Annotated in this window: 109 protein-coding genes and 1 pseudogene (1 of these 110 only partly in view); 52 read left to right on the top strand and 58 right to left on the bottom strand. The window is 72.1% G+C overall.

All coding sequences use genetic code 11. The features are described from left to right. From AC067N_RS31690 to AC067N_RS31665, 6 genes are all read right to left on the bottom strand, one after another. Positions 1-942, bottom strand: the 5' portion of a protein-coding gene (locus tag AC067N_RS31690; protein ID WP_478682360.1) for a diguanylate cyclase domain-containing protein. The gene continues 579 nt to the left of window position 1, outside the view; 942 of the gene's 1,521 nt are visible here — the first part of the coding sequence; the start codon lies at positions 940-942; its stop codon lies beyond the left edge, outside the window. A 53-nt stretch (positions 943-995) separates the two neighbouring features. Further along, positions 996-3,782, bottom strand: coding sequence for a response regulator (locus tag AC067N_RS31685; RefSeq protein ID WP_478682344.1), 2,787 nt, complete (start codon positions 3,780-3,782; stop codon positions 996-998). 781 nt (positions 3,783-4,563) lie between these two features. Beyond that, complete coding sequence (locus AC067N_RS31680; RefSeq protein ID WP_478682343.1) at positions 4,564-5,607, bottom strand: NAD(P)-dependent alcohol dehydrogenase; 1,044 nt, start codon at positions 5,605-5,607, stop codon at positions 4,564-4,566. Then, positions 5,604-6,737, bottom strand: coding sequence for an ABC transporter permease (locus tag AC067N_RS31675; protein WP_478682342.1), 1,134 nt, complete (start codon positions 6,735-6,737; stop codon positions 5,604-5,606). The genes AC067N_RS31680 and AC067N_RS31675 overlap by 4 nt, the downstream gene beginning before the upstream one ends. Positions 6,738-6,770: 33 nt before the next feature. Then, positions 6,771-8,252: a sugar ABC transporter ATP-binding protein gene (locus tag AC067N_RS31670; protein ID WP_478682341.1), complete on the bottom strand. Its 1,482-nt coding sequence runs from the start codon at positions 8,250-8,252 to the stop codon at positions 6,771-6,773. Between the two features lie 26 nt (positions 8,253-8,278). Further along, positions 8,279-9,421: a sugar ABC transporter substrate-binding protein gene (locus AC067N_RS31665; RefSeq protein ID WP_478682340.1), complete on the bottom strand. Its 1,143-nt coding sequence runs from the start codon at positions 9,419-9,421 to the stop codon at positions 8,279-8,281. 436 nt (positions 9,422-9,857) lie between these two features. Between AC067N_RS31665 and AC067N_RS31660 the strand changes: the two genes are divergently transcribed. The 4 genes from AC067N_RS31660 to AC067N_RS31645 are packed head-to-tail and all read left to right on the top strand — an operon-like array spanning position 9,858 to position 12,836. Beyond that, positions 9,858-11,267 (top strand): aromatic ring-hydroxylating oxygenase subunit alpha, encoded by a 1,410-nt coding sequence (locus AC067N_RS31660; protein ID WP_478682339.1) that lies wholly within the window; start codon positions 9,858-9,860, stop codon positions 11,265-11,267. Next, positions 11,264-11,578: a 2Fe-2S iron-sulfur cluster-binding protein gene (locus tag AC067N_RS31655; protein ID WP_478682338.1), complete on the top strand. Its 315-nt coding sequence runs from the start codon at positions 11,264-11,266 to the stop codon at positions 11,576-11,578. Before AC067N_RS31660 ends, AC067N_RS31655 begins: the two co-directional genes overlap by 4 nt. Before the next feature lie 6 nt (positions 11,579-11,584). Next, positions 11,585-11,800, top strand: a complete 216-nt coding sequence (locus AC067N_RS31650) for a transposase (RefSeq protein ID WP_478682337.1) — start codon at positions 11,585-11,587, stop codon at positions 11,798-11,800. Between the two features lie 4 nt (positions 11,801-11,804). Further along, positions 11,805-12,836, top strand: a complete 1,032-nt coding sequence (locus AC067N_RS31645) for an NADP-dependent oxidoreductase (protein ID WP_478682336.1) — start codon at positions 11,805-11,807, stop codon at positions 12,834-12,836. A 412-nt stretch (positions 12,837-13,248) separates the two neighbouring features. Here the strand turns inward: AC067N_RS31645 and AC067N_RS31640 are convergent, their stop codons facing one another. The 3 genes from AC067N_RS31640 to AC067N_RS31630 are packed head-to-tail and all read right to left on the bottom strand — an operon-like array spanning position 13,249 to position 15,520. After that, positions 13,249-14,253, bottom strand: coding sequence for an NADP-dependent oxidoreductase (locus AC067N_RS31640; protein ID WP_478682359.1), 1,005 nt, complete (start codon positions 14,251-14,253; stop codon positions 13,249-13,251). Continuing rightward, positions 14,222-14,767, bottom strand: a complete 546-nt coding sequence (locus tag AC067N_RS31635; RefSeq protein ID WP_478682335.1) for a hypothetical protein — start codon at positions 14,765-14,767, stop codon at positions 14,222-14,224. Before AC067N_RS31635 ends, AC067N_RS31640 begins: the two co-directional genes overlap by 32 nt. A 60-nt stretch (positions 14,768-14,827) precedes the next feature. Then, on the bottom strand, positions 14,828-15,520 hold the full coding sequence (locus AC067N_RS31630; RefSeq protein ID WP_478682334.1) for an SDR family oxidoreductase: 693 nt from the start codon (positions 15,518-15,520) through the stop codon (positions 14,828-14,830). Between the two features lie 115 nt (positions 15,521-15,635). Here AC067N_RS31630 and AC067N_RS31625 point away from each other — a divergent pair, with 115 nt between their 5' ends. Further along, a complete protein-coding gene (locus tag AC067N_RS31625) occupies positions 15,636-16,247 on the top strand; it encodes a TetR/AcrR family transcriptional regulator (protein ID WP_478682333.1) in 612 nt (203 codons plus the stop codon). A gap of 300 nt (positions 16,248-16,547) precedes the next feature. Here the strand turns inward: AC067N_RS31625 and AC067N_RS31620 are convergent, their stop codons facing one another. The 4 genes from AC067N_RS31620 to AC067N_RS31605 form a co-directional block, all read right to left on the bottom strand. Beyond that, a complete protein-coding gene (locus tag AC067N_RS31620; protein ID WP_478682332.1) occupies positions 16,548-16,862 on the bottom strand; it encodes a putative quinol monooxygenase in 315 nt (104 codons plus the stop codon). Positions 16,863-16,932: 70 nt separating this feature from the next. Beyond that, positions 16,933-18,669, bottom strand: a complete 1,737-nt coding sequence (locus tag AC067N_RS31615; RefSeq protein ID WP_478682331.1) for a PEP-utilizing enzyme — start codon at positions 18,667-18,669, stop codon at positions 16,933-16,935. Positions 18,670-18,701: 32 nt separating this feature from the next. Then, positions 18,702-19,526, bottom strand: a complete 825-nt coding sequence (locus tag AC067N_RS31610) for an SDR family NAD(P)-dependent oxidoreductase (protein WP_478682330.1) — start codon at positions 19,524-19,526, stop codon at positions 18,702-18,704. Continuing rightward, positions 19,523-20,797: an aromatic ring-hydroxylating oxygenase subunit alpha gene (locus AC067N_RS31605; RefSeq protein WP_478682329.1), complete on the bottom strand. Its 1,275-nt coding sequence runs from the start codon at positions 20,795-20,797 to the stop codon at positions 19,523-19,525. The genes AC067N_RS31610 and AC067N_RS31605 overlap by 4 nt, the downstream gene beginning before the upstream one ends. A gap of 220 nt (positions 20,798-21,017) precedes the next feature. Between AC067N_RS31605 and AC067N_RS31600 the strand changes: the two genes are divergently transcribed. The 4 genes from AC067N_RS31600 to AC067N_RS31585 all read left to right on the top strand — a co-directional run bounded on the left by AC067N_RS31600 (position 21,018) and on the right by AC067N_RS31585 (position 25,059). Beyond that, positions 21,018-21,473 carry a VOC family protein gene (locus AC067N_RS31600; protein ID WP_478682328.1) on the top strand — a complete coding sequence of 152 codons (456 nt, stop codon included), beginning with the start codon at positions 21,018-21,020 and terminating at the stop codon, positions 21,471-21,473. A gap of 94 nt (positions 21,474-21,567) precedes the next feature. Next, entirely contained in the window at positions 21,568-22,569 is a 1,002-nt protein-coding gene (locus AC067N_RS31595) for a thiamine pyrophosphate-dependent dehydrogenase E1 component subunit alpha (protein ID WP_478682327.1), read from the top strand. Positions 22,570-22,573: 4 nt separating this feature from the next. Continuing rightward, entirely contained in the window at positions 22,574-23,599 is a 1,026-nt protein-coding gene (locus AC067N_RS31590; RefSeq protein WP_478682326.1) for an alpha-ketoacid dehydrogenase subunit beta, read from the top strand. After that, entirely contained in the window at positions 23,596-25,059 is a 1,464-nt protein-coding gene (locus AC067N_RS31585) for a 2-oxo acid dehydrogenase subunit E2 (RefSeq protein WP_478682325.1), read from the top strand. Before AC067N_RS31590 ends, AC067N_RS31585 begins: the two co-directional genes overlap by 4 nt. A 209-nt stretch (positions 25,060-25,268) precedes the next feature. Here the strand turns inward: AC067N_RS31585 and AC067N_RS31580 are convergent, their stop codons facing one another. Then, positions 25,269-25,880: a TetR/AcrR family transcriptional regulator gene (locus tag AC067N_RS31580; RefSeq protein ID WP_478682324.1), complete on the bottom strand. Its 612-nt coding sequence runs from the start codon at positions 25,878-25,880 to the stop codon at positions 25,269-25,271. A 141-nt stretch (positions 25,881-26,021) separates the two neighbouring features. Here AC067N_RS31580 and AC067N_RS31575 point away from each other — a divergent pair, with 141 nt between their 5' ends. Then, entirely contained in the window at positions 26,022-26,678 is a 657-nt protein-coding gene (locus AC067N_RS31575; RefSeq protein WP_478682323.1) for a TetR/AcrR family transcriptional regulator, read from the top strand. A 63-nt stretch (positions 26,679-26,741) separates the two neighbouring features. On the opposite strand, the gene AC067N_RS31570 is transcribed toward AC067N_RS31575, so the two are convergent. The 6 genes from AC067N_RS31570 to AC067N_RS31545 all read right to left on the bottom strand — a co-directional run bounded on the left by AC067N_RS31570 (position 26,742) and on the right by AC067N_RS31545 (position 33,709). Continuing rightward, the gene (locus AC067N_RS31570) at positions 26,742-27,896 is read right to left on the bottom strand and encodes a thiolase family protein (protein ID WP_478682322.1); all 1,155 of its coding nucleotides are present in this window, start codon (positions 27,894-27,896) and stop codon (positions 26,742-26,744) included. After that, complete coding sequence (locus AC067N_RS31565; protein ID WP_478682321.1) at positions 27,893-28,318, bottom strand: Zn-ribbon domain-containing OB-fold protein; 426 nt, start codon at positions 28,316-28,318, stop codon at positions 27,893-27,895. The genes AC067N_RS31570 and AC067N_RS31565 overlap by 4 nt, the downstream gene beginning before the upstream one ends. Before the next feature lie 19 nt (positions 28,319-28,337). Beyond that, positions 28,338-29,456 carry an acyl-CoA dehydrogenase family protein gene (locus tag AC067N_RS31560; protein ID WP_478682320.1) on the bottom strand — a complete coding sequence of 373 codons (1,119 nt, stop codon included), beginning with the start codon at positions 29,454-29,456 and terminating at the stop codon, positions 28,338-28,340. Then, entirely contained in the window at positions 29,453-32,110 is a 2,658-nt protein-coding gene (locus AC067N_RS31555) for a putative PEP-binding protein (RefSeq protein WP_478682319.1), read from the bottom strand. The genes AC067N_RS31560 and AC067N_RS31555 overlap by 4 nt, the downstream gene beginning before the upstream one ends. Beyond that, positions 32,107-32,739 carry a hypothetical protein gene (locus AC067N_RS31550; RefSeq protein WP_478682318.1) on the bottom strand — a complete coding sequence of 211 codons (633 nt, stop codon included), beginning with the start codon at positions 32,737-32,739 and terminating at the stop codon, positions 32,107-32,109. Before AC067N_RS31550 ends, AC067N_RS31555 begins: the two co-directional genes overlap by 4 nt. Positions 32,740-32,833: 94 nt before the next feature. Continuing rightward, positions 32,834-33,709, bottom strand: a complete 876-nt coding sequence (locus tag AC067N_RS31545; RefSeq protein WP_478682317.1) for an enoyl-CoA hydratase/isomerase family protein — start codon at positions 33,707-33,709, stop codon at positions 32,834-32,836. A 119-nt stretch (positions 33,710-33,828) separates the two neighbouring features. Between AC067N_RS31545 and AC067N_RS31540 the strand changes: the two genes are divergently transcribed. The 5 genes from AC067N_RS31540 to AC067N_RS31520 all read left to right on the top strand — a co-directional run bounded on the left by AC067N_RS31540 (position 33,829) and on the right by AC067N_RS31520 (position 40,503). Next, entirely contained in the window at positions 33,829-35,046 is a 1,218-nt protein-coding gene (locus AC067N_RS31540; RefSeq protein WP_478682316.1) for an acyl-CoA dehydrogenase family protein, read from the top strand. Between the two features lie 714 nt (positions 35,047-35,760). Then, positions 35,761-36,171, top strand: a complete 411-nt coding sequence (locus AC067N_RS31535) for a hypothetical protein (RefSeq protein WP_478682315.1) — start codon at positions 35,761-35,763, stop codon at positions 36,169-36,171. A gap of 93 nt (positions 36,172-36,264) precedes the next feature. Beyond that, entirely contained in the window at positions 36,265-38,589 is a 2,325-nt protein-coding gene (locus AC067N_RS31530) for an FHA domain-containing protein (RefSeq protein WP_478682314.1), read from the top strand. A 5-nt stretch (positions 38,590-38,594) separates the two neighbouring features. Continuing rightward, the gene (locus AC067N_RS31525) at positions 38,595-39,521 is read left to right on the top strand and encodes a hypothetical protein (RefSeq protein ID WP_478682313.1); all 927 of its coding nucleotides are present in this window, start codon (positions 38,595-38,597) and stop codon (positions 39,519-39,521) included. After that, on the top strand, positions 39,514-40,503 hold the full coding sequence (locus AC067N_RS31520; RefSeq protein ID WP_478682312.1) for a serine/threonine-protein kinase: 990 nt from the start codon (positions 39,514-39,516) through the stop codon (positions 40,501-40,503). The genes AC067N_RS31525 and AC067N_RS31520 overlap by 8 nt, the downstream gene beginning before the upstream one ends. On the opposite strand, the gene AC067N_RS31515 is transcribed toward AC067N_RS31520, so the two are convergent. Beyond that, positions 40,490-40,939 (bottom strand): RpiB/LacA/LacB family sugar-phosphate isomerase, encoded by a 450-nt coding sequence (locus AC067N_RS31515; protein WP_478682358.1) that lies wholly within the window; start codon positions 40,937-40,939, stop codon positions 40,490-40,492. The two genes, AC067N_RS31520 and AC067N_RS31515, sit on opposite strands and share 14 nt — an antisense overlap. A 445-nt stretch (positions 40,940-41,384) precedes the next feature. Between AC067N_RS31515 and AC067N_RS31510 the strand changes: the two genes are divergently transcribed. The 4 genes from AC067N_RS31510 to AC067N_RS31495 all read left to right on the top strand — a co-directional run bounded on the left by AC067N_RS31510 (position 41,385) and on the right by AC067N_RS31495 (position 45,040). After that, on the top strand, positions 41,385-41,849 hold the full coding sequence (locus AC067N_RS31510; RefSeq protein ID WP_478682311.1) for a hypothetical protein: 465 nt from the start codon (positions 41,385-41,387) through the stop codon (positions 41,847-41,849). Positions 41,850-41,975: 126 nt separating this feature from the next. Continuing rightward, the gene (locus AC067N_RS31505; RefSeq protein ID WP_478682310.1) at positions 41,976-42,425 is read left to right on the top strand and encodes a hypothetical protein; all 450 of its coding nucleotides are present in this window, start codon (positions 41,976-41,978) and stop codon (positions 42,423-42,425) included. Positions 42,426-42,569: 144 nt separating this feature from the next. Further along, positions 42,570-43,748, top strand: coding sequence for a PLP-dependent cysteine synthase family protein (locus AC067N_RS31500; RefSeq protein ID WP_478682309.1), 1,179 nt, complete (start codon positions 42,570-42,572; stop codon positions 43,746-43,748). After that, entirely contained in the window at positions 43,745-45,040 is a 1,296-nt protein-coding gene (locus AC067N_RS31495) for an MFS transporter (RefSeq protein WP_478682308.1), read from the top strand. Before AC067N_RS31500 ends, AC067N_RS31495 begins: the two co-directional genes overlap by 4 nt. A gap of 76 nt (positions 45,041-45,116) precedes the next feature. Here AC067N_RS31495 and AC067N_RS31490 read toward each other — a convergent pair whose 3' ends face one another. Then, positions 45,117-46,391: a streptophobe family protein gene (locus AC067N_RS31490; protein WP_478682307.1), complete on the bottom strand. Its 1,275-nt coding sequence runs from the start codon at positions 46,389-46,391 to the stop codon at positions 45,117-45,119. 167 nt (positions 46,392-46,558) lie between these two features. Between AC067N_RS31490 and AC067N_RS31485 the strand changes: the two genes are divergently transcribed. After that, positions 46,559-47,890, top strand: coding sequence for a DUF6777 domain-containing protein (locus AC067N_RS31485; RefSeq protein ID WP_478682306.1), 1,332 nt, complete (start codon positions 46,559-46,561; stop codon positions 47,888-47,890). Positions 47,891-47,951: 61 nt separating this feature from the next. On the opposite strand, the gene AC067N_RS31480 is transcribed toward AC067N_RS31485, so the two are convergent. Next, entirely contained in the window at positions 47,952-49,421 is a 1,470-nt protein-coding gene (locus tag AC067N_RS31480; RefSeq protein ID WP_478682305.1) for an esterase, read from the bottom strand. A 260-nt stretch (positions 49,422-49,681) separates the two neighbouring features. Here AC067N_RS31480 and AC067N_RS31475 point away from each other — a divergent pair, with 260 nt between their 5' ends. Continuing rightward, the gene (locus AC067N_RS31475; RefSeq protein WP_478682304.1) at positions 49,682-50,158 is read left to right on the top strand and encodes a helix-turn-helix domain-containing protein; all 477 of its coding nucleotides are present in this window, start codon (positions 49,682-49,684) and stop codon (positions 50,156-50,158) included. A gap of 51 nt (positions 50,159-50,209) precedes the next feature. Here AC067N_RS31475 and AC067N_RS31470 read toward each other — a convergent pair whose 3' ends face one another. Together AC067N_RS31470 and AC067N_RS31465 are read right to left on the bottom strand one after the other, a co-directional pair. Beyond that, positions 50,210-50,806: a ClpP family protease gene (locus tag AC067N_RS31470; RefSeq protein WP_478682303.1), complete on the bottom strand. Its 597-nt coding sequence runs from the start codon at positions 50,804-50,806 to the stop codon at positions 50,210-50,212. After that, positions 50,806-51,462 carry an ATP-dependent Clp protease proteolytic subunit gene (locus tag AC067N_RS31465; RefSeq protein ID WP_478682302.1) on the bottom strand — a complete coding sequence of 219 codons (657 nt, stop codon included), beginning with the start codon at positions 51,460-51,462 and terminating at the stop codon, positions 50,806-50,808. The genes AC067N_RS31470 and AC067N_RS31465 overlap by 1 nt, the downstream gene beginning before the upstream one ends. A gap of 223 nt (positions 51,463-51,685) precedes the next feature. Here AC067N_RS31465 and AC067N_RS31460 point away from each other — a divergent pair, with 223 nt between their 5' ends. After that, on the top strand, positions 51,686-52,168 hold the full coding sequence (locus AC067N_RS31460) for a VOC family protein (protein ID WP_478682301.1): 483 nt from the start codon (positions 51,686-51,688) through the stop codon (positions 52,166-52,168). A gap of 183 nt (positions 52,169-52,351) precedes the next feature. On the opposite strand, the gene AC067N_RS31455 is transcribed toward AC067N_RS31460, so the two are convergent. The 3 genes from AC067N_RS31455 to AC067N_RS31445 all read right to left on the bottom strand — a co-directional run bounded on the left by AC067N_RS31455 (position 52,352) and on the right by AC067N_RS31445 (position 54,610). After that, positions 52,352-53,272, bottom strand: a complete 921-nt coding sequence (locus tag AC067N_RS31455; protein ID WP_478682300.1) for an SGNH/GDSL hydrolase family protein — start codon at positions 53,270-53,272, stop codon at positions 52,352-52,354. A 142-nt stretch (positions 53,273-53,414) separates the two neighbouring features. After that, positions 53,415-54,089, bottom strand: a complete 675-nt coding sequence (locus AC067N_RS31450; protein ID WP_478682299.1) for a DUF3105 domain-containing protein — start codon at positions 54,087-54,089, stop codon at positions 53,415-53,417. An 83-nt stretch (positions 54,090-54,172) separates the two neighbouring features. After that, positions 54,173-54,610, bottom strand: a complete 438-nt coding sequence (locus AC067N_RS31445; protein WP_478682298.1) for a hypothetical protein — start codon at positions 54,608-54,610, stop codon at positions 54,173-54,175. A 206-nt stretch (positions 54,611-54,816) separates the two neighbouring features. Between AC067N_RS31445 and AC067N_RS31440 the strand changes: the two genes are divergently transcribed. Together AC067N_RS31440 and AC067N_RS31435 are read left to right on the top strand one after the other, a co-directional pair. Next, positions 54,817-55,623, top strand: coding sequence for a VOC family protein (locus AC067N_RS31440; RefSeq protein WP_478682297.1), 807 nt, complete (start codon positions 54,817-54,819; stop codon positions 55,621-55,623). Between the two features lie 64 nt (positions 55,624-55,687). Continuing rightward, positions 55,688-56,404: a ribonuclease H family protein gene (locus tag AC067N_RS31435; protein ID WP_478682296.1), complete on the top strand. Its 717-nt coding sequence runs from the start codon at positions 55,688-55,690 to the stop codon at positions 56,402-56,404. On the opposite strand, the gene melC2 is transcribed toward AC067N_RS31435, so the two are convergent. From melC2 to AC067N_RS31410, 5 genes are all read right to left on the bottom strand, one after another. Then, complete coding sequence (gene melC2, locus AC067N_RS31430) at positions 56,401-57,228, bottom strand: tyrosinase MelC2 (protein WP_478682295.1); 828 nt, start codon at positions 57,226-57,228, stop codon at positions 56,401-56,403. The two genes, AC067N_RS31435 and melC2, sit on opposite strands and share 4 nt — an antisense overlap. Positions 57,229-57,277: 49 nt before the next feature. Further along, positions 57,278-57,640, bottom strand: a complete 363-nt coding sequence (gene melC1, locus AC067N_RS31425) for an apotyrosinase chaperone MelC1 (RefSeq protein ID WP_478682294.1) — start codon at positions 57,638-57,640, stop codon at positions 57,278-57,280. A 660-nt stretch (positions 57,641-58,300) separates the two neighbouring features. Next, entirely contained in the window at positions 58,301-58,849 is a 549-nt protein-coding gene (locus tag AC067N_RS31420) for a GNAT family N-acetyltransferase (RefSeq protein WP_478682293.1), read from the bottom strand. Positions 58,850-58,931: 82 nt separating this feature from the next. Beyond that, entirely contained in the window at positions 58,932-59,558 is a 627-nt protein-coding gene (locus AC067N_RS31415) for an alpha-ketoglutarate-dependent dioxygenase AlkB (RefSeq protein ID WP_478682292.1), read from the bottom strand. A gap of 93 nt (positions 59,559-59,651) precedes the next feature. Further along, positions 59,652-60,326, bottom strand: a complete 675-nt coding sequence (locus AC067N_RS31410; RefSeq protein ID WP_478682291.1) for an AIM24 family protein — start codon at positions 60,324-60,326, stop codon at positions 59,652-59,654. Between the two features lie 101 nt (positions 60,327-60,427). Between AC067N_RS31410 and AC067N_RS31405 the strand changes: the two genes are divergently transcribed. After that, positions 60,428-61,099, top strand: a complete 672-nt coding sequence (locus AC067N_RS31405; RefSeq protein ID WP_478682290.1) for an NUDIX domain-containing protein — start codon at positions 60,428-60,430, stop codon at positions 61,097-61,099. A 56-nt stretch (positions 61,100-61,155) separates the two neighbouring features. Here AC067N_RS31405 and AC067N_RS31400 read toward each other — a convergent pair whose 3' ends face one another. After that, the gene (locus AC067N_RS31400; protein ID WP_478682289.1) at positions 61,156-62,067 is read right to left on the bottom strand and encodes a LysR family transcriptional regulator ArgP; all 912 of its coding nucleotides are present in this window, start codon (positions 62,065-62,067) and stop codon (positions 61,156-61,158) included. 89 nt (positions 62,068-62,156) lie between these two features. Between AC067N_RS31400 and AC067N_RS31395 the strand changes: the two genes are divergently transcribed. Both AC067N_RS31395 and AC067N_RS31390 read left to right on the top strand, forming a co-directional pair. After that, positions 62,157-62,762: a LysE/ArgO family amino acid transporter gene (locus AC067N_RS31395; RefSeq protein ID WP_478682288.1), complete on the top strand. Its 606-nt coding sequence runs from the start codon at positions 62,157-62,159 to the stop codon at positions 62,760-62,762. A 296-nt stretch (positions 62,763-63,058) separates the two neighbouring features. Continuing rightward, positions 63,059-63,184 (top strand): annotated as a pseudogene (locus AC067N_RS31390) (aldo/keto reductase); the annotation flags it as partial. Positions 63,185-63,345: 161 nt separating this feature from the next. On the opposite strand, the gene AC067N_RS31385 reads toward AC067N_RS31390, so the two are convergent. Beyond that, on the bottom strand, positions 63,346-63,846 hold the full coding sequence (locus AC067N_RS31385; protein ID WP_478682287.1) for a hypothetical protein: 501 nt from the start codon (positions 63,844-63,846) through the stop codon (positions 63,346-63,348). Between the two features lie 259 nt (positions 63,847-64,105). On the opposite strand from AC067N_RS31385, the gene mraY reads away from it, so the two are divergent. Next, positions 64,106-65,173, top strand: coding sequence for a phospho-N-acetylmuramoyl-pentapeptide-transferase (gene mraY / locus AC067N_RS31380; protein WP_159765356.1), 1,068 nt, complete (start codon positions 64,106-64,108; stop codon positions 65,171-65,173). 71 nt (positions 65,174-65,244) lie between these two features. Here mraY and AC067N_RS31375 read toward each other — a convergent pair whose 3' ends face one another. From AC067N_RS31375 to AC067N_RS31355, 5 genes are all read right to left on the bottom strand, one after another. Then, positions 65,245-65,679 carry a VOC family protein gene (locus AC067N_RS31375; protein ID WP_478682286.1) on the bottom strand — a complete coding sequence of 145 codons (435 nt, stop codon included), beginning with the start codon at positions 65,677-65,679 and terminating at the stop codon, positions 65,245-65,247. Between the two features lie 456 nt (positions 65,680-66,135). Continuing rightward, positions 66,136-66,687 carry a DUF6624 domain-containing protein gene (locus AC067N_RS31370; RefSeq protein WP_478682285.1) on the bottom strand — a complete coding sequence of 184 codons (552 nt, stop codon included), beginning with the start codon at positions 66,685-66,687 and terminating at the stop codon, positions 66,136-66,138. Then, a complete protein-coding gene (locus AC067N_RS31365) occupies positions 66,684-67,070 on the bottom strand; it encodes an ATP-binding protein (RefSeq protein WP_478682284.1) in 387 nt (128 codons plus the stop codon). The genes AC067N_RS31370 and AC067N_RS31365 overlap by 4 nt, the downstream gene beginning before the upstream one ends. 29 nt (positions 67,071-67,099) lie before the next feature. Continuing rightward, complete coding sequence (locus AC067N_RS31360; RefSeq protein WP_478682283.1) at positions 67,100-67,231, bottom strand: hypothetical protein; 132 nt, start codon at positions 67,229-67,231, stop codon at positions 67,100-67,102. A 276-nt stretch (positions 67,232-67,507) separates the two neighbouring features. Then, a complete protein-coding gene (locus AC067N_RS31355; RefSeq protein WP_478682357.1) occupies positions 67,508-68,683 on the bottom strand; it encodes an acyltransferase family protein in 1,176 nt (391 codons plus the stop codon). Positions 68,684-68,977: 294 nt separating this feature from the next. Here AC067N_RS31355 and AC067N_RS31350 point away from each other — a divergent pair, with 294 nt between their 5' ends. Continuing rightward, complete coding sequence (locus AC067N_RS31350) at positions 68,978-72,694, top strand: nSTAND1 domain-containing NTPase (RefSeq protein WP_478682282.1); 3,717 nt, start codon at positions 68,978-68,980, stop codon at positions 72,692-72,694. Between the two features lie 257 nt (positions 72,695-72,951). Here the strand turns inward: AC067N_RS31350 and AC067N_RS31345 are convergent, their stop codons facing one another. Continuing rightward, positions 72,952-74,364 (bottom strand): hypothetical protein, encoded by a 1,413-nt coding sequence (locus AC067N_RS31345; protein ID WP_478682281.1) that lies wholly within the window; start codon positions 74,362-74,364, stop codon positions 72,952-72,954. Positions 74,365-74,670: 306 nt separating this feature from the next. Here AC067N_RS31345 and AC067N_RS31340 point away from each other — a divergent pair, with 306 nt between their 5' ends. From AC067N_RS31340 to AC067N_RS31325, 4 genes are all read left to right on the top strand, one after another. Further along, a complete protein-coding gene (locus AC067N_RS31340) occupies positions 74,671-75,492 on the top strand; it encodes a helix-turn-helix domain-containing protein (protein WP_478682280.1) in 822 nt (273 codons plus the stop codon). A 3-nt stretch (positions 75,493-75,495) separates the two neighbouring features. After that, on the top strand, positions 75,496-75,747 hold the full coding sequence (locus AC067N_RS31335) for a DUF397 domain-containing protein (RefSeq protein ID WP_478682279.1): 252 nt from the start codon (positions 75,496-75,498) through the stop codon (positions 75,745-75,747). Positions 75,748-75,997: 250 nt separating this feature from the next. Further along, positions 75,998-76,543, top strand: a complete 546-nt coding sequence (locus AC067N_RS31330; protein WP_478682278.1) for a hypothetical protein — start codon at positions 75,998-76,000, stop codon at positions 76,541-76,543. A 33-nt stretch (positions 76,544-76,576) separates the two neighbouring features. Next, the gene (locus AC067N_RS31325; protein ID WP_478682277.1) at positions 76,577-77,386 is read left to right on the top strand and encodes an SAM-dependent methyltransferase; all 810 of its coding nucleotides are present in this window, start codon (positions 76,577-76,579) and stop codon (positions 77,384-77,386) included. Between the two features lie 34 nt (positions 77,387-77,420). Here the strand turns inward: AC067N_RS31325 and AC067N_RS31320 are convergent, their stop codons facing one another. From AC067N_RS31320 to AC067N_RS31290, 7 genes are all read right to left on the bottom strand, one after another. Continuing rightward, entirely contained in the window at positions 77,421-79,166 is a 1,746-nt protein-coding gene (locus AC067N_RS31320) for a PP2C family protein-serine/threonine phosphatase (RefSeq protein WP_478682276.1), read from the bottom strand. Next, positions 79,163-80,227: an ATP-binding SpoIIE family protein phosphatase gene (locus tag AC067N_RS31315; protein WP_478682275.1), complete on the bottom strand. Its 1,065-nt coding sequence runs from the start codon at positions 80,225-80,227 to the stop codon at positions 79,163-79,165. The genes AC067N_RS31320 and AC067N_RS31315 overlap by 4 nt, the downstream gene beginning before the upstream one ends. Next, on the bottom strand, positions 80,227-80,664 hold the full coding sequence (locus AC067N_RS31310; protein WP_478682356.1) for an anti-sigma regulatory factor: 438 nt from the start codon (positions 80,662-80,664) through the stop codon (positions 80,227-80,229). The genes AC067N_RS31315 and AC067N_RS31310 overlap by 1 nt, the downstream gene beginning before the upstream one ends. Next, positions 80,664-81,104: an STAS domain-containing protein gene (locus AC067N_RS31305; RefSeq protein ID WP_478682274.1), complete on the bottom strand. Its 441-nt coding sequence runs from the start codon at positions 81,102-81,104 to the stop codon at positions 80,664-80,666. The genes AC067N_RS31310 and AC067N_RS31305 overlap by 1 nt, the downstream gene beginning before the upstream one ends. Further along, entirely contained in the window at positions 81,101-82,000 is a 900-nt protein-coding gene (locus tag AC067N_RS31300; protein WP_478682273.1) for an STAS domain-containing protein, read from the bottom strand. Before AC067N_RS31300 ends, AC067N_RS31305 begins: the two co-directional genes overlap by 4 nt. Before the next feature lie 599 nt (positions 82,001-82,599). Beyond that, the gene (locus tag AC067N_RS31295; protein WP_478682272.1) at positions 82,600-83,004 is read right to left on the bottom strand and encodes an STAS domain-containing protein; all 405 of its coding nucleotides are present in this window, start codon (positions 83,002-83,004) and stop codon (positions 82,600-82,602) included. A 119-nt stretch (positions 83,005-83,123) separates the two neighbouring features. Continuing rightward, entirely contained in the window at positions 83,124-84,002 is an 879-nt protein-coding gene (locus tag AC067N_RS31290) for an RNA polymerase sigma factor SigF (protein WP_478682271.1), read from the bottom strand. Between the two features lie 360 nt (positions 84,003-84,362). On the opposite strand from AC067N_RS31290, the gene AC067N_RS31285 reads away from it, so the two are divergent. From AC067N_RS31285 to AC067N_RS31275, 3 genes are all read left to right on the top strand, one after another. Next, positions 84,363-85,229, top strand: a complete 867-nt coding sequence (locus AC067N_RS31285; protein ID WP_478682270.1) for a SigB/SigF/SigG family RNA polymerase sigma factor — start codon at positions 84,363-84,365, stop codon at positions 85,227-85,229. A 78-nt stretch (positions 85,230-85,307) separates the two neighbouring features. Then, positions 85,308-85,610 carry a DUF5133 domain-containing protein gene (locus AC067N_RS31280; protein ID WP_478682269.1) on the top strand — a complete coding sequence of 101 codons (303 nt, stop codon included), beginning with the start codon at positions 85,308-85,310 and terminating at the stop codon, positions 85,608-85,610. A gap of 48 nt (positions 85,611-85,658) precedes the next feature. After that, the gene (locus AC067N_RS31275; protein ID WP_478682268.1) at positions 85,659-86,117 is read left to right on the top strand and encodes an ATP-binding protein; all 459 of its coding nucleotides are present in this window, start codon (positions 85,659-85,661) and stop codon (positions 86,115-86,117) included. A 72-nt stretch (positions 86,118-86,189) separates the two neighbouring features. On the opposite strand, the gene AC067N_RS31270 is transcribed toward AC067N_RS31275, so the two are convergent. The 3 genes from AC067N_RS31270 to AC067N_RS31260 form a co-directional block, all read right to left on the bottom strand. Further along, the gene (locus AC067N_RS31270) at positions 86,190-86,636 is read right to left on the bottom strand and encodes an ATP-binding protein (protein ID WP_478682267.1); all 447 of its coding nucleotides are present in this window, start codon (positions 86,634-86,636) and stop codon (positions 86,190-86,192) included. A gap of 165 nt (positions 86,637-86,801) precedes the next feature. Next, a complete protein-coding gene (locus tag AC067N_RS31265; protein WP_478682266.1) occupies positions 86,802-88,526 on the bottom strand; it encodes a SpoIIE family protein phosphatase in 1,725 nt (574 codons plus the stop codon). Positions 88,527-88,699: 173 nt separating this feature from the next. Beyond that, on the bottom strand, positions 88,700-89,788 hold the full coding sequence (locus tag AC067N_RS31260; RefSeq protein ID WP_478682265.1) for a glutamate--cysteine ligase 2: 1,089 nt from the start codon (positions 89,786-89,788) through the stop codon (positions 88,700-88,702). A 191-nt stretch (positions 89,789-89,979) separates the two neighbouring features. Between AC067N_RS31260 and AC067N_RS31255 the strand changes: the two genes are divergently transcribed. Then, entirely contained in the window at positions 89,980-90,213 is a 234-nt protein-coding gene (locus AC067N_RS31255; protein WP_478682264.1) for a hypothetical protein, read from the top strand. 156 nt (positions 90,214-90,369) lie between these two features. Next, entirely contained in the window at positions 90,370-90,996 is a 627-nt protein-coding gene (locus tag AC067N_RS31250; protein ID WP_478682263.1) for a DinB family protein, read from the top strand. A gap of 145 nt (positions 90,997-91,141) precedes the next feature. Here the strand turns inward: AC067N_RS31250 and AC067N_RS31245 are convergent, their stop codons facing one another. From AC067N_RS31245 to AC067N_RS31225, 5 genes are all read right to left on the bottom strand, one after another. Continuing rightward, positions 91,142-92,050 (bottom strand): phytoene/squalene synthase family protein, encoded by a 909-nt coding sequence (locus AC067N_RS31245; protein WP_478682262.1) that lies wholly within the window; start codon positions 92,048-92,050, stop codon positions 91,142-91,144. Positions 92,051-92,181: 131 nt separating this feature from the next. Further along, positions 92,182-92,889 carry a hypothetical protein gene (locus AC067N_RS31240; protein WP_478682261.1) on the bottom strand — a complete coding sequence of 236 codons (708 nt, stop codon included), beginning with the start codon at positions 92,887-92,889 and terminating at the stop codon, positions 92,182-92,184. A gap of 331 nt (positions 92,890-93,220) precedes the next feature. After that, on the bottom strand, positions 93,221-93,784 hold the full coding sequence (locus AC067N_RS31235) for a dihydrofolate reductase family protein (RefSeq protein WP_478682260.1): 564 nt from the start codon (positions 93,782-93,784) through the stop codon (positions 93,221-93,223). 155 nt (positions 93,785-93,939) lie between these two features. Further along, positions 93,940-94,926, bottom strand: coding sequence for a BtrH N-terminal domain-containing protein (locus tag AC067N_RS31230; RefSeq protein WP_478682259.1), 987 nt, complete (start codon positions 94,924-94,926; stop codon positions 93,940-93,942). Between the two features lie 293 nt (positions 94,927-95,219). Beyond that, a complete protein-coding gene (locus tag AC067N_RS31225) occupies positions 95,220-95,471 on the bottom strand; it encodes a hypothetical protein (protein ID WP_478682258.1) in 252 nt (83 codons plus the stop codon). A gap of 689 nt (positions 95,472-96,160) precedes the next feature. On the opposite strand from AC067N_RS31225, the gene AC067N_RS31220 reads away from it, so the two are divergent. From AC067N_RS31220 to AC067N_RS31180, 9 genes are all read left to right on the top strand, one after another. Beyond that, positions 96,161-97,258, top strand: coding sequence for a hypothetical protein (locus AC067N_RS31220; protein WP_478682257.1), 1,098 nt, complete (start codon positions 96,161-96,163; stop codon positions 97,256-97,258). Continuing rightward, entirely contained in the window at positions 97,255-97,734 is a 480-nt protein-coding gene (locus AC067N_RS31215; protein ID WP_478682256.1) for an NUDIX hydrolase, read from the top strand. Before AC067N_RS31220 ends, AC067N_RS31215 begins: the two co-directional genes overlap by 4 nt. Before the next feature lie 25 nt (positions 97,735-97,759). Next, positions 97,760-98,539, top strand: coding sequence for an SDR family NAD(P)-dependent oxidoreductase (locus AC067N_RS31210; RefSeq protein WP_478682255.1), 780 nt, complete (start codon positions 97,760-97,762; stop codon positions 98,537-98,539). Between the two features lie 439 nt (positions 98,540-98,978). After that, on the top strand, positions 98,979-100,091 hold the full coding sequence (locus AC067N_RS31205) for an inositol-3-phosphate synthase (protein WP_478682254.1): 1,113 nt from the start codon (positions 98,979-98,981) through the stop codon (positions 100,089-100,091). Next, positions 100,084-101,121 (top strand): phosphotransferase enzyme family protein, encoded by a 1,038-nt coding sequence (locus AC067N_RS31200; protein ID WP_478682253.1) that lies wholly within the window; start codon positions 100,084-100,086, stop codon positions 101,119-101,121. Before AC067N_RS31205 ends, AC067N_RS31200 begins: the two co-directional genes overlap by 8 nt. Further along, positions 101,118-102,077 carry a phosphoenolpyruvate carboxykinase (ATP) gene (locus AC067N_RS31195; protein WP_478682252.1) on the top strand — a complete coding sequence of 320 codons (960 nt, stop codon included), beginning with the start codon at positions 101,118-101,120 and terminating at the stop codon, positions 102,075-102,077. Before AC067N_RS31200 ends, AC067N_RS31195 begins: the two co-directional genes overlap by 4 nt. Then, positions 102,074-102,601, top strand: coding sequence for an AAA family ATPase (locus tag AC067N_RS31190; RefSeq protein WP_478682251.1), 528 nt, complete (start codon positions 102,074-102,076; stop codon positions 102,599-102,601). The genes AC067N_RS31195 and AC067N_RS31190 overlap by 4 nt, the downstream gene beginning before the upstream one ends. After that, on the top strand, positions 102,598-103,887 hold the full coding sequence (locus AC067N_RS31185) for a DegT/DnrJ/EryC1/StrS family aminotransferase (RefSeq protein ID WP_478682250.1): 1,290 nt from the start codon (positions 102,598-102,600) through the stop codon (positions 103,885-103,887). The genes AC067N_RS31190 and AC067N_RS31185 overlap by 4 nt, the downstream gene beginning before the upstream one ends. Positions 103,888-104,017: 130 nt before the next feature. Continuing rightward, entirely contained in the window at positions 104,018-104,743 is a 726-nt protein-coding gene (locus AC067N_RS31180) for an IclR family transcriptional regulator (protein WP_478682249.1), read from the top strand. 10 nt (positions 104,744-104,753) lie between these two features. Here the strand turns inward: AC067N_RS31180 and AC067N_RS31175 are convergent, their stop codons facing one another. Continuing rightward, a complete protein-coding gene (locus tag AC067N_RS31175; protein WP_478682248.1) occupies positions 104,754-105,668 on the bottom strand; it encodes a class I SAM-dependent methyltransferase in 915 nt (304 codons plus the stop codon). Positions 105,669-105,729: 61 nt separating this feature from the next. Next, positions 105,730-107,004 carry an aspartate aminotransferase family protein gene (locus AC067N_RS31170; protein ID WP_478682247.1) on the bottom strand — a complete coding sequence of 425 codons (1,275 nt, stop codon included), beginning with the start codon at positions 107,002-107,004 and terminating at the stop codon, positions 105,730-105,732. Positions 107,005-107,165: 161 nt separating this feature from the next. Here AC067N_RS31170 and AC067N_RS31165 point away from each other — a divergent pair, with 161 nt between their 5' ends. From AC067N_RS31165 to AC067N_RS31145, 5 genes are read left to right on the top strand one after another with little or no spacing between them, the layout of a single operon-like run. Beyond that, positions 107,166-108,206, top strand: a complete 1,041-nt coding sequence (locus AC067N_RS31165) for a hypothetical protein (protein ID WP_478682246.1) — start codon at positions 107,166-107,168, stop codon at positions 108,204-108,206. Then, entirely contained in the window at positions 108,203-108,763 is a 561-nt protein-coding gene (locus tag AC067N_RS31160) for a hypothetical protein (RefSeq protein ID WP_478682245.1), read from the top strand. Before AC067N_RS31165 ends, AC067N_RS31160 begins: the two co-directional genes overlap by 4 nt. Then, positions 108,753-109,778: an ABC transporter ATP-binding protein gene (locus tag AC067N_RS31155; protein ID WP_478682244.1), complete on the top strand. Its 1,026-nt coding sequence runs from the start codon at positions 108,753-108,755 to the stop codon at positions 109,776-109,778. Before AC067N_RS31160 ends, AC067N_RS31155 begins: the two co-directional genes overlap by 11 nt. Continuing rightward, positions 109,771-110,556 carry an ABC transporter permease gene (locus AC067N_RS31150; protein ID WP_478682243.1) on the top strand — a complete coding sequence of 262 codons (786 nt, stop codon included), beginning with the start codon at positions 109,771-109,773 and terminating at the stop codon, positions 110,554-110,556. Before AC067N_RS31155 ends, AC067N_RS31150 begins: the two co-directional genes overlap by 8 nt. 47 nt (positions 110,557-110,603) lie before the next feature. Then, positions 110,604-111,257 (top strand): HAD family hydrolase, encoded by a 654-nt coding sequence (locus AC067N_RS31145; RefSeq protein WP_478682242.1) that lies wholly within the window; start codon positions 110,604-110,606, stop codon positions 111,255-111,257. The last annotated feature ends 88 nt before the right edge of the window (positions 111,258-111,345 follow it).

Genomic DNA, 111,345 nt, shown 5'->3' with positions numbered 1-111,345 from the left:
GAACTGGGCCAGGAACGCCACCCTCAGTACCAGCAGCAGCGAAAGACCGGCCATCATGCCGACGATCACCGCGACGTCCACCGGCTGGTCACGGATTCCCCCGACATTGGCCAGCACGATCAACGGTCCCATCAGGATCAGCGCGATGAGGATCGACAGCCGCCGCGGGGGAAGGTGCTCCTGGTCGGCAGCCAGCCGTGACGGCCGGGCCACGGACGAGTGCAGCGCCGCCACCCCCAGAAGGAGGGACGACACCATCCACGCCACCTCGGCCGCGTCCTCGGCGATCGGCGTGCCGTTCGTCGCCTGGGCCCCGTAGTAGTAGCTGTCGGCGGCCAGCAGGATCACCAGCCATCCGATGCACAGCAGGAACGACGGGGTGTGCGTGCCGGTGGTGAGCATCAGCCGCGCGGCCAGGGACAGCAGCACGAGATCGATGGCGGGATACGCGACGGACAGCGCGAGCGGCCATGCGGACATCTCGCTGCGCAGATAGGGGGCGATGATGAACGCCCAGGACAGGGTGGCGAACCCCATCGTGACGATGCCCGCGTCCAGCAGGCCCGCCCAGTGCAGGCGGCCCGTCTGCTGCCGGGCCAGGGTCACCAGACCGGCAGTGAACAACAGGTAGCTGCCGAGGTAGAGGAGGTCGGCCACGCCCGGGAACGGAACCTCCTCACCGCGTACCTGGTACAGGCCCCAGATGGTGTCCGCCGCCGCGTAGGGTGCCATCCCCGCGGCGAACAGGCACCAGGGAAGGACCGAGGGCGGCCTGTGCCTGGTCACCCCCACCGCGATGGCCAGGACGGCAGAGGCGGATATCAGGGCGCCCATCAGGTACTGCGCCGGGGAGGAGGTGACCAGATAGGCGACGATCACCAGGGTCCCCGCAGCCGCGTATGCCCACGCCGCCGCATCACGGCGGGTGGGCGGGCGGACCATGCTCACAGACCCTCCTTCTCCGCTCCCCCGGGGAGGCGATGACCGGTTGAGCCTCATGCGGGTCCGTGGCCCGGAGGGTGGGAGCGGAGCGTCTCAAGGGCGCGGCAGGTGCGGTCCAGTTCGTCCTGGAGGCGGGGAGCGGTCTCGGCGAGCGGGGCGGGTACTCCGGCGCCGGCGTGCTGTTCGAGTTCCTGGCAGCAGGCGGCCAGACCGCCGGCCCCGATGTTCCCTGCAGCGCCCTTGAGGCTGTGGGCCAGTTCGGCGATCTCCCGGGCGTCGTGGCGGTCCAGGGCGTGGAAGAGGGCGCTGGTCATCTCGGGGGCCCGGGCCAGGAAGTGGTCCACCAGCCGGTCCACCAGCTGGACCTCGGCCGGCGTGCCGTCGCCGCGCAGTTCGTTCAGCCGCTGCTGGATGGAGGCGCGCAGGTCCTCGCTGTCCGTCCGGGGGTGAGGGGCGGGGTGTGCCCAGCGGGCGAGTGTTCGTTGCAGCTCCTCGGCGTCGACGGGTTTGGTGATGTAGTCGTCCATGCCGGCGGCCAGGCAGCGGTCGCGGTCCTCGGCCATGGCGCCGGCGGTCATGGCGATCACCGGCAGGTGGCGGCCGCTGTCTCTCTCCCGGCGGCGCAGCTCCTGGGTGGCGGTGTAGCCGTCCATCCCGGGCATCTGGCAGTCCATCAGCACGGCCTGATAGGGGTGTTCCGTGTGCTCCTCGGTCAGTTGCAGTGCCTCGATGCCGTCGGCGGCGATGTCGGCGCTGTAGCCGAGGCTGGTGAGAATGCCTTGCGCCACCATCTGGTTGATGTCGTTGTCCTCGACCAGGAGCAGATGGCCGCGGTGGGCGCGCGGGGGTGCGGGAGGGGCCGGTGCGGGAGCGGCCGCGGGGGGCCTCTGGGTGACGAGTTCGACGAGGGCGTCCATGAGCTGGGACTGCTGGACGGGCTTGGGCAGGCTGCAGGCGATCCCGGCCGCGGTCAGTTCCGCGGTGGACAGCGGTGTGCTGGAGCTGAGCATCAGCAGCCGTACGCGGCCGAGTTTCTGGTCGGCGGTGATCCGCCGGGCGAGTTCGAGGCCGTCCATGTCGGGCATCTGCATGTCGAGCAGGGCCAGGTCGAAGGGCCTGCCTGCGGCTGCTGCCTCGTGCAGGGCCACCAGGGCCTGGGGGCCGCCGGCCACGGTGGCGGGCCGCATGTGCCACCTGCGCAGCTGGGTCTCGAGGATCAGCCGGTTGGTGTCGTTGTCGTCGACGACCAGCGCCCGCAGCCCGCGCAGGACGACGGGCTGGACAGGTGTCGCCCGGTTCCGGGGGGCGTCGGGTGTCCGTGCCGGCACGGTGAACCAGAACGTGCTGCCCTCGCCAGGTCGGCTGGTGACCCCGATGGAGCCCCCCATGGCCTCGGTGAGCCTGCGGCAGATGGCCAGGCCCAGACCCGTACCTCCGTAGCGGCGGGTGGTGGAGGCGTCCGCCTGGGAGAAGGCGTCGAACATCCGCTGCTGGTCGGCCTCGGCGATGCCGATGCCGGTGTCGGCCACCTCGAAGCGCAACCACGGTCCGCTCCCCGCGGAGGCCGGCTCAGGCGCGGGGCGGGCCCGCAGGACCACCTCGCCCGACTCGGTGAACTTCACCGCGTTGGACACCAGGTTGAGCAGGATCTGCCGCAGCCGGTCCGCGTCGCCGAGCATCATGGCGGGCACATCCGGATCGCAGTCACTGAGCAGCTCCAGCCCTTGGGCCTGCGGGGTCTGCGCCACCAGCGAGATGACCTCCTCGGCCATCACCTGCGGGCTGAAGGGGACCTCGTCCAGCTCCAGCTTGCCCGCCTCCAGCTTGGAGAAGTCCAGGATGTCGTTGATCAGTGACAGCAGGGCCGAGCCGGCGGCCTGGATACCTGCCGCGTAGCGGCGCTGCTCGGCGTCCAGCTCGGTGCCCAGCAGCAGGTTGCTCAGTCCGATGACGCCGTTCATGGGAGTACGGATCTCATGGCTCATGGAGGCGACGAAGTGGGACTTCGCCTTCGACGCGGCGATCGCCTGATCGCGGGCCTCGGCCAGGGCGGCCTCGGCCTGCCTGTGCTCGCTGATGTCGCGGACGAAGGCGTTGAAGCAGCGCGCCTTCGCCGACTTCATCCGCCACACATGGAGTTCGACGGGAATCTCGTGGCCGTCCCGGTGCAGCGCCTCGAGTTCGATGCGGCGGCCGAGGACGTGTGCCTCTCCTCCGGCCAGGACCCGCCGCAGGCCGGCCATGTGTGCGGCTCGGTGACGCTCGGGGATGATGGTCTCCGTCAGCGGTCGGCCCATGGCCTCGCGATGGGTGAACCCGAAAAGCGTCTCGGCGCTCTGGTTCCAGTCGATGACCACCCCGTCCTCGTCGATGGAGACGAAGGCGTCCCGGGCGGTCTCGATCACCGAACGCGCCTGGTCCTGAAGCAGTCGCAGCGCTTCCTCCCGGCGCCGCTGGCCCTCCGCCTCGCGGAGAAAGCCCCGCACTTCGAGTGGTTCGCCCGCGGCGTCCCGCACCACCCAGGTCGTCGCCTCGACCCACATCCAGTGCCCGTCGGCGTGCCGCAGACGCAGACACACCACCACCCTGCCGTCGCGGAGCAGGTCCCGCTCCGCCCACTCGAACTCCTCGACGTCACCAGGGTGCACCCAGGACTCCGCGGACGTCCCGACGATTCTCTCGACCGGCCTGCCCAGCAGCTTCGCTCCCGCCGCGGAGACCTCCTGGAAAACGCCGTCGAGCGACCGCCGGAACACCATGTCCGGGGAGTTCTTCACCAGCAGCCGGAACCGTTCCTCGTCATCGGCCGCGAACTGCCTCGATGGGTTGGCGGGGCCCATAGGTCTGCCTCCACGTGTGCTGCCCGACCACGCAGGCGGCCGTCATCCGACAGACCGCCTTGACGATCTCTGCGCGGCGCCGCCTGTCGGAGAGCGCCGGCGGACACCGGTCGCGGATGCGGCATGTCGAGCCGGAGGCCGCACCCCCACACTGCGCTTGCCGCAACCGACACCGCGGCCCGGATGGGACAGGGGCGGCGCTCACCGCCTTCCCGCCCCGCGGACCGCAGAGCAGTCACGGAGAGTAAGTCATCGAGCTCGGGGTGCCAACGGACACTTCCAGAGAAGAACGATCGACTCAAGATCGCAAATCGAGCCGCCCGGTTCGTTCGAGAGGTCGGAACGCGAACGACCTGGACGAACGGGGCAGACCGCGGCCGGCCGGTGACAGTGAGCCCGGGCCGACGGCGGGCCGCCGGAACAGGACAGCACAGCGAGAGGCGCCGGCCCCCTCCCGTGCATGTCGCACGGACCCCGGTCACCGGTACGGACGGCGGGGCCTCCCCGATCCCGACCGGTGGCCGCTCCGTGGCCGGTGCCGCTCCGCCTGCCGCGTTTCGGAACGTGCGTTCGATCCGGGCTGACGGGCTTCGTCCGTCGAAGCCCGGACGGGCCGAGGCCCCTCGGCCCCGCTTCCGGCCGACCGATTCGGTCGTGCGCGGGCGAGGGCCGGGGGCAGCGACGGGGGCCCTCCGGCGGGGTCGCAGGGGCGGCGTTGTCGGGGGCCGGGACGGGCAGGGGCGGTGGGGCCGATCCCGCGGCCCCGCCGCCCCCGCCGTGTTCAGCCGTGGGGCAGTACCACCGCGCGGCCGTTGATCCGGCCGGCGTGCAGGCGCTCGTAGGCCATCGGCGCCTCCTCGAGGGAGAAGGTCTCGACATGGGAGGAGACGAGGCCCTGTCGGGCCAGCGCGATGACCTCCATGAGCTCCACCCGGCTGCCCCAGTAGGGGAACGTGGCGGACACCTCGAACGGCAGCCCCCCGCCGAAGCCGACCGCCAGGGTGCCCCCGCCGAGTCCGACCAGGGTCACATCCCCTTCGACGGCCACCGACGCGGCGGCGATCGCCGAGGTCGCCGGCGCCCCGACGAAGTCCAGGACCACATCCGCTCCCGTCCCCCCGGTGAGTTCCCGGATCCGCCCGGCCGCCGTGTCGTCGGAGAGAAGCGCCTCGTGGGCACCGACGGACCTCGCCAGCTCCAGCTTCTCCCCGCCGAGGTCGAGGGCGACCACCCGGGCCGGTGTCAGCGCGCGCAGCAACTGCACGGCGAGATGACCGAGCCCGCCGACACCGATCACGACCGCGGTGCTGCCCGGCGCGAGCTTCGGCCGCGACTTCGCGATCGCGTGATACGGCGTCAGCCCGGCGTCGGTGAGGGGCGCCGCCTGCACCGGGTCGAGACCGTCGAGAGGAACCAGGTGGCGGGGCGAGTTCACCAGCATGTACTCGGCCAGGGCGCCGGGCGCGCCGAGCCCGGGCGGCAGGATGCCGAGCCCGGCGGCGTACGGGCAGCAGTTCTCCTTGCCCGCGGCGCACGTGCGGCAGCGACCGCAGCCCCACGGCCCGTACACCGCCACCGCGTCCCCCTCCGCCAGTCCCTCGACACCGCTGCCCACCGCGGCGACGGTGCCGACCCCCTCGTGCCCGAGCGTCATCGGCAGCGCGTACGGGAACTGCTCCTCGGGCCAGCCCATGACCGCCAGGTCGGAGTGGCAGAGCCCCGCCGCCGTCACCTTCAGCAGCACCTGTCCGGGGCCGGGCTCCGGCACGGGAACCTCGACGACCTCGGGGGCGCGTCCCACCGTCCGGTACTGCACCGCTTTCATCGTCGGTTCTCCTCACCGCTGGTGGGTGGGGCGGCCCCCTCCGCGGGGACCTCGAATCCGGCGTGCGGGGTTCCCCTCCGGCGGCGCAGGACGGCGGGCAGGGCGATCCGGCCGCCGGTGAGGACGAGCGCGACGATGAGGACGGAGCCGGTGAACAGGCTGGCGGCCCACTGGGCGCTGGTGGCGAGGCCGAGTCCCGTGATGCCGGTGCCGAGCAGCATGACCGCGAGCACCGTCCCCCAGGCGTTGAAGCGTCCGGCGCGCAGCTGCGTCGCCCCGACGAAGGTCGCGGCGTAGGCGGACAGCAGATACGGGCTGCCCGCGGTCGGCGAGCCGGATCCGACGGAGGACGCGAAGACGACCCCGGCGAAACCGGAGAGCAGTGCGGAGGCCACCAGGGTCAGGAAGCGCAGCCGGTCCGTGCGCACCCCTTGCAGTCGTGCCGCGTCGGAGTTGAACCCGGTCGCGTACAACCGGCGCCCGGTGGCGGTGTGTTCCAGCAGGAACCAGATGGCCACCGCGGCGAGCAGCAGGTACAGCACCGGCAGCGTGATCCCGCCCGCGTCCAGCTGGGCGATGCTCGCGAAGGGCTCGGCCAGCAACTGCACCCCGGTGATGGAACTGTCACCGGTGACCATGGTGATCAACGACTGGATCAGCGCACCGGTCGCCAGGGTGGCGATGAACGAGTCGACGCGCAGCACCACCACCACGATCCCGTTGACGACCCCGACCAGCAGCGCGGCGGCCATCGCCAGGGCGATCGCGGTGAACGGTCCGAATCCGGCGGAGACCAGGAAGCGGGCGGTCAGCACGCTGGTGAGCGACATGGTGTAGGCGACCGACAGGTCGAAGACGCGGGCGGCCAGCGGCGGTACGACGCTCAGCGCCACCAGTCCGGCGACGGCGTTGCCGTTCAGCACCTGCTTGACGGTGGTGGTGGTCGGGAACGTCTCCGGCGCCCAGACGGAGAAGAGCACGACGATGACCAGCCACACGTAGACGGCGCCGATGTTCCGGAACGACAGGGCGGCCGCCGCCCGCCGTACCGGTGCCCCGGGCGCGAGCACGCCGGTCCGGTCCGGTGCGGACGGCCGGAGCGCCGCCGCCCGGGTCGGGGTGGATGTCATGTCACTCGGTTCCTTCCCACTCCAGGGCTCATGTCAGTCGGTTCCTTCCATGGCGTGCACGAGCGCGGGCTCGGTGATGTCCCGGCCGGCGAGCTCCCGTACGATCCGGCCGTCCCGCACCACCAGGACGCGGGTGCACAGGGCGAGCAGGTCCTGTGTGTCGGACGAGGAGACGATGACGCCCATCCCTTCCTCCGTCTGGCGCTCTATCAGGTCGTACAGCTGGAGACGGGTGGCGATGTCGACGCCGGCCGTCGGCTCGCACAGCGCCAGTACGGGCGGGCGCTGGGCCAGGCAGCGGGCCATGACGACCTTCTGCTGGTTGCCACCGCTCAACGTGGTGATCCGCGCCCCGCGGCCCGCCGTACGCACCCCGACCCGCCGGATCCAGTCCTCGGCGAGGGACGACTCGCGACGCCGGTGCAGCCGTCCGCCACGGGCGCGGAGCCGGTGCAGGAGGGGCAGGGTGAGGTTCTCGCCGACCGAGAAGTCACCGATCACTCCCTCTCCCGCCCGGTCGGCGGGGACGAGCGGAAGACCCAGCCCCCCGGCGTCGCGCGCGTCGGTCCACCGCTCGGAACGCTGCGGCAGCCGCAGCGTTCCGCTCACCCGCCCGCCGTGGGCCCCGCACACCGCGTACGGCACGATCTCGTGTCCGGAGCCGACGAGTCCGGTGATGCCCAGACGCTCGCCGCCCGCCAGGTCGAAGCCGATTCCGCGCAGGGGCCCCGCCCGCAGGTCCCGGACCTCGAGCACCGCCCCGGTGGGGACGGAACGAGTGGCGGGCCGGTGGTCGGTCTCCATCTCCTCGCCCGCCATCAGGGCCGCCAGCGAGCGCGGCGTGAGATCGGAGACCGCGCGTGTGGCGATGCGGCGTCCGCCGCGGATCACGGTGACCCGGTCGGCGAGCGCGAAGATCTCGTCCATCCGGTGGGACACGTACAGCACGCTCGCGCCCGCGTCCCGGACCTCCCGCACGATGTCGAACAGCCGGGCCACCTCACCGGGCGGCAGCACGGCGGTGGGCTCGTCGAGCACCAGTACCCCGCGCCGGCCCTCCCAGCCCTGCAACGCGGCGGCGATGGCCACCACCGCGCGCTGGACCGGGGTCGCCGCCGACAGGGGCCGGCGCACGTCGATACCGAGACCGAACCGCTCGACCAGCGCGGTCGTCCGTCGCTCCATCTCCGGCCAGCGGATGTTGCCGAGGGCCGTCCGGGCGAAGCCGTGGCTGAGGGCGAGGTTGTCGACGGCGCTCAACTCGCCGACCAGTCCCATCTCCTGGTGGACGAAGCGGAGCCGGTCGTGCCGGGAGGCGGTGACCTGGCCGAGGTCGAACGGCTCACCGTCGAGTTCCGCGACGGCCCCCGGCTCCGCGTGGTGGTATCCCGCGAGGATCTTGATGAGGGTGGACTTGCCGGAGCCGTTGGGGCCGATCAGGGCGTGGATCTCGCCCTGGGCGACCTCCAGGTCGACGTCCCGCAGTGCCTGGGTCCCGCCGAATCGCTTGGACAATCCGGTCACCCGCAGGACCGGCCGGGTCAACTCAGCCCCCACAGCGCCTTGAACTGCGCCTGGTAGTCCTCGACGATCGGGAAGTCGCCGTCGGCCGAGGGCAGGTTGTCCTTGGTGACGAGCATGTTGGGCAGTGCGGCCTTCTGGTCCACGTCCATGGGCTGGCCGGTGAAGTGCCGGGCCAGTGCGTCGGCCTGGAGCCAGGCCGTCTCGTGGGAGTTGAGCGCCATCGCGCCGTCGGTGAGACCGCTCTGGATGTACTGGTAGTTCTGCGCGTCACCGACGTTGACGACGATGCGCTTGCCGGTGATGCCGGCGGTCTTCAGCGCGGCCGGCACGCCCACGTTGAGCAGGCCCAGGGAGAAGACGACATGGGTCACCTTCGGGTGCGACCGGAGGTACGACACCACGCGGTCCGGCATGTCCTTGCCCACGGCGGTGATCGGCACATCGACGTTGTCCAGCCCGCAACCGTCGCACCACTTCCTGTACTTGGCGGCGAAGGAGTCCTTGACGGGCTTGAGGATCGTGTACGCCGGAAGGTCGAAGTACACCGTGTTCGCCTCGGCGTCACTGTTCGACACCACCCATGAGGCGAGCATCTCGCCCTGGACGCCGACGTCGTCCGGCCCGTTCTTGAGCAGGGAGATGCCGTCGCCCAGCAGGTCGTCGGCGTTCGACTGGATGACGGGGATCTCGGCGGCCTTCAGCCGGGCCAGCTGCTTGGCGTAGACGGCACGCGGGAATCCGGAGGCGACGACGGCGTCCGGCTTGTCGCGCAGCGCCTGGTCGTAGGCGGCCTGGACGGACTCGGGGGTTCCCTGCGTCGCGATCTGCCTCACCTTCCAGCCGAGTTCCCCGGCGGCCTCGGTGAAGAAGTCGGCGAGGTCCTTGCAGGACTGCACGCCGCAGAGGATGAAGTCGATCCTCTTGCCCTTGGGGATCTTCTTGCCCACGGGCTCGGTGACGGAGATCGTGGTCGGCCGCTGGGTGTACATCTCCAGGGCCGCACGGGCCGCCGCGAGGCCGGGCGAGCCCGGTTTCGCCGCCTGTGACGTGTCGGCGGCCGGAGTGGAGTCGCTCCCGCAGGCCGTCAGGGTGAGCAGGGCGGTGACCGGCACGAGTGCGGTGAGGGCGCGGCGGACCGCGCGACCGGGTGTGGAACTCATCGTCGAGTACTCCCGTGGTGAGGTGCCTGCGCTTCCTGGCCGCGCGTCGCTTCCGCGTCCGCGGCGACCGGCTCGGGCCAGGCGGATCCGGTGCCGCCCGGACGGGACGGCACGCATGGGGTGCTGAGGGGACGAGGGCTGCGTCGATCGCCGGCGTGGGGCACGGCGCGGGCCGCAGGGGCGACCCCACGGCGCTGGAGCCGGGACGGGCGGACGCCGCACCGGTACGAGAAACTTTTGAGGCACTACAGCCTCAAGTGCGTCGGAGTGTGGCACGCCTGGGCGTGCTTGGGGAGGGGCCTGTCAGAAAATTCCCAGTCGACCCGCTTCTCTTCGGGAGTGACCTCGGATGATGCGGCTCCGTCCATCGTCGCGACTGTTGCTCCCGGTCGCCACTGCTAACTACACTCACTCTCAAGTTTCTGCCGGAGGAGAGATGATGGACGAAACATCGGAGTCGGTCACCGCGCGGTGCCCCGGGCCCAGCGTCCAGGACTACCTCGACCAGGACAGCCGGCCCGTTCCCGCCGCCCTGAGGTACGAGCGGAACGACCCCCTCGGCAGCGAGGACATCGACGCCACACGCTTCACCTCCCGCGACTGGGCCGAACGCGAGATGCGGCAGGTGTGGCGCCGCGTCTGGCAGTTCGCCTGCCTGGAGAGCGAGATCCCCGAGGTCGGCGACCACGAGGTCTACGAGATCGGCGAGGACTCGCTCATCGTCGTGCGCACGGCCCCGGGCGAGATCCGCGCCTTCGTCAACGCCTGCCTGCACCGCGGCCGCAAACTGCGCACCGGCGGCGGCAATGTCGGGGAGTTCCGCTGCCCGTTCCACGGCTTCGCCTGGAACCTCGACGGCACCATGCAGACCCCGCCGTGCGCCTGGGACTTCCCGCACGTCAGCCCGGAGAAGTTCGCGCTGCCCGAGGCCCGGGTGGCGACCTGGCGCGGCTTCGTCTTCATCAACATGGACCCGTACGCGGAGTCCTTCGACAGCTACCGCGGCTCCTTCGACGACTACTACATCTGGCCGCTGGAGGACCGCTACAAGTCGCTGCACATCGCCAAGGTGCTGCCCTGCAACTGGAAGATCGCGCAGGACGCGTTCATCGAGTCCTTCCATGTGATCGCCACGCACCCCCAGATGCTGCCGTGGCTCGCCGACGCCAACTCCCAGTACGACGTGAGTTCCGACCAGCCCCACTGGAACCGGATGATCAACATCCAGGGCGCCCCCAGCCCCCATGTGGCCGACTCCGTCACGGAGGAGGACGTCCTGGAGACCTTCTACGACTCACGGGCCTTCTACTCCGCGGCCCAGGGCCGTGACCTGGTGATGGGCGAGGGCGAGGAACTGCCCGCGATCCCGCCCGGCGGCACCGCCCGCCAGGTCCTGGCCCAGCGCATGCGCGAACAGCTCGCGGCCACGTCGCGCCAGGACTTCTCGCAGACCCCCGACACGGAACTGCTGGACGCCATCAACTACCTGCTGTTCCCCAACTTCAACCCGTGGGGCGGCGCCAAGTCCAACATCGTCTACCGGTTCCGGCCCAACGGCCTCGACCCCGACTCCTGCATCGCCGAGATCATCTTCATGTCGGCCCCGAAGCAGCCGGGCGAGACGCCCCCTCCGGCCCGGATCCGCTGGGTGCCCGAGGACATGCTCTTCGCCGACATCCCCGAACTGGGTGTGCTCGGGCCTGTCTTCGACCAGGACTGCGAGAACCTGCCCTACGTCCAGCAGGGGCTGAAGACGATGCGCAAGCCGGGCATCACCCTGGCCAACTACCAGGAGAGCCGCATCCGCCACTTCAACCGGACGCTCGACCACTGGATGGACAGGTGACCCACCGCGTGGCGGTCCGGCCGGCCGGCGTCGAGATCGACGTCCTCGACGGCGAGGACGTGTTCACCGCCGCCCGGCGGCTCGGCTACCGCTGGCCCACCGTCTGCGGCGGCAAGGGCACCTGCCGTACCTGTTTCGTGCGGATCGAGGAAGGCGCCGAGAACTGTTCCCCCGTGGACCCGCTGGAACGCGAGGGCATCGAAGCCCTGCGCATGCCGGTGGACGGCCTGACCCGGCTCGCCTGCCGGCTGCGGGTCGAGGGCCCGGTGACCGTGACCAAGCGCGGTGTACGCCGCCGAGTGCAGGAGTGAGGGCCCATGGCCAAGCAAGTGATCCACCCGCTGACCGGGCACGTGTACCGGCTCACCGAGGACGGTCTGGTCGAGGTGACCGACCCGAAGACCGGCGCGCGGGGTGTCTTCGACTTCCAGGCCCGGTGGCTGTCGGGCGAGCTGCGCCACGCCGATCTCCAGATGGCGGGCTGGGTGGGCCGCCTCGCCCGGCGGCGGGGTTTCCGCCGACCGGGGGAGTGACCCGGTGGCACCCCGGACCACACGCGTGGTCTGCCTGGTGCGTCGGCCCGACGGGGAGCCGTCGCCCGGTGACTTCGCCGTCGAGGAGCGTCCGCTGCCGCCGGTCGGCGAGGGCCAACTCCTCGTCCGCAACCTCTACATGAGCGTCGACCCGTCGATGCGGGGACGGCTGGAGAGCACCGAGAAGCACTACACCCACAACTTCGCCCCCGGCTCACCGCTCGACGGCCGGGCACTCGGCGTGGTCGAGGAGAGCCGCTGCCCCTCGGTGCCCGTCGGCGCCTACGTACGCCACCAACTGGGCTGGCGGGAGCGGGCCGTGCTGGACGCCGCGGACACCGACGGCGCGGACCGGGTCGACCCGCGCCTCGCCCCGCTCCCCACCTGGCTGGGCCTGCTCGGGCAGACCGGCTTCACCGCGTACGTCGGTCTCACCCGGATCGCCGGACTCCGCCCCGGCGACACGGTCTTCGTGTCGGCCGCGGCGGGGGCCGTCGGCACCGCGGCCGGTCAGTTCGCCCGGCTGCTGGGCGCGGGCCGGGTCATCGGCACCGCCGGCGGGGCTGACAAGTGTGCCCTGCTGGTGAAGGAGTTCGGCTACCACGCCGCCGCGGACTACCGCGCCGAGCCGGTCCGTGACGCGCTGGCCCGGCTGGCCCCCGAGGGCATCGACGTCTATTTCGACAACGTCGGCGGTGAGCAGCTCGCCGCCGCCCTGCACTGCCTGCGCACCGGTGGCCGGGTCGCCTTGTGCGGCATGATGTCGCAGTTCGGCGGCGCGCCACGGTCCGCGGACATCAACCAGTTGATCCAGGCGGTCCTCAAGCGGCTGACGCTGCGCGGCTTCATCGTCCGCGACCACGACGACCTCCGGCCGGAGTTCGAGCAGCGGGTCGCGGGCTGGCTCGCCGAGGGCCGGATCACCGCGCGCGAGACGGTCGTGGACGGCCTGGAGAACGCCGCCGACGCCCTGCTGTCCCTGCTGGACGGCGGCAACGTCGGCAAGATGCTGGTGCGGCTGGACGACAGCCGCTGAGACGGTGCCCCCGGCAAGGGGGTGTGACCGAGGATCGTAGTTGGCGGGTGATGCTCACTTCGGTGCAGGTCGTCGGCAGGTGGAGGGAGCTGGTCGGCGGATCTTGAGGGCGATAGTTGGCGGGCCGGGCTCCGACTCGAGAGTAGTCAGGGCGACCGAAACGGTGCCTGACAGGACATCTCAGGCCGAAAGGGCGGCTGGCTGGCACGGCTTGGAGAATCCGGGCTCGCGGACAAGCACTGACGCAGCGGCACGGTGACATCGATTCCCATCGACATTGATCATGAAAACGCGCGCCAGGTGACTCGCGAACAGGTCGAAACGACATCCACGGGAAGTGACACAGCCAGGCGGGTTCCTCTCGTTGCGGCGGGCGGCGTTCTCGGCGTCCGGCAGGGCCGTTGCCCCGGGTTCACGTCATGGAGACGACGACCTTGCCGGCCTTCGCGCGGCCCTTCTCGACGTACTCCATGGCCTGAAGGGTCTCGTCGAAGGGGAAGACCCGGTCGACGACGGGGCGGATCTTCCCGGCGTCGACGAGGGGGGTGAGTTCGCGCAGCTGGTCGCCACTGGCCTTCATGAACAGGAAGGAGTACGTGACACCGAGACGCTTCGCCTGGCGCCGGATCTTGGCGCTGAGCGCGGTGACGGCCAGGCGGATGACCGGGTTCGAGCCGAGCTCGCGGGCGGTGGCCGCGTCGGGCGGGCCCGCGACGGAGATGGCCAGGCCGCCGGGTCTGAGGATGCGCAGGGACTTGGCGAGGTTCTCGCCGCCGAGGGAGTCCAGGACGAGGTCGTAGCCGGTGAGGAGTTCGGAGAAGTCCTGGGTGCGGTAGTCGATGACCTCGTTCGCGCCGAGGTCCTTGACGAGGTCGATCTTGGCGGTGCTCGCGGTGGCGGCCACGTGCGCGCCCAGTGCCTTGGCCAGTTGGATGGTGATGGATCCCAGGCCGCCGGCGCCCGCATGGATGAGAACCTTCTGGCCCGGCTGGACGTTCGCCCGCTCGACCAGGGCCTGCCAGGCGGTCAGCGCGACCAGGGGGAGGGAGGCGGCCTCGGTCATGGTGAGCGTGGCGGGCTTGGGAGCCAGGTCGTCCTGGTGGACGGCGAGGAGTTCGGCGAAGGTGCCGACGCGGTCCTTGTCGGGCCGCGCGTAGACCTCGTCGCCGACGGCGAAGCGGGTGACGGCCGGGCCGACGCGGACGACGGTCCCGGCGAGGTCGTTGCCCAGGACGAGCGGGAGGCGGTAGGGCAGGATCTGCTTGAGGTCACCGTCGCGGATCTTCATGTCCAGTGGGTTGACACTCGCCGCGTCGATCCTGACCAGGACGTCGTCGGCGCCCACCTGGGGGTCGGGTATCTCGGCGGCACGCATGTGGGACGCGTCACCGTACTTCTCGACCATGAAGGCCTTCATCGTCATCTCCGTTCGTGTGGTCTCCCGTCCAAGCGGGAGGGGTGTTCTGTCCGTGAGGTGTTTGTCTCGTTACGAGAAGATTTGTGGTGTCTTCTGGTCCGCGCGCTCCGCGTCGGCACGGCAGTGCCCAGAGCCTGCGCGGAGAGCTTTGCGTCGGCCGGCCGTGTTTCCGGGCTCGGGCCACCGGCACGACCGGGGCGATGACGCTGCTCGCGTCGCCGCCCTGGAGGTGTCCCAGCGGTCCCGCGATGCCCTCGTGCGGTGCGCCGAGCGGCATGGCGCCGACCTTGTCGAGGCGTGCGTACTGCTCGTCGGTGAGCTGGACGTCGAGGGTTGCGAGGTGCCTGTCGGCGCTGTCGAGGAAGGTGCCGCCGGCCTCGGCGAACCGGTCGAAGATCCGGCGGGCCTCGTCGGGCTCGGCGCCGGCGCCCCAGCCGGTGCCGAAGTCCGCGGTACCGAGCGCGTACTCGGAGACGCGCAGTCCGGTCTTGTGGCCGAAGGCCGTGTAACGCATGAGAAGTCCTTGCGCAAGGGGGCCTGGAAGGCCGTCGTGCCGTGGTGGAGGGGGTGAGCGTCAGCCCGCGTTCGGCTGGGGCGCCGCGGACAGGCTCTGCTTGACGTACCTGCTGGTCTCGTCGGCGAGGATCTCGGGCAGGCCGGTCTCGATGCCGTGCAGGGCCTGGGCCGCGACGTCGGCGGCGGCGACCTTCTGATCGGCGGGCACGGCGGCGGCCATGTCGGTGTCCATGTAGCCGACGTGCAGCGCCGAGACGGTGATCCCGCGGGGCGCCAGTTCCTCGCGACTCGCGTCGCTCAGCGCCCAGGCGGCGGCCTTGGACGCGGCGTAGGAGCCGAGGCCTGCCGGGTGGAACCAGGACAGGGCGGAAAGGACGTTGAGTACGGCGCCGCCGCCGTTGCCCTCGATGACGGGAGCGAAGGCCCGTGTGGCGACGAGCGGGCCGAAGAAGTTGGTCTCCATCTCGCGACGCACCTCGTCCAGGTCGCCGCCGACCAGTGTCGCGCCGGTGGAGACGCCCGCGTTGTTGATCAGCAGCGTCGCATCGGACGCGATACGGGCGGCCTCCAGGATCGACTCCTGGTCCGTCACGTCGAGGCGCAGCGGAGTGACGCCCGGCAGGTCGACCGTCTCGGGACGGCGGGCCGCCGCGTAGACCTTGGCGCCGTGCTCGACGAGCTGGGCGGCCAGGTGCCGCCCGAGGCCCCGGTTGGCGCCGGTGACCACCGCGACCGCGTTCTTGAGTTCCATGCTCGCTCCTGTCCTTCGCAGGCGCCGTCGGAGCACCCGCGTCAATTAGATTGCAAGCATAATCTAAACACAGGGCTATGATAGATGCCAGTCGACATCCAAACGGGAGGTGGCCATGGGCCGCGTATCGCAGGCGCAGGCGGAGGAAAATCGCAGGCGGGTGGTGGACACCGCGTCGCGGCTGTTCCGGGAGCAGGGCACCCACGTCAGCGTCGCCGATCTCATGAAGGCGGCCGGCCTCACCCACGGAGCCTTCTACAAGCAGTTCGCCTCCAAGGAAGCGCTCGTCGATGAGGTCACCGCCCACGCCTTCGATGAGATCGCACGGCGCAATGCGGCCGGGCTCGAGCGGTACGACGGGCAGCGGGATGCCGCTCAGCGGGCCCTGATCGACGCCTACCTCTCCGTCGAACACCGTGACAACGCGGCGGACGGCTGCCCGGTCGCGGCTCTCGCCACCGATATCGCGCGCGGACCCGAAGGCCGCGAGGCGCGCCGTACCTACGCGGAGGGCGTGGCCGACTTCGGCGCGTTCCTCGCCCCTGTCGAGGCCGTCGCGGGCGGCGCGGGCGGCGCGGGCGGCGAGGGCGTCGGGGGCGGCGAGGGCGGCCTCGCCAGGCTGTGCACCCTGGTCGGTGCTCTGGTCCTGTCCCGGGCCACCCAGGGCTCCCCGCTCTCCGAGGAGATTCTCGCCGCCGCGCACGCGGCCCTGACGGAAGCCGGCTGACCGGGGCCCGGCATCGGGCGCCGCGCGACGTGTGCGCACCGGCCGCACCCGCGAGGTGACGCGGGGCCCGAGGCTTCCGTGCTCGCGGCCTGATCGGTCTGGCGTAGTTCCGTGCTCCCTACGGCAGTTCGCGCAAATGCGACACCTGTCGTGCTCAGGCTCATCACAACGCAGCGCTACCGAAGCAAGATCCGCCAACTACTGCGCTCGTCCGCCAAGTAACAACCTCGGTCGCAGGGGGCACCGTCTCCATGCACGGGATCAGCGGACGGGATCAACGCACGGGATCAGCGGGCGGTTTCAGCGCATGGGGCGCGACCCGGCCACGGTGTGGGCCGTCAGGCCGACCCCGATCCGGTTCAGTCCCGCCACGGCCGCCCGGAAGTCCTTGATGTGCGGTGTCGTGAAGTGCTCGTCGAGGGCCTGTTGCGAGGTCCAGTGCTCGTACACCCGGATACGCCGCTCGTCGGCCGGGTCGGCGGTCATGGCGTAGTCCAGGCACCCGGGTTCCCGCTCGCGGGTGCGCCGGCCCAGCTCGACGAGGGCCGCCAGCATGGTGTCGCGGTCGCCGGGCTCGTAGTCCATCCAGCCGGCGACGATGATTTCCTCGGTCACGGGGGTCCTTCCGCGGTCATGCCCGCGGGCCCGCCGCTCCGGTGAAGGGGAGCGACGGGCCCGGGGTGTCTCAGACGCCGAGCGGGGCGGGGACGGTCTCCACGGTGACCGTGCCCCGGTCCCCGTCGACCGTGATCACCATGCCGTCACGCAGCCGCAGCGTCGCTCCTTCGACGGAGATGACGGCCGGGATGCCCAGCTCCCGGCAGACCACCACGGCGTGGCTGTTGAGCGCGCCGACGTCCACCACGGCCGCCCCGGCGACCAGGAACAGCGGGGTCCAGGCCGCGTCCGTGATCGGCGCGACCAGCACCTCTCCCGGCTCCAGCGCCTCGCAGGACGCCGGGTCGGTGACCACGCGCACCCGGCCGGTGTACGTCCCGTGGCTGCCGCCCACGCCACTGAGCGCATCGCCCGCGGCCGCGGCCTCGGCGCGCTCCTCGGTGCGCCTCGGCCAGGTGTCGATCTCGGTCCGGGCGTCGTCCGGGACGAAGAACGGCGGCTCCAGCTCGTGCAGGAGCGCATATTCCCGCAGCCGCCGCGCGATGACGGGGCCGAAGGACTCCGGGTCGGCGACGTAGTCGTCGAGTTCGGTGTCCAGCAGCATCATCACGTCGCCGGGCTCGGTGAGGCGCCCCGCCTCGACCCCGCGGCGGCCGAGTTCCCGTACCGCCATCCGGATCTCGTTGACGACGGTCACGCAGTTCGCCTTGGTGCGCTCGCGGGCCGGGATCCAGACCCGGGAGGCGTGCATACCGGCGTCGAACATCGGTTGCGTGTCCGCGGGCAGCGCGGACCGGATCTCCCGCGCGGTCCGCTCGCGCCGCTCGATGAGGCGGGCCCGCCGGGCGGCCGGGGAGTCGTCGTCGGAGCCGTGCCGGATCCGGTCGACCAGGGCCAGGGCCTGGACGGGCGCCGCCTCCCAGGACAGCGCGTGGATGTCCCACTCGTTTGGCCCGCGGTCCCCGGACTCGGCCAGGAACTCCTCGAAGGCGTCACGGAACGCCTTCACGTCCCCGGTCGCCCCGTCGAGCGCCCGCTCCACGGCGGCCGGACCCCGGTCGAACAGCTCGGTCAGCTCGGCCGAGGCCGCCACCTGGCGAGACAGTGTCCACAACCGGTCCGAGGGGGAGGCCGAGTCGACGTCCCCGAGACCGCCGATGAGGTCCAGCATGGCACCGGGGCGGTCCACGCCCGCGCAGAGCGGCCCGAGGATCGCCGGCCCCACGGACGCGGGCAGCGACGACTCGACGTGCCGTTGGAAGGCCGTCTCCACCTCGTCCAGCAACGAGCGTGCGCGGGCCACCAGTTCGGCGTCGGACAGCTCCGTCAGATCGGGTCGCCCGCGGCGCAGTCCGCGCAGCCGCTCCCGGTCGGCGTCGGCCTCCGGGAACGTGCTCTGGCCGAGCATCCGCTGCAGGGTGCCGCCCGCCTTGGCGGTCAGTTCGGCGTCTTGGTCGTCCGGGTGCGCCACGTACACCGGGGTGTCCGAGCGCCGGCCGACGAAGGCGGCGTCGATCTGGTCCGCCGTCTGGCCCATCCGGATGCCGAACAGCCGCATGTGCGACAGGTTGAGGTAGAAGTAGCCGCCGAACATCCCGACGAAGGGCGGGCGCGGGCCGGCCACCTCCTCCTCGCGGTAGATGCCGAAGCCGACGAAGCCCTTGCGCCAGCCGTGCAGTCCACGCCCCCAGACCAGGGTCCAGCCCAGCGGGCTGGCCGGATCGGGCAGGGTCTCGCCCGCGTTGGCCCGGGTGTAGTGCGGCAGTCGCTCACTGCGCTGCCAGTCCGTGATCCAGCTCTTCATGGCCGAGGGTCTCCCGCCGTCCGTCCCGGTGCCTACCACTGTGCCGTTCCGCCGTCGACGCTGATCAGCGTGCCCGTGATGCCGGAGCCCGCGTCGCTCGCGAGCAGCGAGGCGACCGCCGCGATCTGTTCCACGGTGGTGATCTGCTTGGTGGCGGCGTGCTCGGCGAAGCGGCCCAGCCACTCCTCGTAGCTGATGCCCTCGGCCTCGGCCGCGGCCGGTCCCGCGGCCCGCATCAGGTCGGTGTCCACGGCGCCGGGGCAGATGGCGTTGCAGGTGATGCCCAGGGTGCCGTACTCGAAGGCGGTCGCCTTGGTCAGTCCGTGGATGGCGTGCTTGTTGGTGATGTAGTGGCTGATCGCGGGCTTGTTGGCCTGCTTGCCCTCGACGGAGGAGATGTTGATGATCCGTCCCCAGCCGCCCGCCAGCATCTTCGGCAGCGCGCGCCGGGTGCCGTAGAAGTAGGCGTTCAGATTGAGGCGGAGGGCGTCGTGCCAGGCCTCGTCGCTGAGTTCGTGGACCGGGGCGAAGCCCGAGGTGCCGCCGGCGTTGTTCACCCAGATGTCGAGCCGGCCGAAGCGCTCGGCGGCGAAGTCGGCCAGGTTCTCGATGTCCTCCTGGCTGTTGGCGTCGCAGGGGTGGAAGACGGCCCGGTCCCCGGCGTCCAGCTCTGCCAGGGCCTGCTTGCCCTTGATCTCGCTGCGGCCGCTGAGGACGACCGTGGCACCGCCGGCCAGGAATGCTTCGGCTATGCCGCGGCCGATGCTGCGCGTGCTGCCCGTGATCACCGCGACACGTCCGTCGAGGCTGCCCGTAGCCACCATGTTGTTCTCCCGCGAGTGTTGTTGGTCCGTCACCTGGCGGCTCTTTCGGCGTCTTCCAGGTGTCGGTGAATGGTGCGGTGGAAGTGCTGGAGTCCGGGATCGTTGCGTCCGAAGACGAAGTCGGTCCCGTCGAGGGCGGCGAGGCCCTGCTGGACTCCGTAGGTGGTCGCGTAGTCCTCGTCGCGGACCACCTCGTGGAACCATTCGCCGAACCGGTCGGCGGCCTGGCGTTCCTCCTCGGTGACGGCCGGTTCCCGCAGCAGGATGATCTGCTGGGTCACCGACTCGGTGGCCGTCCGGGGGAGCACCAGGGAGACGGCGATCTTCTGCCGCCATCCGCCGGCGATCGCCAGGCCGGGGAAGAGCCAGTAGATGGGGCCGACACAGTCCCCGGGGTCCCGCTGGTCCGGCGGCAGCTCGACCGCCCGCGCGATGGGACGCAGGGCCGGCGCGATGCGCTGGTGGGGGCCCCAGGTGTCGTGGGCCATCATGTTGGAGAGGTTCGTCTCGAAGACCGTCTTCGGGTGCAGCGAGGCGAAGTGGTACGTCTCCAGATAGCCGTCGAGGGTGACCTTCCAGTTGGGACTGGTCAGTTCGCCGGTGGAGTAGTGGTGGCACTCCGCCAGCCGCAGTCCTTCGAGGAGCGGCTGCAGATCACCGAGCCAGGCGTCCAGGTCGGGCTCGGCGGCCGGGTCCAGCGAGACGAAGACGATCCCCGCCCGCTCCCCGGCCGGAAGCCTGACGAGACCACGGCCCTCGCGCGGAACCTCACCGAAGGTCCTCTCCGCGTACACGCCCCGCAGCTCCCCGGTCAGGTCGTACGACCAGGAGTGGTACGGGCAGGTCAGCCGTCTCGACACCCCGCAGCCGGGTTCCATGAGCTTGGCCCCCCGGTGCCGGCACGCGTTGATCATCGCGTGCACGGCGCCCTGCCGGTCCCGGGTGATCAGCACCGGTACGCCGAGCACGTCCAGCGCCTTGTAGGTGTTCGGCCCGGGAAGCTCACAGGACATGGCGAGGGGGAGCGGAACGCTCCGATGGACGGCGTCCGTCTCCCGGCGCCAGCGGTCGGCGTCGAGGTAGTGGGCGACAGGTTCCGTCCACTGGCCGTCCGCCTCGTGCGTGGTGCCGTCGCGGTAGTGCGCCACCACGCGTTCGACGAGTTCCGCGGCCTCCCGCCGCATCGTCACGGACGCGGCGTCGGTGGACCGGTCCTGGCTGATCCACGAGGAGTACTCGGGGGCCGACGGCGGTGTGCGCTCGGCTTCCGTTGCCCGAATCTCCGGCGAACTGGTCTGGACCACGATGTCCTCACAATCCTCCCAGCCGCGAGCCGGTGACCGGCTTCGGAGAGCGACAGCTGGGCTGTGTCCGAAACGACAACAGGACTTAGTGTGGTCTGTCAATAGAAAGTGGCGAAGTTGCGGTGGTGTTGGTGTCTGATCACCGCCCCCGGTTTCTGTATACGCGGTCCAGTCTGGGCGGTGACGGCGGCGGGAGGCCCGCCGAGAGGTGGTGGCGGACGTGGTGAAGCCCTTCGAGGCGGGCGTGGTGGTGCGTGACCTGAACCGGATGGAGCGCTTCTACCGGGAGGTGCTCGGCTGCCCTGTCGTGCGTCGAGCGAGAGTCCCGGAGTCCGTCGCCGCTCCGGCCGGACTGGGCGGAGCGCTCCTGGTCGTATGGCTGCAGGTGCCCGCCGGGGGGCGGATCAAGCTGATCCTGCCTCAGGCGGCCCCGAGCCCTGCCGAGTCGGTGCCGACGCTCACCGGACGCCAGGGGCTGTCGTACCTCACCTTTCACGTGGAGGACATCGACTCGATGGTGTCGGCCCTGGTGGACGCGGGTGCGCGTCCCCTGCCGCGGCCGGTCGTGGTGTGCGCCCGCGCTCGCCGGATCAGCTTCTGGGAGGACCCGGAGGGCAATGCGGTGGAGTTGGTGGACGAGCGGGGCCGGGAGTCCGGTTCGAGGCATAGTAATTAGAGACACTCTTCAGTAAGGTGCCCCTGCTGCTTACTGTAGGCAGGCACCAGAAAGTGTGGTGCTTGCCTGCTCCCTCGGGCGAAGGGGCGGGACGATGGCTCAGAAGAAGCCGGCCGACACGGCCGAGCACCGGACATCCGCGCAGGTCATCAAGGATCTGCACGAGCGCATGGTGCGCATCCGGCTGTTCGAGACCGAGGCGGGCAAGCTCATGGAGGCGGGCAGACTGCCCGGCTTCCTCCACCTCTACGTCGGCCAGGAGGCCGTGGCCGCCGGCGTGATGGCCGCCCTGCGCGACGACGACCAGATCACCTCCACCCACCGCGGCCACGGACACGCCGTCGCCAAGGGCGTCGGCCTGCGGGAGATGTACGCCGAGCTGTACGGCCGCGCCACCGGCGCCTGCCTCGGGCGCGGCGGAAGCATGCACATCAACGACGTCTCCCTCGGCATGCTCGGCGCCAACGGCATCGTCGGAGCGGGCGTCCCGATCGCCGTGGGCGCCGCCTTCGCCGCCCGGTACAAGGGCGAGGACAGCGTCGCCGTGACCTTCTTCGGCGACGGCGCCACCAACATCGGCGCCTTCCACGAGGGCGCCAACATGGCCGCCATCCTGGGCCTGCCCGTCGTCTTCGTCTGCGAGAACAACGGCTACGCCGAGTTCACGCCGCAGTCCGGGCACATGCTGCTCACCGACGTGGCCGACCGGGCCGCCGCCTACGGCATGCCCGGTGTGATCGTCGACGGCATGGACGCGGTCGCCGTCCACCGCGCCGCCACCGACGCCGTGGCACGCGCCCGGTCCGGCGCGGGACCGATGATGATCGAGGCCAAGACCTACCGCTACTTCGACCACCAGGGTGTCAAGGGCCTGCGCCATCCCTACCGCTCGGACGAGGAGGTCGCCGAGTGGAAGGCCCGCGACCCCATCGACCTGCTCGAGACCCGGGCCCTCGCGGACGGCACAGCCACCCGGGCGGAACTCGACGACACCTGGCAGCGCACCCGCGACGAGATCGCCGAGGCCATCGCGTACGCCGAGTCCAGCCCGCTGCCCGACACCGCCGACCTGCTGCTCAACGTCTACTCGGGATGACGCCATGACCACCCTCACCCAGGAACAGGCCGTCGCCCCGGACGGCGCGGTCCGCAAACTCACCTACGTCAAGGCCTTCAACGAGGGCCTCGCCCAGGCCATGCGCGAGGACGAGAACGTCTTCGTCGCCGGCGAGGACGTGGCCGGCTACGGCGGCGTCTTCCGCATGTTCGACAACCTGCTCGAGGAGTTCGGCCCCCGCCGCATGATCGACACCCCGATCTCCGAGGCCGCCCTGGTCGGCCTCGGGGTGGGGGCCGCCGCGCGCGGGCTGCGACCCGTCGTCGACCTGATGTTCATGGACTTCATCGGCGTCTGCCTCGACCAGATCGTCAACCAGGCCGCCAAGATGAAGTACATGTTCGGCGGCGCCGTGTCCGTGCCGCTCACCATCACCACCGCCTCCGGCGCCGGGCTCGGCGCCGCCGCACAGCACAGCCAGAGCCTGGAGGCCTGGCTCGCCCATGTGCCCGGCCTCAAGGTGGTGATGCCCTGCGACGCGTACACCGCCAAGGGCCTGACCGTCTCGGCGATCCGGGACGACAACCCGGTCGTCGTCATGCTCAACAAGGTCCTGCTCGGCAGCACCGGCCATGTGCCCGAGGAGGTCTACGGCATCCCGCTGGGCCGGGCGCACACCGCCCGGCAGGGCTCCGACGTCACCGTGATCGCCCTCGGCCGCATGGTGGGAGAAGCCCTCGCGGCGGCCGACGAACTCGCCGCCGAGGGCGTGGAGATCGAGGTGATCGACCCCCGGACCGTGCAGCCCCTGGACACCGAGACCATGTTCGCCTCCGTCCGCCGCACCAACCGGGTGCTGGTGGTGCACGAGGCCGTCACCTTCGGCGGGCTCGGCGCGGAGATCGCCGCCCAGATCCAGGACGCAGCCTTCGACCATCTGGACGCCCCGGTCCTGCGCATCGGTGCCCCCTTCTCCCCGGTGCCCTTCTCCCCGGTCCTGGAGAAGGCATACGTGCCCGATCGCACCCGGATCGTCCAGGGCTGCCGACGTCTCCTCGAAAGGGCGTGACCGACGTGGCGGTCGAGGTTCTGCTGCCGAAGATCGGGCTGACCATGCAGGAAGGCACGATCGAGGAGTGGCTCGTGCCCACGGGCGCCGCGGTCGCCGAGGGCGACGCGCTGCTGCGGATCGCCACCGACAAGGTGGACGTGGACGTCGAGGCGGAGGCCGGGGGACTGCTCCACCCGGTCGTGCCGGCCGGGACGACCGTCCCCGCCGGGGCGCTCATCGGCTGGTTGCTGGCCGAGGGCGAGCTGCTCCCGGACCCGGCGGGTACGCCGATGCCGGCCGGGTCCGGGTCCACCAACGGCACAGCCGCGGGACCGGCGGCCCCGGGCGCCGCCAGCGGTTCCCCGGCGCCCATGTCGGCCGGGGCCGGGGCGGGCGCGCTCGCGGGGCCGACGGCCTCGGGCGCCGTCGGGCGGCTCCTGTCCTCGCCCAACGCCCGACGGGTGGCGCTCGGCGCCGGCGTCGATCTCACCGCCGTCCGCGGCACCGGACCCGGGGGGCGGATCGTCTCCGAGGACGTGGAGGACTTCCTCGCCGCCCTGCCCGGCGCAGCATCCACCCCCGTCCCGCCGGTCACCGCCGTACCCGCACCCCCCGTCGTGCCGGTCACCCCCGTCTCGCCGTTGGTCCGCCGGCTGGCGAAGGAGCGGGGCATCGACCTCTCCGAGGTGAACGGCACCGGGCCCGGCGGCCGGATCCGCAGGTCCGACCTCGACGCCGTGGGCCCCGCACGCGAACCGGCGCCCGTCCGACGGCACGCCACACCCAGGCCGGGGGATGTTCTTCCCCTCACCGGGATGCGCGGCACCATCGCCCGCCGCATGCACGCCAGCCTCCGGGAGATGGCCCAGCTGACGCACGGCTACGAGGTGCGGATGGACGCCGTGGTGTCCCTGCGCGACCGGCTGAGGGAGGAGTGGGCCGACACCGAACTGCCCGTGCCCACCCTCAACGACTTCCTGCTCAAGGCCGCCGCGCTGGCCCTGTGCGAACACCCGCTGCTCAACGCGACGGTCCGCGAGGACGGCATCCATCTGCTCGACGACATCCACCTCGGTTTCGCCGTGGCCGTCCCGGGCGGCCTGATGGTCCCCGTGATCGAGGACGCGGCGGTACTGCCGCTGCCCGAGATCGCCCGCCGGACGAGGGTCCTGGCCCAGGCGGCACGCGAGGGCCGGATCCCACCGGACCGACTGGAAGGCGCCACCTTCACCGTCACGTCGCTGGGCGGATACGGCGTCGACTTCTTCACCCCCGTGATCAACCCCGGCAACGTGGCGATCCTCGGGGTGGGCAGGCTGAGGGACGGCGTCGAGTGGCTGGACGACCGGCCGCTGCGGACACGGGTGCTCACCCTGAGCCTCACCTTCGACCACCGCGCCGTCGACGGGGCGCCGGCAGCCGAGTATCTGCGCACGATCGGCGAGCTGCTGCGCAAACCGCTCCGGCTGCTGATCTGATCCGGTCGCCGTCCTGGTGTCGTGCGCTGGGTCTGATCCGGTCGCCGTCCTGGTGTCGTGCGCTGGGTCTGATCCGGTCGCCGTCCCGGCGTCTGCCGCTGATCCGATCCGGCGCCGCCCCGATCCCCGTCGCCGGACCGACCTGCCGCCGTCCCGCTCACGCCGGGCGGCGTTCGGCGTTCGGCGTTCGGCGGGAAGAGGTCGCCGGGCTATCCGGCCGCGGACGGGTCGGCGATCCGCTCCGCGAGGTCACCGACCTCGCGGACGAAGGAGCGATGGCCCAGGGACCGGTAGACGTCGTCGCCCCGGACCTGCGAGTTCGCCGCGGTCTCCAACAGCGCCAGCAGACCCAGCGCGATCACCGCGGCCTCCGCGTCGGAGACGGACGCGCGGGCCTTGCGGATCAACCGCACGAGTGCGCCCAGCAGCTCCGAACGGCTCTCCTGGCGCAGCGCCTCGGCCTCCTGGCTCATCCCGGCCGACGACACGAAGAACACGGTGGCCGCCGAGCGGTGCTCGCCGAGCCAGGCCACCAACGCGGTGATGGCGGGCCCGATACCCGAGCCGGCCTCGTGCGCTTCGGTGAGCTCCTCCAACTGCTCGCACATCGCGGCGGCGAACACCCGCATCCCCTCCACCAGGACCTGGTCCTTGGAGGAGAAGTGGTAGTACACCGCCGCCGACGTCATCTCCGCGCGAGCGGCGATGTCGGCCACCGTCACCTCGTCCGGCGGCTGGGTCGCGAAGAGCTCCGTGGCTGCCTCGATCACCCACTGCTTGCGCGACGGACGGTGAGCGGCGCGGGTTCCGGATGTCGTCATGATGTCAAGTATGCCGGTACCAGGACGCTCCGGTGGTACACGTGTAGCAGGAATTATGGGGTCGGTGGGGCGGAGTTACTGGATAGCATGGGCAGTAAACAGGGACCACGCTCGCGGGTTCACCGCAGTCGGCAGGGGAGCATGATGGCCACCACCAAGAACGGCAAGCAGCCCGCTCACCGGCCCTCGCGGCGGCAGCACATCATCGACGCCGCCGTGCGGGTGTTCGGCCGCAACGGTTTCGCCGAGACGAGCATCCAGGACATCGCGGACGAGGCCCAGGTGGTGCCCACGGCGGTCTACTACCACTTCGACGGCAAGGAGGAGCTGCTCGAACTCGCCATGCGCCGCGTCTTCGACCAGCTGAACGAAGTCGTGGAGGCGGCCCGCCCGGAGTCCGAACCGGGTGACGCCGAGGGACTGGTGCGCGTCATCGACGCCGTGTGGGACTGGGTGGAGCAGAACCCGGACGAGGCCCGCCTGTACCAGGTCCAGATCGCCTCGGCGAACGGCAAAGTCAAGGTCCTGCGCGACGAGTTCGAGCAACGGCACATCCAGCGCGGCTACGACTATCTGCCGGAGGGCACCACCCGCAGTCCCCGGGCGGCCAAGGCCCGGCACGCGGCACAGGCGCTGGCGGTCCGCACCCTGATCAGCACCACCATGCTGGTCACGGCGCTGCGGGCGGAGGGAGGGCCGCTGTCCCAGCTGCCCCCGCAGGCCGTCCTGGAGGCGGTCAGGGCGCTGGCGCTGCGCATCGTCGCAGCCGACCGGAAGCCGACCACGGCCCAGGCTTGAGACGAGGGTGCGCGGGCGCCCGGGACGGGGGTGCGCCGGCACCGCGGGGCGATGGAAGTCCCCTCACACGGTCAGGACGGAGCACGCGCTGATCCCGGGCGCCCCGTACACATGCGTGAACCCCACCCGGGGAGCACCCGGCACCTGCGTACCCGGTGCACGGCCCTGCAACTGCCGTACCACCTCGTGGAACTGACGCAAGCCCGACGCGCCCACGGGCTCCCCGCCGGCGAGGCAGCCGCCGTCGGTGTTGACCGGGATCCGGCCCGTGGGATCGGTGTCCCCGCGGGCCAGCAGCTCCTCCTGCTCGCCGTGCCCGCACAGTCCGGTCTCCGCCAGGTGGACCAGCTCCGAGCCGCTGTCGGTGTCCTGCAGCTGCGCCACCCCGACATCCCCGGGCCCCACCCCCGCCGTGCGGAACGCCGCCTCCGCGGCGTCGACGCTGGGGCTGCGATGCGGTCCCGGCGGCAGCCAGGGCGCGAACACCTCGAACGAGCCGAACCGCCGGGTGCGCAACGCCAACGACGCCAGCCTCACCGGCCGTTCGCACAGGTCGAAGGCGCGATCGCCGCGCGCCAGCACCAGAGCCGCCGCGCCCTGCCCCGGCGAGCAGAACATGTACTGGGTGAGCGGCGGACTGACCTCCGCCGAGTCCAGGATCTCCCGCTCCGTCAACGCCTTGCGCCGCCAGGCCAGGGGGTGGCGCGAGCCGTTGCGGAAGGCACGGGCGGCGACCGCCGCCAGGGCCCGCTCGGAGATCCCGTGCTCGTACAGGTACCGCTGTGTCTTCAGGGCGAAGAACTGGGTCGTCAGCATCATGCCGGTCTCGGCGTACCAGTCGCCCAGGCCGTAGCGGGCCGCGGACACGTGGAACGCGCCCCGCTCATGCTTGTCGAACCCCACCGCCAGCCCCAGCGAGGCATCCCCGGCGCGCAGCGCGTGGGCCACCGTGAGCACGGCGGAGGCGCCGGTGGCGCAGCCGTTCTGCACATTGACGAACGGCACCCCGGTCAGACCCAGACGGCCCACCATCGTGTCGGGCTTGCCGGACACGTCGGAACCGCCGGCCGCACAGCCGATGTCCTGCCAGGACACCCCCGCGTCGGCCAGTGCCTCGCGCACCGCGCGCTCGGCCATGTCCATCCCGGTGACACTTTCGTCGCGGCCGAAGGGATGCATCCCGCAGCCGACCACGTAGACGTCGTCGATGCCGCTCATCGCTCCCCGTCCTCCTCGTCGTCGGGGCGGAACGCGAAGGTCAGCACCTCGGTCCCGTCCTCGTCGTGGTACGCGGCCACCGTGGTGAGACGGACCGGCAGCCCGATCCGTATCCGTGCGCGCGGCACCGCCAGCCGCGCCTCGACCAGCACCTCACCGAGGTCGACATAGCCCACGTGATACGGCCGGTGCCCGCCGGCCGGCGGCCGGTACGGCGGCTTGGGCGGGAACGCCTGGAGAGTCCACGACCACACCCGCCCCCGCACCGGCAGCACATGACGGCACATGGACCCCGCCGAGCAGCGGGGGCACGAGTCCTGCCGGGGGAAGACGACGGTGCCGCACCCGGAGCAGCGCGCCCCCACCAGACGCGGCGGGGACCCGCAGTCGAACAGCGAGTCGTCGATGAGTCGGGTGGTCATACCGGTTCCGCCTTCCACGTCACCAGCCCAGCAGCCCGGCCAGCCGTTCCCGGTGGTGCGCCGCGCCGCCCAGCAGAACGGCGTCCGACTGGGCGCGCCGGAAGTACAGGTGGGCGTCGTGCTCCCAGGTGAAGCCCATGCCGCCGTGCAGGTGGACGCACTCGGCGGCGACGGACACGAAGGCATCGGAGCACCAGGCCTGCGCCACCGCCGCCGCCTCGGCCAGCGCCTCCTGCGAGCCGGCCGCACGGACCGCGTGCATCACCGCCGACCGCGCGCCCTCGACCTGGAGCAGCATGTCGGCACAGGTGTGTTTGACCGCCTGGAAACCTCCGATCGCCCTGCCGAACTGGGTGCGGTCCCGCACATGGGCGACCGTCATCTCCAACGCGGCCTGGGCGCCGCCCAGTTGCTCGGCTGCCAGGGCGACCAGGGCCACGTCCAGGGCCCGGGAGACGACATTCGCCCCCTCGCCCCCGGCGGTCAGCGCCCGGACCCGCGCGCCGGAGAAGGTGACCACCGCCTGGCCCCGGCTGAGGTCCAGGGTGGGCACCCGGCGCACGGTGACGCCCGGCCCTCCCGGGTCGGCGAGGAAGAGGTCGACCCCGTCGCTCCCGGCGGCCGCCACCACCAGCGCCCGGGCATCGCCGCCGTCGAGGACGAACGGTGCCGTGCCGTCGACGACCGGGGCGCCGCCCTGCCAGGAGACCGCCACCGGGACGGCGTCGGGCCGCCACGTGCCGTCGGGTGCCGCGACCGCGAGGGCGTGCACCGCACCCTCGGCCAGCTCGGCCAGCGCCTTGTCGGCCGTACCGCAGCCGGCCAGCACCTGCCCGGCCAGCACGGTGGAGGACAGCAGCGGCACGGGTGCCAGCGTCCTGCCCAGTTCCTCGCAGACCACGGCGATCTCGGCGAGGCCGCCGATGCCTCCGGCCGACTCGGGCAGCCCGAGGGCCGCGAGACCCACCTGCCGGCCGAGGGTGTCCCACAGGTCGGCGTCGACTCCGGGGGAGCGCTCGGGCAGCCGGCGCACCGCCGCGGTGCCTCCGGCGTCCGAGCACACCGACCGTACGGTTCCGCGCAGGTCGTCCAGTTCGGCGTCCGACAGGGCCGGCCCGCCGGTCACGGTGATCGTCATCGTGTGCTCCCGCTCTCGTCGTGCCGCTCACGCGGGGCGCTGTGCGCCGCCGCCATCCGGGCCACCGGCACGCGGTGCGGTGAGCAGGAGACGTAGTCGAGGCCGAGGCCGTCGCAGAACGCGATCGACTCCGCGTCCCCGCCGTGCTCCCCGCACACGCCGAGCTTGATGCCGGGCCGTACTCCGCGCGCCCGTTCGGCCGCCAGGGCGATGAGGGCGCCCACCCCGTGCGGGTCGAGCCGGGCGAAGGGGCTGGCCGTCAGCAGGCCGCGCTCCTGATAGCCGGCGAGCACCTGGCGCTCGACGTCGTCGCGGGAGAATCCATAGGTCAGCTGGGTGAGGTCGTTGGTGCCGAACGAGAAGAACTCGGCGTGCTCGGCGAGTTCGCCGGCGAGCAGCGCGGCCCGCGGAGTCTCGATCATCGTGCCGAGCCGGTACGGAACCTCCACCCCGGTGCGGGCGGCGACCGCGTCGGCTGCCTCCCGCACGTACGCGGCGGCGGCCGCCAGCTCCTCCGGCAGGCTGACCAGCGGGATCATCACCTCCAGGTCGGGCCGGACCCCGGTGGCGGCGACGTCCGCCCAGGCGGCGAAGAGCGCCTCGGCCTGCGCCGGGTAGAGCCGCTCGTGCAGCAGCGCCAGCCGCACCCCCCGCAGCCCGAGCATCGGATTCGCCTCGCGCAGCGCCGCGGCCAGCTCTTCCTCGGCCGCGTCCGCGGCGTCACCGGGGGCGGGCAGGAACTCGTGCAGCGGAGCGTCCAGCAGGCGCACGGTCACCGGCCGGTTCCCGACCGCGGCCAGGAGGGCCCGGAAGTCCTCGTGCTGAGCGTGCTCGAGGGCCGTCAGCGCCTCGTCGCGGGCGGCCGGATCGGCGGCCAGGAGCACCCGGCGGATCAGCGGCAGCCGCTCACCGAGGAACTGGTGCTCCGTCCGGCACAGCCCGACCCCCTCCGCCCCCAGCGCGACGGCGGTGCTCACCTCCGCCGCGCTGTCGGCGTTCGCACGCACTCCCAGGCGGCGCATGCCGTCCGCCCACTGAAGCAAGGTGGACAGCTCGGGCGGCGGTGCGGCGACGCTGACGCCCAGCCGTCCGGCGTACACGGCGCCGGTACGGCCGTCCAGCGATACGGCGTCGCCCTCGCGCAGCACCCGGTCCCCGAACCGCACGGTCCCGGCGGCCCGGTCCACGCGCAGCCCGTCCGCGCCGCACACCGCCGGCCGGCCGGCGCCCCGCGCCACCACCGCCGCGTGCGAGGCGATACCACCGCTGCCGGTCAGCACGGCGGCGGACGCCAGCATTCCGGGGACATCAGCCGGGGTCGTCTCATGGGCCACGAGCACCACGGGGGTGCCGTCCGCGCCCACTTCGAGGGCGCGCTCGCTCGACAGCACGATCACCCCGGCCGCCGCGCCCGGGGAGGCGGCCAGCCCCTTCACCAGCAGCTCCTCTCCGCCGGTCAGGCGGAGCCGGGGGTGCAGCAGTTCCTGTACCTGGGCGGGGCTGATCCGCAGGACGGCCTCCTCGGGGCCGAGCGCCCCGTCGCGTGCCAGGTCGGCGGCGAGGCACACCGAGGCCCGCAGCGGCGGCCGCTGCTGGGCGGCCGCGGCGAGCAGGGAGATCTCGTCGTCGCGCACCTCGAAGTCGACCGACACGGGCGCGTGCAGATGGCGTTCGAGGGTGAGCAGACAGTGCTCCAGCAGGGCGGCGCCGCCCGTCAGCCGGTCCAGCGGTTCACTGGTGTGCGGCGGCGGGGCGCTGCGGCGCACCCCCCGGAAGAACGATCCCTGCGGGGACGGACGGCCGGTCTCGGGATCACGGCTGACCGCCGTGCCGTAGCCGGACCGGTCCGCCGGGCCGATACGCAGCGCCTGTACGTGCAGGGCGATGGCGAGATCGGCGGGGAGGCGCTGCGCCTTGCGGGATCGCCTCGCGCGCGGTGAGTCCCACCGGCGGAGGAGGGCTCGGGCGGCCAGCGCGAGCTGCCCGGCCGGGTCGTCGGGGAAGGGCCGCGAGCCGTGCCGCGCGGTCAGGTCGAGCAGTGCATCGACCCGGGTCCGCGGCTCGGGTGTGTCGAGGACGGCGTCGTCGAGCAACGCGCCGGGCACGTCGAGGGCGTACTCGGCGATCATCCGCAGGGTGGTCGCCCACACCTCGTGCAGCGCGTCCCCGCGTCCGATGACGGCGCACAGGGCGTCCCCGCTCGCGGCGGTGACGCCGAGGCAGGCGAGGTCGGGCGGCAGTCCGGCGATCTCGCTCGGCGCGCTCGCCGACAGGCGCAGCAGCAACGGGCGGGCCGTGTCGCCGATCCGCCGCCCCGAGAGCTGCTCGACCAGGTCGACGGCGGCTTCCGCGGTGCCGGCTTCGCACAGTGACGCGGAGGCACCGGCCGGCACGGTGAGCCCCGGCACGACCGGCAGCCCGAGAGCCACCAGCCGGTCCATCGCCGTGCCGTGCGTGCCCAGCTCGTCGGCGCCGAGCCCGCGGGTCCGCCCCTGCCCGTAGGGCACCAGGATCCGGCCGGGAGTCCCACCCGGTACGAGGGGAGCCCCGGCGGACACGAGGGGAGCCCCGGGCGGCGCGGAGGGCGCCTCGGCCGGTGCGAGGGAAGCCTCGGGATGCGCGAGCGGGCCCGCCTCGCGGTCGGTGACACTCAACCCCGGCTCCTCGTCACCAGTTCCTCTTCCCGGGCCTCGTCCTCGGCCCGGGAGATCCCGAGCACGAGCAGCAACTCCTGATGCAGCCGCATCCACACCGTGTGGTACGAGTCGCACAGCGGCGAGGCCAGCCACTTCCCCTCGCCGTCGTCGAAGCGGTCGAGGGCCTCCTGCAGCTCGGTGAGGTACCGCCCGCCGCCTTCGAGGACCTGCTCCAGGCGGCGCAGCACCGGCTGGATGGCCTCGTGCACGTCCTCCAGCGACTCGCGCACCGCGGCGTCGTAGACACCGTCGGAGTGGTCGTTGGCCGTGCCGTCCGGGCGGCACTGCCAGGCCGTGCACACCTCGCGGATCTTCCTGTTGACCGGCAGGAAGGCCTCGTAGGCCGCGGTGATCCGTTCCTCCTGCGGCGAACCCGCCGCAACCCGCAGCACCTGTGAGGCGGCGGCCTTGGCCCGCTCGGTCGGCAGCACGAGCGGCCCCTTCACCATCGCGAGCCCGGCGTCCGCCAAGGGCCGGTACTCCGCTTCGGGCCTGCCGCGCCACATGCCACGCAGGACGAGGTCGACGACGGCCGCGGTGAGCGTCTCGTCGGGAGCGTCGGGAAGGTCCACGGCAGGAGAGTGCATCGCCACACCTTTTCCCCGGTTCTGTGGTGACCGGTTCCTTGGTCCTGTGTTGCCCGGAGGTTACGCTCCGGCGGACCTGTTAGTGAAGAGGGATTCAAGAAACACTTTCCTGTTCTCTCGCCCGGGCGGGATCGTCGCCCGTCGGGGCGCCGCCCTCGGGGCGAGCCCGGACGCGGTCCCCGGCGGCCCGGTCGCGGGCGGCGAGGAACGCCGCAATGCGCTCCTGTGCCTCCCGGCCGTCCGCCAGGGCGGCGATCTGCCGGGCCTCCTCGGCGAGTCGGCGGTCCAGCCCGCCCCCGGTGTCGTCGTGCAGCAGGCGCTTCGCGGCGCGCAGCGCCGCACCGGCGCCGGCGGCGAGCCGGGCCGCGGTCCCGTGTGCCGTCGAGTCCAGCTCCTCATCGTCGACGCACCGGGAGACCAGGCCCCAGCGTTCGGCGTCGTCGCCGGTCAGGACCCGGTTCGTGAGCAGCAGGTCGGTCGCCCGCCGGGGGCCCACCAGGCGGGGAAGGAGCCAGGAGGCCCCGCAGTCCGGTGTGAGCCCGACATCGGTGTACGCCAGCCGGAACCGTGCGGACCGGGCCGCCAGGACGATGTCGCCCACGAGGGCGAGGCCGACCCCGCCGCCCGCGGCGGCGCCGCGCACGGCCGTCACCACCGGCACCGGCAGGTCGTGCAGCGTCCGTACCGCGGCGTGCGCGGCGGTCGCCACGGCATGCACATACGCGCCCGTCCCCTCGCCGAGCCCCGTGAAGGCGCGCAGGTCACCGCCCACGCAGAAGGTGCCGCCCGTGGCCCGCAGCAGGACCGCGCCGCCGGGGTCCGCGGCCACCCGGGCCGTCGCGTCCCGCAGCGCCTCGGCCATCTCCAGATCCAGGGCGTTGGCCCGCCCGGGCGCGTCCAGTCCCAGCTCGACCACTCCGTCGTGGTGGCGGACCATTCGGACCGGCCCGGTGCTCACGGGATGGCTCATGACGTGTCTCCTGTCGTCTTCCCGTCGCCGGGTTCCCCCGGGCAAGATACTGAACACGCTATACAGTTTCTAGGACGCGACGGGACCCGATGCCCGTACGCCCGTCGCCGGGAGGTCCCGTGCCCATCCAGTTCGATGTCGATCCGGCTGTCACCCAACTCGCCGCGACCACTTCCGCTTTCGTCCGCGAGGTGGTGATCCCGGCGGAGCGCGCCTGCGGCGGGTCCGTGCACGACGGCCCCGAGGAGCTGCGGCAGACCCTGCAGAAGGCCGCCCGCGAGGCCGGTGTCTTCGCTCCCCATGTGCCGACGCGCTGGGGCGGGCACGGCCTCGACCTGCGCGGACAGGCGGTGGTGTTCGAAGCCGCGGGCTACTCGCTGCTCGGCCCCCTGGCGCTGAACTGCGCGGCCCCCGACGAGGGCAACACGCATCTGCTGGAGAAGGTGGCCACCGAGGACCAGAAGCAGCGCTATCTGCGCCCGCTCGCCGCCGGCGAGACGCGGTCCTGCTTCGCCATGACCGAACCGGCTCCCGGCGCCGGCGCCGATCCGCGTGCCCTGCGGACCGTCGCGACCCGCGTTCCCGGCGGTTGGCGCATCGACGGGCGCAAGTGGTTCATCAGCGGGGCCCGCGGCGCCGGTTTCGCCATCGTCATGGCCCGCACCTCGGGCGATCCCGGCGATCCGGGCGGGGCCACCATGTTCCTGGTCGACGCCGGCACTCCCGGCATGAGCCTCGTCAGGGACATCGAGACCCTGGACGAAGGGCTCTTCGCCGGGCACAGCGAGATCGTCTTCGACGGGTGCGTGGTGGGGGACGACCAGGTGCTCGGCGCCGTCGGGCAGGGCTTCGAGGGTGCCCAGGTGCGACTCGGCCCCGCCCGTCTGACGCACTGCATGCGCTGGCTGGGAGCCGCGCGGCGCGCCCAGGACGTCGCACTGGAGCGGGCGGGCAGTCGCCTCGCCTTCGGTGCCCTCCTCGGGGACCTCGGCATGGTGCAGCAGATGCTGGCCGACTCCGAGATCGACATCGAGGCGAGTCGCGCCCTGATCCTGCGTACCGCCTGGGAACTGGACACCGGTTCGGCGTCCGCCGCGCAACTCACCTCGGTGTCCAAGACGTTCGTCGCGGAGGCCGTGCACCGGGTGGTCGACCGGGCGGTGCAGATCTGCGGCGCGCTCGGCATCTCGACCGCCGACGCACCGCTGGCCCGGCTCCTCAGGGAGGTGCGACCGTTCCGCATCTACGACGGCCCGTCGGAGACCCACCGTTTCGCCATCGCGCGCCGCGCGGTGCGCCCCTACCGCCGTCAGGCCGCGACCGCCGCCGAGGGATGACGGCAGCAGGCGCCGCCCTGTCCCCGGGGTGGCGCACGACGCCTCCACGGGCTGCCGCCGGGAGAGCGGCCTCCTCAGCCGCGTCGACGCGTTTCCCGAGCCGTACTGTCACCGACTCGCCCGCCTCCATGTCCTCCATGTCCCATCGAACCCGGCGACGGGCGCGGCGCCGGTCGCCTCGTCGACCCGCTCCCAGCCGAAGCGGGCGCTGTCAGGTGCCCGTCGACCGCCGTGCCGAGGTGGAGGGCGAGCCCCGGGAACTGCCGGCGCGCCCCCGTGCGGGCATGATCGTTGAACCCTCCGTCGAGGACGTACGTATGGGACGGCGACCGGATCCTCGGCCGTCGGCCGCCGTGTGATCCGGCACCGCCACGATGCCCGGCAACCCCCGGAGGGCGTCGATCACCTCGGAGGTCATACCGAGGACAGCCCCGGTCGCAGGGCTCGTCGTACCGTTTCGGCCATTCGCGTGCTCGCATATGCCAGGAGACTGGCTGAATTGGCATGGTGACAGAGTGTCAGGAGTGGCGATACTCGAGTAACAGGCGATTGAGTCATGAACAAAGCGTGCCTCCGTGTGCGCCCTTGACGTCACCGTGCGTGACATTGGATCGCCTGATATGCGCGACCAGCAGGTCTGTGAGGCGAGAACGGGTCCGTACGGCGAGCGGGGCCGGGCGGCGGTCGGCGGCGGTGCGATCGGGGGAGCTTAGCGTGCACGACGAATTCCTGTGCCATGTCACCGCGTACGGGATGTGCGGCGGACAGCGCGTCGGAGTGCCTCTGGGGACCTACCGTGCCCCCACCCTGGCGCTGGCCCTCTGGTGGATGCGCGACCGCGCGTTATGGATCGCCGAACGCCTCGACCCGCGACCCGGTAACCCGAACTTCCCGCCCAACTCCGTCGTCCCCGTCGCCGAGACCGTCCCGGACGTGCCGAGCATGCTGCGCGCCTGGTCCGCCGACGATGTCCAGCAGGAGCTGGTGGCCGAGGAGTTGGCCGCCGGGAACCTGGTGCGCATCGCCACCAACGACGACACCACCGAGTACGAACTGCTCGCCGAGTCCGTCGACGCCGTCCGCATGCAGCGGATCGCCCAGCGGATCGCCGCCCCCGCCGCCTGACCCCGGGCCCGAGTTCCCCGGCCCTTGCCCCCCGGTCGGCTCCGTGGTCGATCTATCAGGCGGACAAAGAGGCTAATCGGTAGAATTTCCGGCATGGCAGAGCGGTCGATCGCAGCGACTGCGCCCGCACTCGTGCTGGAGACCGAGTCGGGCTCCACGGTGCTGACCCCGAGCCACGAGTACCACGTCGGACGCGACCCGCTCAGCGAGATCGTGCTGGACGACGACCGGGTCTCGTGGCACCACGCGGTGCTCAGGGCACACGCCGACCACTGGACGATCGAGGACGAGAACAGCACCAACGGCACCTACGCCGACGGTCACCGCGTCCGCGAGTGGGACGTGGGACCCGGCACCGTCATCCGCTTCGGCAGCGCCGAGGACGGGCCACGGGCCGTTCTCACCGGACTGGCCCCCGAACGCCCCTCCGGCGTCTTCCAGCCCGCCACCACCGGCACCTTCCGGCAGCCGACCAGCGTCCGCCCGCTGCCCGGGCGGACCGTCCGCATCGGCCGCGCCGCCGACAACGACCTCGTCATCGACGACCTCGTGGTCTCCCGCCGGCACGCGGAACTGCGGGCCCGCCCGGACGGCACGTACGAGATCGTCGACCTCGGCAGCCACAACGGCACCTTCCTCAACGGCAGCCCCGTCGACAGCGCGCCGGTCACACCCGGTGACATCGTTGGTATCGGCCACTCCGCGTTCTGCCTGGTCGGGGACGAGCTGCAGGAGTACGTCGACACGGGCGAGGTCTCCCTCGACGTGCAGGAGCTGACCGTCGCCGTCGACCGCGGCCGCAAGACACTCCTCGACAAGGTGGCGTTTCCGGTCGGCGAGAAATGCCTCCTCGCCGTCGTCGGCCCCAGCGGCGCCGGGAAGTCCACCCTCCTCAACGCCCTCACCGGACAGCGCCCGGCCGACAGCGGCACGGTCCTGTACGACGGCCGCGACCTCTACCGCGACTACGCGGAGCTGCGCCAGCGCATCGGCCTCGTCCCGCAGGACGACATCCTGCACGCCCAGCTGACCGTCCGCAGGGCCCTCGCCTACGCCGCCGAGCTGCGCTTCCCCCAGGACACCGCCAAGGCCGAGCGCCAGGCGCGCGTCGACGAGGTGATCCACGAGCTGGGCCTCGAACAGCGCGCCGACCAGCCGATCCACAGCCTCTCCGGCGGCCAGCGCAAACGGGTCAGCGTCGCCCTGGAACTGCTGACGAAGCCGTCCCTGCTCTTCCTCGACGAGCCGACCTCCGGACTCGACCCCGGCATGGACCGCTCCGTGATGCACATGCTGCGCGGCCTCGCCGACGACGGCCGCACGGTCATCGTCGTCACCCACAGCGTCCTCAGCCTCGACGTCTGCGACCGCCTCCTCGTCCTCGCGCCCGGCGGCAAGGTCGCCTACTACGGGCCGCCCGACGACACCCTCGCCTTCTTCGGCTTCGAACAGTGGCCGGAAGCCTTCGAGGCGTTCGAACGGGACCGGGACCGTGACTGGGCGGGGGAGTACCGGGACTCGCCGTTTCACCGCCAGTACGTCGCCGCGTCCATGGGCCGGCCGTACCTGCCCGAGGCGGCGCCCGTCGAGGTGGCCCCGCCGCCCAAGCCGCAGAGCTGGGGTGCCCAGCTCGGCACCCTGGTCCGCCGGTACACGGCCGCGCTCGGCGCCGACCGCACCTTCCTCGCCATCATGATCGCGCTGCCGTTCGTCATGGGCGCCATGGCGAGGGCCCTCGCGGGCAGCGAACTGGACCGCGAGACCGCCATGAACGCGCTGCTCATCCTGTGTGTGGGCGGCGTGCTGACCGGCGCGGCCAACGCCGTCCGGGAACTGGTCAAGGAGCGCGTCATCTACCGGCGGGAACGCGCCGTCGGCCTGTCCAGATCCGCGTATCTGATGTCCAAGGTCGTCGTCCTCGGCACCATCACGGTCCTCCAGGCCGTCGTCCTCACCCTGGTCGCGCTCCTCGGCGTCGACCTCAACGCCCCCGGCGGCGAAGGTGTGCTGATGCCACCCCTCGTCGAGATCACACTGGCCGTGGCCCTGCTCGCCTTCACCGCGATGATGCTCGGCCTGCTCGTCTCCGCGCTCGTCCGCAAGGAAGAGGTCACCATGCCGCTGCTGGTGCTCCTCGCGATCGTCCAGGTGGTCTTCTGCGGCGCGCTGCTGGACGTGCAGGGCACGATCGTCCTCGAACAACTGGCCTGGCTGGTGCCCTCGCGATGGGCGTTCGCGGCCATGGCCGGCACGATCGACCTCGAACGGATCGTCCCCGACAAGTCCGACCCGCTGTTCGAGCACTCCGCCGGTGTCTGGCTGCTCGACCTGGGGATGCTCGTGGTGCTGTCCCTGGTCTGCGGCTACCTCGTCGCCCGTCTGCTGCGCCGCCGCGAACCCGCCGTGATGCGGAAGTAGCCGCGATGACGACCCCCGGCTTCCTCCCCACGCACGTCGTCCCGCCGGGCGGGCTGCCCGCCTGGGAGGCCCCCGACCCCGCCCGCCCCACGATGCCCCTCGACGCGCTGCTCCCGGTCCAGCTCCTCGACCGGCTCGGCGACTGGGGGCAGGTCCTGTGCGCCAACGGCTGGTCCGCCTGGGTCGACGGCCGCCTCCTCGTCGCCGTGCCCCAGGCCCCGCCCGCGGCCGGCACCGGGCCCGCCCGCACGGCCGACCCCCGCCCCCTCCTCGCCCGGGTGGAGGAGGCCCTCGCCCGCTACCGCACCGAGGCGGAGGCCCTCGCGGCCGGACGGCTCGACGGGGGGTCCTTCCGTGACCGTACGAAGGGGATGCGGATCGGCGTGGTCGTCGACGGCGAGTCGCTGTGGCTGTTCGACTCCGCGCACGAAAGGTGGGTGTACTGCGACGGCACACGGCTGAGCACGTTCGCCGTCGCCGGGGAGCCCCAGGAGGACCCCGTCCCGTCGGCCGCCGCCCCGGGGCCGGCAGCAGCACCGGCCGCGCGGCCGGCGCCCGCCCGCGCCGCGTGGTCGGCACCCGACTCTGCCGCCGCTCCGGCCGCGGAACCGGCGAGGCGCCCGGAGCCGACCCGTGTCGTGGGGGAGCGCGGACCGGCACCCCAGGCACCGGCGTGGCCGGAACCGACGGTGGCCGGGGCCATGGAACCCCGGCCGGCGGAACCCGCTCCCGGCGGCCCCGCGCCGGCGGAGCACGGGTCGCCGGACCCCGAACCGGCAGAAGACGCGTCGCCGGACCCCGAAGCGGGAGAAGACAGGCGGACGGACGTCGTGTCCGGAGCGCAGGAGGGGAAGGGGCCCCGCCCCGGCCGGCAGGGCCCGAGCGACCACGAGCCCACCCGGCTCGTACGGCCGGTGACCCCCGATGAGTGAGACGCGACCGTACGCGGGACGGCCGTCCGACCTCGTCGGGCAGCAGATCGCCGGATACCGCATCGAAAGCGAGATCGGCCGCGGCGGTATGGCCGTCGTCTACCGGGCCAAGGACCTGCGGCTGGAACGGACCGTCGCGCTGAAGCTCCTCGCACCCGAGCTGGCGCGCAACGACACCTTCCGCCGCCGCTTCACCCATGAGTCACGCGTGGCCGCCGCGATCGACCATCCACACATCGTGCCCGTCTTCGAGGCGGGCGAGACCGAGGGCGTGCTCTACATCGCCATGCGGTACGTCGCCGGCCGGGATCTGCGGCATCTCCTGGACCGGGAGGGCCCGTTGCCGCTGACGACCGCCACCCGGATCACCGGCCAGGTGGCCTCGGCGCTGGACGCCGCGCACGACCACGGCCTGGTGCACCGGGACGTCAAGCCCGGCAACATCCTGGTCGCGCAGGGCACGGACAGCGAACATCCCGAGCACGTCTACCTCACCGACTTCGGCCTCACGAAGAAGTCGCTGTCGCTGACGGGGTTCACGACCGTCGGGCAGTTCGTGGGCACGCTCGACTACGTGGCACCGGAGCAGATCTCCGGAAAGCCGGTCGACGGCCGCTGCGACGTCTACAGCCTCGCCTGCGTCGTCCACGAGACCCTCGCCGGGCGCCCGCCCTTCCAGCGCGACGACGACATGGCGCTGCTCTGGGCCCACCAGTACGACCAGCCGCCGCCCCTGACCGAGCGGCGCCCCGATCTGCCCGCCTCCGTCGACGAGGTGCTCGCCAGGGCCCTGGCCAAGAGCCCCGACGACCGCTACGACTCGTGCCTGTCCTTCGTGGCCGCGCTCAGGTTCGCCGGTACCCGGCACGGCACGCCGACCGGGCACCCGCCGACCCGCACCGCGGGGACGCCCGCGAGCGGCGCGCCCGAACCGCCGCCGGAGCCCCCCGCCTGGGCGAGGCCGGTCTTCATCCGGCCCTGAGGTCGAGCCGCTCGACCCGGGCCACGTTCTCGCGGTCCTCGGTGTCCTGGCTGGCCTGGGCCGAGAACCAGGCGTCCAGGATCTCCTTCAGCAGCGGGGCGGAGGTCAGCCGCAGACCGATCGCCAGCACATTGGCGTCGTTCCAGCGCCGGGCGCCGTCCGCCGTGTACGCGTCCGTGCACAGCGCGGCCCGCACGCCCGGCACCTTGTTCGCGGCGATCGACGCGCCGGTGCCGGTCCAGCAGCACACGACGGCCTGGTCCGCCGCCCCCGAGGCGACCTCGCGGGCCGCCGCCTCCGAGCACGCCGCCCACTGGGGGTCGTCTCCCGGGCGCAGCGCCCCGTGGGTCAGTACTTCGTGGCCGCGACCGCGCAACTCCTCGACGAGGAGGCGGGCCACGGGTTCGTCCATGTCCGAGGAGACGGAGATCCGCATGCCCCGGAGACTACCCGCGTGCCCGGCACGCCGCGCCCCTCCGCTCAAGGCACCGCCACGGGCGCGGCCACGGCTTCCCGGCAGCCGCTCGACGCTGGTGTCGAAACGCTGGAGGCAGCCGGCGGACCCGGCGATGTCCTCGTCGAACTCTCCCAAGGCCGAGCCTCCGCCGCCCGGATCGGGGAGGTCCTGCACACGCACCCGGCCGTCTCCCCGGTGCCGGCCGCCGACCGGGCTTCGGCCGGCATGGGCAGGGGCACCTTTCGGCGCAAGGCGTGGCCTCCGAGGGGCCCCGTCCCTGCGTCCAGCGGATTTCGGTGGGACACCGCGGCCGAGGTCAGCCGGCGCGGTGCTCGCCGAAGCAAACCGGTCATTCGCTGGCGGGTTGCCGCTGTCGTCGGGCGGAGGCGGACGATCGGCCTCCGCGACGCGCTAGCATCACGGCGTGATCACGGCCTGGTTGCCCCGACGTATGCGTCGGGTCCGCGTCTCCGCGGGCCCGCTGCCGCGTCTGCTCGGCCTCGCCGTGGTGCTGTTCGCCGTCGTGCTCATGCATGGCGCGACCCCCGAAACCGCCGGTGGACACCTGGTGACCGGCGCCGTCGCACCGGTCCCCACGGCGTCGGAGCACCAGCTCGCCGACTCCCCCGCCCACACGGTCGTCGCGGCGGCCGCCCCGCTCGGCGGACCCCGTGACGGTCACGGCGACCACCCTGCGAGCCACCCGGCCGAGCACTGCGCCTCCGCGCAGCCCAACCAGGGACCTGCCCTCACCCAGCCCCGATGCGCGGCGTCGATCGGCGAAGCGGCGGCTCCCGGCAGCGCGCCGACCGTACGGCACGTCGGGGCAGCGCGGCTCGCCGACCAGTCGTCGGCCACCCTGAGATCACTGGCGGTCCGGCAGATCTAGGCCTCGGGTCCCCTCCCGCCCGACCTGCCCCCTCACGAATCACCACCACCGCCCGTCGCTCGGTCCGGCGTGTCTTGACCAGAGGCCACGCCTCACCGCCGCCGACGGGCGCCCGGAGGACCCCCAGTGCCCCCACGCACCCCCATGCCCTCGTACGTCGGCGAGGCACGGGCCGACTCGCCATGGCCGAGGCTGCTCGCCGCCCTCGTACGCGGCTGCCTGCTGATCACGGTCGTGCTGTGCGCCTTCGCGCACGGACCGGTCGACCAGACCCGTCGGACACCGGCGCCGACTCCTGCCTCCACCGTCCTGACGGCGGTGGAGGCCTCCTCCGGGCACGAGACACCGCACGGCCCCCACGACCACCACACGGCCGAGGAGTGCGTGCCGGCCGGCTTCCTGCGCGCCGCCGCCCAGTCGTCCGACCAGCCCTCCGCGACCGGCACGGCACCCCTGCTCACCGGCGCCGCGATCGCCGCGCGCCCGCCATGGCAGGGGCGCAGTCGCCCGCACAGCCGACGGCACGCCCGTAGCGGCCGAGCGGCCCTCGTCCGCACCTCCCGGTGGCGCATCTAGACCCCTCGCCCGCGGCCGGCCCCGCACCGGCTGCCGCGCCAGGACCAGCGAACAGCGGACCGGACGACCGAATCCGTCCGCCGGCCCGTGACCCCGGCGCGAGACGACCACCCATCCGTTCATCGTCCAGCGAGAGCGAACGACATGCAGTCGACCACCAAGACGACCACCGGCACGACCGCCACATCCCTCACCGGCGGCCCCACGCACGGCACCACACCAGGCGGCCCCGCCAACCCCCGCACCCCATCCGGCGGTTCGGCGCTCCCCGCACTCGTCGGCAACACGCCACTCCTGCGCGTCTCCGAACCGCTGACCCCGGCCGGGCACGGCTTCTGGGCGAAGCTGGAAGGCTTCAACCCCGGCGGCATCAAGGACCGGCCAGGCCTCTACATGGTCGAACGGGCCCGCGCACGTGGCGACCTGCGCCCCGGCGCACGCATCATCGAGTCCACCAGCGGCACTCTCGGCCTCGGCCTGGCGCTCGCCGGAATGGTCCACGGCCACCCCGTCACCCTGGTCACCGACCCGGGCCTCGAACCGTCCATGACCCGCCTACTCGGCGTCTACGGCGCCGAGGTCGACATCGTCACCGACCCCCACCCCACGGGCGGCTGGCAGCAGGCCCGTCGCGACCGGGTCACCGAACTGCTCCACCGCCACCCCGGCTCCTGGTGCCCGGACCAGTACAACAACCCCGACAACACCGCCGCGTACACCCCCCTCGCCCTCGAACTCGCCACCGCGCTCGGCCACATCGACGTCCTCGTGTGCAGCGTCGGCACCGGCGGGCACTCCGCGGGCATCGGCCGGGTGCTGCGCCAGTTGTACCCCGACATCCGGATCGTCGGCGTCGACACCATCGGCTCGACCATCTTCGGCCAGCCCGCCCGCACCCGGCTGATGCGCGGACTCGGCTCCAGCATCTACCCGCGCAACGTCGCCTACGCCACCTTCGACGAAGTCCACTGGGTCGCCCCGAACGAGGCCGTGCACACCTGCCGCCGCCTCGCGGCCTCGCACTACGCGACCGGCGGCTGGAGTGTCGGCGCCGTCGCACTGGTCGCCGGCTGGCTGGCCCGCACCGGGGCCGCCGACACCCGGATCGCGGCGGTCTTCCCCGACGGACCGCAGCGCTACCTCGACACCGTGTACGACGACGAGTACTGCGCCCGGCACGGCCTCCTCGACGGGCCGCCGCCGCTGGAACCCGACGTCATCGGCCGCGCGGACGAGAAGGAGGTCGACCGCTGGACCCGCTGCACCGACGTCGTCGACCCCCTCACCCTTGCCTCCGCGACGTGGGAGGAGGCCGCCGAGTGAAGGGCACCCTCGCCCAGGTGCGCACCTACGACCGCGCCGTCCGGCTGTTGATGGTCAATCAGTTCACCATCAACCTCGGCTTCTACATGCTGATGCCCTACCTGGCCGCCCATCTCTCCGGCACGCTCGGCCTGGCCGGCTGGATCGTCGGACTCGTGCTGGGCGTACGGAACTTCAGCCAGCAGGGCATGTTCGTGGTCGGCGGCACCCTCGCCGACCGGCTCGGCTACAAACCCCTGATAGTCGCCGGATGCGTCCTGCGCACCGTCGGCTTCGCCGCGCTCGGCTTCGTCGACTCGCTGCCCGCCCTGCTCGCCGCCTCGGCGGCCACGGGCCTCGCCGGCGCGCTCTTCAACCCCGCCGTCCGCGCCTACCTCGCGGCCGAGGCCGGGGAGCGCAGGGTCGAGGCGTTCGCCCTGTTCAACGTCTTCTACCAGGCCGGAATACTCCTCGGCCCGCTGGTGGGCATGGTCCTCACCGGCGTCGACTTCCGCGTCACCTGCCTGACGGCCGCCGGGATCTTCGCCGTGCTCTCCCTCGTGCAGATCCGGGCCCTGCCCGCCCGCGGCCGGGAGGACGGCGGAGAGCGGGGCGGTGACCACCGGGAGAGTGTGCTCGCCCAATGGCGCGGCATCCTGGCCAACCGTGCCTTCCTGCTGTTCTCCCTGGCCATGGTCGGTTCGTACGTCCTCACCTTCCAGGTCTACCTGGCCCTGCCCCTGGAGGTACGGCGCCTCGGCGGGGACGGCGAGTTCGGCACGGCCGCGGTGGCGGTGCTCTTCGCGGTCTCCGGGCTCAGCACGATCCTCGGCCAGACCCGGGTCACCGCCTGGTGCAAGGCCCGATACGAGCCCGGTCAGGCACTGATCCGCGGACTGGCGGTCATGGGCGTCGCCTTCGTCCCCCTGTTGCTGACCGCCGCGCTGCCGGTACCGGGGCCCGGCGCCGGACGGTGGCTGTCGGCGGCCGTCCCGCCCGCGCTGGCCGCACTGCTCCTGGCCGTCGGCACGATGATCGCGTACCCCTTCGAGATGGACACCATCGTCCGTCTCTCCGGGGACCGGCTCGTCGCCACGCACTACGGGCTCTACAACACCGTCTGCGGGATCGGCATCACGGTCGGCAACCTCCTCACCGGTGCCGCCCTGGACGCCGCCCGCGACGCGGGTCTGCCCGCACTGCCGTGGGTCTCGCTGTGCGCGCTCGGCCTCGCCTGCGCGGCCGCCGTGCACGGCCTGCACCGCTCGGGCCGCCTGGCCGCACCGGCACCGACCCGGCCGGTGACGGTCTGACCGAGCCCCATGTCCGGCCCGGGGGCGGGCGCCGTACGGCGCCCGCCCCTTCCGTACCCGTCCCGATCACGCCGCCTCACCCCGGGCCGTCGACCTCGCCCCGCCGCCGGACCCCCTTCGCCAGCAGCCCGCCCGCCAAGCCGGTCACCAGCCCCCACAGCGCGGCGAATCCCAGCGCGGACCACAGCCGGGGCCGCAGATACACCTCCCCGCCCAGATCGCCGCCCAGGTCGCCGATGCCGATCACCGACAGGCCGTAATGGGCGGAGATCCTGGCGACGAGACAGATCATCAGAACGGTGAGGACGAGGGCGACCGCCATGTGCACCGCGTGCTGCCACAGCCGCACCCGGGCCGGGGAGCGGGCCGCCATCACGAACGCGGCTACCAGCAGCAGCACGGCGTTGACCACCACCAGCCACCACACCCTGTCGTCGTGGGCGGCGAGAGAACCGAGATTCAGCTCGGAGACGTCGGGACCGCGCAGCACCTGGTCGAGCAGCTGCGGCATCGGCAGCCCGAAGGGCCCCTCGACCTGACCGTCCCAGGTGGCGCCCAGCCCGATCGTGAACGTCAGCCAGACGACGTTGGGCAGGCCCAGCAGGATGACCGCGGCCGTCTCGGCGGCGTGCCCCCGGGTGGCGGCGACCACCACCCCGATGACCAGTCCGAGAGCCACGTACCCCAGCAGCAGCACCACCATGGCGTACGCGGCAGGACGCACCGACTCCTGGAAGCGCACCAGCCGCGGTGGGAGCGGTGCCGCACGCGAGACCAGCAACGCGAGGACGAGGACCCCGGCGAGCCAGAGCAACCCGAAGAAGACGGTGGACGCGACGTCCGTCTCGAAGCCCACGTCGGCCGAGGTGCCGAGGAAGTCCCCGACGTCACCCAGGGGAATCGCGAACGTCTGCCGCGCGCCGAGCGAGACACCGATCAGCGCCGCGAGCCACAGGACGGCGATCCGTACGGCCCAGCCCGCCAGTTCGGCCGCACCCGCGACCGCGCGGTGCCGCAGCGGCCGCAGGAAACCGGCGGCGATCACCAGGGCCCCGGCGAGGGTCACCGACAGCGGGATCACGGTCAGTCCGGCCTGGGTCTCGGCGATGGCCCCGGCACCGCCCGAGAGCTCGATGGTGCCGCCGACCGCCGTCACGACCGTGGCCGCGACCACCCGCGGGAACGCGTTGTCCGGCAGATCCGTCGCACCCGCCGCCCAGAGACCCAGCGCGGCCGTCACGACCATCACGACCAGCCCGGCGAGGACCGTGCCGAGGGCCTGGAGCCAGCCGTGCCGGGCGACCGCCCGCTCGGGCGCCGTCCGCTGAGAACGCAGGGTCTGAGGACTCACCCTTGCCACGCTAAGCACGGCGAGGGCACTCCGCGCGCCGGGCGGACGGACGGTGACGGCTCGGCTTGCGGGCGGAGCGGGACCACGGCACACAATGGGCCTGTTGTGGAACAAAGCGGCAGCACATGCGCGAAGAGCCGCGGAATCCCTACGGCGGGAGAAGACCCGTGAGCGCCGAACAACCGTCCTCCGGCCGCCCGACCGGGCCCCCTTCCGGCCCGCTGTCCGGGCCGTCGCAGCCCGGTCCGCCCCCCACCGGTCCGACGCGGCCGAGCGGCCAGGTGCCGCCCGGACCGCCCGGCGACGCCTCGGGCCCCGGAGGGACCGGGGGCGGCGGTGGCCCGGGCGGTGGCTCGGGCGGTGGCCCGGGCGGTGGCCCGGGCGGTGGCCCGGGCGGTGGCTCGGGCGGCTCGGTGCCGGGGCCCGGCAGGCCCGGGCACCCCTGGTGGCGGTCGGCTCCCCGTATCGCCCTCATCGCCACCGCGGCCGTCGTCGCCGTGGTCCTGGCCGTCGTCCTCACCCGCACCGGCGGCTCGGGCGGCGACGGCGACGGAGAGGTCTTCCTCCAGGCCGCGGGCAAGTCGGGCCCCGACCCGTTCACCAAGTCGACGGCGAAGGACAGCTCCGTTCCGCAGACCCCCTCGGCCTCGCCGACCCCGTCCGAGCCCGCCAACGTCACGCGAGCCGTGGACGGTTCGGCCCCCGGCCTCTACGGCGGCACCCGCAACACCGCCAGCTGCGACGTCGAGAAGCAGATCGACTACCTCCAGGCGGTCCCCGCCAAGAACCAGGCGTTCGCGTCCGTCGTCGGCATCCAGGCGTCCGACGTGCCCGGCTATCTGCGCTCGCTCACCCCGGTGCAACTGCGTATGGACACCCGTGTCACCAACCACGGCTACCGGGACGGCGCCGCCACCTCCTACCAGGCCGTCCTCCAGGCCGGCACCGCCGTGCTCGTCGACGACCGGGGCGTCCCCCGGGTGCGCTGCGCCTGCGGCAACCCGCTCCAACCGCCCGTCGCGCTGAAGACCACACCCGAGCCCAAGGGCGACTCCTGGCCGTCGTACAGCCCGCAGAACGTCGTGGTCATCGAGCGCTCGACCGTGATCATCAATGTGTTCATCCTGTACGACCCCGACCAGGACGACTGGTTCAGCCGTGAGTCCGGCGACACGGGTCGCAAGGACAAGAAGTCCAACCCGCCGGTCGACCAGCCCTCCCCGTCGGTGTCGACCTCGTTCTCCGAGACGCCGCCCACCGAGTCGCCGGAGCCGTGCCCGCCCACGAAGGGTGCCACGCCGGACGAGAAGACCAGTCCGTGCCCGTCGTCGTCCTCGGCGAGCCCGTCCTCGGCGAGCCCGTCGCAACCGGAGAACTCGACCTCCGTCCCCCCGCAGCCCCAGCCGCAGACCCCCGAGACGGAGGACACCCCACCGGGCGCCGGCACCACGAGCGAGTCCGCCCCCCTCCTCAGCTCGCCCCCGTCGAACGGCACCTGACCGGCCCGGGCCTCCCGTGACGCCTGCGGGAGGCCCGTCCGGAGGGCGCGGCCCCTCGTGCTCACTCGTCGATCGCGGCCCCGAACAGCGCGTCCACGTACGGCGCCCCCAGGGTGGCGGCGCTGTACGTCCACGACCCGGAGGCCGTCACGCCGCCCGCACCCGCGGAGAACACCCAGATGTGCCCGTCGCCGGTGTTCTCACCGGGGGCGGCGGCCAGCAGTCCGAAGCGGCCGTCGCGGTTCGGGTCGGTCAGCCGGACCTGGGCGCCCCACTTGTCGCCCTTCTCGGCGGCGCCCGGCACGTCCGCCGAGTTCTGGTCCCACGACTTCGCCCCCGACGAGGTCAGTCCGGACGCCGCGCCGCGCAGCACCCAGACGGCACCCGCGTCCCGGACGGTGCCGATGTCCTCGCCCGCGGCGCCGATCGCCACGTCCGCGTAGCCGTCCCCGTCGGTGTCCGCCACCGAGAGATCCGAGCCCCAGCCGTCACCGGGCTCGGCCACCCCGGGTACACCGGGGGAGTCCTGCACCCACCAGTCCGGCTCCTGAGCCGGTCCGTCCGGGCCGCCGAGCCGCACCCCGACCAGGCCGCCGGTCATCGTCTCGCCGTACGCGTCGTCCGGCGAGTTCGGCTCGCCGGTGACCAGGTCGTCGTAGCCGTCCTTGTCGAGGTCGCCGGAGGCCGCGACCGGCCCGCCGCGCATGTCCCGCTCGTACTTCAGCCCGTCGGCGTTCCCCGACAGGTAGGCGGACCAGCCGTGCCCCGGCTCGTCACCGACGCTCAGGCCCGACACGACGAGGTCGGCGAAGCCGTTCTTGTCGTAGTCGCCCGTGGTCAGGGACTTGGGCTGGATACGGCGGGGCTCGGCCTGCGCACCGAGCCGCTGGGTGGACTGCCGGCTCAGCGAACCGGACTCCGAGTCGTCGTACGCGAAGAGCTCTAGGTCGTACCCGTCCAGGACAGCGAGGATGTCGCCGTCGGTCTCGGCCGTGAAGCGGGCGGCGGCCAGCCCCAGACCGAACCGCTCACCCGCGGTGGGCTCCTCGGTCTCCAGCCGGCTGCTCGCGGCGCCGCTGAGCCCCGCCTTCGACCCCCACAGGACGGCCACGCCGCCCGCGTCCTTCAGGGTGCCGAGGTCCTCGCCGGGAATACCGACGACGGCGTCGTCGAAGCCGTCACCGTCGAGGTCGCCGGTCGCGACGGCCCCGCCGAAGCCGTCGCCCGCCTCGGCGGCGCCCGCGACCCCCGCCGTCGACTGGCTGAACCGGGCCGCACCGCTGGTGCCGATGCCCTTGGCCGAGCCGTACTGCACGGTCACCAGACCCGCCCCGCTCCTGCCACTGACGGTGGCACCCGGCGCGCCGACCAGCACGTCCTCGTATCCGTCCCCGTTGAAGTCGCTGTTGCGGTCACCGGCCCGCGTACTTCCCGGCACCCCGGCGTACGCCGAGGGCGCGGTGACGATCGCGGCGCCCGAGACGAGAAGGAATGTCGCTGCCGCGAGTGCGGCCGATCGGTTCTTGCGCATGTACGGCTCCCAGGTGAGGAATCGGCCGGGCAGCGCGGGGGTGTCCGGAAAGGGCCCGTTCCTTGTCCGGCGCCCTGTTTGACACCTCATGGGGTACGAGGGTTGTACCGCGACGACGGACTCGCGCGTCGTCCGGCGATGAAGGACTCCCGGGGGATCGGGCCGGTGTCACCGGGCTCGTTCCCGGGCCGGGCCCCGATTTCCCTCAGGGCGGAACTCCTCGCCCTTCCGGTCCCGTTCAGGACTTCTAGGCTGAACGGGTGAGCCAACAAGCGTCGAACGAAGCCCGCGTCATCCCGCTGCGCCCGGCGACGGCCTCCACGGCCCGCCCGACCGGGCAGCGGCGGACACCCACGGCACCCGGCCCCGCCCCGGCGTCGGACCCCGCGCCCGGCGCCGCGCCCGCGCGCGAACCCCTCTGGCGCGACCTCGTCGGCGAGGTGCTCCGGCGCGAGCGGCTCGCCCAGGAACGCACCCTGAAGGACGTGGCCGACGCGGCGCGGATCTCCATGCCGTACCTCTCCGAGGTGGAGCGGGGCCGCAAGGAGGCATCGTCCGAGGTCCTCGCGGCCGCCGCGCAGGCCCTGGGCCTCGGCCTCGGCGACCTGTTGTCCCTGGCCGGGGACGAACTGACGCGCCGTACGGTCACGGCCCCGACGCGTCGCACACCCACGGCCCCGCCCCGGCGTACGACGGCCACCGGCTCCCCGTACAACGGCCTGTGCCTGGCGGCCTGACGGGTGTCCCCGCGCCCCCACGGGGACGCGGGGAACCACGCGGGCGGACCCTCACACGACCCGGCGACGCAACACCTCGTCCGCCAGCCCGTACGCCACCGCCTCCGCCGCGGTGAACACCTTGTCCCGGTCCATGTCGGCCCGCAGGTCCGCCACGTCATGGTGGGTGTGCCGGGCCAGCACCTCCTCGACCTGGGCCCGGATCCGCGCCATCTCCTTGGCCTGGAGGGTGAGGTCCGACACCGTCCCGCGGCTGCCCCCGCTGGCCGGCTGCCCCAGCAGCACCCGGGCGTGCTCCAGCACATACCGCCGCCCGGGGTCCCCGCCCGCGAGCAGCACCGCCGCCGTGGACGCGGCCTGCCCCACGCAGACCGTCGAGATCGGCGCCCGCACGTACGACATCGTGTCGTAGATCGCCATCAGCGAAGTGAACGATCCACCCGGCGAGTTGATGTAGACAGCGATCTCGCTCTCCGGCGCCGACGACTCCAGATGCAGCAGCTGCGCGATGACCACGTTCGCCACGCCGTCGTCGATCTCCGTGCCGAGGAAGATGATCCGCTCGGACAGCAGGCGGCTGTACACGTCGTACGAGCGCTCGCCCTGCGGTGTCCGCTCCACCACGTTCGGAATCGTGTACGTCCCCATCACTGCAGTCCCATCCGTCGCCGCGACGTCGCCGGGCGGACGTCGTCGAGCGACTCGACGACCCGGTCGACCATCCCGTACTCCTTGGCCTGTTCGGCCGTGAACCAGCGGTCCCGGTCGCCGTCCCCGGCGATCGTCTCCGGGGTCTGGCCGGTGTGCTCCGCGGTGATCCGCTCGATGGCCCGCTTGGTGAACTGCAGGTTCTCCGCCTGGATCTCGATGTCGGCGGCGGTGCCGCCGATCCCCGCCGACGGCTGGTGCATCATGATCCGCGCGTTGGGCAGTGCGAAGCGCTTGCCGGGGGTGCCCACGGTCAGCAGGAACTGGCCCATGCTCGCGGCGAAGCCCATGACCAGGGTCGACACGTCGTTCGGGATCAGCCGCATCGTGTCGTAGACGGCCAGCCCCGCCGTCACCGAGCCGCCGGGGCTGTTGATGTACAGGCTGATGTCGGTGCGCGGGTCCTCCGCCGACAGCAGCAGCAACTGCGCGCAGACCCGGTTCGCGGAGACCTCGTCGACCTGGGTGCCGAGGAACACGATCCGCTGCCCGAGCAGTTGCGTGGCGAGATGGTCGTCGAAGCGGGAGGGCGCGGTGTCGCCCTCCGCCGCGCGCGGGGCGAGCGACGGGGCCCAGCCGTTGACCGGTGGAGTCATGCGGTCCTCCAGATGAGTGACGCGGCCACCCTGGCCGCCTGCCTCAACTCTCCCCGGGGACCGTCTCTCACCTGGCCTTTCTCTGCCTCCGGCAGATTCGCCGACAGCAGAGCGTCAGGCCGGTCGCCGATGTCCGCCGCAACTCGTGCCCGCGCCACCGATGAGTTTCCGGAAGAGGATCGGTCGACAGGGGTGACAGCAAACACCGCCCGAGGAGGCGCACATGTCCAGCGACGGTTTCACCACCTGCCTGTGGTTCGACGACCAGGCCGAGGAGGCGGCCGCCCACTACGTCTCGATCTTCAAGGACTCCCGGCTGGGCCGGGTCACCCACTACCCCGAGGGTGCCCCCCGCCCGGCCGGCTCGGTCCTCACCGTGGAGTTCGTGGCCAACGGCCAGCGGTTCGTCGCGCTCAACGGCGGCCCGGAGTTCAAGTTCACCGAGGCCATCTCCTTCCAGATCTTCTGCGCGGACCAGGACGAGGTCGACCACTACTGGAGCAAGCTCACCGAGGGCGGCGGGGAGCCGGGCCCCTGCGGCTGGCTCAAGGACAGGTTCGGGGTGTCCTGGCAGGTCATCCCCACCCGGCTGATGGAGATGATCGGCGACCCCGATCCGCAGCGGGCGGCTCGTGCGAACGCGGCGATGATGACGATGGGCAAGCTCGACGTCGCCGCCTTGGAGAAGGCCTACGCGGGCGAGTGACGACCAGGCGCACCCGGTAGCCGGCACCCCGCTCCGGTGCCCGCACCAGGTGCCCTCACCCTGGTGGGCGGCCCCCCGGCCGGGCCTCCCACCGGGGAACACCACACCCTCGCGACGCGGAAGCAGCGTGACTCACCCAACCACCCTCCTGACATGACCCCGGGCCGGACGGCGAGCGAGTCCCTAGGAACGCGCCTCGGCGATGGCCCGGGTGATCTCCCGGGCCATCCTCGTGACGCCGGGGGAGCGGACCGGGCACGGCCTCGGCTTCGACGTCGTGGGCGCCAGACAGAAGTGCAGCAGGTCCTTGTCGTGGTGGACGGCCGTGCGGTCCTGGTCCGGCCGGGTGCAGTAGCCGGCGTGCGCGCGCTCGTACGCGGTGCACGGCAGGTACTGCGCCCAGGTGTAGCGTCCCGAGGCCGGGCTCACCGCCTTGCCGGCGTCGGCGACGATGTCACCGGACGCTTCGGCCTGTTTCTCGTACAGCGCGTTCACCCGGCGGATCCGGTCCGGTGTGACCGGGTCCGGCCCCTGGAGCACCCACACGATCGTCGGCCTGCGTGTTCCGCCCGCGCCCGCGATCTGCTCGGTGAGGCGCTCGGCCGCGGCCGCGTACCGGGAGAAGTACCCGGTGCGGTCCTCGCCGTACGTGACACCGTCCATGCACGGTGTGTAGTCCCACGCGTTGCCCCAGAACTGCAGCACCACGTAGTCCGGACGCAGCCGCCGCACCAGCGCCGCCGCCTTGTCGGCGGCCGGTACGAGTGACCGGTCGGTGGTGCCCTCCAGGTAGTCGCACAGCGTCGTGCCGGAGTAGGGGACGCTCGTGTACCCGGCGTCCAGTTCGTCCTTCAGCAGCGCGCCGAGGACCTTCTGGTTCTCCGTGGCGATCGAGTCCCCGAGGTAGAGCACCTCGGGTGCCGGCTTCGGGGTGGGGGCACCGGGGGAAGCGGTGGCCGCCCGCTGCCGTGTGGTCGGCGAGGCGTCCGGGGCCGAGGGCGACAAGGGCGCCTCGTCCGGCGAGGACCGGGGATCCCCGCACCCGCCGAGCATCAGTGCGCACAGCACCGCCACCGCCACTCCCACGATCCACGGCTTGCGCATACGCAACCCCCGCCCCGGCCACAGAAACGGCTCCCCAGGCAAGCACAGCCCGGCCCGAGGGGGAAGCCCCTCATCGGACACGAGGGGCGCCCGGCCCGGCCGGACGCCCCTCGCTCTCGCTCAGTTCACGCGCAGGGTCACCTCACGGCGTCATACCGCCCGAGCACGCGGCACCCGGCTCCGGCGTCTGCTCGCCCTGCACGTACTTGTCGAGGAACTTCTGCACCCTCGGGTCGGACGCCTTGTCCACCTTCAGTTGGTGCTCCCAGGCGCTCAGCACGATCGGCGACGACTGGTCCTCGTACGGGCTCATGAAGGTGTACGACGTCTTCTTCACGAGGTCGGACAGCGACTCCACGTCCGCCTTCGCCGCCTTGTCGTTGTACGTCACCCACACGGCGCCGTGCTCCAGCCCGTGCACCGCGTTCTCGTTCGGCACGGCCTTGGTGTACACCTGCTTGTCGCAGTTGACCCACACCTGGTTGTGGTCGCCGCCCACCGGCGGGCTCATCTTGTAGTCCACGGTCCCGTCGACGTGGTTCTGGGTGAGCTTCGACCAGCTCTTCACGCCCTCGACCGGCGCGGCCTTCGCCGCTTCCCTGTCCTGGGCGGCGTCGATCAGATACCAGCCGCCGCCGACGAGGCCGGCGAGGATCACGGTGGTGACGCCGAGCGTGATCAGACGCATCCGCCGCTCACGGGCCTGCTCGGTCCTGCGTATCTCCTCGACACGGGCGCGCCGCGCCGCCTCCCTGCTCTTCGCGTTCTCCTTGTTGCCCTTGGGGGTCCTGCCGGCCTTCGCCTTGGATGTAGCCACGGGATGTCCTTCTCCCCGCCGTGCCCTCCACGGGCAGGCGGTGCTGCGAGTCGTCTTCGGTGTCTCCGGTGCGGCGCGGCGGCCTAGACCCGGAGCAACTGCAGTTCGTGGAGATCGGGCGGGCGGGTCCGCCCGGGGGCCCTGGCAGGGTCGCGCTGGGACAGGGCGGGCACGGCGGCGGGCTGCCAGGGCACGGTGGCGTGGTCCGCGCCGGGCAGCGGCGGATGGCCGAGAACGGCCCGCGGGTCGGAGGAGTGGCAGTCGTGCCCGGGGCCCTGCTCGCAGGGATCGTGGTCCGCGTGGTCGGCCCGCGCCGCGACGACCGACGCCTCGGCCGGCATCGGGGCGGCGAACACCGGACCGACGAATGCCGGCCCCGTCCGCCGCGACCCCTCACCCGGGGGCGAGCCCACGCAGGACAGCACGAACGCGGCCAGCGCCAGCGAGACGACAGCCACGGCGTACGCCCACCGGCCGCGGGCGCACGGCATCGCCGTACGTCGGAGCGGTCGGCCGGGCATGGGGCGCACCTGATGAGTCGAGTGAACAGGAGTGCGAGCGTCGCTGAAATTATCAGAAGACCCACGGCCGTGGTCCCGCCTCGGCGCTCCCGGTCTCCGGCGAAGCGATCCGACGCGGTCTGCGCCGTTCGGCGCGCGATCGTGGCGGCCCCTGGCTAGCGTGAGATCCGCGGAAACCACCCGTCGAACCGAGGAGAGTGGCAGTCATGGCCGCACGTCCCGAGGGAGTTCCCTGCTGGGCCGACGCGATGTTCGGCGACATCGAGGGGGCCAAGAGTTTCTACGGCGACGTACTGGGCTGGACGTTCGGCGAGGCGTCCTCCGAGTACGGCAACTACACGCAGGCGTACGCGGACGGCAAGGCGGTGGCCGCGGTCGTCCCGCCGATGCCCGGACAGGAGGGCCAGTCCGCCTGGTGCCTGTACCTCGCCTCCTCCGATGTGAACGCCACGGCCGCGAGGATCCGTGACAACGGCGGAGAACTGCTGATGGATCCGATGCAGGTCGGCGACTTCGGCTCCATGCTCCTCGCCCGCTCCCCGGAAGGCGTCGTCTTCGGCGTCTGGCAGGCGGGCGTCCACGAGGGCTTCGAGGCGATGGGCGTGCCCGGCGCGTACGCCTGGGCCGAGATCTTCACCCGTGACGTCGAGAAGTCCGACGCGTTCTTCCCGGCGGTCTTCGGCTACCGGGCCCGGCAGATGGAGGACCCCGACGAACCCGGCATGGACTTCCGCGTCTTCGACCTGGGGGAGGAGCCGCTGATCGGCCGGATGAAGATGACCGACGACTTCCCGCCCGAGGTCCCGTCGTACATCAACGTCTACTTCACCGTCGCCGACTGCGACGACGCGGTCGCCAAGGCCACGAAGCTGGGCGGCACCCTGCGCTTCGGCCCGATGGACACCCCCTTCGGCCGCTTCGCGGCGCTCAGCGACCCGCAGGGCGCCTCGTTCTCGGTCATCGACGTCACCAACACCCAGGGCGAGATGCCGAAGCTGACCGCCGTGGACTGAGCGGCCCGCACGAGGCGGCGGGGGGAGCGGGGCCCGTGGACGGGCCCACACCCCCGCACATGGCATGATCGACGCCATGCCGGAACGTGTTGTGGCCGCCTGTGACGGAGCGTCCAAGGGAAACCCCGGACCAGCGGGCTGGGCCTGGGTGGTCGCCGAGGACGACGAGATCCCCTCCCGCTGGGAGGCCGGCCCGCTGGGCAGGGCCACCAACAACATCGCCGAACTGACCGCGCTGGAGCGGCTGCTGGCCGCCACCGACCCGGACGTACCGATCGAGATCCGGATGGACTCGCAGTACGCGATGAAGGCGGTCACCACGTGGCTGCCCGGCTGGAAGCGCAACGGCTGGCGGACGGCCGCCGGCAAGCCGGTCGCCAACCGGGAACTGGTCGTCCGTATCGACGAGCTGCTCGCCGGCCGCACGGTCGACTTCCGTTACGTCCCCGCCCACCAGGTCGACGGCGACCGCCTCAACGACTTCGCCGACCGTGCGGCGAGCCAGGCGGCCACCGTCCAGGAGGCGGCCGGCAGCGAGCTGGGCTCCCCGGAGCCCCCGGCCGCACCCGACACCGTCCCGGTCCGCCGGGCCCCCGCGAAGAAGAGGCCCGGCAAGTCCGGCGGCCGGGCCGGGTCGTCCTCGGCCCGCACGATCAAGGCGAAGTTCCCCGGCCGCTGCGTGTGCGGCCGCTCGTACGCGGCGGGCGAGCCCATCGCCAAGAACGACCAGGGCTGGGGCCACCCCGAGTGCCGTACGGCGGAGCCGACCGAAGCCGGTTAGCCGGCCGTGTCGAAGGTGTAGTGCGGGGTGTGGTCGATCAGCGCGGCCGGGGTCGTGTCGTTCCACGGCTTCATGGTCTCGTCGAGATCCACCACGTTCGGTGTGCCGGCCGCCGGCAGGTACGTCGAGCCGGGGTGACGGCGCTGCCACTCGTCCCACAGCTTGTCGATGTAGGCGTGGTGCAGCCAGAAGACCGGGTCGTTGGGGGAGACCCCGGTGCCCATCTGGCCGCCCACCCAGACGTGCACCCGGTTGTGGAGGTTGACGCCCCGCCAGCCCTCCAGATGGTTGCGGAACCCGTCCGAGGCGCTGTTCCAGGGCGCCATGTCGTACGTCGGCATCGCCAGGACGGACTCCACCTCGGCCCGCGTCGGCAGCTGCCGCACCGCGCTCCCGAGGGAGCGGCGCAGATAGGTGCGTCCGTCGATGCGCACGTTGATCGGCCAGTTGCCGGTGGACGCGGCGAACGGCCCGTCCATGACCTGTCCGTCGCGGCTGCGGCCGGTGCCGCCGAGGAAGTCCGGTGCCCAGAGCGAGGAACGGGGCGTCCGGTCGGTCGTCCAGTCCCAGTAGGGCAGGGCGACGGTGGGGTCCACGGACTGCAGGGCCCGTTCGAACTCCAGCAGGAATCTGCGGTGCCAGGGCAGGAAGGACGGCGAACGGTGGCCCGTCCGTTCGCCGTTGTCGGTGTCGCCGAGGATGAACGCGTTGTGCGTCGTGACGAAGGCGTCGTAGCGGCCGGAGCGCTTCAGCTCGATGAAGGCGGCGACGAGGCGTCGCTTCTCGTCGGCGGTCAGGGCGGCCTGGTTCTTGCGTACGGTCATGGGTGCGCGGCTCCTCGTGGTGCTGGTCGTGCTCGTGGTGCGGGTGCGGTCAGTTGAAGGGGACGAGACGGGCGCCCTGGAGTTCGTCGACCGCGGCGCGCGCGGCGGCGCGCGGGGTCGGCACGGGGGAGTAGTGGCTGACGACACTGATCCAGCTGCCGTCGGCGTTCCGCATCAGGTGCAGCTCGACCCCGTCGACGAACACGGCGTATCCGGCGCCGTGGTGGTGACCGCCGCCCGTGGCCGCCCTGCCCTGTATCCGGCGCCCGCGGTAGACCTCGTCGAAGGCGGCGGGGCCGCCGTGGTGGTCGTGGTCGTCGGCGACCGCTGCCGGGGCGGCGGCGCCGGCCGTCGCGGCCACCGCCACCGCGGCTCCGGCTCCGAGGACATGACGACGGGTGATCTCAGACATGCGAAGACCTTCCGGGAAGGGGGATTCGTTGACGCCTCATGCCTATCGACCGAGTGGATCACCGAAGAAATCCCGGGAAGCCGGTTGGCTGCGAACCGGACAATTAAGTAAATGTCGTACAAGCTTGAACGAAGATGATCTTGCTGCGACGCACCTCCGAGTGGGTGTGGAGGGAAATATTCCGCCCGATGGGGCGGCATCCGCCGATGATCTTGCGGCGGCGGTGCGATTCCAGTGGCTGGAGTCACGCGTGCAAAGTGACGCGAACCCGGACCGTTCACGCGCGGCTACTCTTCGTGCTCAATTGATCGCTTTGTGCAGCAAAACGGGAGTGAGTGCGAAGATCGCTTGCATCGGCGGCGGACCCGCGGGCCTGTACGAGAGCCTCCAGCGCTATGTCCGTCTCCCGCCGGAGCGGATGTTCGCCCTCCTCGGCCGACGGCACTCCCCGGTGCTGCCGGTGTGTACCGCCGCAGCTCTACCGCCGTCTGGCGGTCCCGCGCGCTCGCCCTCCCGGAGCAGGCCGGGCGGCGGGGTGCGCCCGACGGGCATCACCTGGGGCGTGTGCCGAAAGTGGGCCTCGGCCGGGTGATGATCTTGTTTCGTGGCGCGGGCGCGGCCCCGACGGCCCGGGGGTGATTACCGGTGACGGCTGGTTGGTCAGGGCTGCGAGACGTCGAGCGTGTACTGGTCCGACGACAACTCGAACACCCGTACTCGCCGCCCGTAGGTCGGATTGACGGTCTCACGGACCGGACGCATCCCCAGTTTGGTCATGATCCGTTCGGAGGCGGCGTTGCCCACCTGGGTGATGCTGACGATCCGCTCCAGCCCTCGCTCCTCGAACCCGAACCGTACGGCGGCCGCAGCCGCCTCGGTGGCCAGGCCCCGCCCCCAGTGGGAACGTCCCAGCCGCCAGTCGACCTCGACCGCCGGCAGTACCTCCGGCATGAAGTGGGGCACCGAAAGGCCGGTGAACCCGGCCAGTTCGCCAGTGGAACGGATCTCCACGGCGAACAGGCCGAAGCCCTGCGACTCCCACTCGCTCTCCCATGCCCGGACGCCGTCGCGAGTCTGCTGCTCTTCGCGGACGCTGCCGTCACGGATCCACCGCATGACCTCTGGGTCGGCATTGACGGCAGCCATGGGCGCAACGTCTTCCTCGCGCCGGCGACGCAGGATCAAACGGGAAGTCTCAAGCCTGACCATCCGGTCATTCTGGATCACGGGTCATTCTGGATCATGGGCGAGGCTCTCCACCACTCTCACCGGGCACGTTCGGTACACGCCCTTACCTGACGCCCTGCGGCCGGAACTGGACGCTGATGCGTGGACCCACGGCCCGTGTCGACTTGGGGACCGCGTGGTCCCAGGTGCGCTGGCAGGAGCCGCCCATCACGACCAGGTCGCCGTGCCCCAGCGGGAACCGCAGTGTCTCCCCGCCGCCGTGCGGCCGCAGGGCCAGATCGCGGGGGTCCCCCACGGACAGGATGGCCACCATCGTGTCCTCCCGGGCGCCCCGGCCGATGCGGTCGCCGTGCCAGGCCACGCTGTCGCGGCCGTCGCGGTAGTAGCACAGCCCGGCCGTGGCGAACGGTTCGCCCAGCTCCTCGGTGTAGTGCGCGGAGAGCGCGTCCCGGGCCTCCTCCAGAGCGGGATGCGGCAGCCGGTCGTGGACGCCGTAGAAGGCGAGCAGCCGGGGCACGTCGACCATCTGCTCGTACATCTGCCGCCGCTCGGCCCGCCAGGGCACCTCCCCGGCGAGCCGGGTGAACAGCGCGTCGGCGCCGGTGAGCCAGCCGGGCAGCAGATCGATCCAGGCCCCGGCGCCCAGCTCGCGCCGGCGGAGCCCGTCGAGGGGGCCGAGGCGGAGATCGTCGGACTGGTCGAAGAGGGAGCCCTGGAGGTGCATGGCCATACCGGCCAGCCTACCCCGCTAATAGAAAATTTGTTCGATCATGGGTCTGTGGTGCACATCGCTCCGGGGGTGGGCTCCCTCCTCGCCTCTGGGTCAGTGCTGCTGGGCCTGGGGCGTCACCTCGCTCGGCCGTACGACCACGAACCCCTCGCCCTCCAGCTTCAGCTGCACGGCCTCCCCGGAGCCGCCGCGGATCATCGAGCCGAACGACTGCGACCGGTTCAGCGATGTGTGCAGGTTGGCCGTCCAGCCCACGACCGCGTCCGTGTCGACGAACACCGGGAGCTGCGGCGAGACCGGGATGACCAGCGGGTTGCCGTCGCAGACGAGCCCGAGCCTGCCCTGGCCCGTGAACACGCTGTTGAACAGCCCGCCACCGGTCATACCGGCGCCCTTCACGGTCTTGATCTCGTACGACAGCGTGGAGTCGAAGCACAGCACGTTGCGGCCGTTGACGGTGAACACGTCACCCGGCTCGATGTCGACGATGAAGCAGTTCTGCGCCTCGTGGGCGAACCAGGCCTCGCCCTGACCCCGCACCGCCATCAGCGCCAGGCCCTCCCCGGTGACCGCGCGCTTGAGCATGCCGCCCACGCCCTGGCCTTTGCGTTCGAACTGGAGGTTCCCCCGGAAGGCGATCATCGCGCCCTGCCGTGCGAGCATCTCGCCGTTGACGGCGTACTTGATGGACTTGGCGTTCTGCACCGTCATTCCCGGGGCGTACGCCGGCTGGACCATGTGCTCGTTCGAGAAAAGATCGCTCTTCATACGGGCATGCTGGCCCGGAGTGTCCGATTCCGCCAAGCGACGCGCGGTGCAGGGCAATTGAGGTGCCTGGCACGGCCTCGACCGGAATGGTAAAAGCGGACATGACCAACAAGAACGTCGGTGTCGACATCCCCGACCGCCGGGGCCGCACCGGACTCGACCGCACGGGCCTCGACCTCACCGGCAACCCACGGGTCAGGGTGCGGGACGTGAAACTGCTGTCCTGCCACTGGTACGTGGAGCGCACCACCACCTTCGACTACCAGCACACCGACGGCACCTGGATCACCCAGGAGCGCGAGACACACGACCGGGGCAACGGCGCCACCGTCCTGCTCTACGACACCGAGCGTGAAACCGTCCTGCTGACCAGGCAGTTCCGCTATCCCGTGTACGTCAACGGCCACCCCGACGGCATGCTCGTCGAGACGCCGGGCGGTCTGCTCGACGAGGAGGACGAGCACCCCGAGGTCGCCGTGCGTCGCGAGGCCGTCGAGGAGACGGGCCACACCATCGGCGAGATCCAGCACGTCTTCGACGTCTACATGAGCCCCGGCTCCGTCACCGAGCGGGTCAGCTTCTTCGCCGCCCCGTACGGCCCCTCGACCCGCACTCACGAGGGCGGCGGCCTCGACGAGGAGGGCGAGGACATCGAACTCGTCGAACTGCCCTTCCGGCGCGCCCTGGAGATGATCCGCAGCGGGGAGATCGCCGACGCCAAGACCATCATGCTGCTCCAATGGGCGGCGCTGGAGGGGCCCTTCAAGGCATGATCCCCTTCAAGGCCTGATCCCTTTCCCAAGCCTGACCCCCGTCGACGCCGCGGCCGTCAGGCACGCTCCAGTGCCTCGGCGGCCCCGGCGGCGACTGCCTCCGCGACGGCCGTCAGCGCGGGGGAGTCCAGCTTCCACTGCTGCCAGAACAGCGGGGCGGCCATGGCCCGCCCCGGCGCGAGGTCGACCAGCCGCCCCGCGTCGAGCAACGGCTCCGCCTGGGTCGCGGGCACCATGCCCCAGCCCATCCCCGTGACCACCGCGTCGACGAAGCCCTCCGACGTCGGCACGTAGTGCCGTCGGGCGGAGGCCGGACGGCCCCCGGTCAGACCCCGCACGAAGGCGTCCTGGAACTCGTCCCGCCGGTCGAAGAACACCACCGGCGCGTCGACGATCAGCTCCTCCAGCGGCGCGTCCGATCCGGCGCCGAGCCACCTCCCGGCGAAGGCCGGAGCCGCGACGGGCAGGTACCGCATCAGCCCGAGAGACCGGACCGAGCAGCCGGCCACGGCGTCCGGCGCCGAGGTGACCGCGGCCATCACCAGCCCCTCGCGCAGCAGCCGGGCCGTGTGCTGCTCGTCCTCGCGGAGCAGCTCGTAACAGGGCCGCAGCTCCTCGGGCACCCGGGTCAGGGCGGGCAGGAACCAGGTCGCCAGCGAGTCGGCGTTCACCGCGATCGACACCCGGGTCGCCTCCCCGGCGCCGGTCATGCCGAGTGCGGCGTGCGCGTCGTGTTCGAGGCGGGACAGCTGGCGTGCGAACTGGACGATCACCTCGCCGGACTCTGTGGGCCGCACCGGCTTCTCCCGGATCAGCAGGACCCGGCCGACGCGCTGCTCCAGGGCCTTGACCCGCTGGCTGACCGCCGACGGCGTCACATGCAGCGCACCGGCCGCGGCGTCGAACGTGCCCTCGTCCACCACGGCGAGCAGGGTCCGGACGAGATCGAGCGGAAGCTGGGACATCACGAGCGCATCACCACTGCTAATGATACGTAAGAATCTTTAGCTGTACGCATGGCGCGGAATTTTCTAGCGTCGACCCTGTGCTCAGCGAAATGACCGCCCTCAGCGCCGGATTCGGCACCGGCCTCTCCCTCATCGTCGCCATCGGCGCCCAGAACGCCTTCGTCCTGCGCCAAGGACTGCACCGGGACGCGGTGCTCGCGGTCGTGGCGATCTGCGCCCTGTCCGACGCGGTGCTGATCGCGCTCGGCGTCGCCGGGGTCGGCGCCGTGGTCGTCGCCTGGCCGGCCGCCCTCACCGCTGTCGCCCTCGTCGGCGGCGGCTTCCTCGTCGTTTACGGCATCCTCGCCGCACGCCGCGCGCTCAGGCCCGCCGGTGACGCGCTGCGGGCGGGGAGCGGAACGGAGGGCTCGGTGCGCCGGGCCGTCCTCACCTGTCTGGCGCTGACCTGGCTGAACCCCCACGTCTACCTCGACACCGTGTTCCTGGTCGGCTCCATCGCCGCCGACCGCGGCCCCCTGCGCTGGACCTTCGGCATCGGCGCGGCCCTGGCGAGCCTGTGCTGGTTCGCGGCCCTCGGGTTCGGCGCCCGGCTGCTCAGCCGCTTCCTGTCCCGTCCCGAGGCATGGCGCGCCCTGGACGGCCTGGTCGCGGTCACCATGCTCGTCCTCGGCGGCATGCTGATCGCCGGGGCGTGAACCGGGGCGTGAACCGGGGCGTTGAACCGGGGCGGAACCGGGGCGTGAGCCGGGCGCGGTGCCTCGCGACGGCGGTGGGACCGGCGGCCGAAGCGGTGCCGACAGCAGGTGAGACAGCGGCGGAACCCGACCCGCTGTCCCGCCGGTGGTGATCTCCGCGACACCACCAGGAGCACCGGCGACGACACCGCCCCGGAGGACGACCCGGGGCCGCGCCCCGCGGCGGCCGGCGCCGCTTCGCCATGGACACCCGACCGCTGCGCCGGCCCGCCTACCGGCGCCTGTGGCCCTCCACCGTCGTCGGCGCCACCAGGCCCCACCACCTCGACGACGCCGTGGCCGCCCTCGACATCACCCTCACCGACAAGGAGATCGAGGAACTGGAGCGGCCCTACACGCCCCGCGCGATCAGCGGCCACTGAGCCGCGCCCGCTTCCGGACGAGCGGCGTTCCGGGCGAAGGCCGTTCCGAGCGACGGCCGTTCCGGACGAAAGGCGTTCCGGGCGAGCGGACGGCGGGCGTCCGGAAGCGGGCGCGGCTCAGTGGCCGCGCCGCGCCTACGGCCGCTCGCCCGGGCCGCGCCTCAGGGCCGGGTGTACTCCTGGCGCACGGTCGTCGCCAGCCGGGTCAGCGCTTCCTCGGCGCCCTCGCGATCGGTCCTGTCCAACAGGGCGAGGGCGTCCGCCGCGGCCAGCCGCACCCGTTGCGGCACCTCGTCCAGGGCGGCCATCCGATAGGCGATGGTGCGCCGGGCCTCCCGCTCCTCGGGCGAGACCCCGGACGGCCCGGTGCGGGGGAAGACGGCGGCCTCGTACGCCGTCACATGGATGAGTACGCCGTGGGCGATCCCCTCGGCGTACCCCCGCTGGCCCGCCTGACGCTGCGCCATGGCGAAGTGCGCCATCGCCCGCCGCCGCACGATCAGCGATCCCACCATGCCCACGAGACCCGCGCAGACGGCCGCGCCCAGCGCGATGACGCCGCCGCCGAGCAACGCGCCGATCAGGGCGCCGCCCGCCATGAGCAGGCAGGTCAGCCCGGTGGTGAGCATCAGCAGGGCGCGTGCGGGAGTGAGCGAGGCCATGACGCGCAGTCTCTCAGCTCCACGTCCGGCGTCCCAAGCCGAATCCGCCGCCCGCTGACGGCCGGTCACACCGGCCGATCACGTCGTCGACCGCGGTCCCGTGTCGGCTGCCCGCGGTCGCGCCGCGACGGGCCGGACGGTCAACTACCCACCGGCCGGGGAAGATCCAGCATCGGCATAGGGTGTCGTCCGTGACAGCCCGCGAGTCCGACGAGGCGGTCGCCGATCAGAGTGAGGCCGAGGGGGAGACCGCCGACCCATGAACCAGATCCTGTACGCCGGGGCCATAGGCCTGTTCCTGACGCTCATCGGCACACCGCTGCTGATCAAGCTGCTGGCCCGCAAGGGATACGGCCAGTACATCCGGGACGACGGCCCCCGCGAGCACGCCAGCAAGCGCGGCACTCCGACCATGGGCGGCATCGCCTTCATCCTGGCCACCCTCGTCGCCTATGCGCTGACCAAGATCCTCACCGGTGAGAGCCCCACCTATCCCGGTGTCCTGGTGCTGTTCCTGATGGCGGGCATGGGCGTCGTCGGGTTCCTCGACGACTACATCAAGATCGTCAAGCGGCGTTCGCTCGGTCTGCGGGCCGGGGCGAAGATGGCCGGCCAGCTCGTCGTCGGCATCGTCTTCGCCGTGCTGGCCATCCGGTTCGCGGACGAGCGGGGCCAGACGCCCGCCTCGCTGAAACTGTCCTTCGTCACGGACTTCGGCTGGACCATCGGGCCGGTCCTGTTCGTCGTCTGGGCACTGTTCATGATCCTCGCCATGTCGAACGGCGTGAACCTCACCGACGGTCTGGACGGACTGGCGACCGGCGCGTCCGTCATGGTCTTCGGCGGCTACACCTTCATCGGTCTGTGGCAGTTCCAGAACTCCTGCGCCAACGCCATGGAACTCACCGACCCCGCCTCCTGCATCGAGGTGCGCGATCCGCTCGACCTGGCCGTCGTCGCCGCCGCGCTGATGGGAGCCTGCTTCGGCTTCCTGTGGTGGAACACCTCACCGGCCAAGATCTTCATGGGCGACACCGGTTCACTGGCCCTCGGCGGCGCCCTGGCGGGCCTCGCCATCTGCTCCCGCACCGAGCTGCTGCTCGTGGTGCTCGGCGGACTCTTCGTGCTGATCACCCTGTCCGTGATCATCCAGGTCGGCTCGTTCAAGCTGACCGGCCGACGGGTCTTCCGAATGGCCCCGCTGCAACACCACTTCGAACTCAAGGGCTGGTCCGAAGTCCTGGTCGTCGTCCGCTTCTGGACCATCCAGGGCATCTGCGTGATCGTCGGCCTGGGCCTCTTCTACACGGGCTGGGCCGCGGGCTGAGCCTCCGGGGGCGTGTCGCGAAGCCCCGTCGGCCACCCGTCGGTCACGCGGCACGCCCGAGCCGTCGGCGCTCAGTCGAGGCAGAACTCGTTGCCCTCGATGTCCTGCATCACGATGCACGACTCATAGACGCCGTCGGCACGCAGCAGTCGTTCGCGGACCGCGCCGAGCGCGACCAGCCGGGCACACTCGGCCTCCAGTGCGGCCAGGCGCTCTTCCCCCACGAGCCCGGTGCCGACCCGCACGTCGAGGTGGACCCGGTTCTTGACGACCTTGCCTTCGGGGACGCGCTGGAAGTACAGGCGCGGGCCCACGCCTGTGGGATCGCTGCACGCGAACCCCTGCCCCTGTCGCTCGGGTGGCAGGGAGCGGTCGAAATCGTCCCACGTCGCGAACCCCTCCGGCGGCGGTGGTACGACGTACCCCAGCACCTCGCACCAGAAGCGGGCGAGACGCTCGGGATCCGCGCAGTCGAAGGTGACCTGGAACTTCTTGATCGAAGACATCGGCGCACCATAACGCCTGCCGCGCGGCTGCGCGAAGGGAATTCGGTCAGCGGGGAAGCACACGGCCCGACGGCCCGCTGATCCGTGCCTGCCGAACCTTCCTGCCTGGTTCGGCAGGACGGAGAAGCGTCCTCCCCGTCTCGACCCTGATCGGCCGCGAGGCGGGGACGGATGCCTCCTCCGGCAGCCGGGCCGTCCGGAGGCGGCGAACCGCTCCGCGGGCGCCTCCTCGGGAGCGTCGGCCATGGGATCGCGGCCACGGTGCAGCAGAAGGCCGGTGCGCAACGCCTTCGGGCACCCGAGAGCACAGGGCTCCGGCACCCGCCCTCGTCGGCTCGCCCGGGCTCGCCGCATCCGGGCCGGGCCGGACCCGCGCCGCGGGCACACACGCCCCGGCGGGGGGCCGCGCGCGGGCACACGCGCCCGGACACCGGCCGATCCGGTGGAATGCGACGTTCAAGACACCCCGCTCGCCCCCAACCGCACGGCCCGCAGGTGCTCCGCCAAGGGGCCGAGCCCGACGTCGTGGCGGCGTTCGTCGACCGTCTCGGGGTGGCGGATCGGGTACGGGAAGAGCGTGCCGGGATTGATGCGGGTGCCGTAGAACTGAGGCTGGTCCAGTTCGACCGCGCAGTGGTCGGCGATATAGGCGTGGTGCACGGCGGGGCAGCGGCCGTCCGCGACGGCCTCGGCGATCAGATCGCGGCAGGTCAGCTGGAACCCCAGGTCCGGGGAGTGCAGCAGGATCATGAGGGCGGCCGTCGAGGCCGGCTCTCCGACGAGGGCCGCGGTGGGCCAGCCGTGCCGGGCGACGATCGCGCGGAGGGCGTCCGCGTTGCCGGCCCGGCACTCGGCGATGCGGACGCGGGCCCGGACGGTCGGGGCGGACCGCGCCTCGTGGGCCAGCCGTCGCTCGTCCTCCGCCCTGCGGACCAGCTCGGCGGCCAGGACCCGGTGTGGCGGAGCGGTGGTGCGGGGGGCGTCTTCCCTGGTCGGGGCGTCTCTCACATCGGCTCCCGTACGGCGAGGGAGAACCATACGCGCTTGCCCACGTCGCCCGCGTCCGGCGGATCGGTGCCCCAGTCGTCGGCCAGCGCGGCGACGATGGCCAGCCCGCGCCCCGATTCGGCGGTGGCGTCCACCGCCCTGGGCCGGGGCCGTGCGGGCGAGGGGTCGGCGAGCGTCACGCGTAGTGCGCGCTCGGAGCATTCGACGGTGACGGCGATGGTGTCGGCGGGGCCGGCGCTCGTGTGCCGGACCGCGTTGGCGAACAGTTCGTCCGTGGCGAGCACGGCGTCGTCGGCGATCGCGGACAGGTCCCATCGTGCGAGATGCGCGGCCACCATGCGCCGCACCCCGGCGGCGCACGACGCACGCGCGGGCACCGCCATGCGGACCAGTCGGGACCTCTGGAGCGAGATCAAGGCAGCATCACCGCGTCCGCCCCCGGGGCCGCCCCGCCGGACGGGGCGGTACGGACGCTCCAGCCGGGGTCGTGCGCCAGTGCGGCAGGGATCCGCCGGCGGGTCGCGCGGACACGGACTGCCGTCATCGGGTTCCTCCTCGGTGCTCGGGGCGGCCGCTGACGGCCGCCGGTGCTGTTGTCGAAGACAACAGCACCGGCCCCGCAGAACACCAGGTGGTGGAGGGGTTGTGCAGGTGCGGGCGAGTAGTGGCGCGGGCTGTGCCCCACCCCCCCGGGATCCCTCGCCCGCGAACCCGGTAACGGCCGTGTCCGCGTCAACGCCGTGTCACCGGGCCCGATGCGCATCCCGGGCCGCCGGCACGCGCACCCCGTACGGTGAGGCGACGTCATCCCGAGCGCAGGTCACGGCGGTTGCAGCCGGCCGGCCACCCTGCGGCCCACGGCCTGGCTCGGCGCCTCCACGCAACGGTAGGTCAGCAGACACAGGGGCAGCAGCACGGCGTAGAAGGCCACGACGAGTGCGAGACTGTCCTGCCGCCGTCGGCCGATCGTGCCGTCGATCACGGCCAGCAGCAGCGGATGCACCAGATAGACCGAGTAGCTGATCGTGCCCAGTCCGGTCAGCAGCCTCGGCACGCGTCGGCGGCGGAACAGCAGTCCGACGGCGAAGGAGAGCACAGCCAGCAGGAACGCGGCGATCCAGCCGCGCCGTGTGAAGTGGCCGCCGTCGCCGTACCCATAGGCGCTCCACACGGCACAGGCGACGACCAAGGTGGCGGTGACTGCCGCCAGAAGCCAGGTGCTCCGACCGTGCTCGGCACGGTGGAAGGCGGTGCCCAGAAACATCACTGCGAGGATCGTCAGCCCCTCCCAGAGCGGGACCGTGCCGTTGAACGGGACCAGGACGAGTGCCGGCACACCGCCCAACAGGCCCCCGAACCAACGGAGTACGGGCGACCCGGCGCTCGCGCAGCAGATGGCCACCCCCATGGTGGTCGAAGCGGCCGCGATCAACGGCCCCGTGCCGACCAGGCCGGACAGCGCAGAACCTGACAGGGACACCCCCGCCGCCACGCTCGCCGCGCCGAGTCCGGCCAGGACGACCGCGACCGCCGCGGACCGCCGGTGCAGGCGCACCGTGAAGAGAGCGACGACCAGCAGATAGAAGGACATCTCGTACGAGAGCGTCCACAGCACGAGCAGGAGATTCGGCGTCCCGAGCAACTCCTGGAGCATCGTCGCGTGCGCCGCGGCCACGGCGATCGCACTCTGCCCGCCGAAGTCACGCAACGGTGCGAGGCCGGACAGCTGAAGCGCGAGGAGGGCGGTGACGACGGCGGCCCACAGCGGATACACACGGAACAGGCGCCCGATCCAGAAGGTCCGCACGCAGCCCACACGTTCGAGCGACGCAGGGATGATATAGCCGCTCACGAGGAAGAACACCATGATCCCGTAGCGGCCGGCATTGAACTGCGGCATCACCTCCCGCCGGAAGTCCGCCATGAAGGTGTACGACGCGTGGTCGAACACCACGACGAGCGCGGCGAGACCTCGCAATGCGTCAAGCCAGCCCAGCCGGGCTGGACCCTCCAGTGTGGTGACTTTAGGTAAAAGATTTATTGCCGAGCGTGATGGTGTCCGTGCGGCCGGGACGGCAGATGGGGATTCCATGTGCGGAGGGAGATTCCTTCTGGTGAGGTCGGGATGCGACGTCACCGAGTTCAACGGCTGGATCATTGTTCGGCAGCACTGCGACGGCGACCGAACAATGAACCGGGTGCGTGCGTCGTCCGTGTGGCCAGGCCAGGCCAGGCCAGGCCAGGGGAGCGGGGCCGCTTCTGAAACCGGAGCGGCCGGGAGGGGGAAGGCGTGGCGGGGCGTCATGAGGTGCCGGTGGATCCGGCGGCTGGTCCGGTGCAGCGGTTCGCGTACGGGTTACGCAGGTTGAGGGCGGAGGCGGACGGCATCACCTACCGGTCGCTCGCCCGGCGGGCGGGCTACTCGGTGACCACGCTGTCCCAGGCCGCGGCGGGCGAGCGGTTGCCGACGCTGCCGGTGGCCCTCGCCTATGCGGAGGCGTGCGGTGGGGACCTCGATGAATGGGAGGCCCGGTGGAAGGAGGCGGTGCGGGAGGCGGCCGGTGACGGCTCTCCGGAGGACGACGGATCACCCTCCCCGTACCGGGGGCTGGCACGCTTCGAGACCGGGGACAGCGGCCTGTTCTTCGGCCGGGAGCAGCTCACCGCCGACCTGGTCGCCCTGCTGCGCCGCCGGCGGTTCGCCGCGCTCTTCGGGCCTTCCGGCAGCGGAAAGTCCTCCCTGCTGCGGGCGGGTCTGATCCCCGTCCTGCGGAACGCCCGGGAACCGGGCTTCCGCCCGGCCGCGATCCGGATCCTGACACCGGGCGAACGGCCCGCCCACAGGCATGCCCCCCTCCTGTCACCGGCGAAGTCGTCCGACGACGGTGCGGGGGACACGATCGTGGTCGTCGACCAGTTCGAAGAGGTATTCACCCTCTGCCACGACCAGACCGAGCGAGCCCGCTTCGTCGAACTGCTGCTGACGGCCCGACGGCCCGAGAGCCGCCTGCGCGTCCTGCTCGCGGTGCGCGGTGACTTCTACGGACGCTGCGCCGAGCACCGCGACCTCGCCGACGCGTTGCGCGACGCCAACCTCCTCGCCGGCGCGATGAACGAGGCGGAACTTCGCGATGCCGTCGTCAAGCCGGCCAGGGCCGCGGGACTGTCCGTGGAACGCGCCCTCACCGCCCGTCTCGTCGGGGAGGTCGCCGACGCGCCGGGCGGACTGCCGTTGCTGTCCCACGCGTTGCTGGAGACCTGGCGCCGCCGCCGAGGCAGGACATTGACCATGGCGGGGTACGAGGCGGCCGGATGCCTGGACGGTGCGATCGCCAGGACCGCCGAGGAGGTCCACGGCCGTTTCACGGAGGACCAGGCGGCCGCCGCCCGCCGGGTGCTGCTGCGCCTGGTGGCTCCCGGCGACGACACGCCCGACACTCGCCGGCCCGTCCAACGCGCCGAACTGCCCGGCACGGGTGGTGACGCCGCGGGTCGGGACGACACCGCCCGGGTGGTGGAGGAACTCGCCCGGGCGCGGCTGCTCACATTGAACGGCGACACGGTCGAGATGGCCCATGAGGCACTGATCACGGCCTGGCCCCGCCTGCGCGAGTGGATCGAGGAGGACCGCGAACGCCTCCGCCTGCACCGGAAGCTGACCGAGGCGTCCCACACCTGGCATCAACTGGGATGCGAGCAGGGCGCCTTGTGGCGCGGAAGCCGACTCGCCGCCGCCCGGGAACACTTCGGTGGCGCGGCGCGAGGAGAGCTGACCGACGGGGAACGTGCCTTCCTCGACGCCGGACACGAAGAGGAACGGAAGGGGCGGCGACGGTCCCGACTGCTGCTCACGGCGGTCACCGCCGCTCTGTGCCTCGCCCTCGTCGCCACCGGCCTCGCCGTCGGGCAGTGGCAGAGCGCGGTCGCCGCCCAGTACCTGGCCGAGTCCCGTCAACTGGCGGCCCGGTCAAATGCGTTGCTCGATTCCGAACCCGACCTCGCCGCCCTGCTAGCCGTCCACGCCTACCGGACCAGTCCCACCCGGGAAGCGTCCGCCGCCCTGTTCGCCGCCGCGGCACTGCCGTTGCGTAACCGCCTGGCCGGTGGCACCGAACCCGTGCATGCCCTCGCCCTCAGCCCCGACGGACGCACCGTCGCCGCCCACAGCGGAGACGGCGGTGTGCGGATCTGGGACCTGCCAGGTGGCCGGCTCCGCCTGACGCTCATCGTCCGCGACAACGGCGGGGGCATGGAGTTCAGCCCCGACGGACGCACCCTCGCCGTCGCCTCCGCCACCGGTTCCGGAGTGGTGATCGGCCTGTGGGACCCCGTCACCGGCAGGAAACTGAGAACCCTGGCCGTCCCCGACGGCGCGGTACGCGGCATGGCCTTCAGCCCCGACGGCCGGGCCGTGGCCGCCTCGTCGCCGTCGGCCGTACGTGTGTGGGACGTGACCACCGGCCGTGAGCGGCACCGCCTCACCGGCCATCTCGATCCGCGAGCGGTCGCCTTCGGCCCCGACGGAAGCACCGTCGTCTCGGTGAGCCCCGGTGGCAGGGTGCGGGTGTGGGACGCGGTCACGGGCCGCACCCGGTCCGGCCACGACAGCCGGACCGCGGGCGGGGCGGTGACTCTCAGCCCCGACGGCCGGACGTACGCGGAGACGCGGGCCGACGATGTGGTGCACCTGCGCGACGTGGCCACCGGCCGCGTACGGCGCACCCTCAGGGCTGCTCCAGGCGGTGCGAACGAGGTGGTCTTCACTCCCGACGGCCGGACCCTCGCCGTCCCGGGGGCCGGAGGCACCGTGCGCGTGTGGGACACCGCCTCCGGCGAGGTGCGGGCCACCGTGACCACCGGTCACCGCCGGAGGGGGAGGGTGGAAGCGGTCCTGAGTGCGGACGGGCGCACCCTGGTCACCGGCAGCGCCGTGGAAACCGGCGTCCGCGTCCACCGTGTCGGGCGCGATCGCCCGGTGACCACTCTGCGGGGCCCTGCCGGGACGTATGTGTCCGACTTGGCCTTCAGCCCGGACGGACACACGGTGGGCGCGGTGCAGCAGGGTCCGCCCGGCCGCCGGACGGTGCAGCTGTGGGACACCGGAACAGGCGACCGCGAAGCCGTGCTGGCGCTCGACGCCGGCCCGGCACCACGGGGGCAGCAGTCGCCTCCGACAGCTTCCCGCGACGGTGCCGTCGGGTTCGGAGCGACGGGACGTGCCCTGGCCGCCCGGGTCGTCGGGCACAGACTGGTCGAGGTACGGGAGATCGCCACGGGGCGCCTTCATCGCAGCCGTGCGCTGGGAGGAGTCGACATGGTGGTCTTCAGCCCCGGAGGGGCCCGGCTTGCCGTGGTCGACACGGCAGGACGGGTAAGGATCTGGTCCCTGTCCACCGGCACACTCCGCACCGTCGGCCGCGGCCGACCAGTCAGGACGGTCGCGTTCACCCCGGACGGCCGCACACTCGCCGTCGTCGACGTAGGGTCCGGCGGCGACCGGGTCACGCTGTTCGACGCCGCGACCGGCCGCGTCGAACGCGTCGTCCAGCCCGGTGCCCGCGGCTCGCTGACGCTCGCGTTCAGCCCGGACGGGCGCACCCTCGCCACCCTCAGCGGCACGGATCTGAAGACATGGAGCGTGCGCACCGGCCGGCTCCGGAACAGCCTGCGTGTCGAGGGTGGGGACGCGCCGCCGGTCTTCAGCCCCGATGGACGGACCCTGGCCGTCAGCGGCGCCGAACGAGTCCGCCTGTGGGACCTCGCCACGGGCCTGCCCAGGATGACCCTGCCGACCCGATCCCATCCGGTAGTTGCGTTCAGCCCGGACGGACGGACCCTGGCCATCGGTACGGGCGGCACGGTCGGGCTGTGGCAGGTCGACCTGCCTGACCCGGACGGCGCCGTCCGCGACATCTGCGAGGCCGCCGGCCGCGCTCTCACCTCAGTGGAACGGTCCCGGTACCTGCCCGCCGGGTCAGACGGCACCGGCTGCGAGACGGTCGCGTGACAGGCCCGTCGGCGGACGGAACTCCGGGGGGCGCTGACAGATCCTCAGTCCGCTGCTCTGTCCTGTCCATGACATCCATCCGGGCTGGGCGGCCGGTGCTCCGCGGCGGTTGTTCGGCGTGCTCTGGCAGCGGGACCTGCTCGGCGACGCCACCGCCCCGGACAGCGTGCTCGCCGCGCAGTCCTCGTACGGGCGGCGCGAACTGGCCGCCGTACCGCAGCCGCTGAGGCTGCCCGTGGACCGGCCGCGGCCGCCCCTCAGGCCGCCGCCCCCAGCACCACCCGCGAACGGCGCTCGAACTCCTGCACCACCGGCTCGTGCCGACGGGCCGCGAGCCGCCCCCGGAAGTCGCGCAGGGCCTGGATGGACCGCTCGCTGTGCACATCGCTGAGCGCCTCCAGCGCCTCGGTGGCGGTGGCGACGGCCTCGTCGAGGCGGTTCTGCTGGAGATGGGCCGTGGCCAGTACGGACCGGCTGATGGCCTGCCGCCGCCGGCGGTCGGCGTGGGCGCGCACCGACTCGCTCGCCGTGTGCTCGGCCTGGGCGGCCAGGCCCAGATCACGGAAGCAGACGGCCGACTCGGCCTGGAGATAGTGATGGTCGAGGAACCGCACCCACGGGGACTCCTGGGCCGCGCCCCGGCTCGCGGCCAGCTGCCGCTCCGCCGCACGCAGGGCCTCGGCGGTCTCCCGGGGCCGCCCCAGCGCCGCGTGCCCCCGCGCGGACATGGCGTGCAGCCGCATCAGCCCGAGCGGACTGCCCGCGTCCTTGGCCGTGGCGACACCGGCCCGCGCCAGCGCCACCCCCTCGTCGGGGCGGCCCAGACTGGTCGCCAGATGCGACAGCCCGGCCAGGATCTGCCCGCCCAGTACATGGTCGCGGCCCTCCGCGCACAACCTGAGCCCCTGCGTCATGTACCGCTGCGCCAGGCCGTACTCCCCGGCGTCGTACGAACTCCAGCCCGCCATGGCGGCCAGCCGCGCCGCGGCGGCGAACAGCTCGCGCCGCTGGTTGGCGGGCCTGCCACGCTGCTGCAGCATCGGGATGACCTCGGTGGTCAGGTACTGGACGATGCTGGTGCGGACCCCGCCGCCCCCGTACTGGTTGTCCATCTCGTCGAACATGCGGATCATCGCGTGGACCTGCTCCACCGGCCCGGTGCCCGACACGGACGCGAGCCGCGGGGTGTCGCGGCTCTCCACCAGCCACAGCAGCCAAGCCCGCTGAGGGTTCGTCAGCGCGCCCGGCACGAACGGCACCGAACCCAGCAGACTCCGTCGCGAGATGTCGGTCGAGCCCAGCTCGGCCAGGGTGTGCAGGGTCTCCGACACGTTCTCCCCGTACATCAGCGCCCGCCCCGTCACCGGCCGTCCCCGGTCGAGTGGAAAGCCGAGATCCGCCGGAGTCAGGGCACGGCCCAGTCGTTCACCGAGGACGGCGGCGATCAACTCGGGCGTGTTGCCCCGCGGTTGCTGGCCCTGTAACCAGCGGGTCACCGAGGCCTTGTCGTAGTTGGTCTCCGAGCCCTGGCAGCGGCCCAGCTCATTGACCCGGAGAGCGAGCGAGGCGTACGAACAGCCGGCCTCCTTCAACGCCGCCGCGAGCGGCTTGTTGGGCCCAGCGGGCGATTTCACCGGGTTCCTTGCTAATCCGTTGGTCACGGCGGCCATCCAGGAGTCGCATCGTGTCGGCGCGCTGCTGTTGAACCCGTGCCCGCCCATGCGCCAACTCCGAGGCAGGCCGGAGTAGTTCGAGGGACGCTGCGCGCGGTGTGCGCCAGGTCACTCGATCACTATGGTGGCCGAACAGCTCAGCCCGCAACCGGCGTTCTGATAATTTCAGAATGAACCGCGAGGACCTGTCCTTGTCAACGGAACGCGTGGCACACTGCACGCTGTGAATCCCGCCCCGGGAGGTTGCACGTGAGCGAGACCCGCGTCGGAGGGAGCGCCCCGGCGGCTCCCACAGTCCTGCGCATGGTTCTCGGAAAGCGGCTCCGGCAGTTACGGGAGCAGGCCGGAGTCTCCTTCGACGAGGCCGCCCGCGCCATCGAGGTCACCGCGCTGACGGTCCGCCGCATGGAGAAGGCCGAGGTCGGCCTCCGCATCCCCTATGTGAAGGAGTTGCTGCGCACCTACGGGGTCTCCGGCGCCGAGATCGAGGACTTCCTCTCCCTCGCCCGGGAGGCCAACCAACCCGGCTGGTGGCACAAGTTCCGCGACGTGCTGCCCGACTGGTTCAGCGCATACGTGAGCCTGGAGAGCGAAGCCCAGGTCATCCGTCTCTACGAACCCCAATACGTCCCCGGCCTGTTGCAGACCCACGACTACGCCGCCGCGCTCATGCGCGTCGGCTTCCCCAACGCGAGCCCCGAGGACGTCGACCGCCGGGTCGCGTTACGGCTCAGGCGCCAGGACCTGCTGGTCAAGCCCGAGGCGCCCGCCATCTGGGCCATCCTCGACGAGACCGTGCTGCGCAGGCCGGTCGGCGGCGCCGAGGTGATGCGGGCCCAGATCGACCGGCTCGTCGAGGCCACGGAGCGACCCAAGATCAGGATCCAGATCATGCGCTTCGCCGCAGGACCGCACCCCGGCGCGTACGGGCCCTTCCACTACTTCCGCTTCGGCTTCTCCGAACTCCCCGACATCGTCTACACCGAGGGCCTCGCCGGCGCCCAGTACGTCGACCAGCCCGCGGACGTCGTGACCTACCTGGAGGTGCTCGACCGGATGTCCGTGCAGGCGGAACCGGTGGCCCGGACCAGGGACATCCTGGCGGCACTACGCAAGGAGTTGTGACACATGGCAAGGACACCCGAAGGCCCCGTACACAGCGGCATGCCCGCGCCCGAACTGGGCGCCGAGGGCTGGCGCAAGCCCTGGAGCGGCACCAACGGCGGCTCCTGCGTCGAGGCAAAGCGCCTGCCCGACGGCAGTGTCGCCATCCGTCAGTCCAAGGACCCCGACGGCCCCGCCCTCGTCTACTCGCGCGAGGAGATGGTGGCTTTCCTGGAGGGCGCCAAGGCCGGAGCGGCCGACTTCCTCATCGCCTGACCGGACGCGGGGGAGCCGGGCGCCCCCACCACCACTACGCCCGCACAACCGGACAACGCCCGTACGGACTCCCCGCACCCGCCGCCTCCGCGCACACTGGGGAACCCCGTCCGCACGGGGGCGGGCACACACCCGCAGGCGCACCACCCGAAGGGAGCGGCATGCGCACGCCGCCTCGTGTCCCCGGCCCGGCCAGGCCGACCGCCCGACACGCCGGCCGCCCCGACCGGGCCGCTCCCGAGAGGCGGGGATGACCACGCCGTCCCCACTCGCCCGCTACCGCACCCTGATCATCGAGGGGCACGAGGGGCCGGGCCGGGCCCGTCTGATCGCCGGGCTGGCCCGGCTGGGCTTCCAGATCCGGCACATGCCGCCCGGCCTGCACCACCTCGACCCGGCCCTGCCCTACCGTGAACTCCTCGCCGGTCCGGACCGGCTGGCCGTCGACAGCGGCCTGATCGCCGAGCTGATCCACGGACCGCTGCGCCGCGGCCGGTCCCGGGTCACCTGGATCCAGGCCCTCGACTTCGCCGAGGCGGTGGCCGAACGCGACGGCGCCATGCTCCACCTGACCACGACGGACCACACCCCGTGCGAGCGGGACCACCGGCCCGGCGACGAGCAGGACACCGAGGCGGCGGAGGCCGCCATCGCCTACGCCCGCGCTTTCGACACCCTTGCCCAGCATGTCCCGGTCGTGACCGTCCGGGTCGGCGAGACGGGCCGCCCCATCCGGGCACCTGATTCCCGCCCGTCCCAACTCGTGGGCGAGGAAGCACAGTTGACGATAGGTTAGCGACGACCACGCGATGTGAGGCAGGAGAGTCCCATGCCAGACGGCCACCCCACCCCCGACCAGGAAGCCCTGTCGAAGATCGACACCACGGTGCCGCACTCGGCCCGTATCTGGAACTACTGGATGGGCGGCAAGGACAACTACGAGGTCGACCGGATCGCCGGTGACGCCTACCGGGAGATCGCCCCCAACATCGAGACGATGGCCCGCGCCTCCCGCGTCTACCTGATCCGCACGGTCACCTTCGTGGCCCGCGAGCGCGGCATCCGCCAGTTCCTGGACATCGGCACCGGCCTGCCGACCTATGACAACACCCACCAGGTCGCCCAGAAGGTCGCCCCCGAGTCCCGCATCGTCTACGTCGACAACGACCCCCTGGTCCTGCGCCACGCCCAGGCCCTGCTCACCAGCACCCCCGAAGGCACCACCGACTACGTCGACGCCGACCTGCACGATCCCGACGCGATCCTCGAACACGCCGGGAAGATCCTCGACTTCAGCAAGCCCGTCGCCCTCATGCTCATGGGCATCCTCGGCCACGTCCAGGACTACGAGGAGGCCAAGGACATCGTCCGCCGGCTGCAGGCGGCGCTGCCCTCGGGCAGCTACTTCGTCCACTACGACAGCACGGACACCGACGCCGAACTCAAGCGGGCCCAGGAGGGCTACGACGACACCGGCGCCGTCCCGTACGTCCTGCGCAGCCCCCGTCAGCTGACCGCCTACTACGAGGGCCTGGAGCTGCTGGAACCCGGCATCGTCTCCTGCCCGCTCTGGCGTCCCGAGCCGGGCACGAACCCGGAGCCGACGGACGTGTACGGGGGAGTGGCGTACAAGCCGTGACGGCTCCGCCCGGGACGCACCACGGCCCACCGGTTCACTGAAGCGGGGTCATGACCTTCCCGATGCCGCTGTGCACATGGCACAGCAGCAGGCACACGTCGTCCTCGTGCTCGGAGTCGTCCAGCAGCGGATGCAGCAGCAGATCGGCGGAGCCCTCGAGATCCTCGTCGAGGGCCGCCGGCCGCAGGGCGCCGAGCGCCGTGGCCAGACGGTCGATACCCGGGTCTATGCCCTGGGCGCGGCGCTCCACCAGACCGTCCGTGTACAGCGCGAGCGTCGAGCCGGGCGGCAGCGGGACGGTGTGGTCGGCGATCTCCTGACGCAGCGGGATGCCGAGCATCGCACCCGGCTTGGCGTCGAGCACCCGCACCCCGCCGTCGGGCGAGCGCAGCACCGGTGGCGGATGCCCCGCCGCCGCCCAGGTCAGGGTCGGCTCGTGCGGATGGAAGCGGGCGATGACGGCCGTGGCGTACAGATCGGGCTGCAGATGGTGCAGGAACAGATGCAGCTGGGTGAGGAGCTGGCCGGGACTCTTGCCGTCCACCGCGTACGCGCGCAGCGCGGTCCGCAGCTGGCTCATCATCACGGCGGCGCGCAGACCGTGCCCGGTGACATCGCCGATCACCGTGATCAGGCTGCCGTCGGGCTGGCGGAAGGCGTCGTACCAGTCGCCGCCGATGTTCAGGCCCCGGGTGGCCGGCAGATAGCGCGCCGCGAGCCGCAGCCCCGGTGTGAGGGGCAGCTCGGTGAGCAGAGCGCGCTGCAGGGTCTCGGCGATGTCCCGGTTGTGCTCGAAGCGCCGGGCGTTCTCCAGGGCGACACCGGCCCGGCGGGCGAGTTCGATCAGCATGAACGCGTCGTCCGCGTCCCAGCGTTCGCCCGGCGGCGACAGGGTCAGCACACCCAGCGGGGTCCCCCGCGTCATCAGGGGCACGCACAGCAGCGGCCGCTCGGGTTCCAGCGCCGAGGGCGGCTGGTCGTCGACCCCGGGGAGACCGCCCGGATGGTCGGCCGCGTACTGGGGACGACCGCGACGCGCGGCCACGACGGCGGCCGCCGGGCGCGGGCCGCTCAGGCGCGCTTCGTCGTCCCCGTCGAACAGCCAGACGTCGGCGGTGCGGGCGTACCGCGGCACCAGCAGCGTCGGCAGCAGCCGCACGATCTCGTCATGGTTGAGGGACGCCGTCAGGGCCGCGCTGGCGTCGGCGAGGAAGGTGAGCCGGCCGCGCGCGTTCTCGGCCTCCTCACGGGCCTTCTGCTCGGCGTCGAACAGTTCCCGCTGCGCGCGTCCGGCCGCGTCCAGCTCGGCGTGGAGCGCGAGAACACCCTGGTTGGTCTGGTGCAGTTCCTCGCGGTGGAAGGCGACCAGCGCCTCCTGCTCGTCGAGCTTCTCCAGCAGCAGCGCGGCGTCCTCGTCCGCCCCGAACAGGGCCTCCGCCAGCGTCACCGGGTCGTCGCCCACGTGCCCGGAGTCCGGGAGCACCACCTCCTGGGCGCAGCCGACGGTCAGCCGCCAGGGCTGCCGGAACTCACCCGGCCGCTGCGTCGCCGAGGTCACCTCGACGAGGAACCGGCTGCCGGCCGGCGGTGTCGCCGCGGCCCGCGCGCTCAACACCCAGGTGCCGCCCTTGGTGAGGCACTGCCGCAGCTGCGCGGTGAGGGCGGCCACCAGCCGGGCCCGGTCGGTCGGGGACACCCCGTGCGCCGTGGCCATTCGCGCGGTGGCGATCCGGGCGCGAGCCGCGTCGGTGACGGAACTGATGTGCCAGGTCCTGGTCATGGGAGGTGATCCGGCGGGGAGGGGCTCAGCACCGCGACACTGGTGTCGTCGCGGACCGGCCGGGCGGGGCTGCTCGCGTCACGCACGATCACTGCGGCCACGACAGCGGGGTCGAGAGCGGTGCTGTGGGCTGCCGGGCCGGGGCTCCAGCGGCTCGGCAGACCGTCGCTGTGCAGTACGAGAAGACAGTCGTCCCCCCAGGGCAGCTCGTGCTGCGGAAGTGTCGCCGACCGGTGCGCGCCCACGATCCCGGGCCGCGACAACAGGGGCTGCCAGGTCGCGCCGGTCCGCAGTCGCGCCCCTACGTTGCCGACGCCGGTGAAGAGCAACCGCCCGGCCGATGCGTCGAGTTGGGCGACGGCGACCGCCGCCCCCCGGGTGTCGCGCAGCGCGCCCTCCAGTCGGCGCAGCACCTGAGCGGGCGGCAGGTCGGGCACCCGGCGCAGTTCCTCCACCGCCGCCGAGGAGGCGCGCGCCGCCTCGGGGCCGTGCCCCAGCCCGTCGGCGAGGAGCAGTGTCGTGAGGTGGTCCGCCCGCACCCACGCCCAGGCGTCGCCGGAGAACTCCGCACCCGCGAAGGGGATGTTGACGCCGCCGGCCCGCACCCCGTGACCGGCGGAACGCGCGGGGGCCCCGCGTCGGCGTCGGGAACCGAGCCGCGCCAGGGCGACGGTGCCCCGGCCGACCGTGCTGTGCAGATCGAAGTCGTCGGCGACCCGGCGACAGGTGCCGAGGCCCGCGCCGAGGGAGGAGGTGGTCGAGTAGCCGTCCCGCAGCGCGCCCGTCACATCACGCATCCCCGGCCCGTGGTCGATTGCCACGATCTGCACCATCGGGGCCCGGCCGTCGCCGTCCGCGGAGGGCCGCTCCACGACATCCAGCAGTATCAGCCCGCCGTCGGCGTGCTTGAGCAGATTGGTGGCCAGCTCGGTCGCCACGAGCGCCGCTTCGGCGCCCCGGTCCTCGTCCAGCCCCGCCCGCCCGGCCGCTTCCTGAGCGGCCACCCGGGCGTCGCGCACCCGGGTCGAGTCGCGTACCGGCACCTCCCAGACGCGTGGCATCACCGCTCCTCGCGCGGACGAGGCGGACTCGACAACCAGGACGTCACCGTCACGGTGGTGCCCCCGCCGGGGCGGCTGTCGATCTTGAAGTCGTGGACCAGGCGTCGCGCACCGCCCAGCCCCATGCCGAGGCCCTCACCGGAGGTGAAGCCGTCCACGAGGGCCTGGTCGAGGTCCGGGATGCCCGGCCCCTCGTCGCTGAACGCCAGCCTCAGCCCGCGTACGGCCCCGCTGGTCGCCGGCGCGCACTCCATCTGTCCCCCGCCGCCGTGGATCAGGGTGTTGCGGGCCAACTCGCTGGCCGCGGTCACCAGTTTCGTCTGTTCGACCAGGCCGAAGCCGAGCTGGGCGGCCGCCTGCCGCACATGCTGCCGCACCCACACCAGATCCAGGTCCGAGTGGATCGGCAGGCAGGCGGAGACGCCGGCGGTCTGCATCACACACTCTCCTGGCGGGTGCGCCCCGGGCGGGGGAGGGCCGGGGGCTTGTCGCCGAGGAGGCGCATCGCGTCCTCGGTGTCGAGCGCGGTACGCAGTCCGGGCAGCGTCAGCCCCAGCTCCACCAGTGTGATCGCCACCGCCGGACGCATGCCCGCCACGACGGTCCGTGCGGCGAGCAGACTCGTCTGGGCGGCGATGTCACCGAGCACCCGCCCCAGGTACGAGTCGACGATCTCGACACCGGACAGGTCGATGACCACTCCGGTGGCCCCGCTGCGCGCCACCGTGTCGCTGATGTCCTGCTGGAGCTGCTCGGCCGTGCCGTCGTGCAGATCGCCCTGCAGCGTCACCAGCAGTACGTCGCCCAGCTTCAGGACGGGGACGGGAGCCGCGTACGGGGACGGCCCGCCGTACGGGGAGGGGAACGCGCCGCTCACCTGTACTCCGAACCGGCGCCCTCGCGGGCGACGATGTCCGCGCCCTGCTGCCGCAGTGCGTAGGCGAGGGCGTCCGCGAGGCTCGCGCGGGTCAGCACCGAGCTGAGGTCGATGCCCAGGTGCACGATGGTCTGCGCGATGGGCGGGCGGATCCCGGAGACGATGCACTCGGCTCCCATCAGCCGGGCCGCCGCGACCGTCTTCATCAGGTGCTGGGCCACCAGGGAGTCGACGGTCGGCACGCCGGTGATGTCCAGGATGGCGAACCTGGCGTGCTGCTCCACGATGGAGTCCAGCAGCGTCTCCATCACGACCTGGCTGCGCGCGCTGTCCAACGTGCCGATCAGGGGGACGGCGACGATGCCCTCCCACAGCTTGATCACCGGAGTGGCGACCTCGAGCAGCTGCATCCGCTGCCGGTTGATGACCTCCTCGCCCTCGCTCAGCGCCGTCTCCAGTACGACCAGCCGCAGCGTGCCCATGAGCACCGTCAGGGTCGTGGTGCACTCCCGGACGTGTTCCGCGGGCGCGCCGGCGAACTCGGCGAGGAAGAGGTCGGTCACGGGGAGACGCAGCGCGTCCACCTCGGCGGAGATCTGGGTGATGGTGGAACCGGCCCGCGTCCGGGAGGCGGCCGTCCGCGCGAGCTGGTCCCGCACCACGTGGAAGCCGTCGGACTCGGCGTCCTCGACCCTTTCCGCGGTGGCCACGGCGGCGAGCGCGTCCACGACGGCCCGGCCCGCTTCCACCGCCTCGTCCCGCGAGTGGGTGAAGACGGTACGGAACAGCGCGGCGTCGGCCCAGCGCTGCGCGATCTGTTCCTGACGGTCGCGCAGGAAGCCCGCCACCTCCTGGGCCGGTGTCCTGCGGTTGCCTGCCGTGTCCTGCTCCGGCACGGGTCTCTCCTCACGTACTGGTACGACTTCCCGCTGCGGGGAACGAAGGGTGGGCGAAGTCCTGGGGCGGCGCACCCGGTGATGAGGTCGTCCACCCCGGCGCTCATGAAGAAGAGCCGGTCGCCCGGCTCGACTCTCGGGGCCGCCGCACGCCGACGGCTTCTCGCCATACGGCCGGTACACGCGGCCCGCCCGAGGAAGGACGACGCCGGCCTGAGCGCCCTCGCTTCCGTGCCCCCCGCGGTCGGCCGACCCCGCGACCGTCAAAGGGAGCAGGGCTTCGGCGGGCGTGAGCCCGGCGTCGTCGCCCGGCGCCCACCCCGCCCGCGAGCGGCCCGGCGCGGACGGTTCTCCCCCGCCTCGCGCGACACCGCCGTGGCACGGACCCACGAGGGCGGCGCCTTCGACGCCAGGAGCGTCCGACCGTCGACCCGGCCCCGGTCCGACAGGCATCCGAACCCTTCCCACGTGCTTGCCTCGCGCTCACTCTGTTGCTTCCGGCGACAGTTGTCAAACGGCAACCATCTGCCTTCGTGGCGACCCGCCCCCGCCCGCCGGCCGACACCCTCAGGTGGCCGTCCGTCGGACCGGACGACGGCTTACGCCTCGGCCGACGGTTCGTCCGGCCGGCTCGGCAGCGTGCCGGAGTCCACGGCCGCCAGCGCCTCGTCGACGCTGTCCACGGTCGCCACGGTCAGGCTGACCCCCGTGAGATCGAGGATCCGCCGCACGGCCGGCGTCGGGGAGATGACGTACACACCTCCCGGGATCTCCCGCACCTCCTGATACGTCCGCAGGATGATGTTCATGCCGGACGAGTCCATGAAGGGGACGGCCGAGACATCGAGGAGGAAGTGCCGTCGACCGTGGCTCAGCTGATTCGCCAGATGGTGTTGCAGCTCGGTCGCCGTATCGATGTCCAGTTCCCCTTCGATCGTGAGCAGAACGGCGTCCTCGCGCGGCAGATCCACCTTGATCGACAGGGGGTTCTGGGCAACGGACACAAGGGCCTCCCACAGGCGCTACCGATCGGGACCGAGTGCCCCGATCAACGGATTCGATGCGCCGCTCGGCGACGCGCCCGTGCGCATACCCGCGAATCGGTCCTCCACACGGGGTGTGATCAGGCAACTCCCGGTTCCAGCAGCCCGGTGCGCAGCCGCTTGATGATGCGGCTGATCAACCGGGAGACATGCATCTGGGAGACGCCCAGCTGCGCGGCGATCTGGGACTGGGTGAGCTCCTCGACGAACCGCAGATGGATGATCCGGCGCTCCCGCTCGTCCAGTCGGGCGATCAGCGGCGCCAGCGAGTGGAAGTCCTCGACGAGTTCCAGCGACGGATCCAGCTCGCCGATGAGGTCGCCGAGCACCGTGTCGCCGTCCTCGCCGCCGTCGAAGGTGAGTGCCGCGTCCAGCGAGGAGGTGTTGTAGCCGTTGGAGGCCTTGCGTGCCTCGATGACCTCGTCCTCGGACAGGGACATCAGCTCCGACAGCTCACGGGTCGTCGGCATGCGGCCCAGTCGGGACTGCAGCTCGTCCGTCGCCTTGGCGAGCTCCACACGCGCCTCCTGGAGCCGCCTCGGCACGTGCACGGCCCAGCTCGTGTCCCGGAAGAAGCGCTTGATCTCGCCGACGATGTAGGGCACGGCGAACGTCGTGAACTCCACCTCACGGGACAGCTCGAACCGGTCGATGGCCTTGATCAGGCCGATGGTTCCCACCTGGACGATGTCCTCCTGGGAGTCCTCACGGCCGCGGAAGCGGGAGGCGGCGTACCGTACCAGCGACAGGTTCATCTCGATCAGTGTGTTGCGCACGTACTGGTGGTCGTGGGTTCCCTCCTCCAGCATGGCCAGCCGGTTGAAGAACTGCCGGGACATCGCACGCGCGTCCTTGGGGCTGACCTGCGACGGGTCCTCGATCCGCGGCAGTGCCGCCCCCTCGGCCTGGACCGCCTCCCGCGCCGTGGCCGTTGTCCGCGCTGCCGTCACGGCTGCCATGCCGTCCACCCCTCTCGCCCGAATGCCTGCTGCCATCCCCCCGCATGCCCCGGTCTTCGCAAGTCAGTCGCACCGCGCCTCGAAAGGGATGCTCTCCCTCCGCACTCTGGCCGGAAGTCATCGCCACGGCCGCGGCGCGGACGCCGCGGGTGTTCCACCAGCACCGGCGCCCGGACCGGCGGTGCGTCACAGGGAATGCGCGCACAGTTGTTTGCCTGTCGAATCGATGGGCAAGCGGTGTTGCACGCCTCCGTATCGGAGGCGCGCCGGAGGAAACGGTGTTCCGCGTCCGGGCCCCTGTCGTCCGCCCGCCGTTCCCCTCCGCGAGTCCCTGACCGCGTCGTTCAGGAGCGATTCCGCATGCTGGTCAACGTGTCCGCAAACGGATCCGGTACGTCCGCCCGCCCCGGCACCATCGACAGAAGGGCACATGACGACGCCCCCGACACCGCCGCCGCCTTCGCCCGGCTGGCCGCCATGGACGAGGGACCCGAACGGGACGCCGTACGAGACGCGCTCGTGCAGGCCTGGCTCCCCATGGCGCACCGCATCGCAGGCCGCTTCCGCAACCGCGGCGAGTCACTTGAGGACCTGCGCCAGGTCGCCGCGATGGGCCTGGTGAAGGCGGTGGACCGCTACGAGCCCGAACGCGGGGCGTTCGAGAGTTACGCCGTGCCCACCATCACGGGAGAGATCAAACGGCACTTCCGCGACCGGATGTGGACCCTCAGGGTCCCCCGGCGCGTGCAGGACCTGCGCAACAAGGTGCGCGTCGCCCGCCGCGAACTCAGCCAGACCTCCGGTGCCACCGAGCCCACGGTCGCCGAGGTCGCCGCCCACACCGGGCTCACCGAGGAGGAGGTCAACGCGGGGATGGAGGCGCTGGAAAGCTTCAGTGCCCTCTCGCTGGACGCCGAGATGTCCTCCGGGGACGACGGTTACAGCCTGGCCGACACCCTCGGCTCGTGCGACGAGGCGTACGACGTCGTGGTGGACCGGGAGGCCGCCAAGGAAGGGCTGCGCCGGCTGCCCGAACGTGAGCGCGCCATCCTCTACATGCGCTTCTTCGAGGACATGACCCAGAACCGCATCGCCGACCGGCTCGGCATCTCCCAGATGCACGTCTCCCGCCTCATAAGCCGCAGCTGCGCGCGGGTCCGCGAGGAAGCCCTCGGACAGTCCGCCGAACCGGGCGGCCGTGACGGCCGTCGCACCCGCACCGGCTGAGCGGCGCGCCGGCCGCGGCGCACCCCGACCCGATCCGTCCATGAATCCTGTCGTCCAGACCACCCAGGAGCGAAACAGATGCTGATGCCCCATCCCGCGACCCTGCGCCGGCTCGTCGAGGAGTACGAGTCGCTCAAGTCGTACGAGGGTGAGCAGAGCGATCCGCAGACCGCTCGCCGCAGGCAGGACCTCGCGTACACGTTGTGCGTGTCCACGGGCACCCGCGACGTCCGCCAGGCCCTGTCGGCCGCGCGCCGGCAGCTCGCCGCCGCGCAGGCCACCGTGACGGCCGAGCTGTGCGGGCACGGGATGGGAGTGAGCGGCGATCTCGGCAGCCATGGACCGGGCGCGAGTGGGTATGCGGCGCTTCATGAACAGTGACGCACACTCCTGTCGCCCTTCACTGCCCCCGCGTACACCATGACGGCGATGGAACGCGGGCCGGTCGGTCAGCACAGCACCGCTCCCACCGGGGGCCCGTCCGCGGAGGCGGCGCGGCCGCCGGTCACCATCACCAGCGCCGCGGCAGCACGCCGCCATGTGCGGTCGGTCGTGGAGGAGCGGTGGCACTCCCCGTCCGGACCGCCGACCGAGGCAGCCATGATCGACCTGCTCCTGGTCGTCTCCGAGCTGGTCACCAACGCGGTCCGGCACGGCGGAGGGCTGGCCGGGTTCGACGTCACCGTCACCGCGGGCGGCGTACGGCTGGACGTGCGGGACTACAGTCCCGCCGTCCCCGCAGCCGCCCACGGCCCGGGCATGCCGCCCCGCTCCCACGAGGGCAGCGGATACGGCTGGCCGCTGATCAACCGGCTGGCCGGCGAGGTCCACATCCGCAGCCACGCGGCCGGCGGCAAGACGATCAGCGTCCTGGTGCCGCTGACCTGATCACATGGGCCTGATCACATGGGCCTGATCACATGGGAGCGCCCCGGCCCGTCTGGCCGGGGCGCTCCGGTGTCACCAGGGCAGGAACACGTGGATGTCCTTGCCGCGCTCCCTGCCCTCGTCGTGCACCACCACGCTCACCTCGTCACACAGGGTGTGGATCAGATACCAGCCGATGCCGCCGCCGCCCTTGCTCGGGTGGAAGGGGCGCGGCTCGGGCGACGTCATGCTCGTGTCGTGCATCATGACGTGCACCCCGTCGTAGGTACGGCGCATCGTGAGCTCGAAGGGGCCCGGGGCATACTGCACCGCGTTCGCGGCCAGCTCCGTCACCACCAGCAGGATGTCGTCCCAGTGCTCCTGCGCGGCGGGGAGAGACGTGCGCGAGAGCGCCCCGAGGAACTCCTCGGCTGTCGCGCGGGCACCCGTCACGTCGCCGAGTTCTCCGTCGAAGGCGGCGTGATGCTTCTGAATCTCCTCGGAAGGCAGTTTGTCGTCCCAACACGGCTCTGTTGCCATCTCGCCTTTCCCCGCTCGGCTCATCGAAGGCGAACGCGATCCCGCGTTCCTCTCCGAGGCACGTGCTTCCCCCGATGAGAGCGGCTACGCGTTCGAAATGGTAGAGATGTATGGGGCATTGGGGAAGACAGTGGCCTGATGCCGCCCTCGCCGTACGAGTGCCCGCTACCGCTCGGCCGACGCACGTTCTTCGGCAGGTGTCCGGAGAACCAGCAGCGCCACGTCGTCCTCGTTCTCCACCGGACGGGCCCGCTCCAGCAGCAGGTCGCAGAACACATGCAGCGGACGATGGGACAGCGCGGCCGCATGCTGCCGCAGCCGGGCCATGCCCCGGTCCAGGGACTGCCCGGGCGCCTCGATCAGGCCGTCCGTGTACAGCACCAGCGTGGCCAGCGGCGGCAGCGGGGTCAGCGTGTCGGTACGGCTCCGGGTGAGACCCGTACCGAGCAGATGGTCGTGCTCCTCGTCGAGGAAGGCGGACCGCCCGTCGTGCGTGATCAGCAACGGCGGCGGATGACCGGCGTTGGTCCACCGCAGCGCCCAGCCGTCGCCCCGCTCCACCCTGCCGAAGATCAGGGTCGCCATCGACGCCTCGGCCACGTTCACCACCGCCTGGTCGAGCCGCTCCACGATCGCGCTCGGCGGCTCCTCCAGCGCCCAGGCGTACGCGCGGAGCATGTTCCGGACCTGCGCCATCCCGGCGGCCGCGTCGATGTTGTGACCCACGACGTCACCGATGGCCACCGCAGTCGCCCCGTCGGCCAGCGGGAACGCGTCGTACCAGTCGCCGCCGACCTGCGCCGACTTCGACGCCGCCACGTACCGTGCGGCCATGCTCAGCCCCGGCACCTCGGGCAGCTGCGGCAGCAGGTGGCGCTGCATGGTCTCCGCGATGTGCCGCTGCCGCTGGTACAGCCGGGCGTTCTCCAGTGCCAGGCCCGCCCGCCGTGCGATGTCCTCCAGCAGTGACAGCTCGGCGTCCGTCATGACCCCCGACCCGGCGTCGCGGCCCAGGGTGAGGGCGCCCAGCACCGCGCGCGGCCCACGGATCGGCGCGATCGCCGCCGAGCGCATGCCGGTCACCTGGAACAGCCTCTGCTGCGCCACCGCGATCCCCGAGTCCGGCGGTCCCTGGTACGTCTCCGGCCCGGCCAGTGTGGACGCCGCCCCGCGCAGCGCCCGCGACAGTGGCATGAACGACTCCTCGTGCACCGGGGGCAGCGGCCCCTCCAGTTCCTCGCACCGCACCACGGCACCGCCGTGATGGGTCGCCACCGTGGTCCGCCAGACGTCGTCGGACTCGGTGATCAGGTCGATCACCGCCCAGTCCGCGAGCCGCGGCACCACCAGCCGCACCAGCCGCGCCACGGCCTCCTCGGAGTCCAGCGTGGAGGTCAGCCGGGTCGTCGTCTCGGCGAGCAGCGCCAGCCGGTCCAGCTGCGACAGGATCGGCGAAGCCGCCGTCGAGGGCACCCCCTCGTCCGGGTCCGTCTCGTAGAACAGGACGGCGGCGCCCAGCACACCCCCGTCGAGCCTGCACGGGGTGACCAGCCAGGACACCGGAAGCAGAGTGTCGTCGCCCCGCGCGAACCACTCGTGCGCCCCGCTCCGCGTACTGCCGCCGAGGAACGCGTGCATCATGGGGCAGGCGGCCCGTGGCATGGTCTGGCCGAGGCCGTCCCGGTGCAGCAGGTCGTGCGCGTCCCGGCCGACGAGTCCGTCGGCCGTACGGCCGAGCAGGACCTCGGCCCGGGCGTTCACCGCGACGATGGAACCATGGTCGTCCACCATGTACATGCCCGCATGCACGAGGTCCGGCAGATCGCCCGGCGAGCGCACGGCGGGGCCGAGCCGCCGCCCGGCGGTGTGGTCGGGACTCCACGCGCTCATGCTCGGGTTCCTCGCAATTTCGGGACTCTGCGAACGGTACCGCCGGCACCCCGCCACGGGCGGAGAGCGGACATACGTTCGGAACGCAATACCCCGTACGTGCCGACCTACGCGCATGACATTGTCGCCCAGGGAAGGCCGCCCCGACCAGTGAGACCTCAGGCAGGGAGACCTCAGGCCTGCGTGTGCCGTACGCAGGCGGCGACCACCTCGCGCAGACTTCCCGTCCGCTCCATCACGTCCCGCTGCACCCGGGCGCCGTTGCCGCGCCGCGAGAGCGTGGCGACCGCGTCGCGGACCAGGCCGAGGTCGCCGTTGTCCGCGAGGGCCTCCTCGACGTGGTCCAGCAGCGAGCCGATCACATCACGGGCGGGCCGGGGACGCATGGTCACCGGGTCCAGCAGGTTCTCCGCCATGCCGGACCGGGCGGCCCGCCACCGAGCCAGCCGCAGCAGTCCCGCGGTGTGGCCGAGCGGTTCACGGCCCGCCCGCCACTCCCGGGCCGCGGTGTCGACCAGTCCCCGGGTCAGTGCCGCGACGAGGACCGCGGTGTCGGGGTGCAGACACACGTCCGCGACCCGGATCTCCACGGTCGGATACCGCTGGGACAGCCGTGCCTCGAAGTACACCATCCCCTCGTCCCGCACCACCTCCGTGGCCGTCAGCTCCGCGACGCACCGGTGGTACCGCTCGGCCGAGCCGAAGACCTCCGTCGGACCGGCCATCGGCCACATGTCCCACACCTGACTGCGATAACTGGCGTACCCGCTGTCCCGGCCCTGCCAGAACGGCGAGTTCGCGCTGAGCGCCGTCAGCACCGACAGCCACGGGCGGATACGGTCCAGCACGGCCACGCCCTCGTCCTCGGACTCCACCGACACATGGACATGACATCCACAGACCAGCTGGACCTGCGTGTCGAGCCCGAACTCCCGGGCCATCCACTGGTACCTGCTGTTCATGGTGATCGTCGGATGCACCGGAAGCGGCGAGGTGGCCAGCGCGACCACAGCCCCGCCCACCTCCTCGGCGTGACGTGCCGCGTCCTTGCGGCAGCGGATGATCTCCGACCCCAGGTCCGTCATCCGCGACTGCGGATGGGTGGCGAACTCGACCTGTTCGTCGTGCAGCTCCTTTTCGAACACGTCCTGCCCCGTGCCGTCCCGCGAGGCCCGCGCGAGCACCGCGGCGGCCCGCGCCTGCGGCTCACCGGTCTCCGGATCGACCAGGAGGAGTTCTTCTTCGACTCCGACGGTACGCACGTGATCTGGCCCTTCTCCCAATGAGCTGGTGACAGCGGTGACAGCCGTGTGCCCGCGCACGGGTCCGGGACACCTGGTCGTCGGGTGCCGCGCGGGCCGTGTACACGGCCACGGTGCGGGTACCCGTGCCGCGCTCCGCAGGCCGCGCAGGGTCGGCGCGGCCACGGCTCACGACCATGGAGGAGGAGAACGTGACCAGCACCGCCGAGACCGGCCATGCGACCGGCACGGCCGACAAGGACTACAACCTGATCTGGTACGTCGAGGCCTGCCTGGAGAACGCGCTGCGCCTCGAGACCTGCATCCAGGACGCGGAGCGGTCCGGCGACAGCGAACTGACCGAACTGTTCCGCAAGGCACAGGCCGACAGCCGCAAGGGAGCCGAACTCGGCAAGCAACTGCTGAGCCGACGCCTGGCGCGCTGACCGGCCGGGTTGCACCGCCCCACCCCGCACGCCCGGGTGAGACCCCTCACCCGGGCCGCTCCCGTCCCCCCGTCCCGACGAGGCGATCATCGAACTGCACCACGCGGCGGCGGAAGGCCGCTGGACAAAGATCACCGGACGGGCAGACTGACCACCATGACCTCACCGGATTCCACTGCTCCCACCGATCCCGGGTCCGACCTCCGCCTCTATCTGCAGGAAGCCCGGGACGCCCTGCTCTGGAAGCTGGAAGGACTCTCGGAGTACGACATCCGCCGTCCGATGACCCCCACCGGCACCAACCTCCTGGGCCTGGTGAAGCACGCCGCCGGCGTCGAACTCGGCTACCTGGGCGACACCTTCGGACGTCCCTCGGGTGAACCCCTGCCCTGGCTCGACGAACAGGCCGACGCCAACGCGGACATGTGGGCCACCGCCGAGGAGTCCCGCGAGTACCTCGTGGACCTCTACCGCCGCGCCTGGGCGCACGCGGACGCCACGATCGACGCGCTGCCCCTCGACACGGTCGGCAGGGTGCCGTGGTGGCCGGGCGACCGCAACGAAGTGACCCTGCACCACGCCGTCGTACGCGTGACCGCCGACACCCACCGGCACGCCGGTCACGCCGACATCATCAGGGAACTCCTGGACGGCACCGTGGGAACGAGCGAGACCGCCACGAGCCTGCCTCCGGGCGACAGGGCCTGGTGGGAGACCTACCGAAGCCGCCTGGAACAGGCAGCCCAGGAAGCGGGCCGCAGGGAGGCGGGCCGCAACGCCTGACCGAACCGGCCGACTCCGCGGGGACGGCCGGCCGGCGCTGCCCCGTCCCGCGCCATGGCCCTGTCCTGCCGAGCCGGCTGCGGTGCCGGCGGATGACAGGGCCGCCTGCTCGACCCCGAATCGCCCCGCCGGGCCCGCGGACGACTCAACGCTCCGCGCGTGCCCTCCGGTAGCCACGCGCCAGAACCCGCAAGGTGCCCAGCGGAGAAGGGGCCGCCGAGCCACGCAGCAGCTTGGCGCCCCGCCGCAGCGCCGCGTCGGCGGTCAGCGACTCGATCTCGACGAGTGCCTCCACCAGCGCCCGATTGGGGCCGGGCACAGCAGCTGACAGCCCCCGGGACGCCTCCAGCCCGGCACGCGCCACCCGGACCTGATCGTCCACCAGCTCCCGTACCCCGGACGACTCACGCCCCGCCGCGAGATCCTCCACCGTGACGGAGAACCGCTTCAGCGTCTCCAGCGGTACGCCGAGCCGTCCCGCGCGCAGGTCCTCGGCGAGGTCGTTGACGAAGTCGAGCCGCTGGCTCGCCTCGATGAACGTCCGGCATCCCGCCCGGAAGCGCCCGTCGTCGTCCTCCGGTCCGATCAGGGAAGCGACGAGCAGGAAACCCGGCAGCGAGTAGGCGTCCACGTAGGCCTGGAAATCCCCCTCGGTGGCGAAGCCGTCGAACTCCGACTCGGCCGTGGCCGTCGACAGATACGCCTCCACCACCCCGCGCAGCCGCGGATACGCGCCGAGGGTGTGCACCAGCGTCCGCATCAACGGATCGTCGCCGGCTCCCGACTCCAGCGCCCGCCGTACCCGCCCCTCCCAGGTCTCCCACGCCGCCGTACGCTGCGCCCGGGTCCCGGTGTCCAGCAGATTGTCGCCGTGGTGCATCACCGCCGTGGCCGCCACCACATGAGGCACCACGGGCCGTGGCAGCAACAGCCGGGCCGCGACATAGGAAGCCCGCCGGAAACGGGCCACCAGGCTTCGCTGCGCCCCGTAGTCCGCGCGCAGCCCGGCCTCCCGAATACCCGCGGCATCGAGACTCTGATCCCACACACCCATGCACAGATCGTAGGAGGCACGTCCCGCGCACCCGCTGCCGGCACCGCCTCGGTCGACGTGGGCCCGCTCGCTCGGCGGCGGGCCCACCACGTCCCGCCGGCGGTCCGAAGTCGGTCAGGGGGTGAAGACGGTCAGGGGGTGAAGACCTCTTCGAGACGGTCGATGGCCCCGTCGTCGCCCAGGTGGTACGTGAAGACAAGCCCCGAGTTCGGGTTCGCGTCGAGCCAGTCGAGGAACTCCTGGACACCGATCTGCTGGTTCGTCGTGCTTTCCACGATGGGGTTGGTCACCGTGACGTAGGCGGCCTGGTCCATCGGGATGTACGTCTCCTTGCCGACCGTCTCGAACGGTGCGCCGTCCGAGTCGGGGGTGCCGCATCCCCAGTTGCCGTGCTTGACGATCAGGTTCAGGGACCCCCCTTCCGGGGTGTAGCGGTAGACCGCGATCTCGTCGGGGGAGATGGGCATCTTGTGGTCGCAGTCGTCCCCGTCGCCCGCGCCGCCTGCGCCGCCCCCGGACCCGGTACTCGCGGGGCCGGACGGCTTCGAGGTGACCGAAGCCCCGCTGCCCGACGTGCCGCCGCTGCCCGTGTCCTCGCCCTTGCCGGCATCCGTGGCCGCGGAAGCCGCGGCGCCGGACTTCCCGCCCGTCGTCCCGGCGTTCGCCCCCGGCTTGTCGCCGGTGCCCTTCGTCGCCGTCACGCTCGGCTGTGCGTCGCCGCCGGCATCCGCCGTACCGCCGCCCCCGGAGCAGCCTGTCAGGCCCAGCGCCGCTGCGGCGCACAGGCTCAGCACGGCTGTCCCGACGGCGCCGGGTCTGCGGCGGCTCGTCCTCGGCATCCGGTTCATGTTCCGCCCCCCAATTCGGTGGTTCGGGTGCTCCGCGAGCCCCGTCGGCTCGGGTAGAGGACGAGTTCCGGCCATCGGCAGTTGCGCGCCCTGGCTGAATTCTGCACACCGCCCGGAGACCTGTCGCAGCCGGCCACGGGGTGAGCCGCCGACCCCGGCGGCAAGCGTCCCGCGTGACGGCACCGTACGCCCCGCGGGCACCGGCTCACGCCATGGGCACGGCCCCGCCGGTGACACGGACACGGGGGTCCGCGTCGGGCACCGCGATCCGCGGGTCGCCGGTGCGGACCCATGCCCTCGCCCTGGCGGGTGCCGGCCGCCCCTACCGTGCCACGCGATAGCGGAGGCGGACGACGTCCGAGCCGAAGGTGCGGGTCTCGACCAGTTCGAGATCCACCCGGCGCTCGTTCCGGGGAAAGAAGGGGATGCCCCCGCCGATCAGCACCGGGTAGAGCCTGACCCGGTACTCGTCGATCAACCCCAGTGCGGCCGCCTCGGCGGCGAGCGTCGCGCCGCCGATCGCGATGTCGCCCGTCCCCGGTTCGGCTCGCAGGCGCTCGATCTCCTCCGCCAGGCCGCCGGAGGCCAGGCGGGCACTGCCCTGTACCGAAGGGAGCGTGGTGGAGAACACCACCTTGGGGAGTGGCTTCCAGAGCGCGCTCCACTCGAGCTGTGCGTCGTCGAGCGAGGCATCCTGATCGGCGGTCTCCCAGTACAGCATCGTCTCGTACAGCCGTCGTCCCAGGATGTGGACTCCGACGTCTCGGATCTCGTCGATCCAGGACCGGAACACCTCCTCGTCGGGAGTCGTCCAGTCGAAGCCGCCGTCCGGCCCGACGATGTAGCCGTCGAGCGAGACGTTCATCGAATAGGTCACGCTGCGCATCGGAAGTCCTCCTCGGTGACGGGTCCGACGGTACGACCGCCGGACGTCGGACAGCGCGTGACTCACCGTTGCTCGGCGACGGACCGAGCCCCCCAACCGCTCCCGCCCCGCTCCCGCCCCGCCCCGCCCCCGCCCTCGCGCCGGCCCGGCCGTCATCACTCCAGACGGCTCAGCGCCTGCATCGCCTCGCGTTCCGTCCGTGCCAGCTCCCGCAGACGGGCGCCCGCCTGGACGAGGTACACGGCATCGCCCGTGCGGCCGGCCTGCTCGATGAGTGCCGCGGTGTGCGTCCAGAGCCCGGCGGCTTCCGCGTACAGCGTGTGCCCGGTGCGCAGATGCCGGCTGTCGATCAGCTCGGTGCACTCGGCGAGGAAGTCGCGGTAGAGATTGCGGAAGAGGGCGCCGCCGGTGCCGGCCTTCTCCATCAGCAGCGCCGCCTGCGGCAGCTGGTGCTCCGGGGCGTCACTCCGCCGGAGCCAGGCGGGTACCTGCTCGGCGGCCTTCTCGATCCCCCGGTGGCCGAGGTTGGCGATGGGCGGGTTGAGGAAGGCGCCCGCGCAGGCGGTGATGGCCGGGACGATCCGCTCCTGCGGCGCGGCGGTGTTCGCCGAGGTGGTGAGGGTGAAGGAGCGGTGCCGGGCGGTCATCGGCCCGCGTGCTGCCCGGGCTCGGGCGAGAGCGGCCAGGCTGGTGGTCACCGCCCCGCCCTGCGGGGCCGTGTCGACGAGTCGGGCGTGCTGGTCGTCGTAGCCGTACAGGGCCACGATGTGGCCGCCGAAGTGCACGCGCGAGGTGAAGTAGTCGAGGTGGTAGCTGTCGAGTTGCAGCCCCACGGGCCGGCCGGCCTCGACGGCGGCTGTCACGTTCTCCCAGGCCTTGCGGGGAGAGGTGGTCTCCTTCACCCGCAGGTCCAGCCCCAGCCTGTCCGCGAGGTTGGTGGTGAGGGCGAAGGGCTTGACGCGTCCTCCGAGGAAGGGGAAGTCCATGCTCTTGCTGTCCCAGTAGATGAAGGACAGCCCGGAGCCGAGCCCGAAGAGCATGGCTTCGGACAGATCGAGTCCCTGGTGGCGGAGCAGCACGGCGAGGGTGGTGGTCTCGCAGTGCTGCATCCCCCGGGCATCGATGCCGTCGACCTGGGTCATGAGATGCGCTCTCCCGGACGGTTCGTGGCGGACCGGCTCACCGGATGGTCCTGTCCGGCGGTCAGCCACGGTACCGGTATCCGCGCCCGCCCTCGTGCGACGATCGCAGCAGCGTGCGCGGAAACCGTCGGGGGAACGGTCGCGGGAACGTTGGCGGCCTGCCCGGAGCGGTCCGAGGGGCGGCCCCCGGCAGCGCGGGGCCTACGTCCCGAAGGCAGTGGAAAGCTTTTGCACGGCGTTCGGTTGCGTCCGCCGACGCGGGGTCGCCGGGTGGCGACGGGTGGGCGGCCGCACTACCTACCTCCGAGGCCGACCCTGTCATTCCCGCTGGTTTCGCCCCCGGGCTCCTCGAAGTGATCACCCATGATCAGCACGGCGATGCCCACGACCAGCACGCAGAGCAGGAACTCGAAGAGGCCGTGGGCCCAGAGCACGCGGTCGCCGAACGCCAGGGCGCCGAGAGGGACTTCGGCGGCGATCGCGGCCAGGGTGACGAGCAGGCCGATGACGCGGGTCCTGTCGAGAGTCCGGTTCCTGCCGGCCATGGCGCCCCCTCCCGGCGGAAGGAGGGCCTGCCACCGCCGGGAGTGACACCCGGCATCCGCCGTCCAGACACGCGACTCCCGGCGGCCCGACGCCCGCGCCGGTTCCGGTGCAACACGCCGGGCTCCGGCCCGATGTTCTCGATCTCAGGCAAACGGGCGCCGAACGGGCAAGCCCAGCGGGCAAACGGGCAGTACTCCTCCCGGGCGCTGCGGCCGCCGCCGCCTCGTGCGGAGCACGCCGGAAACGGGAACCGCCAGGCCCGACTGCCCTGGTCGCACGCCCTGCCGCCGCCCCCGCCCGGGGTGGGCGAGGGCAAGGAATGAAGCATCTCGTAACGGAAGAATCGGAATCGAAGGAGCGGAAGAAGGCGAGCCGGTACGCCGATGGACTTTCAGGCAAGGAACCGATCCCTTTCGGACAGAGATACTCAGATGTTGAACACGCCTGGGAAGTTTGATTGGATGGCTTTCACTCGGGAAGCCTTCCGAACTTCACGGTCGGCCGAGTCGAGAACGCGAGATGCGCGGCGAAAACCAAAGAAGCGATTCGCTGTTCGTCGGGAACAGAAAGAATGTGAATGCACAGGAGAACGCGTTCGGGTGTGCTGTAGCGATGCGCCGAGAGAATGCACGTACCCTCGAATGCAGATAATGCGGGATCATGTCTTCTGTGTCGGAGGGCGTTGAACTTGGAATTTGGTTTAGGCAGCGAAACGCAGATCGTCTGGCACGACCTGGTATTCCGGGTCCGGGCCGAGGACCCCGCGGTCCTCGACTACGTCGGCAGCCAGCACCGGCTCGCCCGTGGGGAACCCGCTCCGGCCGTCACACGGATCAGCATCAGAGCCGTCAGTGACCCGTCAGGGCTGGAGAAGCTGGCCGCGCAACCGGTGACCGAGCGCCGTGAGTCCTACGCGGGGTGGTGGTACGACTGCCACCACGGTCAGGACGGAACGTTCGTCCTCGTCTCGGGGGAGGGCCACGAGTTCCACCACGCCCTCGTCACCACCGACTTCCTTTCCTGGGAGATCCTCGCCGCGCGCGAGCACGAACTGGGGCTGGTCGTCACCCGCGCCATGCGGGAACTGGTCCGCGAGCACTTCGTCGATCGCGGAGCGCTCATGCTGCACGGCGCGGCCGCCGTCCTGCCGGACGGCACCGGGGTGGTCCTCGCCGGCCCGTCCGGCGCCGGCAAGACCTCGCTGTCCGTGCAGCTCGCCCGGGCGGGCGGCCACTGCGTCGCCACCGACCGGTGCCTGCTGCTGGCCGACGGCCCGGAATGGACCGTGGTCGGCCTGCCGCTGTCCGTGCGGCTCACCCAGGAGGCGGCCACCGGCCTCGGCATCGCGCCCCGAGAGAAGAACAAACTGATCAGGCACGGTGAGGCGGCCGTCCGCCGACCAGACCCCAAGAACAAGATGTCCCTCAGCAACGGGGAGATGCGGCGCCTGGCCGGTGTCGAGTTCCTGGCGTCCGCGCGGATCGACCGGCTGGTGCTGCTCGAGAACACCGGCGCGCCGGAGCCCCTGTCCCGCACGGTCCCCGCGGCGGAGGCCGTGGCCGCGCTGGCCGAGCACATCCTCGTTCCCGACACCGCGTACCGCACCCGCTGGCTGTCCGCCGACCCGACTCCCGAGCACGCCGGCGACCCCATGAGCCGACTCCGTGAACTGGCCGCGGCCGTGCCCGCCCTGCACGGTGAGTGGACACCGACCACGTACGACAGCGGCGTTCTGGGGGCCTGGCTCACCCCACACGCCGAGACGACAGGAGACCCCGCGCGATGACCGCCCCTCAGATCCGTTACAGCGCCCGTGCCCTGCTGCTGGACGAGGACGGCAAACTGCTGCTGTTCTCCAGCGTCGACGACGACAACGGCGAGACCTTCTGGTACCCGGTGGGCGGTGGCATCAAGGACGGCGAGTCTCCCGAGGACGCCCTGCGCCGGGAGGTCGAAGAGGAGACCGGGCTCAAGGACTTCGAGGTCGGCCCCCAGATCTGGTACCGCGAGGCCGTGGCCTCCTGGGGAGGCAACACCTACGACTGCCGCGAGCGGATCTACCTCTGTCGCGTCCCGCACTTCGAGATCGACACCAGCGGCTTCAGCCAGGGCGAGATCGACACGGTCAGCGGCCACCGCTGGTGGACGCAGGACGAACTGGACGCCGCCAAGGACCGGCTGGTCCCGGCCGACCTCGCGCCCCGGCTCCGCGCGGTCCTCACCCACGGCGTCCCCGCCGAGCCCGATGTCGTCGGCAGCTGAGCCCGGGATCGAAAGGCACAGGCAGATGAAGGGTCTGAGCGGACGGCCGGCGCTGGTGACCGGTGGCGCCCAGGGCATCGGCAGAGCGGTCGCCGACCGCCTCGCCCAGGAGGGCTCCCACGTCATGATCATGGATCTCGACGAGGACGCCGGACGGGCCACGGCCACGGACCTGGCTCGGCACGCGGGCGCCGGCCGAGTCGCCTTCGTACGCGGCGACATCGCGGACGAGAACGACGTGCTGGCCGCGGTGGAGGCGGTACGGACCGCGTTCGGCGGCGTCGAGCTCCTCGTCAACTGCGCCGCCGCGTTCATCATGCGCGGGATCGAGGCCACCGTGGAGGAGTGGCGGCGGGTCACGGACGTCAACATCATGGGCCACGCCCTGATGGTCAAACACGTCGCACCTCTCATGGAGGCCGCCGGAGGAGGCAGCGTCGTCAACGTCTCGTCGATCTCCGCGCACATCGCCCAGCCCCGGTTCGTCACCTACAGCGCCACGAAGGCGGCCATCGTCGGCATGACCCGATGTATGGCCGTCGACCTGGCCGGGGCGGGCATCCGGGTGAACGCGGTGAGCCCGGGAACCGTCTGGAACGACAACCTGGCCCGCCGCTACAAGGAGAAGTACGGCGTGTCGCGTGCGGAGGCGGACGCCCACCCGGACATCGGCGGCAAGCACATGCTGCACCGCACCGCCGACCCCGAGGAGATCGCCTCCGCCGTGGCGTTCCTGCTCTCCTCGGAGGCGAGCTTCGTCACCGGCGAGAACCTCATGGTCGACGCGGGACACACCGCGATGTGAAGTCGCCACGCGCGAGGGAATCTGCCGGTCGCCCGGGATTCCCACCGCGCGGGCGATCCCTTTTCCGGACTCCGCGGCCCTCCACGTGATTGCCTCTGCACGCGCGGTTCCGTCGCAGGCGCGCGATTTCTTTTCCACTGGTCGAGCGACATGCTTTCCGTGCGCGCAGTCCGCTCTCGGAGTTCCTTTCTTTCATGCCCTCCGCAGGCGTGCGCGCAAGCGCCCCCGCCACAGGTGGCACATCCACTTCACCAGGTGGCACATCCACTTCAACGGAAATTCGAACAGTGGATAAACGAAGCCCCTTGATATACGTTTGCGGCGACCGGGCGGAAACCGCTGGAGCGGACGCACCGCTCGCACCGATCCCGGTCGCGTGAGATTCCTCGGCACACCGAAAAACCCGTATCGACAGTCAGATACGTCCGGAGGGAAACCCTTGAGTAACAACGCGATCAGGGTCGTGCTGGCCGGCGTGGGTTCCTGCGCCTCCAGCTTTGTGCAGGCAGTGGTCCTGGACCGGCAACGGCCGGGCCCCGCCAACGGTGTGATGCACGAGTACATCGGCGGGCACCGCCTCGCCGACGTGGAGTTCGTCGCGGCCTTCGACGTCGACCGCCTGAAGGTGGGCCAGGACCTCTCCGACGCCGTGTACGCGGGCCGCACGGCCGCCGTCCGGCACGTGGACGTGCCGCACCAGGGCGTCACCGTCCAGGCCGGACCGCTGCTCGACGGCCTCGACGGGGCCCTCGGCGACGCGGTCGACGTCCACACCGCCGTCGACGGAGTCACCCCGCAGTCCCTCGCCGCCGCCCTCGCCGCCGCACGGCCCGACGTCGTGGTCTGCCTGCTGCCCACCGGCTCCACCGAAGCCGTGCGGACGTACGCCCGGGCCGCAGCCGAGGCGGGCGCCGGCTTCGTCAACGCCACTCCCGAGCCGGTCGCCAACGACCCCGAACTGGCCGCCCTGTTCACCGAACGCGGCGCCGCGCTCCTCGGCGACGACCTGCGCAGCCACCTCGGCGCCACCACCCTGCACACCGCCCTGATCGAGCTCTTCCAGAGCCGCGGTGTCGAGGTGAAGGACAACTACCAGCTCAACGTCGGCGGCAACACCGACTTCCTGAACCTGTCCGACCCGGCCAGGTCGCGCTCCAAGCAGACGTCCAAGCGCAAGGCCCTCGCCAACGCCGGAATCGACTCCCGCGAGGTCGCCGCCGGGCCCAACGGCTTCGTCAAGCACCTCGGCGACCGCAAGGTGTGCTTCCTGCGGATCGAGGGTGAGAGCATCATCGGCGCCCCCGTGCACATGGAGATACGCCTGGAGGTCGAGGACAGCCCCAACGCCGCCGCCGTACTGGCCAACGCCGTCCGCGCCGCCCACAGCGCCGCCCGCCAGGGCATGGTCGGCGTCGTCGACCCCGTCTGCGCCTTCCTGTTCAAGAGCCCCAAGACGGGGGCCAAGGAGTCCGAGGCGCTGCACGACTTCCAGGGGTTCGTACGCAAGGCGGGCGAGCACCACGCCCTGCGGGCGGTCGACGGGAATGCCTGACGCCGCCCCCACCTGGCTGCCCGCACACGACAGCACGGTCGCCCGCCTCCTCGCCCGCGAGTACGGGCTCGGCACCCACCGGGCGTGGACCCTCAACCGGGAGAGCGTCAACACCGTCTGGCGCGTGACCACACCGGACGGCGAGTACGCGCTCAAGCGGCTCGGGCGGGACGTCACCCCGCAGTGGCTGGCCTTCGAACACGCGGCACTGCCCCGGCTGGCCGCCGCAGGCATCCCCGTCGCGCCGCCCGTGCCGACGACCGCAGGCAGCAGCGCGGCCCTCCACGACGGCTCCGTCTGGCAACTGCGGCCCTGGCGGGCGGGCAGACCCTTCGACTCCGCCCGCCCGGGCGACATCGAACAGGCCGGCGCCTTCCTGTCGGCGCTCCATGACGTGCCGGTCAGCGGACTGCCCGCGGACGGCCAGAGCTCCACCCGCAACCTGGAGTTCTGGCTTGCCACCGACCGGCCCCCGCACACGGTGCTGGACGAGGTCGACGAGATCGCCGCACCCCATGTGAGCCTCGCCGGGCGCGCCGACGCCCGGCGCGCCTACACCGCGGTGCTGAACCGGGCCCGGGCCGAACTCGCCGCGTACGGCGTCCTCCCCGAGGTCCTCACCCACGGCGAGGTGGCGGGCTCCAACCTGCTGTACTCCGACAGCGGACGACTGTCCTGCGTCCTCGACTGGGACGCGCTGCAACTGCGCCCCCGCGTCTACGACCTGGCCCGCGCGCTGCTGTTCCTGCCCCGGCAGTCCCGCGGCAGCTTCCGGATCACGCCCGACCGCGCCAGGGCCGTACTCGACGCCGCCACGGCCCACCGCCCGCTCACTCCGCAGGAACTCGCCTCACTCATACCCGTCCTGGAAGTGAACTTCGTCCCGTCGCCCGGCTACCTCCGACAGGTGGCGAGGCACGCCCCCGGCATCCTCGAGTGGTACCTCGGCTGGCGGGCCGAGGGCGCAACCACGGTCCGCGGCATCCTCGCGGACGTCGTCGCCACGACCGCGCAGGGAACCCGCGGATGACACGGTATGCGTGCCGCACCCCCCGGCACGCGGTGATCCTCGACGTGAGCCCCGACACCGCCGCGCACATCCGCGAGACGCTCACCCCGTACGTACGGGTCGCCCCCGCCGCCGACGACCCCGGCCCCGCCCACTGGCGCATCGGGATCGCGGACCGGGAGCGGCCGACGGGGCAGGAGGCGGTCATCACGAACACCTCCGAGCCGCCCACCCGGCTCTGGTACGACGGAACGGCCCGCCAGGTGCTGTTCGACCCGGCGATGCCGCGGGACTTCCTGCGGCACAACCTCATCCGGTTCACCCGGATCCTGCTGCGGCTCGCGCACACCCAGGACCCGGAGGTCTTCCTGCACGCCGGGCTGGTCGCCCTCGGCGGGCGCGGCGCGCTGGTGCTGGGAGCGAAACGGGCGGGGAAGACCTCCACCGTCCTGTCCGCCCTGCGCCACGGACACCGCTTCGTCGGCAACGACGACGTCTCCGTCCGTACGGCCGCCGGCGAATGGACCGGACGGGGCTGGCCCCGCCGGGTCTCCGTGCGCGGCGACACCTTCGCCGCCGTCGGACTGCCGGGGAACACCGACCGGCTCCTCCACCCGGCGGAACTGCGCGCCCTCACCGGCGGACCCGGGCTCCTGGCCCAGGCGCGGACAGCGGTCCTGGTGTTCCCCCGGTTCCATCCCGAGCCCGGCCTCGTACCCCTCGACGCCGGGGAGACCCTGGCCCGGCTCGCCGCCAACGAACTGTCCACCGCCGTCAAGCACGTCGACTTCCTGCTGCCGTTCTTCACCCCCGCCCCATCCACCGTCCGGCGGGACCTCCTCGCCCGGATGGCAGCCGAGGTGCCCGGCTTCGAACTCCGGCAGGACTTCACCGCCCTGCACCGGGGGACCGCCGCGCTGACCCGGCTCCTGGAGGGAGACATCCCCACCCCACCCCTCGGAAGGCAGGCAACGTGAGCACGACCGGCAGCAGGGTGTGGGTGGTCGGCCCCTCGGGCGCCGGCAAGAGCACGGTCGCCCGAGCCCTCGCCGACGCCCGCGGCGTTCCCCACGTCGAACTGGACGCCATGTTCTGGGAGACGGGCTGGCGAAGACGCCCCGAGGCCGACTTCCTCGCCGCCGTCGCCGCGCTCGACCGGACCGACGGCTGGGTCGCCGACGGCCAGTACGGCGCGGCCCACCCGGTGCTGGAGGCGCTCGCCGACACCGTCGTCTGGGTCGACCCGCCCCGAACCGTCACCACGGCCCGGCTGCTGCGGCGCACCCTGCGCCGGCTGCGCACCCGGGAGGAGCTGTGGAACGGCAACAAGGAACGCCCCGGCAGCGCGGTGCGGCTCCTGCTGTGGGCCCACCGGGAGTTCCCCGTCGTCCGGCGCATCAACACCGCCCTGTTCGCCCGTATGCAGGCCCGCTCCGTGCCGTGCCTGCGGCTGCGGACCCCACAAGACATCCAGGAACTGCTCAGGAAGGAACGGGCATGACACGACTGGCGCTCCTCGGCGGGGAGCCCCTGCTGAACCCGGCCGAACGACCCAGGTGGCCGTACATCACCGAGGAGGACATCGCGGCGGTGACCGCGCTCCTGCGCCGGGGCGAGATCACCTACAACGGCAGCGAGGGCGAGGTCCAGGCCCTGGAGAACGGCTACCGCGAGCGCCTCGGCGCCTCCCACGCCCTCGCGGTCAACTCCGGCACCTCCGCCCTGCACTCGGCGTTCTTCGGCCTCGACCTGCGCCCCGGCGACGAGGTCATCGCCCCGGCCTACACCTTCCTCGCCACCGCCATGCCCGTCTTCACCTGCAACGCCGTTCCGGTCCTCGCCGACGTGGACCCCGACACGGGCATCCTGGACCCCGAGGGGCTGGCCGCCCACCTCACGCCCCGCACCAAGGCCGTCGTGGTCACCCATCTCATGGGCTTTCCCGCCGACATGGAGCGCATCACCGCCTTCGCCCGCGAGCACGGCCTCGCCGTCGTGGAGGACTGCTCACAGGCCCACGGCGCGGAGGCCTCGGGCCGGCCGGTCGGCCGCCACGGCGACGTCGCCGCCTTCAGCCTCCAGGCCAAGAAGCAGGTCACGGCCGGCGAGGGCGGGATCCTGGTCACCGACGACCGCCGCATCTACGAGCGCGCGGTGATGCTCGGCCACTGCATCGACCGCGGCGAGGAGGACGTCACCAGCGAGGAGTACGGGGCCTACGGCCGGACCGGCTTCGGCCTCAACTACCGCATCCACCCCGTCGGCGCGGCCCTCGCACGCGGAGCCCTCGCCCGGCTCGACACCGTGCTGGCCGCCCGGGAGAAGAACTACGGCCGGCTCGGCGCCCTCCTCGACGGCATCCCCGGCATCACCCCGCCGGTGCGCCACAAGCACGTCGACCGCGTCGCCCACTACGTCAGCTACCAGCCCCTGTACGTCGCCGAGGAACTCGGCGGCCTGCCCGTCGACGTCTTCACGGCCGCGGCCAGGGCCGAGGGTGTCCCGCTGACCCGGCCCACCTCACCCCCACTGCACCGCGAGGCCGCCTTCCGCAGCTCGGGCTGGCACTCCGGCACATACCACCCCGGGGACAACGCCTACCGCGTCTACCGGGGAGACGAGTTCCCGGGCACCGACGCCTACCTCGCCCGGGCGCTGCGACTGCCCGTGTACTCCGACGAACGGCCCGGCCTGATGGACGCCTGGGCCGAGGCGATCCGCAAGGTCGTCGACCAGGCCGACGAACTGCGCGCCCGGCACGCCTCCGGTGCCCTTGCCGCACGGTAGCCGGCCGGCCCCGACGAGAGACCCGGCACCGCTGCCCGCGTCGGCCCGGTACGCCCGCCGCGTACCGGGCCGGGGCGAGCACCGGCCCGGAACGACACCGCACCACCGCCCCGACACGGAGGAAGCTCTCTTGTCCGTCGATAGCAGTTCTCGCTCCATGCTCGCGCGCGGCCTCGGCGTTCTACGCGCCTTCCGGCCCGGCGAGCCGGAACTCCCCCTCTCCGAGATCGCCCGGCGGGCCGACATGCCCAAGGCGACGGCCCACCGCATCATCGCCGAACTGGTCAGGGAGGGCATGCTGGAGCGCGGCGAGAAGGGACTCCGGCTCGGGCTGGGCCTGTTCATGCTGGGAGCCCGGGTGTCCCGTCAGCTGATGCTCCGCACCATCGCCCACCCGCACGAGGAGCAACTGCACCGCCTCACCCGCGGGAGCGCGTTCCTCTTCATCGCCGACCCGGCCGGAGCGGACGCCGCCCTCGTGGACGCCGTACGCGGCGCACACGGACCCGACCCGGGGCTGGGCATGGAGGAGTCCCGGGCCTCCTACCGCGCCGCGTCCCGCGTGCTACGCGCCTTCGGCGCCGAGCACGACACCGTCGTGCACCGGGCCGCGCGCACCCCGCAGGACCAGGCGGCCGCCATACGGCGCCAGGGCTTCGCGGTCGTACGCGATACGACAGCCGTGACCGGCGTCGCCGCCCCTGTGCTCACCGCGTCCGGCGCGGCGGTCGGGGCGCTGGCCGTCGCGGGCCCCCGGACCCGGCTCGACGCGGGCCTCGCCGCCGCACACCTGAGGACGGCGTGCGCGGCCGTCTCCCGCGCCCTGCAGCGAACCCCCGAACTGGTCACCTCCTGACGACCGGAGATCAGCTCCCGGACTTCCCGGCACAGAACAGCGCGGGCAGCAGCCGGCCGGCGAGGTACTCCTCCCGGGCCGCCGTCAGGGTGTCCCGGATCCGGTCCGCCGCCGCGTCCCCGTAGATGTTCGCGACGCTCCCGCGGAAGATGCGCACCACCTTCAGCCGATCGGCGAGCAGCGCCACGGCCCAGTCGGTCAGCTCCTCGCGCACCACGTCGGTGAAACCGGCCCGAGCCAGCTGGTCCGTGCGGTCCGCCAGCGGCGTGGTGAAGAAGACGCCGCGCGGGTGGACCGCACGGAAGGCCTCCGAGGGCTCCGCACCGTCGGCCGTGAGGCTGACCTCCTCGGTGAGCACCAGCAGCCCGCCCGGCCGGAGCAGCCGTGCCGCCTCGCGCAGGACCGCGCCCGGGTCGGGGAAGTGCGGCATGGAACCCGTGATCAGGACCAGGTCGAGCGAGGCACCGGCAAGAGGAACGGCGGTGGCCGAGGCACACACCTCCGACATGGTGGTGCGGCCCTGCGCCCGGCTGATGCGGGAGCTGACCTCGCAGTGCTCGGCGACGAGATCCACCCCGTAGGAGCGCCGCACCTCGACGCCCGCGGCGGCGAGCCGGTCGACGGTGTAGCGCAGCGCGCCGCCGAAGCCGCTGCCCAACTCGCACAGCTCCACCGCGCGGCCGGACCCGAGGCGGGCGACGGCGGCGCGGACCACCGCGTCGCAGCCCTGAGGGCCGAAGTGGCCCATCTGGTCCAGTCCCAGGAGCCCGTCGGGCCCCTCCTCCCCGGTGAAGTCCACGATCGCCCGCTCGGTGTTCTCCCAGTCGTGCAGCGCCGGGAACAGGTCCCGGTGGTAGCGGTACTGGACACCGGCCTGGTCGGACGGCTCCCGGGGGCCGGCCGGGACGCGGGACTCCGCGCTCATCTCGTCACTCCTAGCGTTGCAGGCCCCGGCCCGGATCGCGCCGGAGCGGGGCACTGGATGGTCAGGACCGGACCGCGGCGGCCGGTGCGCGGAACTCGTCGGGCACCGCCGCGCAGACGGAGTGCACAAGCGCCAGCGCCTCCTCGGCATCCTCATCCGTGGCGACCAGCGGCGGCAGCAGCCGCAGTACCTCCGGCCGGCCCAGACACGGGGAGACGATCAGGCCGCGGCGCCCGAGCTCCATGAGCACCTCGCCCGCCGCCGCCCGCGTGGCGAACTCCACACCCCACAGCAGCCCCCGCCCGCGCACGGCGGTGACCAGACCGCGATGGTGCTCCGCCAGCCGCGCCAGGGCGGAACCGAAGACCTCCGCCAGGTGTTCGCCACGGGAGGCGAGTTCCTCCACCGCCCGCAGCGCCGCCACCGCGGCCGCGGCACCGAGCGGATGCCCGGAGAACGTGGTCGTGTGCACGAACGGATCCGCGGACAGCGGCGCGTACAGCTCCTCGGTCGCCACGACGGCGGACACCGGCTGCACCCCGCCCCCCAGGGCCTTGCCGAGCAGCACGGCGTCCGGCTCCAGCCCGAGGCCGGTGCTGACCAGACGGGGCCCGCAGCGGCGCAGCCCGGTCTGGATCTCGTCCGCGATCAGGAACGCGCCGTGCGCACGGGCCGCGTCCGCCAGGGACCGCAGGAACGCCGGGTCCAGAGGGCGCACACCGCCCTCCCCCTGCACGGGCTCCACCAGGACGGCGGCCACCTCCTCGCCCTCGAACGCGCCGGGTACCGCCGAGACGTCCGCCGGTATGTGCGTCACGCCGCCCAGCAGCGGTTCCAGCGACTCGCGGTAGCGGGCGTTCCAGGTAGCCGCCAGCGCGCCCATGGACTTGCCGTGGTAGGCACCCTCGACGGCGATCACCCTCCGCCGACCGGTGGCCCGGCGCGCCAGCTTCAGCGCCGCCTCGACCGCGTCGCAGCCGTTCAGCCCCAGCCACACCTTCGTCAGACGCCCCGGGTCGGCCCAGGAGACCAGGGCCCCGGCGAGGGACGCGGTGGCCCGGTTGCCCAGGACCCGGCTGGACACCGGCATCGCGTCCAGTTCGTCGCGCACCGCCGCCACCACAGCCGGATGGCGCTGGCCCAGCAGGGTCACCGCGTAACTGCCGAAGTCGAGCGCGGTACGGCCGTCGGACAGACGCACCCGCGCACCCTCGCCCCGTGCCTCCACGGCACCGGAGCCGTTCATGCCGTAGACCAGGGCGAGTTGTGGTGACAGGTGCCGGCGGATCGCGGTGAGGGTCTCGCGGGCGGCGCCGTCGCCGGCGTTCGTGGTCATGGGGGCGTCCTCTCCGTGGTCCGGCGGAGAACACGGTTCTAACCCCCCGCGCACATCACTGAGAAGCGGTGTTCCGGCTGCCGGAACGCGCGTTGAGCCCGCAACCGCCCGCTTGACAGTGTGACCGCCGTCGCCGTCCGTATCGAAAGGTGCACCGACGCATGGAGACCACTTCCCCGGGCGCTGTGGCGTTCCCCGGACCGGACGTCCTCGACCGGCGCCTCACGGCCTTCCTCGACCTGCGCGGCCTGAGCAGGGACGCCGTGCTCAAGGAGGCCGACCAGGGCATGGGGACACCGGCCCTCGCGGTGGCCGCCGGCTCGGTGCTCGCGGGGTTCGGCAACGTGCGCAGCGACCTCGACCTCCTTGTGCTCGTGGAGAACGAGAACCTCAAGCGCTTCCCCGTCCAGTCGCACGAGCACGGCACACTGATCGACATCGGCATCCGCCGGGCGAGCACCGTCCGCGACAGCGCGGCCGCGCTGACCGCCGCCCCGTGGCCGCGCTTCGACACCGTCACCGAGGACGCCTGGAACCACCGGCGCCGCACCCTCAACACCGTCTCCCGGCTGGCTCTCGGACTACCGCTCACGGTCGTCGAACCCTGGGACGAGTGGCACGCCGGACTGCGCCGGCCGTGGCTGCGCGAAGCGCTGCGCGAGTGGTGGGTGGTGGAGGCCCACCGCCTCGCGCAGGCCGCCCGCTGGCTGCTCGACGCCAAGCCCCTGACGGCCGGGGTACGGGCCCGCGAGGCGGTCGTCGCCGCCCTCAACGCCCGAGCCGCCGAAGGCGGTCAGCTGTACTTCGCCGCCAAGTGGGCGGGGGAGAAGCTCAAGGCGCTCGGCGACGCCGAGAACCTCGAACTGCTCCACACCGTCCTCACCCCCGCCGACCCCCGCGAACGGGTCCCCTTCTGCCTCGACGCCGTCGAGGGTCTCGTCGGCCCCGCCGCACCGCTGCACACCGTGCTGCGCTGGGCCACCGGCACCGGAACCATGCGGCTCGACGACCGCACGGTCGTGGACCGCTGGCAGCTGCGCGCCCTGGAGGTCCGGCGGCTCGGCCTGCCGGACGGCACGAGCGACGACGTCATCTGGTCGGGACCCGCCGGCACCCTTCCCCCCGAGGACCTGCTCCCGCTCTTCGTGCACAACATGGTGTGGCTCGCTGTCGCCCACCCGGCTTCGGAGGTTCCCGCATGACGCATCCCCCCACCACCGGAACCGGCGAGACGGCCCCGGGTCCCGGCGACGCCCCCGTGGACCTGCGCCGGCTGCTCACCTTCCGCGGCCACGGCGCCGCCCGCCTGCTGCTGGGCTGCCGGGCCCGCCTGGAGGACGTCGAGGGCGCCGTCGCCGCCGGACAGCGCGAGGTCGCCGTCCTCATGGCGTACGACCTGCTCCAACTGTCCCTGTCGATCCGCGGGCTGCGCACCGAGGGCGAGCTGACCTACGGCCACGACGAGGCCGCCTTCGACCCGTTCGCCGGCCTGCCCACCGAGGAGGCGCAGGCCGCCCTGGCACTCGCCGCGGAGGGACTGGACGCCACCGGTGACCGGGCCGAGCCCTGGCTGCGACGGCTGCGCGACCACCTCACGGAGACCGAGGGCCGGCTCGGGTACACGGCCCCGCTGCCCGACGTCCGTTCCGGCAGCGGCATGATGAAGGGCTTCAAACTCGCCCGAACCTGGCAGCCGTTGATGGACCGGGTCGGCCTGCCCCCGCTGCTGCCGGACGCCTGGACGCGCCGTGCCGACTGAACCCCGGCCGGTCCCCGGCGTGGACCGGCCACCCGCCCTCTCCGTGCGCGGAGTCGGCAAGAGCTACGGCGGCACGACCGCACTGGACCACGTCGACCTCGAGATAGCCGAAGGCACGATCGTCGGCCTGCTCGGCCACAACGGCGCCGGGAAGACCACCCTGATGTCCCTGGTCGCCGGCCTCCTGCGCCCCGACACCGGCGAGATCGAGGTACGGGGCCACTCCGTGACCCGGCACCCGCGCCGGGCCCGCCGCGAACTCGGCCTGGCCCCGCAGGAACTGGGCGTGTACCCGCCGCTGACCGTGCGCCAGAACCTGAGGTTCTTCGCCGAACTGGCCGGGCTGCGCGGCACCGCGGCCCGGCGACGCGTCGAGGAGGTCGCCGAGCCGCTCGCCCTCACCGGTCTGATGGACCGGCCCGCCTCCCGGCTCTCCGGCGGCGAACAGCGCCGTGTGCACACCGCCATGGCCCTGCTCCACCGGCCCGGACTGGTGCTCCTCGACGAGCCCACCGCCGGCGTCGACGTGGAGACCCGGGCCCGCCTCATCGCCCACATCCGGGAACTGGCCGCCGCCGGCACCGCCGTCTGCTACTCCACGCACTACCTCCCCGAGATCGAGGACCTCGGCGCGGAGGTGGCCGTCCTGCACCGGGGCCGCGTCATCGCCCGAGGCTCCGTCGAGGAACTGGTCCGGCGCCACGGCGACAGCGCCGTGGAACTGGTCTTCTCCGGCGAGCCCCCCGAGCTCCGCCTGCCCTGGCCGGTGACCCGGCAGGGCGACACCCTCCTCGTCCGGGTCGAACAACCGCACACGATCACCGCCCGGGTGCTCGCCGCCCTGGGAGACGCCGCAACCCGGCTGACCACCCTGCGCGTCGTCCGGCCCAGCCTCGACAGCGTCTTCCTCGGGCTCACCGGCGGGCACACCGCCGACCCCGCGGAGCGGGGCGCGCCCCCGACGGACGACAGGCACGACAGCGAGGACAGGATCGGGGCGGGACACCATGCGTGACGGGGCACTCGTACGGATGACGGCCCTCGTCCGGCAGGACGTCCGGCTGCTGCTGCGCGACCCCGCGCCCCTGGTGGTCCGCACGGTCATGCCGCTGGTCATCATGAGCTTCATGCAGCCGCTGTTCCGCGCCGCCCTGCGCGCCGGCGGCGAGGTCACCGACGCCAACGGCGCCGAACAGGGCGTGCCCGGCATGGCGGTGATGTTCCTCTTCTTCCTGGTGAACGTCGTCGGCTTCGCCATGTTCCGCGAGCACGGCTGGAACACCTGGGACCGGCTGCGCGCAAGCACAGCGCGTCCGGTTGAACTGCTCGCCGCGCGCCTGGTCGTACCGCTGGCCGCCGCGCTGCTCCAGCTCACCGTCATCATGGTCGCCGGCGGCCTGCTGTTCGACCTCCGGGTGACCGGCTCCTACCTCGCCCTGGCGGTGGTGGCCCTGCCGCTGGCGCTCTGCGTGGTCATGGTGGGCATGGCACTGGTCGCGGTGTGCCGAACGATCTCGCAGCTCAGCGTCATCGCCAACATCCTGGCCCTGGTCTTCGCCGGCCTCGGCGGCGCCCTCACCCCCCAGGCGGCGATGCCGGACTGGGCGAGGCCACTCGCGCCCGGAGTGCCCAGCTACTGGGCGATGCGCGGCTTCAACGAGGTGATCCTGCGCGGCGGAGGGATCACGGACGTCCTCCTGCCGGCGGGCGTCCTGTGCGCCTTCGCGGCCGGCCTCACCGTCGTCACCCTCCTCTTCTTCCGGGCCGATCACCGCAAACTCTCCTGGTCCTGAGCGGTACACCGCCCGCAGCCGGCACCGTCGTCAGAAAGGGACCCCCCATGTCCGCGCTCGTCGTCCTCGACTGCTTCGACACCCTGATCACGTCCCGACCCCTGCCCGGCCCCGAGCAGTTCACCGACGTCCTCGCCGACACGCTGGAGCTGGACCCCCGGGCGGCGGGCGCGGTGGTCCACACCGTCTACGGCACCCTCCTCGACGTCATGACGGACCCCGGCGCCCCCCAGCCCGCGACGCTGGACCTGCTGGAGGCCGCACTGCGGGCACAAGGCGCGGTCCGCGAGCGCACCGCGATGGAGCAGACCCTGTGGCGGGCCCTCGGCTGCGCCGAACCCGGCCGGTACACCCTGTGCGAGCCCGTCGCGGACGCTGCCCGCCGGGCCCACGCCGCGGGCCACACGCTCCGGCTGCTGTCCAACTGCTACCTGCCCGGCGGCCTCATGTGGGCTCTGCTGCGCCGGGCGAAGGCGCCCGACGTCTTCGACCGGGCCATGTTCACCGCCGACGGCGGACCGAAGAAGCCCGACCCCCGTGCCTTCCACCGGATCGCGGACGGCGACTTCGAGCGCCGCGTGATGGTCGGCGACTCACCGGAACTCGACCTCGCGCCCGCAGCGGCCCTCGGCTGGGACACCGTCCGGGTGACCCCCGGCGCCCCCGTGCCGGACGAGTTCTTCACCCTGCTGAACCTCTGACAGTGATCATGTGACTGGTGGTTCTGCTGATGAGCCTGACTCACCCTCTGACTGACGTCGCTGACTGTCCTGTTTCGGATTTGTCGGC

It is taken from the genome of Streptomyces sp. NPDC042364 (genome assembly GCF_056437585.1).
This window is presented reverse-complemented; position numbering and strand designations above follow the sequence as displayed.

Coding starts and splice junctions, on each gene's coding strand:
- AC067N_RS31685 (WP_478682344.1), bottom strand. CDS start 3,782: ATGGGCCCCGCCAACCCATCGAGGCAGTTCGCGGCCGATGACGAGGAA.
- AC067N_RS31680 (WP_478682343.1), bottom strand. CDS start 5,607: ATGAAAGCGGTGCAGTACCGGACGGTGGGACGCGCCCCCGAGGTCGTC.
- AC067N_RS31675 (WP_478682342.1), bottom strand. CDS start 6,737: ATGACATCCACCCCGACCCGGGCGGCGGCGCTCCGGCCGTCCGCACCG.
- AC067N_RS31665 (WP_478682340.1), bottom strand. CDS start 9,421: ATGAGTTCCACACCCGGTCGCGCGGTCCGCCGCGCCCTCACCGCACTC.
- AC067N_RS31660 (WP_478682339.1), top strand. CDS start 9,858: ATGATGGACGAAACATCGGAGTCGGTCACCGCGCGGTGCCCCGGGCCC.
- AC067N_RS31650 (WP_478682337.1), top strand. CDS start 11,585: ATGGCCAAGCAAGTGATCCACCCGCTGACCGGGCACGTGTACCGGCTC.
- AC067N_RS31640 (WP_478682359.1), bottom strand. CDS start 14,253: ATGAAGGCCTTCATGGTCGAGAAGTACGGTGACGCGTCCCACATGCGT.
- AC067N_RS31635 (WP_478682335.1), bottom strand. CDS start 14,767: ATGCGTTACACGGCCTTCGGCCACAAGACCGGACTGCGCGTCTCCGAG.
- AC067N_RS31630 (WP_478682334.1), bottom strand. CDS start 15,520: ATGGAACTCAAGAACGCGGTCGCGGTGGTCACCGGCGCCAACCGGGGC.
- AC067N_RS31625 (WP_478682333.1), top strand. CDS start 15,636: ATGGGCCGCGTATCGCAGGCGCAGGCGGAGGAAAATCGCAGGCGGGTG.
- AC067N_RS31615 (WP_478682331.1), bottom strand. CDS start 18,669: ATGAAGAGCTGGATCACGGACTGGCAGCGCAGTGAGCGACTGCCGCAC.
- AC067N_RS31595 (WP_478682327.1), top strand. CDS start 21,568: ATGGCTCAGAAGAAGCCGGCCGACACGGCCGAGCACCGGACATCCGCG.
- AC067N_RS31590 (WP_478682326.1), top strand. CDS start 22,574: ATGACCACCCTCACCCAGGAACAGGCCGTCGCCCCGGACGGCGCGGTC.
- AC067N_RS31580 (WP_478682324.1), bottom strand. CDS start 25,880: ATGACGACATCCGGAACCCGCGCCGCTCACCGTCCGTCGCGCAAGCAG.
- AC067N_RS31575 (WP_478682323.1), top strand. CDS start 26,022: ATGATGGCCACCACCAAGAACGGCAAGCAGCCCGCTCACCGGCCCTCG.
- AC067N_RS31570 (WP_478682322.1), bottom strand. CDS start 27,896: ATGAGCGGCATCGACGACGTCTACGTGGTCGGCTGCGGGATGCATCCC.
- AC067N_RS31565 (WP_478682321.1), bottom strand. CDS start 28,318: ATGACCACCCGACTCATCGACGACTCGCTGTTCGACTGCGGGTCCCCG.
- AC067N_RS31560 (WP_478682320.1), bottom strand. CDS start 29,456: ATGACGATCACCGTGACCGGCGGGCCGGCCCTGTCGGACGCCGAACTG.
- AC067N_RS31550 (WP_478682318.1), bottom strand. CDS start 32,739: ATGCACTCTCCTGCCGTGGACCTTCCCGACGCTCCCGACGAGACGCTC.
- AC067N_RS31545 (WP_478682317.1), bottom strand. CDS start 33,709: ATGAGCCATCCCGTGAGCACCGGGCCGGTCCGAATGGTCCGCCACCAC.
- AC067N_RS31530 (WP_478682314.1), top strand. CDS start 36,265: ATGGCAGAGCGGTCGATCGCAGCGACTGCGCCCGCACTCGTGCTGGAG.
- AC067N_RS31525 (WP_478682313.1), top strand. CDS start 38,595: ATGACGACCCCCGGCTTCCTCCCCACGCACGTCGTCCCGCCGGGCGGG.
- AC067N_RS31520 (WP_478682312.1), top strand. CDS start 39,514: ATGAGTGAGACGCGACCGTACGCGGGACGGCCGTCCGACCTCGTCGGG.
- AC067N_RS31515 (WP_478682358.1), bottom strand. CDS start 40,939: ATGCGGATCTCCGTCTCCTCGGACATGGACGAACCCGTGGCCCGCCTC.
- AC067N_RS31500 (WP_478682309.1), top strand. CDS start 42,570: ATGCAGTCGACCACCAAGACGACCACCGGCACGACCGCCACATCCCTC.
- AC067N_RS31480 (WP_478682305.1), bottom strand. CDS start 49,421: ATGCGCAAGAACCGATCGGCCGCACTCGCGGCAGCGACATTCCTTCTC.
- AC067N_RS31470 (WP_478682303.1), bottom strand. CDS start 50,806: ATGGGGACGTACACGATTCCGAACGTGGTGGAGCGGACACCGCAGGGC.
- AC067N_RS31465 (WP_478682302.1), bottom strand. CDS start 51,462: ATGACTCCACCGGTCAACGGCTGGGCCCCGTCGCTCGCCCCGCGCGCG.
- AC067N_RS31460 (WP_478682301.1), top strand. CDS start 51,686: ATGTCCAGCGACGGTTTCACCACCTGCCTGTGGTTCGACGACCAGGCC.
- AC067N_RS31455 (WP_478682300.1), bottom strand. CDS start 53,272: ATGCGCAAGCCGTGGATCGTGGGAGTGGCGGTGGCGGTGCTGTGCGCA.
- AC067N_RS31445 (WP_478682298.1), bottom strand. CDS start 54,610: ATGCCCGGCCGACCGCTCCGACGTACGGCGATGCCGTGCGCCCGCGGC.
- AC067N_RS31440 (WP_478682297.1), top strand. CDS start 54,817: ATGGCCGCACGTCCCGAGGGAGTTCCCTGCTGGGCCGACGCGATGTTC.
- AC067N_RS31435 (WP_478682296.1), top strand. CDS start 55,688: ATGATCGACGCCATGCCGGAACGTGTTGTGGCCGCCTGTGACGGAGCG.
- melC2 (WP_478682295.1), bottom strand. CDS start 57,228: ATGACCGTACGCAAGAACCAGGCCGCCCTGACCGCCGACGAGAAGCGA.
- melC1 (WP_478682294.1), bottom strand. CDS start 57,640: ATGTCTGAGATCACCCGTCGTCATGTCCTCGGAGCCGGAGCCGCGGTG.
- AC067N_RS31420 (WP_478682293.1), bottom strand. CDS start 58,849: ATGGTCAGGCTTGAGACTTCCCGTTTGATCCTGCGTCGCCGGCGCGAG.
- AC067N_RS31415 (WP_478682292.1), bottom strand. CDS start 59,558: ATGGCCATGCACCTCCAGGGCTCCCTCTTCGACCAGTCCGACGATCTC.
- AC067N_RS31410 (WP_478682291.1), bottom strand. CDS start 60,326: ATGAAGAGCGATCTTTTCTCGAACGAGCACATGGTCCAGCCGGCGTAC.
- AC067N_RS31405 (WP_478682290.1), top strand. CDS start 60,428: ATGACCAACAAGAACGTCGGTGTCGACATCCCCGACCGCCGGGGCCGC.
- AC067N_RS31395 (WP_478682288.1), top strand. CDS start 62,157: ATGACCGCCCTCAGCGCCGGATTCGGCACCGGCCTCTCCCTCATCGTC.
- AC067N_RS31385 (WP_478682287.1), bottom strand. CDS start 63,846: ATGGCCTCGCTCACTCCCGCACGCGCCCTGCTGATGCTCACCACCGGG.
- mraY (WP_159765356.1), top strand. CDS start 64,106: ATGAACCAGATCCTGTACGCCGGGGCCATAGGCCTGTTCCTGACGCTC.
- AC067N_RS31375 (WP_478682286.1), bottom strand. CDS start 65,679: ATGTCTTCGATCAAGAAGTTCCAGGTCACCTTCGACTGCGCGGATCCC.
- AC067N_RS31365 (WP_478682284.1), bottom strand. CDS start 67,070: ATGGCGGTGCCCGCGCGTGCGTCGTGCGCCGCCGGGGTGCGGCGCATG.
- AC067N_RS31360 (WP_478682283.1), bottom strand. CDS start 67,231: ATGACGGCAGTCCGTGTCCGCGCGACCCGCCGGCGGATCCCTGCCGCA.
- AC067N_RS31345 (WP_478682281.1), bottom strand. CDS start 74,364: ATGGCCGCCGTGACCAACGGATTAGCAAGGAACCCGGTGAAATCGCCC.
- AC067N_RS31340 (WP_478682280.1), top strand. CDS start 74,671: ATGGTTCTCGGAAAGCGGCTCCGGCAGTTACGGGAGCAGGCCGGAGTC.
- AC067N_RS31335 (WP_478682279.1), top strand. CDS start 75,496: ATGGCAAGGACACCCGAAGGCCCCGTACACAGCGGCATGCCCGCGCCC.
- AC067N_RS31330 (WP_478682278.1), top strand. CDS start 75,998: ATGACCACGCCGTCCCCACTCGCCCGCTACCGCACCCTGATCATCGAG.
- AC067N_RS31325 (WP_478682277.1), top strand. CDS start 76,577: ATGCCAGACGGCCACCCCACCCCCGACCAGGAAGCCCTGTCGAAGATC.
- AC067N_RS31320 (WP_478682276.1), bottom strand. CDS start 79,166: ATGACCAGGACCTGGCACATCAGTTCCGTCACCGACGCGGCTCGCGCC.
- AC067N_RS31315 (WP_478682275.1), bottom strand. CDS start 80,227: ATGCCACGCGTCTGGGAGGTGCCGGTACGCGACTCGACCCGGGTGCGC.
- AC067N_RS31310 (WP_478682356.1), bottom strand. CDS start 80,664: ATGCAGACCGCCGGCGTCTCCGCCTGCCTGCCGATCCACTCGGACCTG.
- AC067N_RS31290 (WP_478682271.1), bottom strand. CDS start 84,002: ATGGCAGCCGTGACGGCAGCGCGGACAACGGCCACGGCGCGGGAGGCG.
- AC067N_RS31285 (WP_478682270.1), top strand. CDS start 84,363: ATGCTGGTCAACGTGTCCGCAAACGGATCCGGTACGTCCGCCCGCCCC.
- AC067N_RS31280 (WP_478682269.1), top strand. CDS start 85,308: ATGCTGATGCCCCATCCCGCGACCCTGCGCCGGCTCGTCGAGGAGTAC.
- AC067N_RS31275 (WP_478682268.1), top strand. CDS start 85,659: ATGGAACGCGGGCCGGTCGGTCAGCACAGCACCGCTCCCACCGGGGGC.
- AC067N_RS31270 (WP_478682267.1), bottom strand. CDS start 86,636: ATGGCAACAGAGCCGTGTTGGGACGACAAACTGCCTTCCGAGGAGATT.
- AC067N_RS31265 (WP_478682266.1), bottom strand. CDS start 88,526: ATGAGCGCGTGGAGTCCCGACCACACCGCCGGGCGGCGGCTCGGCCCC.
- AC067N_RS31250 (WP_478682263.1), top strand. CDS start 90,370: ATGACCTCACCGGATTCCACTGCTCCCACCGATCCCGGGTCCGACCTC.
- AC067N_RS31245 (WP_478682262.1), bottom strand. CDS start 92,050: ATGGGTGTGTGGGATCAGAGTCTCGATGCCGCGGGTATTCGGGAGGCC.
- AC067N_RS31240 (WP_478682261.1), bottom strand. CDS start 92,889: ATGCCGAGGACGAGCCGCCGCAGACCCGGCGCCGTCGGGACAGCCGTG.
- AC067N_RS31235 (WP_478682260.1), bottom strand. CDS start 93,784: ATGCGCAGCGTGACCTATTCGATGAACGTCTCGCTCGACGGCTACATC.
- AC067N_RS31230 (WP_478682259.1), bottom strand. CDS start 94,926: ATGACCCAGGTCGACGGCATCGATGCCCGGGGGATGCAGCACTGCGAG.
- AC067N_RS31225 (WP_478682258.1), bottom strand. CDS start 95,471: ATGGCCGGCAGGAACCGGACTCTCGACAGGACCCGCGTCATCGGCCTG.
- AC067N_RS31215 (WP_478682256.1), top strand. CDS start 97,255: ATGACCGCCCCTCAGATCCGTTACAGCGCCCGTGCCCTGCTGCTGGAC.
- AC067N_RS31210 (WP_478682255.1), top strand. CDS start 97,760: ATGAAGGGTCTGAGCGGACGGCCGGCGCTGGTGACCGGTGGCGCCCAG.
- AC067N_RS31200 (WP_478682253.1), top strand. CDS start 100,084: ATGCCTGACGCCGCCCCCACCTGGCTGCCCGCACACGACAGCACGGTC.
- AC067N_RS31195 (WP_478682252.1), top strand. CDS start 101,118: ATGACACGGTATGCGTGCCGCACCCCCCGGCACGCGGTGATCCTCGAC.
- AC067N_RS31185 (WP_478682250.1), top strand. CDS start 102,598: ATGACACGACTGGCGCTCCTCGGCGGGGAGCCCCTGCTGAACCCGGCC.
- AC067N_RS31175 (WP_478682248.1), bottom strand. CDS start 105,668: ATGAGCGCGGAGTCCCGCGTCCCGGCCGGCCCCCGGGAGCCGTCCGAC.
- AC067N_RS31170 (WP_478682247.1), bottom strand. CDS start 107,004: ATGACCACGAACGCCGGCGACGGCGCCGCCCGCGAGACCCTCACCGCG.
- AC067N_RS31165 (WP_478682246.1), top strand. CDS start 107,166: ATGGAGACCACTTCCCCGGGCGCTGTGGCGTTCCCCGGACCGGACGTC.
- AC067N_RS31160 (WP_478682245.1), top strand. CDS start 108,203: ATGACGCATCCCCCCACCACCGGAACCGGCGAGACGGCCCCGGGTCCC.
- AC067N_RS31150 (WP_478682243.1), top strand. CDS start 109,771: ATGCGTGACGGGGCACTCGTACGGATGACGGCCCTCGTCCGGCAGGAC.
- AC067N_RS31145 (WP_478682242.1), top strand. CDS start 110,604: ATGTCCGCGCTCGTCGTCCTCGACTGCTTCGACACCCTGATCACGTCC.